Raw genomic sequence first — 112,940 nt, 5'->3', positions numbered from 1 at the left:
CTCCCACGCATTGGCAGCGCCACGGAAGGGGGAGCGGCTGGAGGCGCCGGAGCGGATACAGCCTTTGCCCCAACAGATCATGAAGCTCTCAACATCGCGAGCATTGCCTGTCATGATCTGCACGGCGACCATAGTCTCCGACTCGGAGCGGACAATATTGAATCCGCTTTTTCTGTCTCTCCGCATGAAAAACTCCGCGCGGCATCTGTGCGGGTCTGGCTCGCCACCGTTGCGAGCAGGATGCAGCCTGGCCGGGCGACGGCGGCAGGCTTTCCCTCCGGCCGACGCCATCCCATCTTCGCGGCGGAGCGGGGCCTCTCCCCGTCGGCCTCCGGCGTGGTAAGGCTCAGCACTGGATCGGGGCGCGAGCAAATGGGGTATGGCGCTTGACCCTCTGGGGCAAGATCATCGGCGGAGTGACGGGCTTCATGACCGGCGGGCCGCTCGGTGCCGTGGTCGGGGCGGCGCTCGGCCATGCGGCGGATCAGGGCGGTCGGGCACCTGGCAATCCCTTCGGGGCGCTTTTCGGCCGTTCCGCCGTGCGCCAGGCGGCCGATGCCGCGGCGCTGCTGGGCAGCCGGGAGCAGCTCTTCGCCATCACGGTCGTGGTGCTTGCCGCCAAGCTCGCCAAATGCGACGGGCCGGTGAAGCGCGAGGAGATCGACGCCTTCAAGCGGATGTTCCGCATCCCACCCGAGAATCTGCGCGAGGTGGCGGCGCTGTTCGACCAGGCGCGTGACAGCGCGGACCCGCCGGAGCCCTTCGCCGAGAAGCTCGGTGAAAGCTTCGCCGACAACAAGGGCATGCTGGAGGACGTGCTGGGCGCGCTGTTCCAGATAGCCCGCTCCGATGGGCCGCTGACCAAGGCGGAGCTCGCCTTCCTGCAGGGCGTGCAGCGTGGCTTCGGCCTCGATTCGACGGCCTGGGAGCGGGCGCGGGATGGGCAGAGCTCCCGGGCCGGCGGCGCTGCCGCGGCGCCGAGCGGGCCGGACCCCTACACCATCCTCGGCGTGCCACGCGACGCGCCGGATGACGCGGTGCGCCAGGCCTGGCGCCGGCTGATGCGTGAGAACCATCCGGACAGCCTCGCCTCCCGCGGCGTGCCGGCGGAGTTCGTCAAGCGTGCGACGGAGAAGGTCGCCGAGATCAACGCCGCCTGGGACCGCGTGAAGCGGGAGCGGAAGCTCTGAGGATTTTTGACGCGCCGAGCCCGAACCAGGATGCGCGGCCGCCCGGCCTGCCCATCGATATGCTGGTGCTGCATTATACCGGCATGCAGAGCGGCGCGGCGGCGTTGGCACGGCTGCGGGAGGCAGAGGCGCGGGTCTCCTCACATTACTTGGTCGAGGAGGATGGCACGGTGTTCCGGCTGGTGCCGGAGGATCGTCGAGCCTGGCATGCCGGCATTTCCCACTGGCGCGGCTGCATCGGGCTGAACGACCGCAGCATCGGCATCGAGATCGTCAATCCGGGTCATGAATGGGGCTATCGCCCCTTCCCTGCCCTGCAGATGGCAGCGGTCTGCGACCTCTGCCTCGAGATCATCGCGCGCCACCCGATCGCGCCATGGAACATTGTCGGTCACAGCGACGTCGCCCCGGACCGCAAGCAGGATCCGGGCGAGCTCTTCGACTGGGAGGGGCTCGCGGCCAATGGCGTGGGGTTCTGGCCCGAGGCGGTGCCACCGGCGCCGGCGGATGCGCAGGCGGCCACCCTGCTCGCCGCGATCGGCTACCGGATGGATCTGCCGCTGCCGCTGCTCCTCACCGCCTTCCAGCGACGCTGGCGGCCGGCGCGCGTGGATGGGCTGGCCGATGCCGAGTGCCTGGCCCGGCTGGCGGCGGTGGCGGCACGGATTCCGGCGATTCGGCCAGACCGTCCTTGACGCGGTGCCGAGGGGCGGCGCATGACGCCGCCGCGCCAGGTGGCCGGACGGCCGCTGGTGGCACCGCAAGGTGTCGCTGGAGGAAAGTCCGGGCTCCACGGGAATACGATGCCGGTTAACGACCGGCGGGGGTCAAACCCCAGGGAAAGTGCCACAGAGAACAGACCGCCGGACCATCGCAAGGTCGTCCGGCAAGGGTGAAACGGTGCGGTAAGAGCGCACCGCGCCCCCGGCAACGGGGGCGGCAGGGCAAACCCCATCGGGAGCAAGGCCGAATAGGGGTGACCGGCGAGCGTGGGTTTCGGCCCATGTGGCGCAAGGGCATTCCCGCCCCGTCACCCGGGTTGGCCGCGCGAGGCGCGCCGCGAGGCGCGTCCCAGAGGAATGGTCGTCCTATCCCCGGTTTTCCGGAGATGGACAGAACCCGGCTTACAGGCCACCTGGCGCACTTTCTCCACAGTTTCACCCACAACGAGCTCCGTGCGGGGAAAGAACAAACCGGGTAAGTATAACATATTGCTTTCGATCGCAGATGATTTCTCATGCGGTGGCGATCCCGGCCGCTAACGCCTTACGAATCCCCGAATTTGTCTGGCACGTTTAGTGATGCGGAACGGCATTCGCGCTTGTGGTCCCAGGAAATCCCGTGCTATCCCAAGTCATCCCGATGAAGGGTCCAAAGCTCGGGGGGGCGAGGGATCCGGAGCGGGATGGTCGGGCGAGCCGGCGGGGTCGGGGGGCCCCGTCGGCCGCTGAACCGGACGGCTTCGCGCCGCAGAACATCACCTCCCGAGGGCTAGTCAACAAGCGGTCACTTGGGGGGCGGTCGCTGGGCGATGTCCGAGTTCACAGGCACCTATGGAGGGGGCTTCGACGCGAAGAAGGGGCGCATCTCCGTGCCTGCTCCCTTCCGCGCCATCCTCAGCCGCCTGGGTGCCGAGGAGATCATTCTGCGCCGGTCGCGCCACCTGCCCTGTATCGAGGTCTGGCCGAAGCCGGACTACATGGCCGAGGTGAACGCCCGCGTCGCGGGGCTCAGCAAGCTCTCCGCCGAGTACCAGTCGATCATGCGGAAGCTGGTCGGCCGGATCCATACGCTGCACCCGGACACCGAAGGCCGCGTGGTGATGCCGAAGGACCTGGCCGAGGAGGCACAATTCGAGAGCGAACTCCAGTTCGCCGGACGTGGTGCGTATTTCGAGATCTGGTCGGCATCCGCCTATGCCGCCGAGGAAGCGCGGCTCGATGCCGAGGACGAGGGGGGCGACGTATGAGCGAAGTTGTCGCCTCCACGCCCGGCCATCTGCCGGTCATGCTGGCCGAGGTGCTGGAGCAGCTCGCACCGCGTGATGGCGCCACCTATCTGGACGGCACCTTCGGCGGCGGCGGTTATGCGGGCGCCATCCTCGATGCCGCAGGTTGCACACTCTACGCCATCGACCGCGATCCGGATGCGATCGCCCGCGGTGCCGCGCTGGCCGCGCGCCATGCCGGCCGGCTGCATCTCGTCGAGGGCCGTTTCGGCGACATGCTCGCGCTGCTCGAGGCGCGCGACGTCACGCGACTCGACGGCGCGGTGCTCGATCTCGGCGTCTCCTCCTTCCAGCTCGACGAGATGGGGCGCGGCTTCTCCTTCCGTGGCGACGGGCCGCTTGACATGCGGATGTCGAAACATGGGAAGTCGGCGGCGGACCTCGTCAATACGCTGGACGAGTCGGAGCTGGCCGATGTGCTCTATGAATTGGGCGAGGAGCGTTATTCGCGCCGCATCGCCCGCACCATCGTCGCGGCGCGGCGCGAGGCGCCGATCACCACCACGGCACGCCTCGCCGAGCTGGTGCGCGGCTGCGTGCCACGCGACCCGTCCGGCATCGACGGCGCGACGCGCAGCTTCCAGGCCCTGCGCCTCGCGGTGAATGACGAGCTCGGCGAGATCGAGCGTGGCCTCGCCGCCGCCGCGGCGCTGCTGGCGCCAGGCGGGCGGCTGGTCGTCGTCGCCTTCCATTCGCTGGAGGACCGGCTGGTGAAGCGTTTCATGGCTGGTGCCGCAGGCCGCAGCGCCGGCACCTCGCGCCATGATCCCGCCGCGCTCACCGGCCGCGCCGCCCCGGCCGCCTTCCGCCTGCTGACGCCGAAGGCGCTGCGGCCGGGCCGGGCCGAGACCGAAGCCAATCCTCGCGCCCGGTCTGCCCGGCTGCGCGCGATCGAACGCCTCCATCCTGCCTCCTTGGCCCCTGAACACCTGGCCGCACCCCGGGACGTCGCATGATCTTCCGCCCCTTCACCTCGCTTTGCCTCGTCGCCTTCCTCGGCGCCGGAATGCATGTCTACCAGACCAAGCACGAGGCCGCGGTGCTGGACCGGGAGTTGCGCGGCATCGCGCGGAAGGTCGAGGAGGCGGAGGCACGCACCCAGACGCTGCAGGCCGAGTGGGCCTGGCTGAACGAGCCGGAGCGGCTGCGTGGCGTCGCCCAGCGCCACCTGCCAGAGCTGGATGCGATGCAGCCGGCCCAGTTCGTCCGGGCCACGGAGGCGGAGCGTCGGCTGCCGGCCATTGCCGCCTATGATGGGCCGGTTGCGCTCTTCGCAGCGCGCGAGCCGGCGATGCCGCCAGGCAATACGTCGCTCGCCCTGCTGCCGCGAATCGCGGACCCGGTGCAGGTCGCGGTCGTCGTGCCGCCACCGCCCCCTGCCGCACCGACGCCACGGGCCGCAGCCGTTGCGCCCGCCCCCGTCACGCTCATCGCCCCCGCCGTTCCGCCGGCCGGCCCCGCGGAGCCGGCCCTCCCGGAGGAGGTGCTGGCGGTGCTGCCGCCACCGCCGCCGCTGCCGCCGCTGCCGGCCCCGTCGCCGGTCCGCCTCGTTGCGCCGGCTCCGCGTCCGGCGGTGCCGGAGCCGCGGCTTGCCGATGCGCTGCCGCGTCCGGCCCTGGTCGATCTCGCCCGCGCCACCATCGCGCCGCGTCCGGCTGAGGCCCGCCCCGCCGAGCCACGCCTGATGGAGGCGGCGCCACGGCCGGCGCTGCTCGACCTCGCCCGCGCCACGACGCCGGCACCGGCACCGCGCCCGGTGGCGAAGCCCGCACCGCGCCCCGCCTCCGAGATTGCCGCCCTGCCGCCGGTCGCGGCGCCCAGCCGGCCGGCCGTGACCCAGGTCGCCGCCGCCGCGCCGGCGCCGCGCTTGGTCGCCCCGGCCAACGCCGCGCCGGCACCGGTGGCCCCGACCCGGGCCGCCGCCAGCTACCTGCCGCCGCCGAGCCCGCCCGCTGCCCCTGCCGGCGGTTCCGCGCTCGGCATGGGCGGCCATCCGCTGCTGCCGCCGCCGGTGCCCTTCGGCAGCGCCGGCGCCGCAACCCTGGGGGCTGGCCGGTGAACGACTCCCACGACGAGCTGCGGCCGCCGCCCTCCCCGGATGCGGCGCCGGCGGGCCGGCCGCGCCCCGGCAGCCTCACCGCCACGTCCTCGCGCGCGCTGGTTCGCATCGCGGCGCCGGAGCTGGCGCGGCGGGCGCAGCTGGACAAGACGCGTGGCCGACTGGTGATCGCGGCTGGCGGATTCGCGCTGCTGTTCGGCGCGGTCAGCCTGAAGCTCGCCTTCGCCACGCTGTTCGACCCGATGGTGCCGAAGCCGCGCGCCGCGGTGCGCATCCCGACCGGCGAGCCGAATGTCGGCCGCGCCGCGATCACCGACCGCAATGGCGAGGTGCTGGCCGTCTCGCTTCAGGTGACCGAGCTCTACGCCAATCCGCAGGAGATCAACGACCCGCAGGCGGCAGCCGAGAAGCTGCTGACCGTGCTGCCCAATCTCGACCGCGAGCGGCTGGTGGCGCGGATCAGCCCGCGCATGGTGCCGGGGACGGAGCGGCCGGTGGAGTTCGCCTATATCGCCCGCAACCTGCCGCCTCGGCAGCAGCAGGCGATCAACGACCTCGGCATCGCCGGCTTCCACTTCCGCCCGGCCGAGCGGCGCTTCTACCCGCAGGGCTCGGCGGCGGCGCATGTGCTCGGCCAGGTGGATGTGGACGGGCGCGGCATCGCGGGCGTCGAGCGCAGCTTCGACGAGCGGCTGCGCGTCGACCGCTCGCCGCTGCGGCTGTCGATCGATGTGCGCGTACAGGTCGCGCTGCGCGAGGCGGTGCAGAAGGCCATCGCCGACTACAACGGCATCGGCGGCGCGGGCGTGTTGATGGACATCAACACCGCCGAGGTGCTGGCCATGGTCAGCTTGCCGGATTACGACGCCTCCGACCCGGGCGGGCTGCAGCGCCGGCAGGACGTGACGGCGGCCAATGGCCAGCCGATGGCGCGGCAGGTGGTGGCGCGCCCGGCGGTACCCACCGTGGTGAAGCAGGACCAGGACCCGCATTTCAACCGCGCGACCGTCGGTCTCTACGAGCCGGGCTCGACCTTCAAGCTGCTGACCGCGGCGATGGCGCTCGATGCTGGCTCGGCGAATATCTGGAGCAGCTTCGACGCCAGCCGGCCGATCCGCTACGGCCGCTTCACCATCAGCGACTACAAGGGCAAGAACCGGGTGCTGAGCCTGCCCGAGGTCCTGGCCTATTCCTCCAACCTCGGCGCGGCGCATATGGCGCTCGGCGTCGGCCCGGCGCGGCACCGCGAGTTCATGGGCCGGATGGGCATGCTGCAGCGCCTCGGCGTCGAACTGCCGGAGACGGCTCGGCCGCTGGCGCCGACCGCCAATGGCTGGCGTGACATCAACACCATGACGGTCTCCTTCGGCCACGGCATCTCGGTCACGCCGTTGCACGTCGTCACCGGCGTCTCGGCACTCGCCAATGGCGGCATCCTGCGGACGCCGACGCTGGTCGCCCAGTCGCCGGACTCGCAGCGCGAGGGGACGCGGGTGATCTCCGAGCGCACCTCGGAGACGATGCGCCGGCTGATGCGCCTCGTCGTCACCGACGGCTCGGGCAAGGGCGCCGATGTCCCCGGCTACTTCGTCGGCGGCAAGACGGGCACGGCGCAGAAGGTCGGGCCGCGCGGCGGCTACCTGCAGGACAAGCGCATCGCCGCCTTCGTCGGCGCCTTCCCGCTCAACGCCCCCCGCTATGCGCTCTATGTCATGGTGGACGAGCCGAAGCCGAATGCGCAGAGCCATGGCTATGCGACGGCCGGCTGGGTGGCCGCGCCAGCGGCCGGCGCGGTGATCCGCCGGGTCGCGCCCATCCTCGGCATGGTGCCGGAGACGGATCGCATCCCGCAGATCCAGCAGACCCTCTCCATCCCGCTGCAGCCGGGCCGCCCGGCGCGGCCATCGCCGCCTGTCGCCACCGCGCCGCAGGCGCCGGCCCCACGCGGGACGCCGGCCGCGACCCCGGCCACCCCGCCGGCCAGCGGCGTCGCTCCCGCACCGACGCTGGTGCCGCCTGCCCCGACGCTGCGCCGCACCGAGGCGGAACCGCCGGCCGGCCTGCTCCGCTTCGCCGTCAGCCCAGCCTCTCCGCGCGAGGCCGGCCTTGCGCCTCGATGACCTCCTGCGGGCCGGCGGGCTGCCGCCCGAGGCAGCGGGCGAGGCTGCCGGTCGGCTGATTCGCGGCATCACAGCCGACAGCCGGGCCGCTGCGCCCGGCATGCTCTTCGTCGCCCTGCCCGGCACGCGCCAGGATGGCCGCGCCTTCATCGGCGATGCCATGGCGCGTGGTGCCGCCGCGGTGCTCGCGCCGGAGGGCACGCCGGCCCCGGCCGGGCTGCCGCTGCTGGCCAGCCCCGACCCCCGGCGCAGCCTGGCGCTCATGGCGGCCGCCCTCGCCGGGGCGCAGCCGGCGACCGTCGTCGCCGTCACCGGCACCAACGGCAAGACCAGCACGGTGGATTTCCTGCGCCAGCTCTGGAGCCTGGCCGGGCGGCGCGCGGCCTCGCTCGGCACGCTCGGGCTGGTCGCGCCGGGCTTTCCCGGCGGACCGAGCCTCACCACCCCCGATCCCGTGATGCTGCATGGCCAGCTCGCGGCGCTGGCCCAGGCCGGCATCGGCCATGCGGCGATCGAGGCCTCCTCGCATGGGATCGAGCAGCGGCGGCTCGATGGCGTGCGCCTCGCCGCCGCCGGCTTCACCAACCTGACGCGGGACCATCTCGACTATCACGGCAGCATGGAGGCCTACCGCGCCGCCAAGCTGCGCCTCTTCGAGACGCTGCTGGAGCCGACCGCCACCGCCATCGCCCATGCCGATATGGAGGCCGGAACGCTGGCGGCGCTGCGAGCCATCGCCGCGCGCCGTGGGCTTAGCCTGTTGACCGTGGGCGAGGCGGGCGAGGCGGTGCGGCTGCTGGCGCATCGCGCCCTGCCGGACGGCCAGGCGCTCGAGCTTTCCGTCTTCGGCGCGCGCCACGCGCTGCACCTGCCGCTGCCCGGCCGCTTCCAGGCCGACAACGTCATGCTCGCCCTGGCGCTTGCCGTCGCCACCGGGCTGGAGCCGGACATGGCGGTGGCGCTGCTGCCGCGCCTTTCCGGCGTGCGTGGGCGGATGGAGCTTGCGGCGCGCCTGCCGAATGGCGCGGCGGTCTATGTCGACTACGCCCATACGCCGGACGCGCTGAGCCGGCTGCTTGGCGCGCTCAGGCCTCATGTGGGCCCGGGCGGGCGGCTGCATGTGGTCTTCGGCGCCGGCGGCGACCGCGATCCGGGCAAGCGCCCGCTGATGGGCGAGGCGGCGGCGCGCGGCGCCGATCGCTGCTGGGTGACCGACGACAATCCGCGCAGCGAGGACCCGGCCGCGATCCGCGCCGCCGTGCTGGCCGGCTGCCCGGGCAGCATCGATGCCGGCGATCGGCACGCGGCCATTGCCCGGGCGCTCGGCGATCTCGGGCCGGGCGACGTGCTGGCGGTGGCCGGCAAGGGGCATGAAAGCGGCCAGACGATCCGTGGCGTGACGACGCCCTTCGACGATGCGGCCGTGGTGCGGGAGCTGGCGGCATGAGCCTCTGGACCGGCCAGGGCCTGCGCGCGGCGACCGGCGGCAGCCTCGGGGCGGATGTCGCCATCGAGGGCATCTCGATCGACAGCCGCAGCGTGGCGCCGGGTGACCTCTTCATCGCGCTGCGCGACGCGCGGGATGGGCATGACTTCGTCGGCGATGCGCTGGCGCGTGGCGCGGCGGCGGCGATGGTGGACCGCGACCTGCCCGGCCTGCCGGGCGATGCGCCGCTGCTGCGCGTCGGCGACACGCTGGCCGGGCTGACGGCTCTCGGCGCCGCAGGGCGGGCACGCAGCGCGGCGCGGGTGGTGGCGGTCACCGGCAGCGTCGGCAAGACCGGGACGAAGGAGATGCTGCGGCTGCTGCTCTCCGGGCTCGGCCCGACCCATGCGGCCGTTGCCTCCTACAACAACCATTGGGGCGTACCCTTGACCCTCGCCCGCATGCCGGCGGTGAGTGCCCATGCGGTCATCGAAATCGGCATGAACAACCCGGGGGAGATCGCCCCCCTCACCCGCCTTGCCAGGCCGCATGTGGCACTGGTGACGAATGTGGGGGCTGCGCATATCGGCCATCTCGGCAGCCTTGAGGCCATCGCCCGCGAGAAGGGCAGCATCGCCCTTGGGCTGGAGCCGGGCGGCATCGCCGTGCTGCCGGCCGAGGACCCGATGTTGCCCGTGCTGCGCGCGGCGGTCGGGCCGCAGCACCGGGTGATGACCTTCGGGCCAGGGGGCGTTGTGACGGTGCTGGAGGTGGAGGCGGATGCCGAGGGCAGCACCGTGACCGCCGAGATCGCCGGGCAGCGCGCCACCTTTCGGCTTGGCGCGCCCGGGGCGCATCTGGTGCGGAACGCCATCGGCGCGCTGGCCGCGGTGCAGGCGCTCGGCGCCGATGCGGCGGCCCTCGCGCCGCGCCTGGCCGAATACCGTGCCATGCCGGGACGCGGCGCGCTGGAACGGGTTGCGACGCCCGATGGTGGCACCGCCATGCTGCTGGACGAGGCCTTCAACGGCCAGCCGCCCTCGGTGCGGGCGGCGCTCGCGGTGTTGCGGCTGCTGCCGGCGCGTCGGCGCGTGGCGGTGCTCGGCCAGATGGGCGAGCTGGGCGGCTTTTCCGTCGAGGAGCATCGCGGCCTGGCACCGCATGTGCAGGCGGCGGCGGATGTCGTCTTCCTCTGCGGGCGGGACATGCCGCACCTGGCCGCGGCCCTGCCGCCCGGCCTGGTGGCGGCGGTGACGGAGACTTCTGGCGAGTTGGCGCCGCTGGTGGCAGCGGCGCTGCGGGATGGGGATGCGGTGCTGGTCAAGGGTAGCAAGGCGACGCTGATGGGCAAGGTGCTCTCGGCGCTCAAGGGGAAAGCGGCGTGATCTTCAATCTCTTCGCGCCCTATGCCGAGGATTTCGCCCTCTTCAACCTGGTGCGGTACACCACCTTCCGCGCCGGCGCGGCCTGCCTGACCGCGCTGGTGCTCTCGCTTGCCCTGGGCCCCACGGTGATCAACTGGCTACGCGGCTTCCAGCGCGGCGGCCAGCCGATCCGTGCCGATGGCCCGGCCAGCCACCTCATCACCAAGAAGGGCACGCCGACCATGGGCGGCGTGCTGATCCTGCTGGCGCTGGTGCTGGCGACGCTGCTCTGGGTCGACCTGCGGAGCGGCCTCGTCTGGGCTGCGCTCTTCGTCACGGTGGGCTATGGCGGCCTCGGCTTTGCCGATGACTGGCTGAAGGTGACCAAGCGCAACACCAAGGGCGTCTCGGCGCGGATGAAGCTGGTCTGGCAGGCTGGCGTTGGCCTGATCGGGGCGGTCTGGATCGTGCTGCTGCTTCCCTCGCCCGTCGCCACCGGCCTTGCCCTGCCGATCTTCAAGGAGACCCTGATCCCGCTCGGCTTCCTCTTCCCGCTGGTCGGGATGCTGGTGCTGATGGGCGCCTCCAACGCCGTCAACCTGACGGACGGGCTGGACGGGCTGGCGATCGTCCCGGCGATGATCGCGGCGGCGGTCTTCACCCTCATCGCCTATCTCGTCGGCAACCGGGTCTTCTCGGAATACCTGCAGCTGCACTCCGTGCCGGGCGCGAACGAGCTGGCGGTGTTCTGCGCCGCGTTGATCGGCGCGGGCCTCGGCTTCCTCTGGTTCAACGCGCCGCCGGCGGCCGTCTTCATGGGCGATACGGGGTCCCTCGCGCTGGGTGGCGCGCTCGGCGCGGTGGCGGTGGCGACCAAGCATGAGATCGTGCTGGCGATCGTCGGCGGCCTGTTCGTCGTCGAGACGGTCAGCGTCATCATCCAGGTCTTCTGGTACAAGCGCACCGGCCGACGCGTCTTCCTGATGGCGCCGCTGCACCACCACTTCGAGAAGAAGGGCTGGGCCGAGGCCACCATCGTAATCCGCTTCTGGATCATCGCCATGGTGCTGGCGCTGGTCGGCCTGTCGACGCTGAAGATCCGCTGATGACGGCGCCCTTCACCCCCTTCCTCGGCGAGCGCATCGCCCTTGTCGGCCTCGGCAAGGCCGGGCTGCCGGCGGCGCGCCGGCTGGCCGGATGGGGGGCTGAGGTCTCCTGCTGGGACGACAGGCCGGAAGGGCGTGCTGCGGCGGCGGAGGCCGGGCTGGCGGTCGAGGACCCTTCGACCGGGTCCTTCCGCTGGGATGCGCTGCTGCTCTCGCCCGGCATCCCGCACCGGCTGCCGCGGGCGCATCCGGCGGCCGTCGCGGCTGAGGCCGCCGGACGGCCGGTCCTCTGCGACGTCGATTATCTTTATCGGGCGGTGCGCGCCGCAGGCTCCGCCGCGCGCTTCGTCGGCATCACCGGCACCAACGGCAAGTCGACCACCACGGCGCTGCTGCACCACCTGCTGCGGCAGGCCCGATGGGAGGCGGAGGCCGGCGGAAATCTCGGCCCGGCGGCGCTATCCCTCAATGTCTTGGGAATGGATGGCATATACACACTCGAGATGTCGTCATACATGTTGGAGCGAGTTCGGAGCGTGCGCTTCAACCAAGGTGTTATGTTGAACCTTTCGCCAGACCATCTCGACCGGCATGGCGACATGACCGGCTACCTGGCCGCGAAGGCGCAGGTCTTCGCACGGCAGACGCATGAGGATCTGGCCGTGCTCGGCATGGATGATGGCTGGAGCCGCGGGTTGCGTGACGGTCTTGCCGCTCGCCTGTGCCCCATCTCGGGCGACAGGGCGCAGCCCGGTGGCATCTGGGCCGAGGGCAGCCTGTTGCGGGATGATGGCGGGGCCATCCTCGACCTTTCCGAGGCCCCCTCCCTGCCCGGCAGCCACAATGCGCAGAACGCCGCCGCCGCCACGGCCTGCGCCTTCGATCTCGGCCTCACGCGGGCGCAGGTGGCGGACGGGCTGCGGAGCTATCCCGGCCTGCCGCACCGTCAGGAGCGGGTCGGCGCATGGCGTGGCGTCGCCTTCGTCAACGACAGCAAGGGCACCAATGCGGACAGCACGGCCCGCGCCCTGGCCAGCTACCCGCGCGTTGTCTGGATTGCCGGCGGGACGGCGAAGGAGGGCGGCATCGAGAGCCTCGCGCCCTTCTTCCCCCGCATCGCCGAGGCGCTGCTGATCGGGCGCGATGCGCCGGTCCTCGCCGCGACGCTGGCGGCGCATGGGGTGAGGCACCGTGTGGTCGGCACGCTGGATGCCGCCGTGCCGGAGGCGGCCGCCGCCGCCGCCGCGGGCGCCGCGCCGGTCGTGTTGCTGTCGCCCGCCTGCGCCAGCTGGGATCAGTTCACCGGTTTCGAGGCCCGTGGCGAGCGCTTCCGCGCGCTGGTCGCCGAGCTGGCCCAGGCCGAAGGGAGGGCCGCCTGATGGCCATTTCGCGCTCCGACAATTCCGTCCTTGGCCGCTGGTGGTGGACGGTGGACCGCTGGACGCTGGCGGCGCTGCTGATTCTCATCGGCTTCGGCTATGTGATGATGCTGGCTGCGAGCCCTGCGGTCGCCGAGCGTGTCATCGGCAGCGGCTCGCGCGAGCTGCTCTTCGTCAAGCAGGTGGTGTTCCTGGCGATGGCGGCATCGCTGATGGTGATGGTCTCGCTGCTGACGCCGCGGAATATCAAGCATCTGGCGATCCTTGGCTGCATCGGCGCCCTGGTGCTGACGGCGGCCACGCTCGTCATCGGCTTCGAGACCAAGGGCGCGCGGCGCTGGCTCGCCTTGCCGCTGCTCGGCACCATGCAGCCTTCCGAATTCCTGAAGCCCTGCTTCGCCGTGGTCGTCGCCTGGATGCTCGCCGAGGGCAAGGCCGCCGCCGCCCGCCGCGCCGCCTCCGGCGAGCGGGGCCTCGCGCTGCTGCACCCGCAATGGCTCTGGCCGGCCGGCGCCTTCCTGCTGCTCGCCGTGGTCGCGGTGGTGCTGAAGTCGCAGCCGGATTTCGGCATGCTGATGGTCGTGGTGTCGATGTTCCTGGCGCAGTTCTTCGTCGCCGGGCTGAACCTCGCCTTCGTCGGTGCGCTCGGCATCGGCGGCATCGGGCTGGCGATCGGCGCCTATTTCACCCTCGACCACGTCCGCAGCCGCGTCGACCGCTTCCTCGATCCGAGCTCGGGCGACACCTTCCAGATCACCAAGGCCATGGAGGCCTTCGGCAATGGCGGGCTGTTCGGCCGTGGCCCCGGCGAGGGACGGGTGAAGAACGCCCTGCCGGACGCGCATGCCGATTTCGTCTTCGCGGTCGCCGGCGAGGAATTCGGCTTCATCGTCTGCCTCGTCATCCTCGCCCTCTTTGCCTTCGTCGTGGTGCGCGGGCTGATCCGGCTGCTGGGCGAGGCGGAACTCTTCGTCATCCTGGCCGCGACCGGGCTGCTGGCGCAGTTCGGGCTGCAGGCCTTCGTCAACATGGCCTCCTCGCTGCACCTGATCCCGACCAAGGGGATGACGCTGCCCTTCGTCTCCTATGGCGGCTCCTCCGTGCTGGCCATCGCGCTCGGCATGGGGATGCTGCTGGCGCTGACCCGCAAGCGCACCTCCCGCGTGGACGTGGCCGAATGAGAGGGCCTGCGGTGCATCCCATCGTCATCGCCGCCGGCGGAACCGGCGGCCATCTGTTTCCGGCCGAGGCGCTGACGGCCGAACTGCTTGCGCGCGGCGAGCGTATCGCGCTGATGACCGATGCGCGCTCGGCAGCCTTCGAGAGCGCGGCCTTCGCCAATGCCGAGCGCTTCGTGCTGAGGGGCTCCGGGCTGTCCGGCCGCGGGGCGTTGAGCGCGGCGCGCGGCGCCATGGCGCTGGCGGCGGGCACGGTGCAGGCGCGGCGGCTGGTGCAGCGGCTCGGCGCTGCGGCGGTGGTCGGCTTCGGCGGCTATCCGAGCGTGCCACCCCTGCTCGCGGCGCTCACCATGCTTGGCCGGCGGCCGGTCACGGTCCTGCATGAGCAGAATGCCATCCTTGGCCGCGCCAACCGGCTGCTGAGCACCCGTGCCGATGCGCTGGCGCTCTCCTATGCCGCGACCGGCCGCGTGCCGGCGGGCGCGCCGGTGCATGTGGTTGGCAACCCGGTGCGGCCGGCCCTCGCCGCGCTGGCCGGTGGCGATTACCCGGGAACCGAGGGCGCGCTCCGGCTGCTGGTGCTCGGCGGCTCGCTTGGCGCCCGCATCTTCGCCGATGTGGTGCCGGCCGCCGTCGCCGCCCTGCCCGAGGACCTGCGCGGCCGTCTCGTCGTTGCCCAGCAATGCCGCGCCGAGGATCTCAACCGCGTGCGCGAGGCCTATGCCGGTGCCAATGTGCCCGCCGAGCTCTCGCCCTTCTTCCCCGATGTGGCCGGGCGGCTGGCGACGGCGCATCTGGTGATCGCCCGCGCAGGTGCCGGCACGGTGGCGGAGCTGGCCTGCGCCGGGCGGCCCTCCATCCTGGTGCCGCTGCCGCATGCGATCGACGATCACCAGAAGGCCAATGCCCGCGCCATTGCCGAGGCAGGCGCGGCCATCGTCATGCCGCAGGGCGCATTCACGCCCGCGGCACTCTCCAACCAGCTCGCCGCCCAACTCCGCGATCCACGCGGTCTGAAGCGCGCCGCCGCCTCCGCCGCCCTGCTCGCCCAGCCCGATGCGGCGAAGCGGCTGGCCGATCTTGTCCTCTCGCTCGTCAGGGCGCGTGCCGCCCAGGAAACCCGTTGATGCGTGCCCTGCCCCTTACCATCGGCCCCATCCACTTCGTCGGCATCGGCGGCATCGGCATGTCCGGCATCGCGGAGGTGCTGCACAATCTTGGCTACCAGGTGCAGGGCAGCGACATCGCCGAGGGCTACAACACTGCCCGGCTGCGCGAGGCCGGCATCCCCGTCGCCATCGGCCATGCGGGGGAGAATCTGGGCGGCGCCCAGGTCGTCGTCGTCTCGACCGCGGTCAAGAAGGACAACCCGGAGGTCCAGGCGGCCCGCGCCGCCCTCATCCCCGTCGTCCGCCGCGCCGAGATGCTGGCGGAGCTGATGCGCCTCAAATGGTCCGTCGCGGTCGGCGGCACCCATGGCAAGACCACGACGACCAGCCTCGTCGCCTGCGTGCTCGAGGCGGCGAAGATCGACCCGACCGTCATCAACGGCGGCATCGTCAATGCCTATGGCACGAATACACGCCTCGGCGACGGCGACTGGATGGTGGTCGAGGCGGATGAGAGCGATGGCAGCTTCCTCCGCCTGCCCTCGGTCGTCGCCATCGTCACCAACATGGATCCGGAGCATCTGGATCATTGGGGAACGGCGGAGGCGATGAAGGAGGGTTTCGCCCAGTTCGTCTCCAACATCCCGTTCTATGGCTTCGCGGTGCTCTGCCTCGACCACCCCGAGGTCCAGGCGATGATCCCGAAGCTCGACCGCCGGATCGTCACCTATGGCTTCTCGCCCCAGGCCGATGTGCGGGCGGAGCGCGTCATCACCGACCGCATGGGCGCAACCTTCGAGGTGGTGGTGCAGGACCGTGCGACCAAGCGCAGCCGGACCATGAAGCCCTTCCGCCTGCCGATGCTCGGCCAGCACAACGTGCAGAATGCGCTGGCCGCCATCGCGGTCGGCGTCGAGATGGATATCGACGAGGCGACGATCCGCAGCGCGCTCGCCGGCTTCAAGGGCGTGAAGCGGCGCTTCACCCGGGTGGGAGAGGCCGGCGGCATCACCGTGATCGACGATTACGGGCATCATCCGGTCGAGATCGCCGCGGTGCTGAAGGCGGCACGGCAGGCTGGCGCGCGGGACGTGATCGCGGTGGTCCAGCCGCACCGCTACTCCCGCCTCGCCACGCTCTTCGAGGAATTCTCGAAGTGCATGAACGATGCCGGCACGGTCATCATCGCCGATGTCTATGCCGCCGGCGAGGCGCCGATCGAGGGCATCGACAAGGATGCGCTGGTCGAGGGGCTGCGTGCCCGCGGCCATCGCAGCGTCGTCGCTCTGCCGGGGCCGGACAGCCTGGCCGAGATGATCCATGCCATCGCCAAGCCGGGCGACTACGTGGTCTGCCTCGGCGCCGGCAACATCACCGCCTGGGCGCATGCCCTGCCCGAGCAGCTTGCCGCGCTGCAGCCTGGCCTTCGCCCGACGCCGCTGAGGCGGGCATGAGCGCGCACGCGATGAGCCATGCCATCCCGCATATCCGCGGCCGGATCCGGGCGGGGGTGCCGCTGGCACCGCTCACCTGGTTCCGCGTCGGCGGGCCGGCGGAATGGCTCGTTCGGCCAGCGGATGCGGAGGATCTCGTCACGCTGCTCGCCGGCCTCGCGCCGGGGATGCCGCTGACGGTGCTTGGCGCGGCCTCCAACCTCATCATCCGCGATGGCGGCCTGCCCGGCGTCACGCTGCGCCTCGGCGGCGGCTTCGCCGAGGTCGTGGTGGAGGCGGATGGGATCGTCGCCGGTGCCGCCGCCCTTGATGTCACCGTCGCCGAGCATGCGGCCGCGGCCGGCCTCGCCGGCCTCGAATTCCTGTCTGGCATCCCGGGCAGCATTGGTGGCGCGGTCGCCATGAATGCCGGTGCCTATGGGAGCGAGGTGAAGGACGTGCTCGATTGGGCCGAGGTCGCCACGCCCGGCGGCGTGCAGCGGCTGACGGCAGGCGAGCTGCGGCTTGCCTACCGCCATGCCGCCCTGCCGCCCGGCGCCATCGTCACCCGTGCCCGCTTCCGTGCCCGGCCGGGCGATGCGGCGCCGCGCATGGCCGAGATCCGCGCGGCGCGGGAGGCAACGCAGCCCATCCGTGCACGGACCGGCGGCTCCACCTTCAAGAACCCCGCCGGCCAGAAGGCCTGGGCGCTGATCGATGCGGCGGGCTGCCGCGGCCTCCTGCGCGGCGGGGCGCAGGTCTCGGAGAAGCACTGCAATTTCCTGCTCAACACCGGCACCGCCACGGCGGCGGAGCTGGAAGCGCTCGGCGAAGAGGTCCGCGCCCGGGTGCTCGACCACAGCGGCGTCTCCCTGGAGTGGGAGATCAAACGGCTCGGAGTGGCGGCATGACCCATGTTGCGGTCCTGCATGGCGGCATCTCGGCCGAGCGCGAGGTCAGCCTCGCCTCCGGCGAGCAATGCGTGGCGGCCTTGCGCGAGGCCGGCTTCAAGGTGACGCCGATCGATGTCGGGCCCGATCTCGCCGTTACCATCGGCGCGCTGCGGGCGGCGAAACCCGATGTGGTGTTCAACGCGCTGCATGGCCGCTTCGGCGAGGATGGCTGCATCCAGGGCGTGCTCGACTGGATGGGGCTGCCCTATACCCATTCCGGTCTCCGGGCCTCGGCGCTGGCGATGGACAAGGTCGCGGCCAAGGCGGTGTTCCGCGCTGCCGGCCTGCCCGTGCCCTCGCATCGCCTGACCGATCCGGAGGAACTGGCCGCGGAGGACCCGCTGCCGCGGCCCTATGTGGTGAAGCCGGTGAATGAGGGTTCCTCGGTCGGGGTGCATATCCTCCGCACGGGCGACAACCGCCGCGCCGAGATCGCCGCGGGCTGGCGCTTCGGTCGGACGGTGCTGGCGGAGGAGTTCATCCCCGGCCGCGAGCTGACGGTCGGCGTCCTTGGCGACCGGGCGCTCGCGGTGACCGACATCATCGCCGATGCCGGCAGCTTCTACGACTATTCCTCGAAATACGCCGAGGGTGGCTCGCGCCATGTGGTGCCGGCGGCGATCCACCCCGTGGTGCGGGAGCAGGCGATGGAGGTGGCGCTCGCCGCTCATCGTGCGCTCGGCTGCCGCGGCGCGACGCGGGCCGATTTCCGCTATGACGACACGGCGGGCGAGCCCGGCCGCCTGGTGCTGCTGGAAGTGAATACCCAACCCGGCCTGACGCCGACATCGCTGCTGCCCGAGCAGGCGGCGCATGTCGGCATCGGCTTCCCGGCGCTCTGCGCCTGGATGGTGGAGCAGGCCTGCCATGGCCCCTGAACCGACCCGTACCCGCAATCGCCAGCCCGCGCGCCGCAGCCGGGCGGAAGCGACGCCATCGCGCCCCAGCCGCCTTCGGCTCTGGTTGCGGCGGCGGCGTGGCCTCATGCGCCCGGCCGGGCTTGCCCTCGGCATTGGCGGGCTGCTGACCGTGGCCGCGCTGGCGACCATGGCGGCCGACCCCTATGGCCGGATCGCCGCGCTCTGGGACGGCGCGGCGGAGATCGCCGGCAATGCCGGCCTCACCGTGCAAGAGGTGACGCTCGAGGGAAGCCGCAACACGCCGCCCGAGCTGGTGCGCGAGGCGCTCGGCATCCGCCGCGGCGACCCGATCCTCGCCTTCGACCCGCAGGCGGCCAAGGAGCGGCTGGAGCTGATCGCCTGGGTGAATTCCGCCCATGTCGAACGGCACCTGAACGGCAGCATCCGCATCCGCATCACCGAGCGGCAGCCCTTTGCCATCTGGCAGCGTGACGGCCGCTTCTCGGTGATCGACGAGAAGGGCGAGGTGGTCTCCAACGAGAATATCGGCGCCTTCGGCCGCCTGCCGCTGATCGTCGGCACCGGCGCCAACCGGCTGGCGGCGCCGATGGTGGCGCTGCTGCGCGGCGTGCCGGAGGTCCAGGACCGCACCCATGCCCTGGTGCGGGTGGCGGAGCGGCGCTGGAACCTGCGGCTGCGAAACGGCGTCGACGTGCTGCTGCCGGACGGGCAGGAGGCCGCGGCGCTCACCCGCCTCGCCGAGCTGCAGCAGAAGCAGGGGCTGCTCGATCGTCCGCTGGCGGCGATCGACCTGCGGCTGCCGGACAAGCTGGTGCTGCGCCTGCCCGGGCAGGCCACGCCTGGCGCGACCCCGCCCGAGCCCAGCGTGCAGCGTGTCAGGAGCGGCCGCGGATGAACCAGATCGCCCGCCTTGCCCAGCATGACGGCCTGCCGGCGCAGGGTCGCCGGAGGCGCGGCGCCCGCAGCGGCATCTTCGGCGTGCTCGATATCGGCTCGACCAAGATCGTCTGCGTCATCGCCCGGATCGAGAATGACGGGGAGCCGCGGGCGCTCGGCTTCGGCTGGCAGCGGGCGCGCGGCATCAAGGGCGGCAACATCGTCGACCTCGAGGAGGCCGAGAAGGCGATCCGCGCCGCGGTCGGCCAGGCGGAGGAGATGGCGGATACCCAGTTGAAGGGCGCCATCGTCAACCTCTCCTGCGGCCAGCCGGAATCGCGCCAGCAGAACATCCAGTGGCCGATCGGCGGGCGCGCCATCACCGAGGCCGATCTCCGAGCCATCATGGGCGAGGGTCGCCGCCGCAGCGCCGAGGACGGGCGGGAGACGGTGCATGCCTTCCCGCTCGGCTTCACCGTCGATGCGACGCCGGGCGCCGAGGACCCGCGCGGCATGATCTGCGAGACTGTGGCGGCCAAGCTTCACATGGTGGATGCCGCCCAGCATTCGCTGCTCAATCTCGGCGCGACGCTGCTGCGCTGCGACCTGATGGTGGAGGAGTTGGTCTCCGCCCCCTTCGCCGGCGGCCTCGCCACCCTGGTCGAGGATGAGAAGCAGCTCGGTGCCACGGTCATCGACATGGGCGGCGGCACCACCAGCATCGCGGTCTTCGCCGAGGGCCATCTGCTGCATACGGCGCAGATCCCAGTCGGTGGCTGGAACGTGACGAATGACCTCGCCCGCGGCCTCTCGACGCCGATCGCCCATGCCGAGCGGCTGAAGACCCTGCATGGCGGCGTGCTCGGCGCACCGGATGACGAGCGGGAATGGCTGCCTGTGCCACAGGTCGGCGAGGAGGAGGACCAGATCGCCCGCATTCCGCGCGCCATGGTCATCGGCATCATCCGTCCGCGGATCGAGGAAACCTTCGAGCTGGTGAAGGACCGGCTGGAGGCGGCCGGGCTCAGCCAGGAGATGGGGCGGCGCGTGGTGCTGACGGGCGGCGCGAGCCAGCTCGTCGGCGTCCGCGAACTCGCCGGCCGGGTGCTGGAGCGCCAGGTGCGGCTCGGCCGGCCGCATCCGGTGCGTGGCCTGCCGGAGACCGCATCCGGCCCCGCATTCGCCGCGCCGCTCGGCCTGCTGGCCTGGGGCGCCGGTGAAGGACGCCCGCTGTTGGAACTGATGCCGGGACTGGAGCGTCCTGCAAGCAGGTTTCGTCGCTTCGTCAACTGGCTGCGGGACCGCGCATGACCCGCTTGCTGCAAATTCTTTTGTGGATAACCGCGATCAATCGCTGCTGCGCAGAAGTGCACCGGTGCACGAATCGCGTCACTCGTTTACGTTTGCGCGAGGAGATCCCCGCATGACCCTCAACTTGACCCTGCCCGTTGTGCAGCACACCGATTTCAGCCCCCGCATCACCGTCATCGGTGTGGGTGGCGGCGGTACCAACGCGGTCAACAACATGATCGCCATGGGCCTCGAAGGGGTCGAGTTCGTGGTGGCGAATACGGATGCCCAGTCGCTGGTGCATTCGAAGGCCGAGAAGCGCGTGCAGCTCGGCCCGCACCTCACCCAGGGCCTCGGCGCGGGAGCGAAGCCGGAGATCGGCCGCGCCGCCGCCGAGGAAGCGACCGAGGAGCTGGCCCGCCATCTCGAGGGCTGCCACATGGTCTTCATCACGGCCGGCATGGGCGGCGGCACCGGGACGGGTGCGGCGCCGGTCATCGCCCGGATGGCGCGCGAGCGGGGCGTGCTGACGGTCGGCGTGGTGACGAAGCCCTTCGATTTCGAAGGCCCGAAGCGCAAGCGCGCCTCCGAATCGGGCATCGAGGAGCTGCAGAATTTCGTCGATACGCTGATCATCATCCCGAACCAGAACCTGTTCCGGATGGCAACGGAGCGCACCACCTTCGCCGAGGCCTTCAAGCTGGCCGACGAGGTGCTCTATGACGGCGTGCGCGGCGTGACCGACCTGATGATCAAGCCGGGCCTGGTGAACCTCGACTTCGCCGATATCCGTACCGTCATGGCGGAGATGGGCAAGGCGGTGATGGGCACCGGCGAGGCCGATGGCGACGACCGCGCGGTGAAGGCGGCCGAGCGCGCGATCAGCAACCCGCTGCTGGACGACGCATCGCTGCGCGGCGCCCGTGGCGTGCTGATCAACATCACCGGCGGCTACGACATGACCCTCTTCGAGGTCGACGAGGCCGCCAACCGCATCCGCAAGGAAGTGGATGAGGATGCGCAGATCATCTTCGGCACCTCGGTCGAGGAGGACCTGAACGGGCGGCTGCGGGTATCCGTTGTCGCCACCGGCATCGACGCGCAACAGGTTCAGGCGGCGACGCCGGCTGCCGTGCAACCGGCGTCGCCGGTCGCAGCCGCCGCGCCGCAGCCCGGCCTCACCATGCTGCCGGGTGGCCGCCCGGGCCGGCCGGCCACCACCGCGGCCATGATGCCGGCCGCGACGCCTGGCGCGCCGCGCGTCGCCATCCGGGGCGGTGCCCTGCGCGCCGCTGCGGCGCCATCCGCCGCTACGGCGCCGGCCGCCATGGCTTCGGCGCCCAGCCTGCATATGATGGTCCAGCCGGAGGAGGCCGCAGCGCCGGTCGCCGCCCCTGCCCCGGTCGCTGTGGTGGCGCCGGTCGTCGCCGCGCCGGTTGTTGCGCAGGCGCCTGTCGCCGCGCCCCAGCCGCCGGTCAGCAGCGGCTTCGGAGGCCTGTTCCGGCGTGTCACCGGTGCCGCCTCTGGCGGAATGATGCGACGGTCGCTGACGGAGCCGACCCCGGCCCCGGTTGCCCCGCGGCTCGACCAGCCGGCACCGCAGCGGCCGCCCGAAGCACCGCACGCGGCGCCCCATGGCCAGGTCGATTTCGAGATCCCGACCTTCCTGCGCCGCCAGTCGAACTGAGCCTGACCACATCCGTTGTCGCGTGACGCGGGCCGCCCCAGCCGGGGCGGCCCGTTTCGCATTCGCGTCCATCACGTTTCGACAGCTCGGCGGGCGGCGCAAAAACGGTGCTGAATCAATGACTTATCGCGTAATATGAAGTAATAAGGCTTGACTCGCTGAAGCCTCGGGGAGGTGCCAGGTATTGGCCTGGGCAGACGCCTCAACGACATCCCGGTTCCCTCCCGCGTGGAGAGCCGGGTTTCCCACAGGGGTAGGCATGGACGGATACTTCCCGCTTGAGACAGGTCGCCGCCGGACGCTGAAGGCCGCTATCGGCTGCGTCGGCATCGGCCTGCACAGCGGCAAGCGTGTGAGCCTGACCCTGCGACCCGCCGAGGCAGGCACAGGCATCCGCTTCCGCCGCACCGATATCGGCCTCGAGATCCCGGCGCTCTACGACCATGTGGTCGATACCCGCCTCTGCACCGCCCTCGCCCTTCCCGAGGCACCGGAGCGGCGGATCGGGACGGTCGAGCATGTGATGGCCGCGCTGGCCGGCTGTGGCGTGGATGATGCGATCATCGAGCTGGATGGGCCGGAGGTGCCGATCCTCGACGGCTCTGCCGCGCCCTTCGTCTTCCTGATCGAATGCACCGGCCTGGTGGCCCAGGCCGGCCTTGGCCTGCGGGAAGCGATCGAGGTGCTGCGGCCGGTTCGCGTGCAGGAGGGCGAGGGCCCGAGCGCCGCCTGGGCCGCATTGGAGCCGAGCGGCGGTGACGAGCTCGAGGCAGAGCTCACCATCGATTTCCCAGGCACCGCCATCGGCCGCCAGTCGCTGACGGTGCAGATCACGCCCCGCGAGTTCCGCGCCGAGTTGGCCGATGCCCGCACCTTCACCCTGGCGGAGGAGGTGGCCCGGCTGCGTGCCGTCGGCCTCGCCCAGGGTGGCAGCCTCGCCAATGCCGTGGTGGTGGATGGGCCGCTGGTGTTGAACCCGGGTGGGTTACGCCAGTCGGACGAGTTCGTCCGCCACAAGCTGCTGGATGTGGTGGGCGACCTGGCCCTGGCCGGTGCGCCGCTGCGGGGCCGGTTCAGCGGCCATCGCTCCGGCCATGCGCTGAACAACCGGCTGCTGCGGGCGCTCTTCGCGGATCCGGCGAACTGGCGCCCGGTGCATTCCTTCACCTTGCCCCAGGGCACCCTTCCCCAGGGCTTGGCGATACCGGCCCAGGCCGCGGAATTCACCCCGGTCCGCCAGCCCGCCGTGGCGGTGGCCTGAGTCCCTGCCTGGGTCCCTGTGGACCCGGGCGGCGGCGTGCTATAGAGCCGGTCCCTTCCTATGACCGGGCCATGATGATCCGACGCCTCTCCCCCCTGCTGTCCCTCTGGCTCGCCGTCGCGGCGCTGCCCGGCTGCTCGCTCTTCGGCAGCAATTGGGATGGCAAGCAGTCGAGCCTCGATGCCGAGCGCCAAACCACGGCCCGGACCAACAACATCGTGGACCGGTCGCCGGAAGGGCTCTACGCCGCCGGCATCGACGCGCTGCAGGCCCGGCGCTACCAGGCCGCGGTCGACCTCTTCGACCAGATCGAGCGTGACCACCCGCTCTCCGCCTGGGCGACGAACGCCAAGATCATGTCGGCCTATGGCGAGTACCAGCGCAACCGCTACACCGAGGCCATCGGCGCGCTGGACCGCTTCATCCAGCTGCACCCGGCGCATCGTGACATCGCCTATGCCTATTACCTCCGCGCGCTCTGCTACTATGAGCAGATCGCCGATGCGCAACGTGACCAGCGCACCACGGAACAGGCCATGGCGGCGCTGCAGGATGTGGTGAATCGCTTCCCCGACAGTGCCTATGCCCGCGATGCGCGGCTCAAGCTCGATCTCGGCCGCGACCATCTTGCCGGCAAGGAGATGAATGTCGGCCGCTTCTACCAGCGGCAGAAGCTCTACGGCGCCGCGATCGGCCGCTTCAAGCGCGTGGTCGAGGACTTCCAGACGACCAACCACGTCCCCGAGGCGCTGCACCGGCTGACCGAGATCTACCTCACCCTGGGCCTGGTGGACGAGGCGAAGAAGACCGCCGCGGTGCTTGGCCATAATTTCCCGGGCAGCCCCTGGTACCAGGACAGCTACGCCCTCCTCGTGGATGGTGCGCCGGCGGCGCCGGGTGACCGGCCCGGCTTCGCCCGCCGCGCCTGGAACTGGATCTTCTAGCATTCCATGCTGGCCTCGCTGGCGATCCGTGATGTGGTGCTGATCGAAAGGCTCGACCTTTCCTTCGGGGCCGGGCTGACGGTGCTGACCGGCGAGACGGGTGCCGGCAAGTCCATCCTGCTCGACAGCCTGGGCCTTGCCTGCGGCGCGAGGGCGGAGGCGGGCATGGTGCGCGCCGGGCAGCAGCAATGTTCGGTCGCCGCGGGCTTCATACCGCCCGAGGGGCACCCGGCGCTGGCCATCCTCGCCGAGCAGGATATGGAGCCGGAGGAGACGCTGGTGCTGCGCCGCGTCGTCCAGGCTGATGGCCGGAGCCGCGCCTTCGTCAACGGCCAGCCGGTCTCGGTCGGGCTGCTGCGGCGACTGGCGGCGACCCTGGTCGAGGTGCAGGGCCAGCATGACCAGGTGGGCCTCGCCGACCCGACCACCCATGCCGGGCTGCTCGATGCTTTCGGCGGGCTGGAGCGGCGACGGCAGGCCACCGCCAGCGCCTGGCGCGAGTGGCGCGAGGCGGAACGCCGGCTCGCTGCGGCACGGGAGGCGATCGCCACCGCGCAGCGCGACGAGGAATTCCTCCGCCACGCCGTGCAGGAGCTATCCGACCTTGCCCCGGTGGAGGGCGAGGAGGAGGAGCTGTCGAAGGAGCGCCAGCGCCTGCAGCAGGGCGAGCGGCGCGGCGAAAGCATCGCCAGCGCCCTGTCCGAATTGCAGCCACGCGACCGCCGGCGCGGTGGCCCGGCCGAAGCGCTGCGCAGCGCCGCCCGCGCGCTGGAGCGCCTGCCCCCGCCCAATGAGGAAGCCCAGGCGATCGTTGCCCTGCTTGGCGCCGCCCAGGACTCGCTGGCCGAGGCGGAGACCATGCTGCAGCGGCTGATGCTCGAGGATGGGCCCGACCCGCGCCGGCTGGAGGTGCTGGAGGACCGGCTTTTCGGCCTGCGCGCCGCCGCACGGAAGCACGGGGTCGCGGTGGTGGAGCTGCCGGCGCTGCTGGTCTCGCTGAAGGAGCGGCTCGGCGCGCTCGATGCCGGCAGCGGCCAGGTGGCGCGGCTGGAGCAGGCGGCGGGCGAGGCCAGGCGGGCCTATCTGGCGGCTGGCGAGGCGCTCTCCGCCGCGCGGCGCGAGGCGGCGGGACGGCTGGAGCGGGCCTTGGGCAAGGAGTTGCCGCCGCTGAAGCTCGACCGTGCCCGCTTCGTCGTCGAGGTGGCGGCGCGCGAGGAGAATGGCTGGGCGGCGGATGGCATGGATCGGGTGACCTTCCTCGTCTCCACCAACCCGGGGCAGCCGGCCGGGCAGTTGCAGAAGATCGCCTCGGGCGGTGAGCTTTCCCGGCTCATGCTGGCGCTAAAGGTGGTGCTGGCCCGCGGCTCGCCCGTGCCGACGCTGATCTTCGACGAGGTGGATGCCGGCATCGGCGGCGCCACGGCCGCCGCGGTCGGGGAGCGGCTGGAGCGGGTGGCGGAGCGGCTGCAGGTGCTGGTGGTGACGCATAGCCCGCAGGTGGCGGCGCGCGGGGCACAGCAGCTACGCGTGGCGAAGCAGGTGAAGGGCGAGCGGGCGGCGACGGTGGTGGAGCCGCTCGACAAGCGCGAGCGCCGCGAGGAGATCGCCCGGATGCTGGCGGGAGAGCGGGTGACGGATGCGGCGCGGGCGGCGGCGGACAGCCTGCTGACGGGAGGGCTGCTGTGACCGGCCCAGCCCTCCGGGCCCGTCCCCCCGGGGCGCTCACCCAGGACGAGGCCGTGGCGGAACTGGCCGCGCTGGCCGCCGAGATCGCCGCCGCCGATATCGCCTATCACCAGCACGACGCGCCCGAGATCACGGATGCCGAGTATGATGCGCTGCGGCGCCGCAACGCCGAGATCGAGGCGCGCTTCCCGGCCCTGAAACGGGCCGACAGCCCGAGCGAGGCCTCCCCCGGCGCGGCGCCTGCCGCGGGCTTCGCCAAATCCCAGCACCGCACGCCGATGCTGAGCCTCGACAATGTCTTCGGGCCCGAGGAGTTCGTCGAATTCACCCGCACGATCCGCCGCTTCCTCCGCCTGCCGGAGGAGGAGGTGCTGCGCTTCGTGGCGGAGCCGAAGATCGATGGCCTCTCGGTCAACCTGACCTATGAGAACGGCGCCTTTGTGAAGGGCGCGACGCGCGGCGACGGTACGCAGGGTGAGGATATCACCCGCAACCTCGAGACGCTGCGCGAGATGGAATTGCCGCGCCGCCTCGGCCCCGACGCGCCGGCACAGATCGAGATCCGCGGCGAGGTCTTCATGACCAAGGCGGATTTCCTCGCCTTTCGCGATGAACAGGCACGGCTCGCCGAGGAACGCGAGCAGCGCCGCGAACGGGGCGAGAAGGTGGGCCCCGAAATCCGCATCCCGGCGAATCCGCGTAACGCCGCCGCCGGCTCACTCCGGCAGCTCGACCCGGAAGTGACGGCGCGACGGCCGCTGCGCTTCTTCGCCTATGCCCAGGGCGCCTCCAGCGCGCCGGTGGCCGAAACCCATTGGGATTACCTGGCCACGCTGAAGCGCTGGGGCTTCCGGGTGAACCCGCTTTCGGCCCTGCTGCCGGACGAGCATGCCGCCGAGGCCTTCCAGGCGCGCATGACCGGCGAGCGCGCCGGCCTCGACTACGATATCGACGGCGTGGTCTACAAGATCGACCGGCTGGAGTGGCAGACGCGCCTCGGCTTCGTCGGCCGGGCGCCGCGCTGGGCCACCGCCTGGAAATTCCCGGCCGAGCAGGCGATGACGACGCTGCTGCGGATCGAGATCCAGGTCGGCCGCACCGGCGCGCTGACGCCGCGGGCGGTGATGCAGCCGGTCAATGTGGGCGGCGTCATGGTGCAGCATGCGACGCTGCACAATGAGGACGAGATCGCGCGGAAGGATGTCCGCATCGGCGACACCGTCGTGCTGCAACGTGCCGGCGACGTCATCCCGCAGATCGTCTCCGTGGTGCTGGAGCGGCGGCCGGCGGACAGCCAGCCTTTCGCCTTCCCCGATCGCTGCCCGGCCTGTGGCAGCCATGCCGTGCGCCCGCCCGGCGAGGTGGTGAAGCGCTGCACCGGAGGGCTGATCTGCCCGGCGCAGACGGTGGAGCGGCTCAAGCATTTCGTCGCCCGCAATGCGATGGATATCGAGGGGCTGGGTGAGGAGAACATCCAGAAGCTCCATGACGAGGGGCTGGTCCGCAGCCCGGCCGACATTTTCCGCCTCGGCACCCATGCCGAGCGCATGCGCGGCTGGGAAGGTTGGGGCGCCAGGTCGAAGCGGGGGGAGGAGGCGAAGAAGGTGACGAACCTGCTCGCCGCCATCGAGGCACGGCGGGCGCCGCCGCTCGACCGCTTCATCTTCGCCCTCGGCATCCGCCGCATCGGCGAGGCGAATGCCAAGCTGCTGGCGCGGCATTACGGCTCGCTGGCCGAGTGGCGGGAGCGGATGCTGGCGGCGCGCATCATCGGCTCCGAGGCACGGGAGGAGCTGGGCTCGATCCAGGGCATCGGCCCGGCCATCGCGCAGGAGCTGGTGGATTTCTTCGATGAGCCGCGCAATCTCGCCGCGCTCGACGATCTGGCACAGGAGGTATCGCCCGTGCCAGTGGCGAGTACGGCTGCGGCGGATAGCCCCTTCGCCGGCAAGACGCTGGTCTTCACCGGTACGCTCGAAACCATGACGCGGCCCGAGGCAGAGGCGCGGGCCGAGACGCTCGGCGCCAAGGTGACGAAGAGCGTCTCCTCGCGGACCGACTTCGTCGTGGTCGGCGCCGATGCGGGCAGCAAGGCCAGGAAGGCGACGGAACTGGGCCTTCGGGTGCTGACTGAGACGGAGTGGCGGGAGTTGGCCGGCTTCGGCTGACACGCTTCCTTAGCTGGCGGCGATAGATGCTGCCGGGCAAAACGCAGGCCAAGGCATGGGAACCGCAGTCTCGGCCGGGGCCAGGCGGGGCAAAACCGCATCATCCTTGGCGATGCCGATCTGCCGACGCTCGTCTATCGGCCCGGCAATGGGGCCAATGAGATTGTCCTGCCCACCATCGACAGCGCCCCGCGCGCCAGCGGCAGCCGCTTGGTGATCGGCATCGGTGGATGGGAGGGGTTCCGCATGGCACTGCCCGAGCCTGGCGAGGCCGGCCATGGCAGCACCCACGCGGCGCTCGTGCTCCAGGGCTTCGGGCCCGGGATGTCACCGCTCGGCTGACGGGCACCGACCTCACCCTCATCCTGCCGGGCGCGGGTGATGCGATCACCAAGCGCGCACCATGACACTAGATCGGGCGGCATGCCTCCTCGAGCCAGGCGGCCGTTGCCGCATCGCAGCCGGGCGCGACCAGGGCGAGGACGCGGGCGTGGTAGGCATCCACCCAATCCAGCTCCGCCGGCGTCAGCAGGGCGGGGTCGATCAAGGCGCGGTCATAGGGGGCAAGGGTCAGCGTCTCGAATTCGAGGAAGGGCTTCACCTGATCCGGCTGCGCCTCGGCATCCCGCACCAGCAGCAGGTTCTCGATGCGGATGCCGTACTGGCCCGGCAGGTAGTAGCCCGGCTCGTCCGACAGGATCATCCCCGCCGCCAGCGGCACTGGCTTGGCGGCGCGGCTGATGGAGGCCGGCCCCTCATGCACCGAGAGGAAGCTGCCAACGCCGTGCCCCGTGCCATGGTCGAAATCGAGCCCGGCCTGCCACAGCGCGCGGCGGGCAATGGCATCGATATGGGGCCCGGCCACGCCCTTCGGGAAGCGCAGCGTGGCAAGGCCGATATGACCCTGCAGTACCCGCGTGTAGCGTGCCCGGAGCGTCGCCGGCGCGAGGCCGGGTCCTGTCCAAAGCGTACGCGTCACATCGGTCGTGCCGTCGAGAAACTGCGCCCCGCTGTCGATCAGGTAGCACTCGTCCGGGTGGATGGGCCGGTTGCTCTCCGGCGTCACCCGGTAATGCACGATGGCGCCATTCTCCCCTGCCCCGCTGATGGCGGGGAAGCTCTCCGCCTGGAACAGCGGGACCTCACGGCGGAAGGCGAGCAGGCGGTCGGCGGCGCTGATCTCGCTCTCCCGCCCGCTTGGTGCTGCGGCGGCGAACCAGGCCAGGAAGCGCGCCAGGGCCACCGCATCCCGCCGGTGGGCGCTGCGCGCGCCCTCGCGCTCCACCGGATTCTTGCAGGCGCGTGGCAGGCGACAGGGGTCCTCGCCCGGGACGATGGTCGCGCCGGCCTCGCGGAGGCGGGCGGCGAACCAGGCAGGCGTCGCCTCGGCATCGATCCGCACCCGCTTGCCGGTGAGCGCGGCGAGCGCCGCCGCCAGCTCGACCCGCGGCCGTACCACCACGTCATTGCCGAGATGCGCCCGCGTCTCGGGCGGGATCTTGCCCGGCTCCATGTAGAGTTCGGACGAGGCATCGGCGCGCAGCAGGGCGAAGCCTAGGGCGAGCGGGGTATGCGCCAGGTCGCCGCCGCGGATGTTCAGCAACCAGGCGAGCGAATGCGGATCGGCCAGCACCACGGCATCCTCGCCGGCGGCGCGCAGGGTCTCGGCTGCCGTCGCGCGCTTCTCCGCCGCGGGGATGCCAGCGTAGCGCAGCGGATGGGGTTGGGCCGCGGCCATGGGCGGGGCGGGGCGGTCGCTCCAGACCGCATCCAACGGGTTGGCGGGTAGCGGGACGAAGGTGACGCCGGGCTTTTCCAGCCGCGCCAGCGCCGCCTCGGCATGCAGCCAGGGGTCGTAGCCGATGCGGCGGCCGGCGGCGTGCTCGGCCAGCCAGTCTGCGGCCGGCTGTTCCGTGATGTGGCGCTGCTCCCAGAGCGCCGGGTCGGTCTGCTGCGCGGCCTGGGTGGTGTAGCGGCCATCGGCGAAGAGCGCGGCGCGGTCCATCAGCACCACGGCGAGGCCGGCGCTGCCGGTGAAGCCGGTCAGCCAGGCGAGGCGCTCGCCCGAGGGCGGCACGTATTCCCCGAGATACTCGTCGGCGCGGGGGATGAGGAAACCATCGACCCCAGCGCGGGCGAGTTCGGCGCGGAGGGCGGCGAGGCGTTCGGCGGGTGTCATCGGCACTCCTCACGAATTGGTAAAGCAAAAATGCAGGGTGTTACAGGAAGTCCCGCATGAAACGCATGGCTCCGCTGTGCCCTTCGCACGAGCAACAATCCTTCTCCGAGCCTAATTGCTGCATTGCGAAGCGAGACGGGAATGCCTGCCTCGCCCCGGATCGCAAGAGATTGGAACCCTGACAATGGACGCCCGCATGACCAAGGCGGAGGCGGCTCTGCTCCTCCCCCTGCCCCGCAACCCCGCTGCCGAGCAGATGGCCTCGCTGCGCGAGGCGGCCGGCCGCGCGAACCAGGCTGCGCTGGTGAAGGGCCTCGCCCGGATCGCCGATGCGATCCTCGGCTGGCCGGCCCGCGCCCGGCTCCGCGCCGAGCTGGCCTCGCTCTCGGAGCGTGAACTGGCCGATATCGGCCTGACCCGCGGCGATCTCAGCCGCGTCGCGCGGGGCGAACTCACCCGCTGAGGCCACAGGCTGCGAGAGGTCAGCACCGTTATCGGCGCAGGACCAGGGTGGTCCACGCGCCGATATCGATGCGCCGCTCCAGCACCAGCCCCTGACGCCGATGCGCCGCCAGCACCAGCCGGGCCTGGGTACCCAGGAGGCCGGCGAGGATGGCGGTGCCGCCCGGCGCCAGATGCAGCGCCAGCTCCCGCGCCATGGCGCAGAGCGGGCGCGCCAGGATATTGGCGAAGATCAGGTCGTAGCGGCCCGGCCGCATCACCCGGCTCTTCCAGCCATCGGCCAGCCGCGGCCGCAGCAGCCGCTGCACCTCGTTGAGGGCCGCATTCTCCGCCGCGACGCGGACCGACCAGGGGTCGATATCCGTCGCCAGCACCGGCCGCTTCAGCCATTTCGCCGCCGCCAGCGCCAGGATCGCCGAGCCCGTGCCGAGATCGAGGATCCGGCGCGGGCGGCGATGCGCCATGGCCTCGAACGCCATCAGGCAGCCCTGGGTCGAGGCATGCTCGCCGCTGCCGAAGGCCATGCCCGCATCCAGCCGCAGCACGATGCGGCCATAGGTGACCGGGTTCGGCAGATGGGTCGGGCGGATGAGGAAGCGGCGACCGATCGGCGCCTCCGGAAAGCTCTGGATGGTCCGGGCGAGCCAGCCTTCGGCCTCGATCGGGCCGGTCTGCAAGACGGGTTGCTCGATGCCGGAGACCAGGGCGGCGAGCGCGAGGGCACCTTCCAATTCGTCATCGCCGGCGCCCGCCTCGCGCACGCCCTCGATCCGCCAGGTCTCGCTCGGCTCGTCGCGGAAATAGGCGACCGTCGCGCAGACGGTCTGGAAGGCGGCCTCGAAGGCAGGGACGGCCGCCTCCGGCAGCCCCTCGATCGCCAGCACCTCCAGCGGCTCGGCACGGCGGCGAGAGAGGGGCATCGGCCATTCGGCAGGCATCAGGCACGCTCCAGGAAGCTGTCGAGGACCCGCTTGGGGTCGGATTTCTCGAAATCCACCTCGACGCGGTTGTCGTCCACCGCGGTCACGCGGCCGTAGCCGAATTTCTTGTGGAAGACCCGCTCGCCGGGCTTCAGCGGCTGCGCATGGGAGGGACGGGCCTGCACCTCCCAGGCGCCGGCCTCGATCACCCGCGGCTTGCGCGATTGCAGCCCGCCGGCGCCGGTGAAGACGGAGGGCATGTCGGCCACCCGCTGCCGCGCCATGCTGGCGCTGCCCTCGCGCTGGATATGGGCAGCTGGCAATTCCTCGAGGAAGCGGCTGGGGACGGAGGCGGACCAATTGCCGTAGATGCGGCGGTTGGCGGCGGCGGAGATGATGGCCTGCTTGCGCGCGCGGGTGATGCCCACGTAAGCGAGGCGGCGCTCCTCCTCGAGACCCTTCTCGCCCCCCTCTTCCATGGCGCGGGCATGGGGAAAGAGTCCCTCCTCCCAGCCGGGAAGGAAGACGGTGTCGAATTCCAGCCCCTTCGCGGCATGCAGAGTCATCAGCGAGAGACGGTCGCCATCCGAATTCTCGTCATTCTCCATCACCAGCGCGACATGCTCGAGGAAGCCGGCGAGGCTCTCGAACTCGCCCAGCGCGCGGATGAACTCCTTCAGGTTCTCGAGCCGACCCGGCGCCTCGGGCGACTTGTCCTGCTTCCACATCTCCGTATAGCCGCTCTCGTCCAGCAGCGTGGCGGCGACGACGACATGACCCTCCTTCGCCAGCCCCTCGCGCCAGCGGGCGAAGCCGTGCAGCAACTCGCCGAGAGCGGCGCGTGGCTTGGCCGTCAGGCTCGGCAGCAGGCGATGCGCGGCGGCGGCGAGGGGGATGCTCTCGCCGCGGGCGATCTCGTGCATCCGGCGTATCGCCGTGTCGCCGAGACCGCGCTTGGGGGTGTTGACGATGCGCTCGAAGGCCAGGTCGTCCGCCGGCTGGGCGAGGACGCGCAGATAGGCCATGGCGTCGCGGATCTCGGCGCGCTCATAGAATTTCAGGCCACCGACGACGCGATAGGGCAGTCCAAGCGTGATCAGCCGCTCCTCGAAGGCGCGGGTCTGGAAGCCGGCGCGCACCAGGATGGCGATCTCGGCGAGCTTGTGGCCGCTGCGCTGGAAGGCCTCGATCCGCTCGCCGACCATCCGCGCCTCCTCCTCCGAATCCCAGAGCGAGACGACGCGCACCTTCTCCCCCTCGGCATCGTTGCGCCCGGTGCGCAGCGTCTTGCCGAGCCGGCCGGAATTATGCGCGATGAGATGCGAGGCGGTCGCGAGAATCGGCTTGGTCGAGCGGTAATTCGATTCGAGCCGCACCACCTTGGCGTTCGGGAAATCCTTCTCGAAGCGGAGGATGTTCTCGATCTCGGCACCGCGCCAGGAATAGATCGACTGGTCGTCGTCGCCGACGCAGCAGATGTTCCGGTGCCCCTGCGCCAGCAGGCGGAGCCAGTAGTACTGGACGAGGTTGGTGTCCTGGTACTCGTCCACCAGGACGTAACGCAAGCGGCGGTGCCAATCCGCCAGCACCTCCGGATGGGTGCGGAAGATCTCCGTCATGTGGAGCATGAGGTCGCCGAAGTCGCAGCAATTGAGGTCGCGCAGGCGGGACTGGTAGGCGGCGTAGAGGCCGCGTGCCTTGCCGGCGGCGTAGTCGGTGTCCTCGGCGGGGGTGACGCGCTCGGGCGAGAGGCCGCGATCCTTCCATCGCTGGATCTGGCCCATGAGCCCCTGGGCGGGCCACCGCTTCAGGTCGATGCCCGCCGCCTCCATCACCTGCTTCAGCAGGCGCATCTGGTCGTCGGTGTCGAGGATGGTGAAGCCACTGGTCAGCCGCACCAGCTCGGCATGGCGGCGGAGCATGCGGGCGCAGAGGGCATGGAAGGTGCCGAGCCAGAGCCCCTCGGCTGGCTGGCCGAGGATGCTGGAGACGCGCTCCCGCATCTCCCGCGCTGCCTTGTTGGTGAAGGTGACGGCGAGGACCTGGCCCGGCCAGGCGCGGCCGGTCTTCAGCAGATGGGCAAAGCGGGTGGTCAGCACCCGGGTCTTGCCGGTGCCGGCCCCGGCCAGGATCAGCACCGGGCCGTCGAGCGTCTCGACCGCCTCCCGTTGCTCGGGGTTGAGGCGGGCGAGGTAGTCATCGCCGGAGGAAGGGGGGGTGGGGAGTGGTGCGGACACCCCCCTGCATATAGAACGTCGAGCGAACCTCTCCAACCGCGCCGGTGCCCCCGAACCTCCTTTGGCCCTGCATCGCCTCCTCGACTGGTTCGCGCGCCATGGCACGGCGCTGCTCGCCGCCAGCATCCTCGCCGGCATCGCCTGCGCGCCCCTGGCCGCGGCGACGCGGGGGGTGGTGAGCCCGGCGGTCGCGCTGCTGATGACGCTGGTGCTGCTGCGGATCGACCCTGCGCAGATCCTGGCCTGGGTGCGGCGGCCCTGGCTGGTGGCGGGACTCTCGGCCTGGGTGTTGCTGGCCTGCCCGGTGATCGCCTTTGGGGTGACACGGGTGGCGGGGCTGGACGGGCCGCTCGGTGCCGGCCTGGTGCTGATGGCGGCGAGCTGCGCGGCGACCACGGCTCCGGCCTTCGCCCGGCTCAATGGGCTGGATGCCGAGATCAGCCTGCTGGTGGCCCTGGTGACGACGGCGCTGGTGCCCTTCACCGCGCCGCCCCTGGCGCTTGGCCTGCTCGGGTTTGACCTCGCCATCTCCGTCGGCGGACTGATGCTGCGTCTGCTCCTGGTGGTCGGGCTGCCGGCGCTGGCGGCGCTGCTGTTGCGGCGGCTGTTGGGCCCGGCACGGCTGGAGGCGGCGGGCCGGTCGGTCGATGGCTTGGTCGTGGTGGTGCTGGTAGTCTTCGCCTTCGGTGTGATGGATGGCGTCCAGGCGCGATTGGTGGCCGAGCCGCTCTGGGTGTTGGGCGGGATGGCGCTGGCGCTCGCCGGCAATCTCGGCCTGAACGCATTGACGGTGCTGCTGCTGCGTCCGGCCGGGCTGCGGCTGGCGCTGGCGGCAGGGCTGCTCGCAGGCAACCGCAACCAGGCCTTGTTCCTGGCCGTGCTGCCAGCGGCGGCCGATCCGGGTGTGCTACTCTTCTTCGCGCTCGGCCAGGTGCCGATGTTCCTCAGCCCCTTCCTGCTCAGGCCAGTCTATGGGCGGCTGATGCAAGGCTGATCGCCTGCATGGAGAGGCCAAGCCGCGACCGATGCGGCAGCAACTCACTGCGTGAGAGACCCGAGAGGCCCTCAAACGTGAAGGGTCAGCTGCGGGATTTCGCGTTATAGTTGAAAAAGCGGCTGGCTCTTGGGCTGCCGCGGGTTTATCAATACGAAATCGTACCTATTTGCCGGCGGCCGACGCTGATCGGCTGCGCCTCTTCGTACCTAACCAGCTTGTTCGATCTTTAATCGTATTGGTTCCATGATCACGCAATATTTTATGCTCACATTCGGTAGAGCGATTGACTGAAATATCAACTGATGGTTGTATACGCAGGCCGAGAGCGCCTCTCGGCGCCGAGCAACGAGGGTTCTATGTCCGTCATCACCGGTACCTCCGCCAAGGATACGATCCAGGGGACCGCTGGGTCCGACACCATCACCGGCGGCGCAGGCGCCGATCTGCTGACCGGTGGTGCAGGCGCGGACTTGTTCGCCTTCAAGAAGGGTGACGGCGCTGACACGATCACCGATTTCAAGCTTGGCACCGACCGGCTGTCCCTCAGCAGCGGCACCTACAAGCCCTGGATCTACGAGACCTCGGTCAATGGGGTCTGGGGGACCAGCCTCGTCTACAACGCGTCCAGGATGGATACCGTCTTCCTGCCCAAAATGACCGGGCTGAAGATCGACTGGTTGCTGGATCCGAAGCTGGCGCCATCACCGACCCTGTCGGCGACGCAGTCCCTGACGACTCAGTCCCTGACGACCACGGCTACGGTCGCGCCCGCCTTCGCCCCGGTCGCCCTCACCGCCGGAAGCGGCAGCGACAGCCTGGTGCTGAAGATCACCCAGGACGCCTGGAACGGCAGCGCGCAGTATGTGGTGAAGGTCGATGGCGTGCAGATCGGCGGCACCTTCACCGCCTCGGCGCTCCATGGCTCGGGCCAGTACGACACCCTCACCCTGAAGGGCAACTGGGTTGTCGGCACGCACAAGGTCGAGGTGACCTTCCTCAACGACGGCTGGGGCGGCACCGCTGATACCGACCGCAACCTCTATGTCGAAGGCGCGACCTATAACGGGAAGGCGGTCCAGAGCTCGGCGCTCGACCTGACCAAGGTGCTCCAGCAATCCTTCAGCTTCGTCGAGGAGCCGCCGCTTTCCGCCTTCGTCCCCGTCCACCTCACCGCCGGGACGGGTCCCGATACCCTTGTCCTCAAGCTGAGCCAGGATGCCTGGCAGGGCAGCGCCCAGTATATCGTGAAGGTCGATGGCGTGCAGGTCGGCGGCACCTTCACCGCCTCCGCACTCCACAGTTCCGGCCAGTCCGACACCCTCACCCTGAAGGGTGACTGGGCCGTTGGCACCCATAAGGTCGAGGTCACCTTCCTCAACGATGGCTGGGGCGGCACCGCCGATACCGACCGCAACCTCTATATCGACAGCGCCAGCTACAACGGCAAGGCGATCGACGGCTCGACCCTCGCCCTGACCAAGCTGCTGCAACAGAATTTCACCTTCGTCGATCAACCCCCGCCTTCCGCCTTCATCCCTGTCAACCTCACGGTCGGGAGCGGGACCGACCACCTGGTGCTGAAGATCAGCCAGGACGCCTGGGCGGGCAGCGCCCAGTACACCGTCACGGTCGATGGCGTGAAGTTCGGCGGCACCTTCACCGCCTCGGCCCTGCACAGTTCCGGGCAGTACGATACCCTCACCCTGAAGGGGGATTGGTCGGCCGGCACCCATAAGGTCGAGGTCAACTTCCTCAATGACGGCTGGGGCGGCTCCGCCAGTACGGACCGCAACCTCTATGTCGACGGCGCCATCTACAATGGCAAGACAGTCGATGCCTCGAGCCTGAGCCTCGGCCGCACCGGCATCCAGGCCTTCAACTTCGTCGAGCAGCCGAGCTTCGCCCCCGTCAACCTCACCGCCGGGACCGGGACCGACAGCCTCGTCCTCAAGCTCAGCCAACAGGCCTGGAGCGGCAGCGCCCAATACACCGTGAAGGTGGATGGTACGCAGATCGGCGGCACCTTCACGGCTTCGGCGCTCTATGGCTCCGGCCAGTTCGACACCCTCACCCTGAAGGGCGACTGGGTCGCCGGCACCCACCAGGTCGAGGTCAACTTCCTCAATGACGGCTGGGGCGGCTCACTCGCCGCCGACCGCAACCTCTACCTCGACAGCGCCACCTACAACGGCAAGGCGGTGGCGGAATCGCAGCTCGACCTGACGGCAACGGGTATCAAGTCCTTCTCCTTCTTCGAGGCCCCGCCCCCCTCCGCCAACCTCACCCTGACCGGCACCGCCGATGCCGACACGCTGACCGGCAAGCTTGGCGCCGACACGATCATGGGCGGCGCCGGCAACGACACCATCACCGGCGACCTGGGCGATGACCAGTTGACCGGCGGTAGCGGTGCCGACGTCTTCAAGTTCACGCCGGGTGATGGGCAGGACGTCATCACCGACTTCAAGGTCGGCGAGGATCGCCTCTCCTTCGCCACGGACGGCACCTATGTCGCCTGGGGCGAGACGGTCACGAAGGGCGGCGTTACCGGTACGCTCATCCATTACGGGACGAGCGAGGGCGATGGCGTGTTCCTGGCCGGTGTCACCGGCGCGGCGATGAACACGCTGGTCGACCCGAACTGGAGCTACGCGCCCTTGACCGGCTCGGGCGAGTTCGGCGGCCTGGTCTTCCAGGACGAGTTCAGCGGGACCCGGGTCGACTCGACGAAATGGCCGATCAGCTACGGCAACGCGACCTACTGGAACGGCGCCTTCCGCTGGGACAGCTCGGAAGTCAGCGTCGGCAACGGCGCGCTCAATATCGGCGTGAGCAAGCAGGCCGACGGCATCTGGACCACGGGCGGCATCTCGACGACGCCCAACCAGTGGAATCCCGGCTTCTCCTTCATGTACGGCAAGGTCGAGATCATGGCCAAGGTAAGCGAGGAGGTCTGGGGGGCGGGTCCGTGCTTCCTGCTTTGGCCCTCCGCGGACGGCGTCTGGCCGCCGGAGGTCGATATCCTCGAGACCCCGAAGGGCGGCGGGATGTTCACGGAGCACTGGGCCGATGCCAATGGCGGCGATGTCTTCGTCACCCACTCCTTCGAGCTCGACCTGACCCAGTGGCATGTCTACGGGCTGGAATGGACGCCGGACCGCCTGACGATGACGGTCGATGGCCAGGTGATGAAGACCTATACGGACAACATCCCGCACCAGATGATGACCGTCGGGCTGCAGGGCCATGTCGGCGCCGCCAGCGAAACCTGGTATGGCGGCTCGCCGAACGACACCGGCGTCAACCACCTCGATATCTCGGTGGATTTCGTCCGCGTCTACGACTGGCTCGGTTGAGGCCAGGCCGCATCGGAGCATGATCGGCGCGCCATGAGGCGCCGGTCATGCTCCGGGCAGACCAATCAGAGGTCGGGGTCGCCCCGCCCGCTCGGGTCCATGTTCGGGTCATTGGCGATGCCGCCGCCGCTGCCCATGCTGTGCGAGGCAGTGCCCCCTGCCCCGCCGCCGCTCGGCGCCCTGCTGCCGCCGCCATGGATATTGCCGCTCGCGCCGCCCTCCATGGGCGAGATGCCGGTGCGGTCCGGGCGGGCGATCCCCTCGTCGCTGGGCGCGCTCCCCTCCTCCATCGCCTCGGGCGACATGCCTCCCACCACCATGGCACGGGCCTGTTGCGCCGGCAGGGTGAGCCAGACGCGGCTACCCTCCACCATGCGAATGGCCGATAGCGGGACCAGGTGATGGTGCTGGCCGCTGCCATCCGGGTCGTCGCGCCGCGTCAGCTTGATCGCGCCGCGCTCCATCCCATCCACCGTGCCGACATGCTCGCCATCGGCACCCACCACTTCCATATGCGGGCGAATCTCACCGGAACCGGACATCGCTGCCTCCTTCCTCTGTGGAGGCAGCAACGGCTGAACCGGCGGACGGATGCCTATTCCGCCGCCTGCTTCCAGCGCCGTGCGTAATCGGTCAGCGCCTCGGCGGGCACCGGCTCGATCGGGGTGAAGTCGCGATGGGCAATCCAGTCCGGCCGGGTCGGGCTGCGGATGTGGTTCGAGACCGCATTGAGCGTCAGATAGACGATCTTCCGCGGATAGGGGGTGATGTTCGGCGCCGAGCCATGCACCAGGTTGCCATGGAACATCAGCACGCCGCCCGGCTTGCCTGTCGGGGCGACGATCCCGCCTTCCTCCACCAGCCGTGTCACCACCGCATCGTCCAGCGTCCAGAGCGGGTAGGAGGTGGTGCTGGTGTCGTGCCCGGCCTCGAGCGTGCCGTGCCTCTGGCTGCGCGGGATCAGCATCAGCGGGCCGTTGATCGGCATCACCTCGTCGAGGAAGACGGCGATGTTCATGGCGCGCGGCTCCGGCATCCCGTCATCGCGGGCCCAGGTGCCGTAATCCTGGTGCCACTGCCAGACATCGCCGGTGAAGGCCGCCTTCGCATTGATCTTGAACTGATGCATGTAAAGCTGCTCGCCGAAGATCTGCTCCACCGGCCCGATCAGCCGGGGATGCGCGCCGAGCAGGCGGAAGGCCTCGTTGAAGGTATGGGCGGCGAAGGCGGTGCGGGGCGCGCCGGACTTCTCGCGCCAGATCTCCGGCCGATTCTCGGCATAGATCGCTTCGGCCTCCCGTGACAGGACGGCGATCTCCTCGGGGTTGAAGGTCTCGGGAAGGAAGAGCCATCCCTCTTCCTCGAATTGGCGCAGTTGTTCCGCGCTTAGCGGGCCCTCGTTCTGCATCGCCATTTCCTCCCTTGGCGTTGTGTAGACTGTAGGCTGCTTGCCGCCTGGCCCTCAAAGCCTTTCCACCAGGATGGCAGGTGCATGCCAAGGGAGGTTCCGTCATGCCGCACCGCATCCCACGCCGCCCCTTGCTGGCGGCCGCACTTGCCCTGCCCCATCTGGCCGGCGCAGCGGATGCCTGGCCAAGCCGGCCGGTGCGGATCGTCATCAGCTGGCCACCTGGCGGCGGGGCCGATATCCCCATGCGGCTGGCGGCGCCGGCCATGCAGGGGGTGCTCGGCCAGCCTCTGGTGCTGGAGAACCGGGCGGGGGCCAGCGGCTCGGTCGGCGCCGGCGTCGTCGCCCAGGCGGCGGCGGATGGCTATACCGCGCTGGCCGATACGGCGGCGGGGGCGGTGAACAACCTGCTCATTCCAGGCCTGCCCTATGATTTCGCGGCTGCACTGACACCGGTCAGCCAGATGGTGAAGTCGCCCCTGCTCTGCGTCGTGCGGACGGACCATCCGGCGAAGGACCTCCAGGGGCTGCTCGCCCGGCTGCGCTCGGCGCCGGGGCAGATCCCCTATGCCTCCTCCGGGGTCGGCACGATGACGCATATGGCGCCGGTCATGCTGCTGCGGCAGGCCGGGGTCGTGGCCAACCATGTCTCCTACCGGGGCGGCGCCGCCTCGGTCGCCGGCATCCTGGCCGGCGATGCCGAATTCGTCTTCTCCACCCTGCCCCAGGCCGCGCCGCTGGTGCTGGAGGGACGGCTGCGCGGCCTCGCCGTCAGCACGATCGACCGGTTGCCCAACCTGCCCGCGGTGCCGACCGTGGCGGAGCAGGGCTTTGCTGGCTTCGACATCTATGACTGGCTCGGTTTCTACGTGCCTCGGGGTACGCCGCAGTTGATGATCGACCGCCTCGCCGCGGCCGCGGCTGCCGGCATGCGGGACCCGCAGGCGGTGAAACGGCTGGGGGAGATCGGCATGGTCCCGGTCGGCAGCGACCCTGGCGAGTTCCAGGCCTTCTTCACCGAACAGCGGAACCGGATGAGTGAGTTGATCCGGGCCGAGAACATCCGGGTCGAGTGATCAGCCGTCGCGCACTGGCCAGGTATCCGCTTCCTGCCCGGCGCTCCCGTCTGCCTGATACGCAGGCAATCTACCCGCTGACCGAGAGCCGCTTCGGGCGCGGAGTGGATTTGAACCAAGCGTGCCCGCCGAGGACGCACCCATAGTTGGGGCGGCGAACTCGGCCCTGGTCGCATGGCTCAGGTCGCTGACGACACCATGTCGCCGCCAGATCAACGTCTCGGACGAGCCTTACGCCGCGGCCGGCGCGCCCGGGCGGGCTCCCAGGATATGGGCGATCGCATAGACCAGGTCGGGCCGGTTCAGCGTGTAGAAGTGGAATTCGTCCACGCCATTGGCCTGCAGCAGCCGCACCTGCTCCGCCGCCAGCACCACCGAGACCATCCGCCGGGTCTCAGGGTCTTCGTCCAGCCCCTCGAAGAGACGCCCCATCCAGGGCGGCACCCCGGCACCGCACATGGCCGAGAATTTCTTCATCTGGTGAAAGTTCGAGACCGGCATGATCCCGGGGACGATCGGCAGGGTGATGCCGGCCGCAGCGCAGCGGTCGAGGAAGCGGAGATAGACGTCCGTATCGAAGAAATACTGGGTGATCGCCCGGGTGGCCCCCGCATCGATCTTCCGCTTCAGGTTGTCGAGGTCATGGTCCGCCGAGAGCGCCGTCGGATGCATCTCCGGATAGGCGGCGACGCTGATCTCGAAGGGCGCGATCCGGGCAAGCCCGGCCACCAGGTCGGCGGCATAGGCATAGCCGTCCGGATGCGCCTCGTAGCGCTCGGCCCCGGCCGGCGGGTCGCCTCGCAGCGCCACGATGTGCCGCACCCCTGCATCCCAATAGGCTCGCGCCACGTCATCCACCTCGCCGCGGGAGGCGCCGACGCAGGTCAGGTGGGCCGCCGGGGTCAGGCTGGTCTCCCGGACGATCCGAGCCACCGTCGCATGCGTGCGCGCCTGGGTGGTGCCGCCGGCGCCGTAGGTGACCGAGACGAAGCACGGCCGCAGCGGCTCCAGCCGGCGGATGCAGGACCAGAGTTGCGCTTCCAGCGCGTCGGTCTTCGGCGGAAAGAATTCGAAGGAAAGCAGCGGAGCCGGCAGTTCGGCAAAGTTCGGCAGCCCTCCGAAACGGGGGCCGGTCAGCCAGCGTTGCAGGGTTCCCTGCGGCGGGGTCTCGGGAAGCGCGTGGTCCATGGCGGTGTATCTGCCCATCCGGGGTCACATTCGCAAGCATTGCATAGCGATACAGATTGGGGCGTTATCGGTTACATCGGATCAAGGTTATATGGGTGCAAGCCATGACCCTCTCGGCATGGCATGCGGATGCATGGCACTTCGCCGACCGGAGCCCATGTTCCGGATGTTCGTGCTCTTCGATGAAAGCAGTGTGACATATGCGCCAGCCGACCAGACCTCGCCCCCCCGGGGCCCGTGCCGCATTGGCCATGCCGCTCCTGGCGGCCGCCTTGCTGGCCGGCTGCGCCACGCGGCCCCCTGCCTCGGATCCTGAGTCGCTCGCCGAATACGAGCAGACCAACGACCCGGCCGAGCCCACCAATCGCCGCCTTTATGCCGTCCATCAGGCGATCGACCAATATGCGCTGCGCCCGGTGGCAGTCGGCTACCGTGCCGCCGTGCCGCAGCCGGTTCGCACCGGCATCCGCAACGTGCTCGGCAACCTCCGCACGCCGGTGATTCTGGCGAATGACATGCTGCAGGGCGAGCCGCGGCGGGCGGGTGACACCCTGGGCCGCTTCGTCATCAACTCCACCATCGGCCTCGGCGGCATTTTCGACGTCGCCGAGCGCTGGTTCGGGGTGCGTGGCCATGCCGAGGATTACGGCCAGACCCTGGCCCGCTGGGGTGTCGGCGAGGGGCCCTACATCTTTGTCCCCGTCCTCGGCCCCTCCAACCCGCGCGACCTGGTGGGCTTCGGCCTCGGCATCGTCTCCGACCCGCTGAGCTGGTTCGGCCAGGGTGCGGTGGTGGACGGGCTGGTATATGGCCGGACCGGCATCACCGTGGTCGATACGCGGGAAAGCCTGATCAACACCATCGACGATGTGAACCGGACCTCACTCGACAGCTATTCCACCCTGCGCAGCGCCTATCGCCAGCGCCGGGCCGCCGAGATCAGCAATCAAGGAGAGGTCGCCCCCGCGGCGGCCGGATCGACCGGCTACGGCGTTGGGACTGGTATGGACCAGCAGCGCCGATAAGCCGGCTCCAGGAGACAGACGATCATGCATGACTTCAACCGCCGTACCCTGCTTGGCGCGGCCCTGGCCCTCACCGCCACGGGCTTCGGCACCTTGGGCTTCCCGGGGCCAGCCCTGGCCCAGGCCGATATTGGCCGGGCGGCTAATTTCATCCAGACCACCGGGCAGGACCTGGTGGCGGCGATCAACGACCAGAGCCGTGACATCGCCGCCCGCCGCCAGCGGGTGTCGGCCGTGCTGCGCCGCGCCGTGGATGTCGACGGCGTCGGCCGCTTCATCATCGGCCGCTGGTGGCGCCAGGCCTCCGCACAGGAGCAGCAGGAATACATGAAGCTGTTCGAGGAGACGCTGATCCGCAACCTCTCCGCCCGCTTCGGGGAGTATCAGGGCGTGCGCTTCTCGCTCGGCCGCTCGCAGCAGCGCACCGAGGATGATGTGCTGGTCAACACCATCATCGAGCGGCCGAACAGCGCACCCTTCTCGCTCGATTGGCGCGTGGCCGAGATCGGCGGGCAGCCGAAGGTGGTCGATGTCATCGCCGAGGGCACTTCGCTGCGGCTGACCCAGCGCAGCGAGTATTCCAGCGTGATCCAGCGCAACAACGGCTCCGTCGCCGCGCTGCTGCAGGCGATGCGCGGACAGATCCAGCAGCTCGCAGCACGCGAGCAGGGCCGCTAAGGCGGCTTCCGCTCGCCTCGGCGGCGCACAGGCTCCGCTCGACCCGTTTGTCAGTGGCTATTGGCTCCGATCAGGTGGTTCCACCTGATCGGGGCTTGCGCTGAGCGAGACTTCCGGCAACTCGTGACAAGGCCGAGCGCCGCCCGCCATGGCTTGGGCGGTGGGACATAGCCATGACCCTGTGCCGACCGCGCTAGGCCAGGCTCTCGTAGACGATCATATGGCGGCCGCGGTAGTCGAAGGCATCGCATGCCTCCATGCCGATGTCGCTCAGCACCTGGCGGGAAGCCCGGTTCTCCTCCCAGGCCACGGCGATGATGCGGGCAAGCCCCGCGCGATGGCCGAATTCGAGCCCCGCCCGTGCCGCCTCCCGGGCATATCCATGGCCGCGGCACTCAGGCCAGAGGGCGAAGCGCAGCGCGACGCCACGCCCGTCCGGCCGTTCCATCAGCCCGCAGATGCCGAGGAACTCGCCGCTCTCGGTGTGGAAGACGCACCAGGTGCCGTAGCCGCGCACGGCCCAGAAATCGATGTCGTCCTCCAGCTCCTCCCGCGTCCGCGCCTCCGAGCGGGTGCCGTGCAGCATCAGCTCGAAGACGCGGGAGTCCCCCTTCAGCCGGATGAGATCCGGCAGGTTCTCCTTGCCCGGGGGCGCCAGGGTCAGGCGCGCGGTGCGGACCAGCCGTGCCGGCAGCGGCACGGGATGCGCATGACGCATGCCCGCTACCGGGTCAGCGGGCGGTACTTGATCCGGTGCGGCTGGTCGGCCGCGGCACCGAGGCGGCGTCGCTTGTCCGCCTCATAGGCCTGGAAGTTGCCCTCGAACCACTCGACATGGCTGTCACCCTCGAAGGCGAGGATGTGGGTCGCAAGCCGGTCGAGGAACCAGCGGTCATGGCTGATGATGACGGCGCAGCCGGCGAAATCGGCCAGCGCCTCCTCAAGCGCGCGGAGGGTGTCCACGTCGAGGTCGTTGGTCGGCTCGTCGAGCAGCAGCACGTTGTGAGGCGTCTTCAGCATCTTCGCCAGGTGTACGCGGTTGCGCTCGCCGCCCGAGAGCACGCCGACCGGCTTCTGCTGGTCGCCACCCTTGAAGTTGAAGGCAGCGCAATAGGCCCGGCTCGGTACCGAGCGCTTGCCCATCACGATCTGGTCCTGGCCTTCAGAGATTTCCTGCCAGACCGTCTTCTTGTCGTCGAGGCTGTCGCGGCTCTGGTCGACATAGCCAAGCTGCACGCTTTCGCCGACCGTCATCGTGCCGCTATCGGGCTTGTCGACACCGGTGATCATCTTGAACAGCGTCGTCTTGCCGGCGCCGTTCGGGCCGATGACGCCGACGATGCCACCCGGCGGCAGCTTGAAGGAGAGGTCGTCGATCAGCAGCCGGTTGCCGAAGCCCTTGCGGATGGCGTCCGCCACGATGACGGTGTTGCCGAGGCGCGGGGCGGGCGGGATCTGGATCTCGGTCGGATCGGGCGCCTTGTCCTGGCTCCGGGCCAGCAGCTCCTCATAGGCCTGGATGCGGGCCTTCGACTTGGCCTGCCGGGCGGAGGGGCTGCGGCCAATCCATTCCTGCTCCTCGGCGAGCTGGCGCTGGCGGGTGCTCTCCTCCTTCTCCTCCTGGGCGAGGCGCTTCCTCTTCTGCTCCAGATAGGCGGAGTAGTTGCCCTGGTAGGGGATGCCGCGGCCGCGATCGACCTCGAGGATCCAGTTGGTGACGTTGTCGAGGAAGTAGCGGTCGTGGGTGACGATCAGCACGGCGCCGGTATAGTCGCGCAGCGTCTTCTCGAGCCAGGAGACGCTCTCGGCATCGAGGTGGTTGGTCGGCTCGTCGAGCAGCAGCATCTCCGGCTTCTCGAGCAGCAGCCGACAGAGCGCCACGCGCCGCCGCTCGCCACCCGAGAGGTTGGTCACCGGGCTCTCGGCCGGCGGGCAGCGCAGCGCGTCGAGGGCGATCTCGACGGTGCGGTCGATCTCCCAGCCATTGCCGGCGTCGATCTTCTCCTGCAGGTCGGCCTGCTCGGCCAGCAGGTCGTTCATCTTGTCGTCCGACATCTCCTCGCCGAATGCGAGCGAGATCTCGTTGAAGCGGTCGAGATGGCCCTTCATGTCCCGGAAGGCGAGCATCACGTTCTCGCCCACGGTCAGGTCGGGCTCCAGATGCGGCTCCTGCGACAGGTAGCCGACGCGGACGCCCTCGGCCGCCCAGGCCTCGCCGCCGAACTCCTTGTCCTGCCCGGCCATGATGCGCATCAGCGTCGACTTGCCGGCGCCGTTCGGGCCAAGCACGCCGATCTTCACATCCGGCAGGAAGGACAAGGTGATGCCTTTGAAGACCTCGCGCCCGCCCGGATAGGACTTGGTCAGGTCTTTCATCACATAGGCGTACTGGTAGGAGGCCATGGCATCAGTCCTGAGGGGGGGCGGGTTGTCGTGGGTTCTAGCGCCGGGGGCTCCTCAGGGAAAGCGGCGCGCCATGCCGGTGGCGTCCCGGCCGCACCGGACGGCTTGCTCTGCGTGAGCCATGGTGGGAGCGGACCGTCCCACGTCTTGGCCAATCATGCGGCAAATCGGCCAGGAATTGGGCCGTCTGGGATAAATTTGCACAGCTTCCGAGCTTGCGGCAGCGGCGGAGCAGCGCCTAGCCTCCCCCTCGCCTGCCGGAGCGTCACATGCAGCGGACCGCACCCTGCAGCAGCTGACATCTCCGGGCCGGGGCGCGCATCGCAGGATGGATGCCCGGGCCACGGCCTCCTGGCCACAACCCGCACCGGGCGGCCAAAACCTCCAAGGATCCTGCCATGCGCCTCCCCCTGATCCAGCCCGATGCCCTCACCGAGGAGCAGAAGCCGCTCTATGCCGATATGCGCTCCGGCATCGAGAAGAACTTCAAGGGCTTCGCCACCATCGACGGTGACGGCGCCCTGCTCGGCCCCTGGAACCCCTGGCTGCATCAGCCGAAATTCGGTGGGCCGATCTGGGAACTGACCAAGGCGATGTCCTTCTCGCCGAGCCTGCCGAAGCCGGTTCGGGAGATCGCCATCCTCGTCACCGGCGCGCATTTCCACTCAGCTTACGAGATCTACGCCCATGTCATCGCCGCCGAGCAACGCGGCCTCTCGGACGACACCCTGGCCACCATCGTCGCCGGCCAGCGTCCGGGCGACCTTCCCCGCGATCAGGCCATTGCCTATGACATCGCCTCGGCCCTGGTCGGCGGCGGGGTGCTGCCGGCGCTCAGCTACCGCCAGGCGGTGCAGGAATTCGGCGAGCATGGGGCGGCCGAGCTGATCTACCTGGTCGGCCTCTACTGCATGGTCTCGGTCACGCTGAACGGCTTCGACGTGCCGGTCCCGGAGGAGGAGCGCGGCTGAACCCCCGCTCGGCCGCCGCGTTCCCGCCCGGCCGCGCAGAGGGCAAGTGGGACATAGATGGTGGATTGGCTGCCTGGCCGGCGGGAGTGGCTGTTCTCCCTCGTCACCTTCGCCGCGGCGGTGCTGGCCCTCTTCATCGCCTTCGGCACCGGTCTCGAACGGCCCTATTGGGCGGCCACAACGGTCTATATCACGGCCCAGGGCTCGGCCGGCGCGCTCCGCGCCAAAGGGATATGGCGGCTTTGCGGCACCTTTGTCGGCGCCGCCTTCGCCGTCCTCGCCGTACCCAACCTGGTGAATGCCCCGCCCCTGCTGGTGCTCGCCATGGCGATCTGGGTCGGCGGCTGCCTTGCCGCGGCGCTGCTGGACCAGACGCCGCGCAGCTATGGCTTCATGCTGGCCGGCTACACGGCCGGCATCATCGGCTTCCCATCGGTGGACGCACCGGACGCCATCTTCACCACCGCGCTGCTGCGGGTGGAGGAGATCAGCCTCGGCATCGCCTGCGCCTGGGCGCTGCATGCCATCCTGCTGCCGCGCCCGGCGACGCCGCAGCTGCTCCGCCGGCTGGAGGCCTGGACAGCCGATGTCGCCCGCCTTGCCGGCGATGCGCTATCCGGCGGCGTGCCAAGCCTGGCGGAGGACCGCCGCCGGCTGGCACGCGACGGCACCGCGCTCGATGCCATGTTCCAGCAGGCGCGCTACGAGGATGGCGGCCGCGCGACGCTGCGCTGGTTGCCCGTGCTACGCGCCGAGGCCCGGCGCATGCCGGTCCTCGCCAGCGCGGCGGGCGACCGGGTCGCCGCCTTGCAGGCTGCCGATCCGGCGGCGCTGGCCCGGATCGAGCCGCTCCTGCGGGAGGTCGCCGCCGCCATCGGCGCCCAGGTAACGCCGGAGGCGGTGCAGGCGCTCGACGCCCGTCTCGCCGCCGCCGAGCGCGACGCCGCGGCCGAAGGGGGCTGGCCAGGCCTGCTGCGCGAGGGGCTGATGGACCGCCTGCGCGAGCTGCTGAGCACATGGGCGGCCTGCCGCGCGCATGCGGGACGAATCCTTGCCCAGGACAGCGGTTCCTATGCCGGCCCCTCGCCCGAGGCCGGGCTGCGCCTGCCCGGCCATGCCGACCTGCTGCTGGTCGGGCTGTCAGGCCTTGCGGCCGGTCTTTCCGTCATCACCTGCTGCGCCTTCTGGATCCTTGCCGGCTGGCCCGACGGTGCGACCGCCGCCATGATGGCCGCCGTCGGCGCCAGCCTCTTCGCCCAGCTCGATGACCCGGCGCCGGCCATCTTCCGCTTCATGCAGGGCACGCTGATCGCCGTGGCGGTCGCCGGGATCACCCTCTTCGCCATACTGCCGATGGTGGACGGGTTCGTGCCGCTGGTGATCGTGCTCGGCCTGCTCTACCTGCCGATCGGCGCCCTGTTCGCGGTGCCGAGCCTCACGCCCCGGATGGCCCCCACCGCCATCAACGGTTTCGCCCTGCTGGCCCTGCAATCGACCTACGGGGCGGAATTCGCCGGCTTCATCGAGGGCGGGATCGCCATGATGGTCGGCTTCGGCACGGCGCTGACCGTCACCCGGCTGGTGCGCGGGGCCGGCGTCGCCTGGCGGGTGGACCGGCTGGTGCAGGCCGACAGGCGGGACCTGGTGCGGCTGGCGGAGGGGCGGCGTCCGGCCGATCTCCGTCGCATCGCCGCTGCCATGCTGGACCGCTTCGAGGCCCTGGCCGCCCGGCTCGGCGCTGCCGATGCCTCGGCGATGGGGCAACGGGAACTGGCCGAGTTGCGGGCCGCCTTCAACCTGCTGCGGCTACGCCGGGCGGCCCCGGTGCTGGCAGAGGCGACACAACGCGCCGTGGAGGACGCCATCGGCGCCACCGCCGGGCTGGTCCGCGGCAGCCTGGCGCCGGAAGCGGCCCTGGCAAGGATCGACGCCGCCCTGTTCGCCGCGCTGCCCGAACCCAGCGCACGCCCGGCCGCCCTTGCCCTCAGCGGGTTGCGGATGGCGCTCTTCCCCCGGGCGGCACCACCGAGCCTGCTGCCTCCGCCCCCGGCGGCGCTCGCCGCATGATCGCCGAGTTCGACATCTTCGGCGTCTTCGTCCCGGCCCTGCTGGTCTGGACGCTCCTGGCGCTGCTGCTGGCCGGGCTGGTGCGGCGGGGTCTGGCCCGGCTGGGTCTCTATCGCCATCTCTGGCACCCGCCGCTCTTCGATGCGGCAGTTTTCCTGCTCCTGCTCGGAGGGATCGTCGCCGCCGCCCATTGGGCTGGCCGCATATGGATCAACGGATGAAGCGCCTCGCCCTCACCTTCCTCGCCGTCCTGCTCGCCGGCCTCGTCGGCTGGCAGCTCTGGGACTACTACATCCTTGCCCCCTGGACGCGGGATGGGCGGGTGCGGGCCGATGTGGTCGGCATCGCGCCCGACGTCTCCGGCCTCGTCGCCGCGGTCGCGGTGCAGGACAATCAGGTGGTGGAGCGTGGCGCCCTGCTCTTCGAGATCGATCGTGCCCGCTTCGAACTGGCGATGCAGCAGGCCGATGCCGCCGCCCAGTCCCGCTGGGAGGTGCTGCAGCAGGCGCAGCGCGATGCCCGCCGCGTCACCCGGCTCGACCAGAGCGCGGTCTCGGTCCAGGCGCAGGAGCGGGCGGTCTCCGAGGCCAACCAGGCCGCCGCGGCCTATGCCCAGGCGATCGCGGAGCGGGACGTGGCGCGCCTCAACCTCGAGCGGTCGCGGGTCATCGCCCCGGTCAACGGGACCGTCACCAACTTCGAGCTGCGGCCGGGCGACTACGTCACCGCCGGCCGCCCGGTACTGGCCCTGCTGGATCGGGATACGCTGCGCGTCGAGGGCTATTTCGAGGAAACCAAGCTGCCCCGGATCGTTCCCGGCGCCCCTGCCTCCGTCCGGCTCATGGGCGAGCGGGCGACCATTCGCGGGCATGTGGAGAGCATCGCCGGCGGCATCGAGGACCGTGACCGAGCTGCCGGGCCCAATCTGCTCGCCAATGTGAACCCGACCTTCAGCTGGGTCCGGCTCGCCCAGCGCATTCCGGTGCGGATCGCAATCGATCAGGTGCCGCCGGGGCTGCGGCTGCTGCCCGGCCGCACCGCGACCGTCAGCATAGGAGAGTAACGATGGGCCCGGCAGGACTCGAACCTGCAACCAAACCGTTATGAGCGGTCCGCTCTGACCATTGAGCTACAGGCCCTTCGCCCGCCAGGAATGCCGGGCGGCGGGGCGGAAGGCAAGCACCCGTCCACCATGGGGAGACAAGACGCCATGTCCGATGCCGAGATCCGCGACATCCTGCTGACCACCCGGCGCATCGCCGTGGTCGGCGCCTCGATGAAACCCGAGCGGCCGAGCCATGGCGTCGCCGGCTTCCTGGTCGGGCGCGGCTATGCCGTGACGCCGGTCAATCCGGGCTTCGCCGGCGAGTCGCTGCATGGGGCAACCATCGCCCCGAGCCTGGACGCCGCCGGGCCGCTCGACATGGTCGATGTCTTCCGCCGCAGCGAGGAGGCCGGCGCGGTGGTGGACGAGGCCATCCGGCTCGGAGCCCGGAGCGTCTGGCTGCAGCTCGGCGTCCGGGATGACGCGGCGGGCGAGCGGGCCCGCGCCGCCGGGTTGCGCTTCGTGCAGGATCGTTGCCCAGTGATCGAGTGGCGCCGCCTCGGCCTGCCGCCGCGCATCGGCTGAGAGCTGGCCCCCTGCCTCAAACGGGCGCGCAACCCCGCCCCCGCTTGAAACGGTTCGGCATCCGGGCCACTTCGCCCTTCGTGGCACCGAGGGCCGGACCAGCCCGGAAACAGGGCGGCGGCCGCCGGGAACGGGGCCAGGGAGACACGAGGACCATGAACGACGAAGAGCGCCGGATCATTACCCAGTTTGTGGAGCGCATCGCCGGAGCGACGGCGGCCGCCCCATCCGCTGGGCCTTGGGGCGGTAGCAGCGTGCCCGCCACTCAGTCGCGACCCAACCTGCCGCCGGTCGATCGTGACGCGGATGCGCTGATCAACGACCTCTTCGCCCGTTATCCGGAGGCCCGCTACCGCATCACCCAGACTGCCTTCGTGCAGGAAGCGGCGCTGGTCGAGTCGCAGAACCGCATCCGCCAGCTGGAATGGGAGGTGCAGAACGCCCAGTCCCAGGCGCAGGCGGCCCAGCAGCAGCGCGGTGGCGGGCTGTTCGGCGGCATGTTCGGCGGCGGCAACCGCCAGCCTCCGCAGATGCCCCCGCCGCCCCAGCCGGTCTATCCCCCGAACTACAACCCGGGGATGCTCCAGCAGCAGCGCGGCGGGTCCGGCTTCCTCGGCACCGCATTGACGACGGCGGCGGGCGTTGCCGGCGGCATGGTGCTCGGCAACATGCTGATGAACGCCTTCTCCGGCAGCCATGGCGCTGCGGCGGCGGCCACCTCCGACGCCACCGGCGGTGGCGGTGATTTCGGCCAGGAGGCAGTGCCCGCCTCCTCGCCCTGGACCGATCCCGGTTCGGCCGCGGCCGATCAGGGCTGGGGTGGCGGGGGCCAGGATTATGGGTCCTCCACCAGTGACGCGACGGGCGGCGGCTACGATACCGATACGAGCAACTACGACACCGGCGGCGTCGACGATGCCGGCGGCGATTACGACGAAGACGTCTGATTGAAGCGCCGCATGGGCTGAGGGATGCTTGGCCCATGCGCATTCCCGACCTCGATCTCGACCTGCTCCGCTGCTTCGTCGCCGTGGCGGAGCGGGGCGGCTTCACCGCTGCCGGCGCGGCGCTTGGCCTGACCCAGTCCGCCGTCAGCCTGAAGGTGAAGCGGCTGGAGGAGGTCGTGCAGCGCCGGGTGCTGGAGCGCACCAGCCGCAGCGTCGTGCTGACGCGTGATGGCGAGACCCTTCTCGCCTATGCCAGGCGCATCCTGGCGCTGAACGACGAGGCGGTACGGCGGATGATCGCGCCACCGGTCTCCGGGCGGCTCAGGCTCGGTGTCGCCGACCATTTCGTGCCGCGCAACCTGGCGCCGCTGCTGGCCCGCTTCGCCCGCACCTTTCCGGAAGTGGCCCTGGAGGTCGAGGTTGGCCGCAGCCACGAGTTGCGGGCCGCCCAGGAACGCGGCGCGCTCGACCTGGTGCTCGGCAAGCGGCGGGATGGCGAAACCGAAGGCCGACCGATCTGGACCGAGGCCGTGGTCTGGGTCGCCGCCCCGGATTGGGCGGCGCCGACCGGCCGCCCCTTGCCTCTGGCCATGCTTCCGGCTGGCTGCATGTTCCGCGATCGGGCCCTGGCGGCGCTGGCCCGGGCCGGGATGGCCTTCGAGGTGGTTTATGTCTCGGCCAGCCTGCTTGGCGTCGCGGCCGCGGCCCAGGCCGGCTTCGCGCTGAGCGTGCTCGGCCGCAGCGGCCTGCCGCCGGGGCTGGTGGAAGTGCCGGGCCTGCCCACGCTTGGCACTGCCGAGATGTGTGTCTTCGGCGATGCCGCCGGGCAGAACCCGCTGGCCGAACCGCTGATCCGCTTCATTCGCGAGAGCCTGGAAGGGCCGGACCTCGCGGCGGCGGCCTGAGCTAGGGCACCATCGCGGCCGCATTGAGCAGCCCGACCGCCACTGCCACCGCTACCTTCAGTGCCGCTGTCGCCATCTCCCCCCGCTCGATCGCCACACGCCATTCCGGCAGCATCGACCCGCCGCTCGAGTTGCGGCAGAGCTGCTCGGCATCCGGCCGGCCCTGGGCCCGCGCCTCCTGGCATTCCGCCGAGCTGCCACCGCAGGCGACAGGCCGAAAGCGAGGCCGCCCCCGAGCAGGACAAGGCCGATGCCGGTTGCGCGGCGCATGGCACGAGGCTAACCCGGAAGGGCCGGACACTGCCAGCGCCCGAAGGCGCGGCGACAACGATCGGGGCCCAACCATGACCCGCCTGCCACAACCCGAAGCCGGCGCCGCCGGTGGCCGAGACATGCGCATCGTCGCGCTGATCGGCACCGGGCATTTCCTGTCGCATTTCTACATGCTCTGCCTGCCGCCGCTCTTCCTCGCCTGGCGGGCGGAATTCGATGTTTCCTACGCCGCCCTCGGCCTCACCGTCGCGCTGATGAGCGGCACCACGGCGGTGCTGCAGACACCGGTCGGCTTCTGGGTGGACCGCTGGGGGGCACGACCCTTCCTGATCGGCGGCACGCTGCTGATGGCGCTGTCCGTCTCCGCCATGGCCTTCGCCCCGGTCTTCTGGATGATCCTGCCCCTCGCGGTGCTCTCGGGCATCGGCAACAGCGTCATCCACCCGGCCGACTACGCCATCATGACCGGCAGCGTCAGCAAGTCCTTCATCGGCCGGGCCTTCGCGCTGCACACCTTCACCGGCAACCTTGGCTTCGCCCTCGCCCCGCCGGTCATCGCCCTGCTGCTCGGCGTGATGGACTGGCGCGGCGCGCTGCTGACCGTTGGCCTGCTCGGCGTGCCGGTGGTCGTGGCGATCCTGCTGCAGAGCGGCGTGCTGCGCGACCAGGCAAAGCCGCGGGCGGCGGAGGCGGCCTCCAGCCACGAGGTGCTGCTGTCGCGGCCGATGCTGCTCTTCTTCGCCTTCTTCCTGCTCTCCTCCATGGCTGGCTCGGGCGTGCAGGCCTGGCTGGTGACGGTGCTCGGCAAGCTCTGGGGCACGCCGGTGCTGGTCGCCTCCGGCGCGCTGACCGGCTACATGGTGGGTGCGACCTGCGGCACGCTGGTCGGCGGCTGGATCGCCGACAAGTCGAAGCGCAACCTGCTCGGCATGGTCACGGTGCTGACCCTCGTCGCCATGGCGCTGCTGCTCTCCCTTGGCCTAGTGCCGATGCCGGAGGTGCTGCTGCCGGTGGTCGCGGTGGTGGCGGGCCTGGCGCTCGGCACCTCCCGCACCCCGCGCGACGTGATGCTGAAGGATGCCTGCCCGCCCGGCCAGGTCGGCAAGGTCTTCGGCTTCGTCTCCGCCGGGCTGCCGCTCGGCTCGGCCATCACCCCGGTGCCGATCGGCCTGCTGATCGATGCCGGCTATCCGATGCTGGTGCTCCCGGTGGTGGCCGGGCTGCTCGGCCTCTCGTTGCTCTGCGCCGGCAGCGCGAAGGAGAGCGCCGCCCGAGGCCAGATGGTCGCGGCAGAATAGGCCGCGCCCCGGACCGATGAGCGGCGTCGAGGCCCTGTTGCGCTGGCTGGATCTGGCCGGCATCGCGGTCTTCGCTGCCTCGGGTGCGCTGGTCGCCTCGCGCAAGCAGCTCGATGCGGTGGGCTTCATCGTCATCGCCGCCGTCACCGGCTTCGGCGGCGGCACGGTGCGGGACCTCCTGCTGGGCCGCACCCCGGTCTTCTGGCTGCGGGACCCGGCGCTGCTCGCCGTCGCCAGCGCCGTCGCCGTGCTGGTCTTCTTCACCGCGCATCGCGTCGAGAACCGCTTTCGTGCCCTGCTCTGGGCCGATGCGGTAGGGCTCTCCCTGTTCGCGGTGCTGGGGGCGGAGATCGCGCTGATCGCCGGTGCCCCACCCTGGGCCGCGACGCTGCTCGGCGTTGCCACCGCCACCTTCGGGGGCGTGCTGCGGGACGTGATCTGCAACGAGATCCCGCTGCTGCTGCGGAAGGAGATCTATGCCCTCGCCGCCTTGGCCGGGGCCGCAACCTTCGTCCTGCTGCGCATGCAGGGCATCTGGCGCGACCCGGCACTGCTGGCGGGGATGGCGGCCTGCTTCTCCATCCGCGCCGCGGCGATCCTGCGCGGCTGGTCGCTGCCGGCCTATCGCGCCAGGCCGGGCCGGCACCACCCGGACCGGGATTGAGCGACGGGCGAAGCTCGGCCACTCTGCCTCCAACGAAAACGGAGGAGACGTCATGCGCCGTCGGAGCCTGCCCGCCCTGGGGGTCGCGCTTCTGGCCACCCCGGCCCTTGCCCAAGGGGGCAATCCGGGCGGTTACCCCGACCGCCCGATCCGCTTCATCGTGCCCTTCCCGGCCGGCGGCGCGACCGATATCTGGTCCCGCCTCATTGCCGAGGCGATGAGCGCCGATCTCGGCCAGCCCATCGTCATCGAGAACCGCAGCGGGGCCGGCGGCATGCTGGGGGCGGAGCTCGTCGCCAAGGGGCCGACCGATGGCTACACGCTGCTCTACACCATCAGCCCGCTGATCCAGTCGCCCGTGGTGTTCCGCCGCTGGCCCTACCAGCCGCTCGAGGATTTCGCGCCGATCGGCAAGGTCGGCACGACGCCGCTGCCCTTCTGCATCCGCCCCGAGATCCCGGCGAGGACCCTGGCCGAATTCGTGGCCTATGCGCGCGGCCGGGACCTGTCCTTCGGCTCCTACGCCACCGGCTCCTCCGGCCATGCCTTCGCCCAGCTCTTCTCCGATGCCGAGAAGCTCGGCATGACGCATATCGCCTATCGCGGCGAGGCGCCGATGCTGACCGACATCCTCGGCGGGCGCATCCAATGCGGCTTCCACAGCATGACCGCGTCCGGCGACCATATCCGCTCCGGGCGCTTGCGGCCGCTGGCCTGCCTTGGGCGGCGGCGCATCCCCTCCCTGCCGGAGCTGCCGACCTTCATCGAGCTGGGCTATCAGGACGAGTTCGCCATGTCCGGCTTCATCGGCCTCTTCGCCCCGGCCCGGGTGCCGGCCCCGATCCAGGCCCGGCTGGTCGAGAGCTTCGCCGGCGCCATGCGGCAGGAGGGCGTGCTGCGGCGGCTGCAGGAGATGGACACCCTCGCTGGCTACCTGCCGCCGGCCGAGTTCAAGGCCGAGATGGCCACCCAGCTGCAGCAATGGACGGCGCTGGCGACGGCGATGAACCTCACGGTGGATGGCTGAGATGCGCCGCCGTCACCTCCTCGCCGCGCTGCCCGTGCTGGCGGCGCCCGCCATGGTCCGGGCCCAGGGCAGCTACCCCGACCGGCCGATCCGCTTCATCGTGCCCTTCCCGCCCGGCGGCGGCACGGATACCTGGGCGCGCATCGCCGCCGATGCGATGACGCCGGAGCTCGGGCAGAGCATCATCATCGAGAATCGCGGCGGCGGCGGTGGGCTGATCGGCACCGAGGCGGCGGCCAAGATGCCGCCCGACGGCTATGCGCTGCTTTTCACCATCACCACCCATGTGCAGACCCCGGTGGTGATGAAGCGATTCCCCTATGACCCGGTGGCGGATTTCGCCCCCATCGGGCGGCTCGGCACCACCTCCATCCTGTTCTGCGTCGGGCCGCGGGTGCCGGCCGAGGTCACCACCATGGAGCAGTTCACCACCTGGGCCCGGGGCCGCGACCTCTCGCTCGGCTCCTACGCGCCCGGCTCCACCGGGCATGCCTTCGCCCTGATGCTGGCGGAGGAGGCGAAGCTTGAGATGACGCATGTCGCCTACCGGGGCGAGACGCCGATGCTGCAGGACATGCTGGCCGGCCAGGTGCATGGCGGCTTCCACAGCATGGCGGCGGCCGGCGAGATGATGAAGGCCGGCCGCATCCGCCCCCTGGCGAGCAGCGGCGAGGCGCGCGTGCCCTCCATGCAGCAGGTGCCGACGCTGAAGGAGCTCGGCTTCTCCAGCCGCTTCAGCTTCAGCGGCTTCTCCGGCCTGCTGGCTCCGGCGCGCACCCCTCAGCCGGTGCTCGACCGCTTGGTGGAGGCGTTCCGCATCGGCGCCGCCAAGCCGGAGACGCATCGCCGCCTGCTGGCGATCGACACCATCCCGAACTACCAAGACCCCGCCACCTTCAAGGCACAAATCGCCCGCAACCTGCGTGAATGGACCGAGATCGCCGAGCGCTTGAACCTCAGCATCGAGGGCTGACGAACCAAGGGAGGATGCAATGATACCACCGATGGGACGGCGTGGCGCACTCGTGGCCGCGGCAGTGGCCCTGGCCGGGCACGCGGCGGCGCAGGAGGCTTGGCCGACGCGGCCGCTGCGCATCATCGTGCCCTTCCCGGCCGGCGGCACCACGGACCTCCTGGCCAGGCTTTACGCCCAGCGGCTGACCGAGACGCTCGGCCAATCCGTCGTGGTCGAGAACAGGGGCGGCGGCGGCGGGTCGATCGGCGCCGATGTGGTCGCCAAGGCGGCGCCCGACGGCCATGTGCTGCTGTTCCACAACCTCACCTTCTGCACCACGACGGCGGCGCTGGAATTCGCCGGCCGCGCGCCGCACCGGATCGAGCAGGATTTCGCGCCGATCTCCATGGGCGCCAACGTGCCGATGATGCTGCTCGTCAACCCTGCCGTGCCGGCCCGGGACCTGCGGGAATTCGTCGCGGTGGCGAAGGAGAGGGGCAACCTGTTCTACGGCTCGACGGGGCCGGGCAGCACCATCAACCTGGTGGGCGAGGTGCTGAAGCGCGATGCGGGGATCCGCCTCGACCACATCCCCTTCCGCGGCGCGGCGCCCCTGGTGCAGGACCTGCTGGCCGGCCGCATCCAGTTCGGCGGCGACCAGCTCTCCTCCTCGCTGGCGAATATCCGGGCCGGGGCGCTGCGCCCGGTCGCCACCCTCGCCGCCCAGCGCGCAGCCGCCCTGCCGGAGGTGCCGACCGCCCGCGAGCAGGGCTATCCGAGCATCGAGCTGCTCGGCTGGAACGGGTTCTTCGCCCCCGCGGCGACGCCGGCGCCGGTCATCGCCCGGCTGCAGCAGGAGATCGCGGCCGCGGCCAGGCATCCCGACGTGGCGCTGCGGATCGCCGAGCTGGGAGCCGAGCCGGGCGGCAATTCGGCGGAGGAATTCGGCGCGGCGGTGCGGGCTCAGCTCGCCCAGGTACGGCCGCTGGTGGCCGAGTTGCGGATGCAGGTGGAGTAGCGTCTCAGACCGGCGGCGGCTTGCGCAACTCCGGCTCGACCAGCCGGGCGAAGGGCACCTCGCCGGCCGCCTCGACCAGCGCCTCGCCAAGGGCCGCGCGTGGGTCCGCGGCGTTGCGCATCGCCTTGTAGCCATCCTCCGCCTCCCAGCCGGCGCTCCAGGCGAGGAGATGGACCCAGTTCACCACCTTGACCGGATGGTTCTGCTCCAGCCCCACATTCTCGCGGTGGCAGGAATGGAAGATGGTGCAGAGCGTGTCCGCACCCGTCTCCGCCATGGCGGCGAGCGTCGCCCGCTGCGCATCGGCCAGCGCGCCGGGCACGCCGGGCACGCCGGGCACGCCGGTGAGAGAGGAGCACATATGCCCGGGCGCCCGATAGGGATGCTCCACCAGATCGAGCCCGGGGATGAGCCGCAGCAGGTCCGGCACCAACCCGTTCACCGGCACGCGGCCATGGAAGCCGAGATGGCCATGGAGCAGCACCCGCGCCGGTACGGGGCGCGTCAGCAGCGGCCGCAGCGCTTCCCGCCGCGCATGCAGCATCTCCGTCACATGCACCGTCTCGAAATTCGTCGGCGTCACCGGCGCCATGCTGTCCTGCATGTTCATGTGGCAGGAGGGGCACCAGGTGACGACGGTCTCCCGGCCGGTGGCGTTGAAGGCCTGGACGGTGCGGCGGGCCATGCCCTCGTTGATCCGGGCATTGGCGTCCTTCGGGCTGCCGCAGCAGCTCGCCGGGCCGCCGGTGGTCACCGCCTCGATGCCGACCGCCTCCAGCAGCCGGGTGGTGGCGCGGATGACCTCGCCATGGCGGGTCATGTTGCAGCCATACCAGAAGATGGCCCGCTCGCCGCTGCCTACAGCCATTGCGCCTGCTCCTCCTCAGTCAGGGTCAGGCGGGCAAAGGCCTTTACCTTGGGCGAGAATTGGGTGTCCTCCTTCACCGCGATCAGCGGTGCGTCGCCGAGCGCGCCCTTCGCCCGCCAGGTGGCGAGGCGCAGCATGAAGGCCGGGTCGATGCCCTCAGGGCAGGCGGGCGTGCAGACCCCGCTGCGGGTGCAGGCGGCGATCCAGGCCCGCGCCTCCGGCGTGCCGCTGCCGTCGCGCAGCACCTCCACCATGCCGGCGGCGACGGCACCCGGCTCGGCGTCCGCGACACCAGGCGCATAGGGCGTCATCGGGCAGGCGCGAACGCAGTCGCCACACGCGGTGCAGAGCGCGGCCAGGCGCGCACTCTCGTGGCGGATATGGTCGGCGAGGCTCATGCGGGGACACCTCCTGGCGAAGCCTCGCCCGGCAGCCCCCCGGCCGCAAGCTATTCCGCCGGGGCCCTGACCGGCGCGGCATCCTCCAGCGCATGAGTACTCGGCCCACGCGCCAACTCGGCCTGCAGCTGCGCCGTGTCGAGTTCGCTCTCCCAGCGGCTGACCGCGATGCAGGCGACGCCGTTGCCGACGAGGTTGGTCAGCGCTCGGCACTCACTCATGAACTTGTCGATGCCGACGAGGACCGCGAGTGCCGTGATCGGTATGTCCGGGATGACCGAGAGCGTCGCCGCCAGCGTCACGAAGCCGGCCCCCGTCACGCCCGAGGCGCCCTTCGAGGTCAGCATGGCGACCAGCAGGATGGTCAGCTCCTGCCCGAGGGTCAGTGGCGTGTTCGTCGCATAGGCGAGGAACATCGTCGCCAGCGTCATGTAGATATTGGTGCCGTCGAGGTTGAAGCTGTAGCCGAGCGGCACAGTGAGGCCGACCACATTGGGCGAGCATCCCAGGCGCTGCAGCTTCTGCATCAGCTGCGGCAGCACGCTCTCGCTGCTCGACGTGCCGAGGACGATCAGCAGCTCCTCACGGATATAGGCGATGAAGCGGAGGATGGAGAAGCCGCAGAAGCGGGCGATGGTGCCGAGCACCAGCAGCACGAAGAGGATGGAGGTGAGATAGAAGGTCGCTACCAGCTCGCCAAGCTGGAGCAGCGAGCCGATGCCATAGGCGCCGATGGTGAAGGCCATGGCGCCGAAGGCCCCGACAGGCGCCGCCCGGACGACGATCTTCACGACGCCGAAGAAGATGGCGCTCAGCCCGTCGATGGCATGCGTCGCAGCATCGCGCGCGCGCTCGGGCAGGGCGTTGATGGCGAAGCCGGTCAGCACCGCGAGCAGCAGCACCTGCAGCAGCTCACCCTGGGCGAAGGCACCGATGAAGGTATCGGGGATGATCGCCATGAAATGGCCAATCACGCTGTCCGACTGGGCGCGCTGCGCGTAGCCCTGAACGGCCTTGGCGTCGAGCTGGCTCGGGTCGATGTTGAAGCCGGAGCCGGTCTGGAAGACCTTCGCCACGATCAGCCCGAGGGCAAGGGCGAAGGTGGAGACCACCTCGAAATAGACCAGCGCCTTGACGCCGACGCGGCCGATCCGCCCGGCATCCTTCACGCTGGCAATGCCGTGGACCACGGTGCAGAACACCACCGGGGCGATCACCATCTTGATCAGCTTGATGAAGCCGTCGCCAAGCGGCTTCAGTGCCGCCCCCGCCTCCGGCCAGAGCACCCCGAAGGTGACGCCGAGGACGATGGCGATCAGCACCTGCACATAGAGCAAGGACAGCCAGCGCCTGGCCATGGTCACGATGCCTCCTACCAGCCGTTCACCCTGTCCCAAACCGCGATCACCTGCGCATTGCCGTCCACGACGTAGTAGCGGTCATGCGCCGCCGCGGTCAGGCAGCAGTGGTTCGGCGCGACCCGGAGGCGGGTGCCGAGCGGCAAGGCGGGCAAGGGCGCGTCGTTGCGGACCTCGCCATGCTCCTGATAGGCGCGGGCGACGATGGCCTCACCAAGGCTCGGCCGGCCGAGCCGGTCGAGCACCAGGCCGAAGCCGTAGTCGCGGGGCGCGGCCTGGGTGCTGCGGTCCTTGGACAGCGCTAGCGCGCCGGCATCGAGCAGCAGCGTGTTGCGTGCCTCGCTCCGGCCGATCACCGAGGCCAGCACGGTCAGCGCGATGTCCTCCACCGCATGGGTAGCGAGCTGGGCCTGGAACAGGTCGCCGAACATGTAGACGCCTGCCCGCACATCGGTGACGCCATCCATTCGCCTCGCATGCAAGGCGGTCGGGGAAGAGCCAAGCGAGACGATCCGCACGGGCAGCCCCGCAGCCCGCAGCCGGGCGGCGGCGGCGGTGATGCCGAGGCGCTCCGCCTCCGCCACCTCGGCCATCGCTTCCGGGCTGCGGCCGTTGTAGCTGTGGCCGGAATGGCTCAGCACGCCGGCGAGGCGCGGACCGAGCGCGGCGCCGATCGCCTCCAGCAACGGGTCCTCAGGCGCGATGCCGCCGCGCCCCTCCCCCACATCCACCTCGATCAGCGCCTCGATAGGCCCGGGGTGGAGGGCGATGGCGCGGGCCATATCGAGGTCGTCGGTGATGACCTTCACCGCTGCGCCCGCCTCGTTCAGCGCGGCGACGGCATCGAGCTTCGCCGGCACGATGCCGACGGCATAGATCTGGTCTCGCCAGCCGGCCTCGGCGAAGTAGCGTGCCTCCGCCAAGGTGCTGACCGTCACCGGGCCGAAATCCGGTGAGGCAAGACGCGCCACCTCGCGGCTCTTCGCGGTCTTCAAATGGGGCCGCAACACCAGGCCCGGGTGGCGGTCCACCGCCGCCTGCATCGCCGCAAGGTTCCGCCGCAGCAGGCCGAGATCGAGCACCAGGCAGGGGGTCGGCAGGTCATCGAGGGTCACAGCGCCACTCCCAGCAGTTCAGCGATGCGGGGCGTCGCCTTCAGCCCCGTACCGGTCAGCACCACTACGGTCCGCTCCTCCGGCCGGATCGTGCCGGTGCCGAGCAGCTTGGCGAAGGCCGCCGCCGCCTGGGCGCAGGTCGGCTCGACATAGATGCCGCTCCGCGCCAGGTCGAGCGTCGCGGCGGCGATCGCCTCCTCGCTCAGCATCACCGCCCCACCCTGGGTCTGGCGCAGCACGCCGATACATTCCGGCAGCCTGAGCGGCTGGGCGATCGCCGTGCCCTCGGCGATGGTCGGCCGCGCCGGCTCCGGGTCGAGGTCGAGGAAGGCGCGGGCGATGGGCGCGCAATTCGCCGGCTGGGCGGCGAAGATGCGCGGCAGCCGGTCGATGCTGCCGGCCCGCAGCAGCTCGCCGAAGCCGATGGCGCAGCCGAGGACGTTGGAGCCGGCGCCGCAGGGGATGATGACGTTGTCGGGCGCCTGGAAGCCGAGATCCTCCCAGAGCTCATAGGCGAGGGTCTTGGTGCCCTGGAGGAAATAGGGATGCCAGTTGTGGCTGGCGTAGAAGATGCTGGCCGCCTCGCGCAGCGCGGCATCGGCGCAGTCCTGGCGGTTGCCCGGCACCAGCTCGATCTCCGCCCCCGAGGCCCGGCTCTGCACCGTCTTCGCCGGCGAGGTGCTGGCGGGCACCATGATCTTCGCCCGCATGCCCCCGGCCGCGGCATAGGCGGCGATGGCCGCGCCGCCATTGCCGCTGCTGTCCTCCAGCACGGCGGTCACGCCCTCCGCCCGCAACAGGGAGAGCATGACGGAGGCGCCACGGTCCTTGAAGCTGCCGGTCGGCATGAACCATTCGCATTTCAGCAGCGCCTCGGCCCCGCCGATCCGCCGCGGCACCAGCGGGGTGCAGCCCTCGCCCATGGTGATCGGCTCCGCCTTCAGCGGAGGCAGCGCCGCGCGGTAGCGCCAGAGGCTCCGGGTCGAGCGGTCCACCTGCTCCCGCCCGATGCCGGGCAGGTCGGTCAGCAGCAGCGGTTCCTGGTTGTCCCCACACCAGCGGGGGGCGCCGAGCGGCCAGGTGCGGCCGGTGCGCGGGTCGAGATAGGCAAGGGCTTCCATGAGCGGAGACTTGCCCTTTCCCCCGCTCGCGGCAAGGCTTGGCGGATGACCCCCCTCCTGCGCCTCGCCGCCGACCTCGTCGCCATCGACAGCCGCTCCTCCGTCTCCAACCTCGCCATTGCCGAGCGGATCGAGGCGGAGCTCGCCGGCTTCGAGATCGAGCGGCTGGACTATGCCGATGCCCAGGGCGTGGCGAAGCGCGCCCTGGTCGCCCATCGCGGCCCGCCGGGCGGCCTCGCCCTTTCCGGCCATATGGATACGGTTCCGGAGACCGGCTGGACCGAGGACCCCTGGGCCCCTCGCCTCGAAGGCGGCATCCTCCATGGTCTCGGCAGCGTCGACATGAAGGGCGCGGTGGCCGCCTGCATCCTGGCGGCGAAGTCGGTACCGGAGGGGGCGCCGGCCACCCTCCTCATCACCACGGATGAGGAAACCACCAAAGCCGGTGCCCGGGCCATGGCCGGCAGCGCCCTGGCACGCTCCCTCGGCCTGCGGGGCATCATCGTCGCGGAGCCGACCGGGCTGGTGCCGGTGCGCGGCCACCGTTCCTCGGTCAACATCATCGCCCGTGCCCATGGGGTCCAGGCGCATTCCTCGGGCGCGGCCGGCCGCAACGCCAATTGGGCGCTGATCCCCTTCCTCATGGAGATGCGGGCGATCCATCTCCGCCTGCGCGAGGATCCGGCGCTGCACGATGCGGCCTACGATCCGCCCTTCACCGACTTCAACCTGGTGCTCGACAACCATGGCGCGGCGGTGAACGTCACAGTGCCGCTCGCCACCTGCCGCATCAAGTTCCGCGCCAGCCGCAGCCTCGACCGGGAGCCGATCCTGGCCGAGATCCGCGCCGCCGCGGCCCGGGCGGGGGTGGAGCTGGACATGGCCGCCGAGGGGCAGGCGCCGGAACTTGCCGAAGACCACCCGCTGGTGCGGCAGGCCGCGAGTCTCTCGGGCCAGGCCCCCCGCACCGCGGCCTTCGGCACCGATGCCTCGGAGCTGCAGGCCCTCGCACCCTGCGTCGTCCTCGGGCCGGGTTCGATCGAGACCGCGCATACGCCGCGGGAATGCGTGGAGGTCAGAGCGCTGGAAGCCGCCATGCCGCTTTTCGCCCGGCTGTTGGTGGAGGGCTCACGAGAGGCTTAACGCACTGACATGCAACGATAGGGCGACTTTCCACCGGCCGCGCCCTATATCCCGGATGATGGTTCCTTTGCGAAGAAGAGCCGAGATGATACCCGCACGCGCCTATATCGCGCTGATCCTCCCGCTGTCCCTCGCCGCCTGTGCCGTGGCGCCGCCGACAGGCCCCAGCTTTTACGCCATGCCGGCCAAGGGCAAGGACATGGCGCAGTTCCAGGGTGAGGATCTCAACTGCCGGAACTACGCGCAGGCCTCGATCGGCGGCACCACCCCTGCCCAGGCCTCCAACCAGGCGGCGGTGGGCAGCGCCGTGGTCGGCACCGCCCTGGGCGCCACAGCCGGCGCGCTGCTCGGTGCGGCGGGCGGAGCAGCAGGGACCGGGGCAGCGGTCGGCGCCGGTGCCGGGTTGCTGACCGGATCGGCCATCGGCGCCAACAATGCCCAGACCTCCAGCGGCAACCTGCAAGGCCGCTACGACGTGGCCTACGCCCAGTGCATGACCAGCGCCGGCAACACGGTGCAGGCGCCACCGCCGGCCATCGCCGCCTATCCGGTGCCGGCTTATGGCTATGCCGTGCCCTATGCCTACCCCGCCTATCCCTATTGGGGACCGAGCGTCTCCTTCGGCGTCTATGGCGGACGTGGCTACTGGGGCCGCCCCTGGGGCCATCCCTATGGCTGGCGCCGCTGGTAGCGCGCCGGCCGGGGCCGCTCCCTATTCGAGCTTGATATCGAGTTCCTTCACCTTCCGCGCCCAGAAGGCGCTCTCCGCCTTCACCGCCTCGGCGAAGGCGGCCCGTGGCCGGTCCGGCGCCGGCTCCAGCCCGTCATGCTCCAGCCGGTCGAGGAATTTCGGCGTGGCGGAGGCGCGGCGAGCGGCAGCCTCCAGCCGGTCCATCACCTCGGCCGGCACGCCGACCGGGGCGAAGACGCCATGCCAGCCGGTGATGACCGCGCCGGGCAGCCCGGCCTCGGTGAGGGTGGGCACCTCCGGCAGGGCGGCGATGCGCCGCTCCCCCGTCACCGCGATGGCACGTAGCTTGCCCTCCCGCACCAGGGCGAGGGCCGGCGGGGGCGAGGAGAAATTCATCGTCACCCGTCCCGCCACCACATCCAGCAGCGCCGGCGCCGTGCCGCGATAGGGCACGTGCTCCATCCCGATGCCCGCGGCTTCGGAGAAGAGAACCCCCGCCAGGTGGTTGGCATTGCCGACGCCGCCCGAGGAATAGGTCAGATCCCCCTTCGGTTGCTTCCGGATATAGGCCAGCAACTCGCCCAGGTTACGCGCCGGGACGTCGGGATGCACCACCAGCACGTATTGGTAGGAGGAAACCTGCGCCACCGGCTGCAGCGCCGTCGTCAGTTCCACCCGGTCGCCCCTCTGCAGATGCGGGTTCACCACGATATTGGTCGAGACGGCGAAGAGCAGCGTCGTCGCATCGGGCCGCGACCGTGCCACGCTGACCGAGCCGACATGCCCCGCTGCGCCACCGCGATTGTCGACCACCACCGTCTGCCCGATCTCGGGGGCGAAGACCTGGGCGAATTCCCGCCCGGTGATGTCGGTGCCGCCGCCCGCGGCATAGGGCACGACGATGGTCACCGCACGTGCCGTCTGGGCCATGGCAGGGCGGGCCAGACCGGCCGTGCCGAGGCCAAGCATCAGGCGGCGACGGGTGATGGCAGGACAAGGCATGGCGGCTCTCCGGTTCCGGTCGGGCATGCCGATGCGGTTAGCCCCGGCCAGCCAGCGGGGCAATGGCGCCATCCTGTCATTCCCGCTTGATCCTGCAGCCCAATCCGCGTTGACCTAGGACCGCATCCAAAAGGGGAGGAAGATCATGAGTCGGGTTGCATTGGTTACCGGTGGTCAACGCGGCATCGGCGCAGCCATCAGTGAGGGGCTGCAGGCGGCTGGCCGCACCGTCGTCGCCAGCTATGCCGGCAACGATGCCGCGGCCGCCGCCTTCACGGAACGCACCGGCATCCGCTGCTACAAATTCGACGTCTCGGATTTCACCGCCTGCACCGAAGCGGTGGAGCGGATCGAGGCCGAGGTGGGACCGATCGACATCCTGGTGAACAATGCCGGCATCACCCGCGACGGCACGATGAAGCGCATGACCCGCGAGATGTGGGACAGCGTGATCGATACCAATCTCGGCTCCTGCTACAACATGGCGAAACTGGTCTGGGATGGCATGACGGCGCGGAAGTTCGGCCGCATCGTCAATATCGGCTCGATCAACGGCCAAGCCGGCCAGTATGGCCAGGTGAACTACGCCGCGGCGAAATCCGGCATCCATGGCTTCACCAAGGCCCTGGCGCAGGAAGGTGCGCGCGTCTCCATCACCGTCAACGCCATCGCCCCGGGCTATGTCGATACCGAGATGGTGCGCGCGGTGCCGGCAGATGTGCTCGAGAAGATCATCGCGCGCATTCCGCGCGGCCGGCTCGGCACCGCCCAGGACATCGCCCGCGGCGTCGTCTTCCTCACCGCGGACGATGCGGATTTCATCACCGGCTCGACTCTGTCCATCAATGGCGGCCAGCACATGTACTGACGCGCCACGACATCGCAGGCAGCGGCAGGGAACACCTGCCGCTGCCATCCGTTCAGGGCGTCTCCACCCACGGGGAAAAGCCATGAGCAACAAGCACAATACCGGCCCCGACAATCAGGGCGATGGCCGCAGCATCGACACCCCGCGCCCACCGGATGACCTGGAGCGCAATCCGGGCATCGGCGCCTCGAAGGGAGTCTTCTCCCGCACCAGTGCCGATCCGGAAGAGATCGAGGGCGCCAACACCGTCGAGGGCGATGTGATGAATGATGTCAGCCCCTCCGGCGCCGTTTCGCCCAACCGGCGCGGCCGCACCAACCGATAGCCGCAACGCATAGCCATCTGGCCATCCCGCGCCGCCCGAGCCATGCTCGGGCATGGGAGGGCTTGATCATGGGCTATGCAATCCTGGCATTCGACGGCGATGATGAGGCGGCCCTGTCCCGCCGCATGACCGCGCGCGACCGGCATCTCGATGTCATCACATCCTGGGCCGCCGATGGGAGGCTCGCACTCGGGGTGCCGCTCTTCACAGCAGCCGGCCGCCCAGCCGGCTCGCTGATGGTGCTGGACGTGCCGGACCAGGCTGGGCTCGACGCCTACCTGGCCGCCGAGCCGTTCAATCACGAGGGTGTCTGGCAACGGGTAGCGACCTACCCTTTCCGCATCGCTCCCCTGCCCTACAGGCCGCTGCCGCAGCCCGGCGCGCCGACCGCGAGCGCGCCGACCCATACTGTCATCCTCGCCCTGGACGGACGGGATGCGGATGCCGAGCTACGCCGCCTCGCCGTGCGTGGCGCGCATATGGAGCGTGTCCGCCCGGCCGCCGAGGACGGCACCCTGGCTCTCGGCGGCGCCATCCTCGATTGGCCGGATGGGCGCATGATCGGCTCCATCGCCGTCATCGCCCGGCCGGACGAAGCCTCGGCCCGCGCCTGGATGGCCGACGATCCTTATGTCACCGGCGGGGTCTGGCAGGAGATTACCCTCTACCCCACCCGCTTCGCTCCCCTGCCCTACCGCCCCCTGCCAGGCGCCGCATGAGCCACGACCTGCGGATCTGCTTCGTCGGCGACAGCTTTACCGCCGGTGTCGGCGATGAGACGGCGCTCGGCTATGTCGGCCGCATCACCGCCGCTGCCTGGCACCGGGGCGTTGCCACCACCGCCTACAATCTTGGCGTCCGGCGCGACACCAGCGCCGAAATCCGCCGCCGTGCGGAGGCGGAGGTGCTGGCACGGCTGCTCGCCGCCAGCGGTGACACGCATGCCGTGGTCTTCTGCTTCGGCGCCAATGACGTGACCTTCGAGGATGGCATGCCGCGCGTGCCGCTTGAGGCGACCCTCGACAATGCTGCGGCGCTGCTCGGCTGGTCGGCGGCGCGCTGGACGACGCTGATGCTGGGGCCCCCGCCAGCGCTGCACGACGCAGCGCATGACACGCGCACCGCTGCCCTCTCGCCGGAGCTCGCGGCGGTGGCGCATGCGGTGCAGGTGCCGTTCCTGCCGCTGCACGGGCCGCTCTCGGCCCAGGCCGCCTGGCGGCACGGTGCCGCACGGGGCGACGGCATCCATCCGGACGCCGCCGGCTATGCCGCGATGGCCGCACTGATCGAGGCCTGGGCGCCCTGGCGGGTACTGACGGGCGGCGGTTAGGGCAGCTTCCGACCGGATAAGGGGTATCCGGTCGGAGTAAACTGCTCAGCCGAACAGTCCGGCACAGCGCTTTCCACGAGCAATGGGGACGGAAGCTGCCTTACGGCCCGGTGAAGATCCGCGCCGCCGCCCAGCTCACCAGCGAGACGACGACCGAGCCGAGCACGGCCGGCCAGAAACCCTCCACCCGGAAACCCGGCAGCAGCGCCGCCGTCAGGCCGAGCATCGCCGCATTGATGACCAGCAGGAAGAGGCCGAGGGTCAGGATCGTCAGCGGCAAGGACAGCAGCACCAGCACCGGGCGCACCACCGCATTCACCAGGCCGAAGATCAGCGCCGCCAGCAACAGGCTCCCGAAGCTTCGCACCGAGATGCCCGCGACGAGTTGCGTCGCCGCCCAGAGGGCGAAGGCGGTGATCAAGAGGTGGGCCAGGAATCCCATCAGGGCGTCTCCGCAAATGCTGCGCGACAGCATATGGTGGTGGCGCCGTTCGGGAACCCACTCAATTTGTCGAACAGGGATACGCTTGCCGGCTGTGCCGCCCTGGCGCTCTGGGCCTTTCTCGCGCCGCTCGCGCGTCTTGCCCTGCCATTGCCGCCGCTGCTGCTGACCGCGCTCGGCTTCGCCGCCGGCGGGTTGCTTGGTCTCATTGTGGTTGCGGCACGCGGACGGCTCGCCCTGTTGCGTCAGCCGCCGCTGGCCTGGCTGCATGGCGTGGGCGGTCTCGCCGGTTTCCATGCGCTGTACTTCGCCGCGCTCGCCCTGGCGCCGCCGGTCGAGGCGAATCTGCTGAACTATACCTGGCCGCTGTTGATCGTGCTGCTCTCGGCACCGCTGCGCGGCCTGCCGCTCGGGCCGCGGCGGCTGCTCGGCGTGGCGCTCGGCGCGGCCGGAGCAGCCCTGCTGCTCGCCGGCGGCGCACGATTTCCGGCGGAGGCGCTGGCCGGCTTTGCCTGTGCCATCGCAGCAGCCTTCACCTGGGCGCTCTACTCCGTCCTGGCTGGCCGCCTCGCCCGCGTGCCGACCGAGGCGGTGGCCGGCTTCTGCCTCGCCTCCGCCGCGCTGACATTCGTGGCCCACCTGGCCTGGGAGTCGGCGGCAATGCCGGGGCCACGGCAATGGCTGGCGGTGCTGCTGCTCGGCCTCGGGCCGATGGGTGCCGCCTTCTTCCTCTGGGATATCGGCATGAAGCGCGGCGATCCGCGCCTGCTCGGCACGCTCGGCTATGCGACGCCGGTCGCCTCCACCTTGCTGCTCATTGCCCTTGGGGAGGGCGCCTTCACCTGGCAGGTCGCTGCGGCGACCGCGCTGGTCGCCGGCGGCGGGGTATTGGCGGCGCGGGCCTGAGGCGTTTCCGTTCGCACTGGCTCTGTTTATCCCCTCCGTTCGCGGGCAAACCCCACGAACGGAAGGGGCAGGACACTAGCTGCCGACCTTCAAGGTACTGGTCAGCCCGCGCAGGCAGGCCAGGATGGAAAGCGGGGTGATCTTGCCGGTGCGCGGATTCTCCTCGCTCGGCACGTTCTCGATCGTCATGGTCAGCCGCGCGGCCGCTGCTTCGACGCGGATCGTGTGGGTGTTGCGTGTCACGCCCGGATCGCCCCAGATCTCCACCATGGTACGCTCCGGCCCGATGCCGGCGAGCGCCAGCGCCGCTGCCACATTCACATTGGCAGGAAAGCCGCGCGCGGCATCGAAGGCATTGCCTTTGAAGACCAGGCGCGGCGCAGTCAGCCCAAGCACCTCGATCCCGTTCTCGACCAGATAGGGCGCGCCCTCGAGGCCGCGCGGGGGCTTCCGCGTCTCGATGGTGACGCTCGTCACCGGGCCCTCGGCCGCCGCGCGGACCGCATCCAGCCCGAGCAGCGCACCGGTCGGCACGATGATGCGCGCACCGGTCTCCCGCGCACGATCCAGCAGATGCATCCGGGGCAGCAGTGCGCCGACGCTGCTGGGGACGAAGATGCGTCCGCGGGCGATGGCGGATTCGGCGATAGTTTCAAAGACGGCCGCCGGCGCCGCCTCGACCACCACATCGGCATGTTCGGCCAGATCGGCCAGGGCGACGAGGGCTGGCGGGTTGCGGAACCCGGCGATGGTCTGCCGCGCCTTGTCCTGGTCCCGCGCGGCGACGGCGGTGAGGCGCAGCCCCTCCACCCCCGCATCCAGGGCCCGGGCCAGGTGCCCGCCGATGGCCCCCAACCCGCCGATCGCCACCCGCAAGCTGTCTGCCATGACGTCACCTTTCCTTGCCGGCTGTCACCGCGCTGTAGCGGAAGCGAGAGCGATACGGAACCCACGGGTGCTTTGCGCTTTAGGCGGAATGACCACACTGAAGGAGCAAGTTGCAATGAAGACCTCCCGCCTGCTGAATGGCCTTGCCGCCACCGCCCTGCTCGCCGGCCTGGCCGCCTGCAGCAGCGGCCCGCGTGACGGCACCGCCAGCAACCCGCCGAGCACCGCGCTGCAGCGCGCCTATGACCGGGCGACCGACAGCCCGCGCACCTCGGCCGATGGCCGCGGCAACAACCCGAGCGGCACCGCGGCGGAGCGGACGCTGGACCGCGCGGCGGGCACCAACACCTCCGGCGCCTATCCGCGGCAATCCGATGGCCGGCCGGGCAACCCGCCTGGCACCGCGGCGGAGCGGGCCTATGACCGCACCACCGGCTCCAACGCCTCCGGCGCCTACCCGCAGAACCGGTAAGGCGCACGGTGGGCGCGGCTCAGACCACCGGGCTGCGCCCGCCATCCACGTTGATGGCGGTGCCTGTCACATAACCTCCCACCTGACTGCAGAGGTAGACGGCGAGGCCCGCGAATTCCTCCGGTTTGCCGAGGCGGCCAACGGGCACCGGTTTGCCCATCTCCTCCTTCCATTCCTCCCAGGTGATGTTGCGCTTGTCGGCCGCGTGGCGGCGGACCCATTGGTCGCTCTCGATGATCCCGACCAGCATCGCGTTCACCAGGATGTTGTGCTTCGCCCCCTCATTGGCCTGAACCTTGGTCAGTGCCATGCCGGCCGCTCGGGTGACGGCGGTGGGTGCCCCCTCGGCCGGCGGCGCCTTGGCGCCGATGTTCAACACATTGATGATCCGCCCCCAGCGCCGCGCCTGCATGCCCGGCCAGGCAAGCCGCGCCAGGCGGATGGCCGCGAAGAGCTTCAGGTCGAGGTCGTTCTGCCAGAGTTCGTCACTGACGCTTGGGAAGGGCCCGCGCTGGCTGGTGCCGGCATTGTTGACAAGGATGTCGACCTGGCCAAGCGCCTGCTCGGCGGCAGCGAAGGCAGCGTTGCAGCCCTCAGCGGTAGCGATGTCGGCGGCGATGGCGGCGACCTTGGCGGCCGGTGCTGCGGCGCGGATCTCCGCCTCGGCCTGCGCCAGCGCCTCCTGGCCCCGGGCGACGATCGCCACATGGCCGCCCGCTTCGGAGAAGGCCCGCGCCATGGCAAGGCCCAGCCCCTTGGAGCCGCCGGTAATGAGCGCGACGCGGCCGCCGAGCGTCAGTTGCATGGATGGTTCCCCCCGATTTCGATCGGGGCGCATCCTGCGCCAATGAGGAGACAGGGAAAAGAAGGATGGGCGACCTACGGGGCTCGAACCCGTGACATTCGGCACCACAAGCCGACGCTCTGCCAGCTGAGCTAAGGCCGCCACACAATCCCGCCGCGGCTGGCACCACGACGGGGCAGGACATAGGGCTAGCCGGCCACTGCCGTCAACTGCCGGCCGCCACGTCCCTCCATCCAAATGCGCATCCGCTCCAGTGCCGCATCGATCACCGCCTCGCCCTTGCAGAAGGCGAAGCGGGCATAGTGGTTCGGCGCGTCGGCGCTGGCGTAGAAGGCCGTCACCGGAATCGCCGTGACCTTCGCCTCCTCGGTCAGCAGCCGGCAGAAGGCCACATCGTCCCCGTTGAAGCCCAGCGGGCGGAAATCGGTGGTGATGAAATAGCTGCCCTTGGTCGGCAGCACGCCGAAGCCAAGCGCCGCCAGCCCCTCAGCCAGCCGGTCCCGCCGGGCCTGGAGGCTGGTGGAGAGGCCATCGAAATAGGCATCGTCCTTCATCAGCCCGACCGCCACGCCGCGCTGCAGGTTGGGCGGTGTGGTGAAGGTCAGGTTCTGGTGAGCCTTGGCGACGTTCGAGGCCAGCGTCCGGTCGCAGGTGATGTAGCCCACCTTCCAGCCGGTCAGGCTGAAGGTCTTGCCGGCGCTGCCGATGCGCATGCAGCGCTCCCGCATGCCCGGCAGGGTCATCAGCGGGATGTGCTTCCAGCCATCGAAGGTCAGGTGCTCATAGACCTCGTCGCAGATGGCGTAGCAGTCGTGCCGGGCGATCAGCTCGGCGATGAAAGCCAGCTCGGCGGCAGTGAAGACCTTGCCGGTCGGGTTCATCGGCGTGTTGAACAGGATCGCCTTGGTCTTCGGCCCGAAGGCCGCGGCCAGCTCGGCCCGCGGCAACTCCCATTTCGGCGGCGAGAGGCGGACCAATCGGGGGATTGCCCCCAGCATCCGCACCACCGGCAGGTAGGTGTCGTAGAGCGGCTCGATGAGGACGCATTCGTCACCCGGGTTCAGCACCGCCATCAGGCAGGCCGTGATGGCCTCGGTAGCGCCGGAGGTGACGATGACCTCGGCATTCGGATCCGCCTCGATGCCGTAGAAGCGCCGGTTATGAGCCGAGACCGCCGCGCGCAATTCCGGCACGCCGGTCAGGGGCGGGTACTGGTTGCGGCCATCCTTCAGCGCCGCGGCGGCAGCCTCGATGACATCGTCCGGCCCATCGTAGTCGGGGAAGCCCTGGCCGAGATTGATCGCACCATGCTGCACGGCCAGCGCGCTCATCACCGTGAAGATGGTGGTGCCGGTGGCCGACAGCAGATCGTTCTGGGGCTTCATTCGCCCATGCCCTTCCAAGCCGTATGCGATGCGGGCGCCAGTGCCGGGCATCCCCGGGCGGCAGGCCCATCGCCCATCTTACCCGTCACGAGGCCCAGGCGGCAAATGCTGGCTTTATGGGCACTTTGCTGCAAAGAAGGGCGTCTCTGGTCGCGAAACCGCCTGAAACCCTGGACACGGCCGATTGAACCGGTGGCACGGGCCGTGCAAAACATCCCGCACGGCGATGGCGCAACGGGTGTCCGCCGATGGGGAATGCCAGGCCGGAGAGGTTCGGGGTCGGGGTCCCCGCCGGGACCAAACACGCTGGAACGCAAAGCGGAGCCGATGAAAAAGATCGAGGCCATCATCAAGCCCTTCAAGCTCGACGAGGTGAAGGACGCCCTGCACGAGATCGGTCTGCAGGGCCTGACCGTCGTCGAGGCCAAGGGCTTCGGACGCCAGAAGGGCCATACGGAACTCTACCGCGGGGCCGAATACGTCGTCGACTTCCTGCCCAAGGTGAAGATCGAGGTGGTCTGCACCGACGATCTGGTGGACCGCGCCGTCGAGGCGATCTCCCAGGCGGCCCGCACCGGCCGGATCGGCGACGGCAAGATCTTCATCTCCGAGATCCAGGAGGTGATCCGCATCCGCACCGGCGAACGGGGCGACGACGCGGTCTAGTCATTCACGGCACTCATGCAGGATTCCGGATTTCGCGAAGGGCCGGAATGGTGCATCAGTGCCGCGCATCAGCCGCAGCCGGGTCGCACCCGCGGCTGGCGGTGGGTAGCCCGGCGGGCAGGCCTCCTCAGCTGTTGGGGAAGTCGGCAGGCCGGGTCGCGCCGTGGGCCAGGGGCCCGCGCCGCGGCAGGGGGCATCGTGGGGGCGCCGCAAGGGGCCTCGGGACCAAAGATACAGGATAGAAGCGCATGACGGACAAGGCAGCCGCCGTCTCCAAGGTCATGGAGATGATCAAGGAGCATAGCGTCGAGTACGTGGACTTCCGCTTCACGGACCCGCGCGGCAAGTGGCAGCACACCGCCCAGCACGTCTCCACGGTCGAGCCGGAAGTCTTCGAAGACGGCATCATGTTCGACGGCTCCTCGATCGCCGGCTGGAAGGCGATCAACGAGTCCGACATGATCCTCATGCCGGATCCCGAGAATGCCTGCATGGACCCCTTCTCGGCCAAGCCGCAGCTGATCCTGTTCTGCGACATCATCGAGCCCTCGACCGGCCAGATGTACTCGCGCGACCCGCGCAGCACCGCGAAGCGCGCCGAGGCCTACCTGAAGTCCACCGGCCTGGGCGACACGGCGTTCTTCGGCCCTGAGGCCGAGTTCTTCGTGTTCGACAGCGTGAAGTTCGGCACGGGCGGCAATTTCGGCCACTTCTCGCTGGAGTCCATCGAGGGCCCGGGCGCGAACATGAAGGACTACCCGGAAGGCAATATGGGCCATCGGCCCGGCGTGAAGGGCGGCTATTTCCCGGTCAACCCGGTCGATAGCGAGGTGGACCTCCGCGCCGAGATGCTCTCGACCATGATCGAGATGGGCGTCCCCGGTGAGAAGCACCACCACGAGGTGGCCCAGTCGCAGCATGAGCTCGGCACCAAGTTCGGCCCGCTGGTGCAGCAGGCCGACTTCATGCAGATCTACAAGTACTGCATCCACAACGTCGCCCACAGCTACGGCAAGACCGCGACCTTCATGCCGAAGCCGGTCTATGGCGACAACGGCTCGGGCATGCATGTCCACCAGTCGATCTGGAAGGACGGCAAGCCGCTCTTCGCCGGCAACGGCTATGCCGACCTGTCGATGGAGGCGCTCTACTACATCGGCGGCATCATCAAGCACGCCAAGGCGCTGAACGCCTTCACCAATCCGCTGACCAACAGCTACAAGCGGCTGATCCCGGGCTTCGAGGCTCCCGTGCTGCTGGCCTATTCGGCCCGCAACCGCTCCGCCTCCTGCCGCATCCCCTACGCGACGAGCCCGAAGGCGAAGCGCGTCGAGGTCCGCTTCCCCGATCCGGGCGCAAACCCCTACCTCGCCTTCGCCGCGATGCTGATGGCCGGTCTTGACGGCATCAAGAACAAGATCCATCCGGGCGACCCGATGGACAAGGACCTCTACGACCTGCCGCCGGAGGAGCTGAAGGGCATCCCGACCGTCTGCGGCTCGCTCCGCGAGGCGCTGGGCTCGCTCGAGGCCGACCATGAGTTCCTGCTGGCCGGCGATGTCTTCACCAAGGACCAGATCGAGTCCTACATCGAGCTGAAGTGGGGCGAGGTCTATCGCTTCGAGCACACCCCGCATCCGGTCGAGTTCGAGATGTACTACTCGGTCTGATCCACGGTCAGGCGATACGAAGGGGGCCGCGCCGCTGGGTGCGGCCCTTTTCGATTCCGGCGCCTCCACCCTATCCTGCCGGGCAAGGGGGAACGCCAATGCCTGAACCGCTGCCATCCGACGCCACCGGCCCGCTGAAGGGCCTGCGCGTCCTCGACCTCACCGCCGTCGTGCTCGGCCCCTTCTGCACGCAGATGCTGGGCGACTGGGGCGCCGAGATCATCAAGATCGAGAGCACGACCGGCGACATCGTGCGCAACTCCGGCGTCTACCGGAACCGCGGCATGGCCTCCGTCTTCCTCGGCATCAACCGCAACAAGCGTGGCGTCGCCATCGACCTGAAATCATCGGAAGGCGCCGAGGTGCTGCGCCGGCTGGTCCCGACCGTCGACGTGCTGGTGACGAATATCCGGCCGGCCGGCATGGCCCGGCTCGGCTTCGGGCCGGAGCAGTGCCACGCGCTCAACCCGCGCCTCGTCTTCGCCGTTGCCACCGGCTTCGGCCAGGACGGCCCATATCGCGCGCGCCCCGCCTTCGACGAGATCATCCAGGCCTCCTCCGGTTTCGCCGACATCGTCGGCGAGGAGCAGGGCCGGCCGGTCTTCGTCCCCTCGCTGATCGCCGACAAGGTGACGGGCATGCAGCTGCTCTCGGGCGTCCTCGCCGCGCTCTACCACCGCGAGCGCACCGGTGAGGGCCAGCTTGTCGAGGTGCCGATGCTGGAGACGCTGACGGCTTTCCTCAGCGTCGAGCATCTGGGCGGCCTCGGCTTCGAGCCGCGCCAGGGCGAGGCAGGCTACAAGCGCCTGCGCCACCGCAAGCCCGCGCCCACGAAGGACGGGCACATCACCCTGCTGCCCTATTCCTCGGCCAACTGGGTGGCCTTCTTCACCATGGCCGGTCGGGCCGACCTGATCGAGACCCTCTCGGTCAAGGATCCGGTGAGGCGCAACGCCAATATCGACGCTGTCTATGCGGCGATGGCGGAGATCGCGCAGGGCAAGACCACGGCCGAATGGCTGGCGCTGTGCGAGGAGCATGACATCCCCGCCACCGGCTTCACCCGCGTCGAGGAGGTGACGGAGCACCCTCACCTGAAGGCGGTCGGCATGTTCGAGATGCACGACCACCCGAGCGAGGGACGCATCCGCATGGCCAAGCCGCCGACGAAATTCAGCAGGACTCCCGCCAATATCCGCCGCCTCGCGCCACGCCTCGGCGAGCACACCGCCGAGGTGCTGGGCGAGCTCGGCTTCACCCCGGACGAGATCGCCGACATGCGCACCCGCAAGGTCATCCGCCAGGCATGAGCACACCCGCCCCCCTGGCCCTTTCTCCCCGCATCCAGGCCACCTCCGCCCCGGCCATCCCCACCGTCCGCGGCTGGGCAGGGCGCTACGCAGGAGCGGCCGGCCCGCTGATCGACCTGACCCAGGCGGTGCCGGGCTATCCGCCCCATCCGGCGCTGCTGGAGCGCCTGGCCGCCCTGGCCGGTGACCGCGCCACCTCCGGCTACGGCCCGATCGATGGCGACCTGCCGCTGCGCGAGGCGCTGGCCGAAGACATGGCCGGCTTCTACGGCGCGCCCTTCACCGCCGCCGACATCGCCATCACCGCCGGCTGCAACCTCGCCTTCGCCATGACCATGGCAGTGCTCGGCGGGCCGGTGATCCTGCCGGTGCCGTGGTACTTCAACCACCGCATGGCGTTGGAGATGGCCGGCATCCCCGCCATCCCCCTGCCCTGCCGGGCCGAGGATGGCTTCGTGCCCACCGCCGCAGGCATCGAGGCGGCGCTGCGCGCGGGCGGGCGCGTCCTGGTGCTCGTCACGCCGAACAACCCGACCGGCGCGGTCTATCCGGCGGCGCTGATCGCCGAGGCCGCCGCGCTCTGTCGTCACCATGGCGCCTGGCTGGTGCTCGACGAGACCTACCGGGACTTCCTGCCCGCCGAATCCTCCCCACCGCACGCGCTGTTCCAGGACCCGTCCTGGCGCGACGGGCTGGTGCATCTCTACAGCTTCTCCAAGGCCTATTGCGTACCGGGACACCGTGTCGGCGCCATCGCCTGCGGGCCCCGCTTCCGCGAGGCGCTGCTGAAGGCGCTCGACACGCAGCAGATCTGCGCGCCACGCGCGGCGCAGGCGGCACTGGCCTGGGCGGTGCCGGCGCTGCGCGACTGGCGTGCCGGCAACCGCGCCATCATGGCTGAGCGTGGCGCCGCCTTCCGGCAGGTGGCGGCGCAGCTGCCCGGCTGGCGGCTCGACGCGCTTGGTGCCTATTTCGCCTATCTTCGCGTGCCGCAGGATGGGCCGGAGGCCATGGCCGCCGCCGAGGCTCTGGCCACGGAGCGCGGCCTGCTCGGCCTGCCCGGCCCCTTCTTTGGTCCGGGCCAGGAGCGCCATCTCCGCCTCGCCTTCGCCAATGTGGAGTTGCCGGCGATCGCCGCGATCCCGGCCAAGCTGGGGTAGCAACGATCGTATCGCAAGGGTTTGAAGTTTTTGTGCCCGCTTTGAACAGTCCGTCCCTAGGGCTGTTGTCAGGGCTCCACGCACGGATGGGAGCACATGACTTGGCAACGAAGCAGGATGGCCGCCAGGGCGATCACGGCCAGGGCGATGTGAAGCACCCCGAGACGGACCGCCGCCTGAAGGAGAACCGGGGCAGCGAGTCCGGCCAGCGCGGCGGGCAGCATGCCGACAAGACCGGTCAGCGCGGTCAGGTGAAGGACCCCGAGCATGATGGGCGCCTCAAGGAGAACCGTGACCAGGGGATCTCGAAGCACACCACGGATGGCCGCCAGGATGTCGAGCATGGTGGCCAGGGCCGGGTGAAGGATCCCGAGCATGATGGGCGGTTGAAGGAAAAACGCTGAGCCTTCCGAACTGCCCGGGCAGGGCCTTTCAGTCGGCCGTGATGTTCGCCGCCTGGGCCAGTTCGCGCTGCGCCGCGAGCTCGGTCCGTGTCTTCTCGGCCAGGGCTTCCGGCGTGCCGCCCATCACCTCAAGCCCCTGGCGACGCAGCTCCGCCAAACTCGCAGGCTCGGCCAGCGCCGCGTTGGTCAGCGCGTTCAGCCGCGCCAGGATGGGTGTTGGCGTGCCGGCCGGGGCATAGATCGCCCACCACCCTTCCACGACCACGCCGGGCTGGCCAGCCTCCGCCATGGTCGGCACGTCAGGGAAGAGGAAGTGCCGCGCCACGCCCGTGACGGCGAGCGGCCGGATCGCGCCCGACTGGATATGCGGCAGGAAGCCGAGCGGGTGGTAGATCATGGCATCCAGCGTGCCGTTCAGCAGGTCGGTTACCGCCCGCGCGCCGTCGCGATAGGGGACATGGGTCGTCGTCACGCCGCTGCGCAGCTGCAGCAGCGCCTGGGTGAGGTGGCCTGTCGTCCCGGTCCCTGCCGAGCCGACCGAGAGCGGCCGGCGCCGTGCCAAAGCCAGGAACTCCCCAAGCGTCGCCACCCCAAGCTGCGGCCGGACGCCCAGCACCACCGATGTGCGCGCAAAGGCCGCGACCGGCGCGAAATCCCGGAGCGGCGCATAGGGCAGTCCCGGCATGATGGCCGGGTTCGTCGCCATGGTGCCGCTGGTGCCGAAGAGCAGCGTGTAGCCATCCGGCGCGGACTGGGCGACGAAGGCCGCGCCGACCGTGCCCCCTGCCCCGCTTCTGTTGTCGACCACCACCGGATGGCCGATCCCCTGGGCGATGGCGGTGCCGGCGATGCGGCCGAGGATGTCGGTCGTGGTGCCGGCAGCGAAGGGCACCACCAGGCGCACCGGCCGCTCCGGCCAGCTTTGCGCCCGGGCGGCGGCCATCGGCAGGGCGAGGGCCAGCAGGTGGCGACGCTTCATGGCGTGGGGTCCTCCGACACATAGCCTGCAAAGCCGGGCATCGGCCGCCCGGCGCGCAGCGGCACGCAGGTCTCGGGTGCCGCCGCGAGGAAGCGGACACCGCGATCCGCCAGCAGGCCGAGCACCCGGTCGAGATGCCGCATCGCCCCGTTCGGCAGGTCGTGCAGCACCATCAGCACCGGCTCCGTCGCCGCCTCGGCCATGGCGAGCGCCGTTTCCGGCCAACCCTCCGGATCGGCGAAGTCGCGTGGCACCGCGTTCCACAGCACGACCGTATGGCCGCCCGCCTGCAGATGCGCCGCGGCCGAGGCGTTCAGCAGATGCGGCCCGAGCGCGCCGCCACCGCCATTCGGCCGGAACAGCCGCTCCGGCTCCCGCAACGGGCCGAGCAGGGCATCGGTCTCGGCGATCTCCCGCACCGCCTCCGCCGCGCCACGCAGGCCGAGCGGCGCCCCATGGGTCAAGGTGTGGTTGCCGACCAGGTGTCCCTCGGCCCGCGCCCGCTCGGCCAGGGCGCGCGCCGCCGGGTCCAGCAGCCGGTTGCCGACGGCGAAGAACATTGCCGGGATGCGGCGGCGCCCAAGCACCTCCAGCACCATCCCGGTGACGCCGGGCGTTGGCCCGTTGTCGAAGCTGAGGCAGATCGGCTGCATCAGGCGAGGGCGAATTTGGCGATGCAAAGCGCCGCGATCAGCCATACCGCCCCGCGTATCTCGGCCACCTTGCCGGCCAGCAGCTTCAGCGCCGCATAAGTGATGAAGCCGATTCCGATGCCGGTGGCGATGGAGAAGGTAAAGGGCATGGCAAGCGCGGTGATCACCGCGGGTACGTATTCCGTCATGTCGTCCCACTCCACGGCGCGCAATGCCTGGGCCATCAGGCACGCGACGAAGACCAGCGCCGGTGCCGTGGCGAAGCCGGGGATCGCGGTGGCGAGCGGCGCCAGGAACAGCGTCAGCAGGAAGAGCCCGGCGACGGTCACCGCCGTCAGGCCGGTTCGCCCGCCGGCCTGGATGCCGGAGGCGCTCTCGATATAGCTCACCGTCGTGCTGGTCCCGAGCACCGCGCCCATGATCGCCCCGCCGCTATCGGCGAAGAGCGCCCGGCCGAGATTGGGCACCGTGCCATCGGGCCGCATCAGCCCGGCGCGATGGGTGGTGGCGATGAGCGTGCCGGTGTTGTCGAGCAGGTCGGCGAGGAAGAAGGTGAAGATGATACCGAGAAGGCCGATGCCGAGCGCGCCGGCCACATCCATCTGCAGGAAGGTCGGCGCCAGCGAAGGCGGCACGCTGACGAGGCCCTGGAAGCTGGTCAGGCCGAAAGGCAGGCCGAGCAGCGCCGTCACCAGGATGCCGATGACGAGCGCCCCCGGCACCTGCCGCGCGGAGAGGCCAGCGATGAGCAGGAAGCCGAGGCAGGCAAGCAGGGTCGAGGTCTCGGAGAGTTTGCCGAGCGTCACCAGCGTCGCCGGATGCGCGGTGACGAGGCCCATCCCCTTCAACCCGATCAGGCCGAGGAAGAAGCCGATCCCTGCGGCGATGCCAAGCTTGAGGCCGAGCGGGATGCCGTTCACCAGCCATTCCCGGACGCGCAGCAGCGAGACGGCGAGGAAGATCAGCCCCGACAGGAACACCGCGCCGAGCGCCACCTGCCAGGAAATCCCCATGCCGCCCACCACGGCGAAGGCGAAATAGGCGTTCAGCCCCATCCCCGGCGCCAGCGCGATCGGGAAATTCGCCAAGAGCCCCATTAACGCCGAGCCGATGGCGGCGGCGAGGCAGGTGGCGACGAAGGCGGCCCCGGCATCGATACCGGCCGCGGCCATGATCTGCGGGTTGACGATGACGATATAGGCCATGGTGAGGAAGGTGGTGGCCCCTGCCAGCATCTCCCGCCGCGGCGTGCTGCCGCGCGCGCCGATGGAAAACAGCCTCTCGAGCATCCCTATCCCTCGTGTGCCTGGATCATCTCCCGCACCCGCGGGTAGATCGCCTGGGCGTAGCGGCGCCCGCTGAACACGCCGTAATGCCCGACGCCGGTCTGCAGATGGTGCCGCCGCATCGTCACCGGCACGCTGCGGCAGAGGTCGAGCGCGGCCATGGTCTGGCCGATGCCGCAGATGTCGTCCCGCTCGCCCTCCACCGTCATCACCGCAGTGCGGCGGATCGCCTCCGGCCGTACCGGACGGCCGCACCAGGTGAGGCGGCCGCGCGGCAGGGCGTGCTCCTGGAAGATGGTCTGCACGGTCTCGAGGAAGAACTCCGCCGGCAGGTCCATCACCGCGAAGTACTCGTCGTAGAAACGCCGGTGCATCGCCGCCTTGGCCACCTCGCCATCTGTCAGGTGCCAGACCTGGTCGTGATGCGCCTTCATGTGTCGGCCGAGATTCATCGCCATGAAGGCGGCAAGCTGCATCATGCCGGGATAGACCCGCCGGCCCGCGCCCGGATGGCGCCAGGGCACCCGGTCGATCAGCGTCCGTTCGAACCAGGCGATGGGGCGGGTATTGGCCAGCATGTTCACCTCCGTCGGGTGCTGGCGCGTGTCGATCGGGCCGGCCATCAGCGTCATCGTGCGCGGCGAGGCCGGGTTGCGATCCTCCGCCATCAGCGCGACCGCCGCCAGCACCGCGGCCACCGGCTGGCAGACCGCCAGCACATGCCCGCCGGGGCCGATCTCCGCGATGAAGCGCATCACATGCTCAATGAACTCGTCGAGACCGAAGCGTCCGGCCTGCACCGGCACGTCGCGCGCATTGTGCCAGTCGGTGATGTAGACGTCGTGGTCCTGCAACAGGACCTGCACCGTGCCGCGCAGCAGCGTCGAGAAATGGCCGGACATCGGCGCCACCACCAGCACCCGCGGCAGGCGGACATCCACATCCTTGCGGAAATGCAGCAGGCTGGCGAAGGGGGTCGCGGCGACGACCCTCTCCTCCACCTCGACCAGGCGGTTGCCGATGCGGACGGGCCCGATGCCGAAATCCGGGCGCCGGTGGGTGATGCCCGCATGGCCGAAGGTCTCGAGCGTCCCGCGCAGCGTGCGCGCCGCCTCGAAGGCCGGATGTCTGCCTTCGAGGCGCGAGAGGAGGCCGGCGATGCCCCTCGCCTGGGTCCGCCAGGGCGTGAGCATGTCCTGCCCGGCCTGCAGCATCTGATAGATCATGCGGTCCCTGTCACACCCGAAGCCTGCCACCACCCATGGTGACAGCAGAGCGCGGTTTCGCAACAGTGAAGCGGCTGCTACCCTGCCGGCCGGGCAACAGGGAGAGCCGAATGTCGGAGACCAGGCGCCGCAGACCGGCCCGCCCCCAATCCGAACCCGATGCAGGAACCACGCCGGAGGCCGAGGCGCCGGCCAGCCGGGCGGTGCTGCGCATCAGCAGCCGGAACTACTCCTCCTGGTCGCTGCGCGGCTGGCTGATCCTCCGCCTCTCTGGCCTGTCATTCGAGACCCAGCTCGTCTCGCCCGAAGATCCGGCGACGCGGGCCGAGCTGCTGCTGCAATCCTCCTCCATCCTGCTGCCCTGCCTGCTGCATGACGGCGCCGAGCTCTGGGACACCCTGGCGATCGCCGAGTATCTGAATGAGCAGCTGCCGGAGGCGGGGCTGTTGCCGGAGGAACGCCTGGCGCGGGCCCGCTGCCGGGCCATCTGCGGCGAGATGCATGCCGGCTTCCATGCGCTGCGCTCCTCGCTGCCGATGAACCTCCGCGCCCATGTGCCGGGCTTCACCGTCTGGTCGGCGGCGCGTGCCGATCTGGAGCGGATCTTCAGCATCTGGCGCGGTTGCCTCGAGGGCTGGGGCGGACCCTGGCTGTTCGGCACGCGGCCGACCATCGCCGATGCGATGTATGCTCCGGTCGTGTTGCGCTGCCGCAGCTACGACGTCTCGCTCGACGCCTCCTGCGAAGCCTATGCGCAGACCATTCTCGGCTGGCCCGATATCCAGGAATGGATCGCCGCCGCCCGGCAGGAGCCCGAGGCTCGCATCACCGAGCTGGAATTCGATTCCGAATTCTGATCTGCCCGGGCACCACCCCTCACTCTGGCATTGACCGCCCCGCAGGAAAATCGGTAGGCCTTGTGAAGCCTCAGGGCGATATGGATCGGGGCGGGTTGGAAGCAAGCCGGGCATGGCCACAGGATGAACGGAGCCCGTATCGCGGCCCCGCTGCCCAAGGCCCGGACGCGGCAGCCCGGCTCGAGCCGCGCCATGGGGCTGTTGCTGCCAGCCGCCATCGCCCTGCCCCTGCTCGTCACTGCATCCGGCGCCTGGCTCACCTGGCGGCAGGTCTGGCGGGAGGCTGAGCAGGAGGTCGCCCATGCGGCCGATGCCTCGGCCGAATACGCACGCCGCATCGTCGATGGTCTCCTCCTCCGCATTGACCGGGCCAATGATGCCCTGGTCGGCCTCAGCGATGCCGAGATCGAGGCGCGCGAGGAGGAGGTGCATGGCCGGCTCCGCCGCGCCTCCGCCACCGGCCCGCACGGCAATGGCCAACGCGCGCCCTACATCTTCGTCTATGACCGCGAGGGGCGTGTTCTTGTCACCGGCAACATCTTCCCCGCCCCGCGTGGGCAGGCTGTGGAGCGGGAGGAGATCACCACGGGACTGCGCGGACCTGATGCCCCACCGGTCCTGATCGGCCTGGTCCAATACGGCCGCGTCACCGGTGAGCCCTTCTTCACTGTCATCCGCCGACGCGAAGAAGCCGGCAATGGCCTGCCCGAAGGCAGCTATGACGGGGTGATTGCCGCCTCCGTCTATACGGAGGATGTGTCCGCTGCCCTCCGCCGCCTCGCCTCGAAGCCGACCGGTGATGTGCTGTCCCTGATCCGCACCGATGGGTTGGTGCTGGCGCGCTCGCTCCCGATCGCCCCTGGAGTCCGCATCGCCGAGGGCAGTCCCTTGCTTGATGCCCTGCGTCGTGGCGCCGACCGCGCCTCGGGCAGTGGCCCCTCCCGCCTCGACGGCGTGAACCGCCTGGTCGCCTATCGCCGGGTGGAGGGCTACCCGGTCCATGCCGCTGCTGCACGGCCGCACACCACGATCCTCCGCCGATGGGCGATGGCCGTGCTGCCGTTGCTTGCCAGCGGCGTCCCGGCCGCCCTGGCGCTGCTTGCCCTCGCCCTGCTGGTGCGGCGCGGCCAGCGCGACCTGGCTGCCGCGAATGCCGGGCTGGAACGGCACGTCGCGGCGCGCACCGCAGCGCTCAGCGAAAGCGAGGCCCGCTTCCGGGCAGCGGTGGAAGGGGCCCCCTTCCCGATGATGCTGCATGCCGAGGACGGCACCGTGCTGGCCCTCAGCCGCTCCTGGACCGGGATCACCGGCTATGCGGCGGAGGATCTCCCGACCCATGCCGCCTGGGCCCGGCGCGCCTTCGGGCCGGAGCGGGCCGCGGCCCGACAGGCGGCTCTTGCGGAGGAATTCGCCTCCGGCCTGCCCGCCGATCCCGGCGAGCTGGAGGTGCGGACCAGGCAAGGCGAGCGCCGTTTCTGGGAATTCCACGATGTGCCCGTCGGCGCGCTGCCCGATGGCCGTCGCCTTCGCCTGAGCGCCGCGATGGACACCACCGACCGCCGGCGGGTGGAGGAACGCCAGACGCTGCTCGCCCGCGAGGTGGACCATCGCGCCAAGAATGCGCTCGCCGTGGTCCAGGCAGCCCTGCGGCTGACTCCACGCGAGGATGCCGGCCATTTCGCCGCCGCGATCGAGGCGCGCGTCGCCGCCCTGGCCCGGGCGCAGGGGCTGCTGGCCGAGACCAATTGGCGTGGTGCCGATCTGCGCGACCTTGCCGCCGGCGCCCTGGCCACCTTCCTGCCGACGACCGGCGGCACGCCGGATGCTCCCCGGGCCGAGCTGGAGGGGCCGCCGCTGCAACTCGCCGCCACGGCGGTCCAGCCGATCTCCCTCGTCCTGCATGAGCTGGCGACGAATGCGGTGAAATACGGCGCGCTCTCGACGCCGGGCGGCCGGGTGCGTCTCTCCTGGCGGAGCGACACCACGGCCGGGCTGCTGCGCATCCGCTGGCAGGAGGAGGGTGGCCCGGCCCTATCAGGGACGCCCGGCCGGCGTGGCTTCGGCTCCCGCATCCTCGGGGCCACCATCCGCGGGCAGCTTGGCGGCATGCTGGAGGAGCAGTGGCCACCCTCCGGCATTCTCTGCGACCTGGCCCTGCCACTCGCCCGGGCGGTGGCCGAGACGCCGGAATTCGCCCTGGCCCGGTAGCCGCCTGCGCCATTGTGCAGAGCAGGATCGCAGGAGTTTCGCTATCGTCAGGAGACCATGCGCGGCACTCTGCCGGCATGGCTCTCCCTCGCGCTTTTGCGCCGCTCCGGCATTCCGTGTTCCGTGCCCTCTGGCTGGCGACGCTCGCCAGCAATATCGGCGGCTGGATACAGAACACCGGTGCCGGCTGGCTGATGACCAGCCTTTCGCCTTCGCCCTTCATGGTCGGCCTCGTGCAAGCCGCGACCATGCTGCCGGTCTTCCTGCTCGCCCTGCCGGCCGGCGCGCTGGCCGACATCATCGACCGCCGCCTGTTCCTGCTCGGCGCCCAGGCCTGGATCCTGCTGATGGCGCTGATCCTCGCCGTGCTGACCGCGACGGATTCGATCGGTCCCTGGGGCCTGCTGGCCCTGACCTTCGCGATCGGCGCCGGCAGCGCGATGAACTTCCCCGCCTGGGCCGCCACCACGAATGAGCTGGTCCCGCGCGAGGATCTCGTCGGCGCCATCGCGCTGAACGGCATCGGCTTCAACCTCGCCCGCGCCGTGGGGCCGGCGCTGGGCGGCTTCGCCATCGCTGCCGCCGGGCCAGAGGCGGCCTTTGGCCTCAACGCCGTTGCCTTCCTCGTGCTGATCCTGGCGCTGCTCTCCTGGCGCCATACCGAGGCGCCGCGGCGGATGCCGAAGGAGCACCTGCTCTCCGCCATGCGCGCCGGGATGCGCTTCGTCTCGGCCAGCCCGGCGATGCGGGCCGCCATCCTGCGGGCCTGCGCCTTTTTCCTCTTCACCGCCGCGGTCTGGGGCCTGCTGCCGCTCTTCGTCCGGCAGCAGCTTGGCCTCGGGCCGCAGGCTTTCGGGCTCATGCTCGGGGTGATGGGCCTCTCGGCGGTCGCGGCCGGCTTCGCCCTTCCGGCATTGCGCGGGCGGCTCGACCGCAGCGCCACCGTGTTCTGGGCCTCGATCCTCGCCGCCATCGCCATGGCGATCCTCGCCGTCTCGCATCATTGGGCGCCGGCGGCGCTCGGCATGCTGTTCTACGGTGCCGCCTGGATCGCCGCCGGCAGCACCCTCGCAGCCTCGGCGCAGCTCGCGGCGCCCGGCTGGGTGCGGGCGCGTGCCATCGCCATCTATCAGCTCAGCTTCTTCGGGGTGATGGCGCTCGGCTCGGCGCTGGCGGGATGGCTCGGCGGCAGCTTCAGCGTGCCGCTCGCTCTCGGCCTCGCCGCAGTCGGCTGTGCCATTGCCGCCGTGCTGGTGCGGCCCTGGCGCATCGACAGCCTGGCACTGAGCGAGACGCCCCCCACGGCAGCGCCCATGCCGCAGCCCGAGGCCCCAGCCGCCGAGCTGCGCGGCCTGCTCGGCGAGGCTTCGGGCCGGGTGCTGGAGGTGGTGCGCTATCGCATCGACCCGGCGCAGCGCAGCACCTTCCTCGCCGCGATGCAGGAGGTGCGGCGCGTCCGCCTGCGCTCCGGCGCCGGCAACTGGAGCCTTTACGAGGATGTCGCCCATCCCGAGCGCTGGGTGGAGCTCTGGACCGTGGACAGCTGGACCGAGCACCTGCGCGAGGAGAGCCGGCTGACGGAAACCGACCGCGCCGCCCTCGCCCGCGCCGCTGCCCTGCACCAGCCGGAGGCTGGCACGGCCCCCGAGGCGGCACGCTTCCTCAACGTCACTCCCTGAGACGGCGCGGCGCCCTTCCGCTCAAGCCCCGGTCAAGCCTCGTGTCCTGCTTCCTCGGGGGCGGAGGGGCGGCCGGATTCGCTCTTCCACATCAGGAGGATTCCGGCCACGCAACCGAGCAACGAGGCCGCCTGCTGCTGGCCGATGGCGATCAGCCCCGCGGTCGCCAGTATCAACACCCCGATCGCCGCCCAGCCATTGGCTCGCAGCATCGCCATCATTCCGCCCATGGTCCGCCTCTCTCGCGCTTGATGCGCCGTGCGAAGCCTGCGCGCTGGGACGTGACTCCCTCATGGCCTTTGGCTGACGGCCGGCCCATCTTTCCGCGCAGGCCCCTTGAAATAACCAGCACACGGGTTTGTCATTGCCGTCCCGGGCGTCCGTGGCGCCTCTTCTGCGCTGCGGCAGGCAGCGCTCGTGCTCCCAGGGGATGACCCCGGGCCCGGACGCGCCACATGATATCGGTCACTCAATGGAGGAGTACCTCATGGCGAAAGCCGCTAAGACTCATGCCACGCGGAACGACGTGCCGAGCAATGCGAAGCAGGTGTCCATCGGCGTCCTGCAGGCCTGCCTGGTCGATACGATCGACCTCTACAATGCCACCCGCCAGGCCCATTGGAACGTGAAGGGTCCGCATTTCGGCGAGCTGCACAAGCTGTTCGAGGAATTCTACAACGCCCTCCAGGAATCGACCGACGACCTGGCTGAGCGCATCGTCCAGCTTGGCGGCACCGCCAATGGCGTGACCCAGACCCTGGCCGCCGGCACCCGCCTGCCGCCCTACCCGACCGACATCTATGCCGGCATGGACCACGTGGCCCAGCTCGCCGATCGCTACGCGATGGTCGGCAAGGCGCTGCGCGAGGGCATCGACCAGACGGACGAGGCGGGCGATGCCGATACGGCCGATCTGCTGACCGAGCAGTCCCGCGCCGCCGACAAGATGCTGTGGATGATCGAGGCGCACCTGCCGCAGGACAAGGCGCCCTGAGGTCAGCGGTTCCAGAGCAACACTAGCGACCCGGGCGGCGAGGCAACTCGCCGCCCGGATTGTATCAGGCGCCTCTGGCGGCTATCTTTGCCGGATCAGGGGAACAAGACATGAACGATCTTTTCGGCGGTCGCCGCCCTGGCAGCAAGGGGGGCATCGCCACCGCGCCCGAGACGGCCTCCTACTCCGCCAAGGACATCGAGGTGCTGGAGGGGCTGGAGCCCGTCCGCCGCCGGCCCGGCATGTATATCGGCGGCACGGATGAGAACGCCCTTCATCACCTTGCCGCCGAGATCATCGACAACGCCATGGACGAGGCGGTGGCCGGCCATGCCGATCGCATCGAGGTGTCGCTCGAGCCGGGCAATTGGCTGACCGTGCGGGACAACGGACGGGGGATCCCGACCGACCCGCACCCGAAATTCCCGAAGCTCTCCGCGCTCGAGGTGATCTTCACCACCCTGCATTCGGGCGGCAAATTCTCCGGCAAGGCCTATGAGACCTCGGGCGGCCTGCACGGTGTCGGCTCCTCGGTGGTGAATGCACTGGCGGAGCGGCTGGAGGTGGAGGTGGCGCGCGACCGCACCCTCTTCACCCAGGCCTATGCCCGCGGGAAGCCACTTGGCCGGCTCAAGAATGCCGGGGCGATCCACAACCGCCGCGGCACCACCATCCGCTTCAAGCCGGACCCCGAGATCTTCGGGAAGCTGGAATTCTCCGCTGCCCGGCTCTACCGGCTCTGCCGCTCCAAGGCCTATCTCTATCGTGGCGTCGAGATCCGCTGGGCTTGCGACGCCTCGCTCGCCACCGGCGAGACGCCGGCCAGTGCCACGCTGCACTTCCCGGGCGGCCTGGCCGACTTCCTCGGCTCGGCACTCGAGGGCCGCAGCCAGGTCGTCCCCGCCCCCTATGTCGGCGAGGCGAGCTTTCCCGAGGGTGCCGGTCGCTGCGAATGGGCGGTGACCTGGCTGGAACAGGGCGATGGCTTCCTCTCCACCTACGCCAACACCATCCCCACGCCGCAAGGCGGCACGCATGAGGCCGGGCTGCGCGGCGCGCTGGTCAAGGGCCTCCGCGCCTATGGCGAGTTGAAGAAGGAGAAGCGCGCCGCGACCGTCACCGCCGAGGACCTGTTTGGCGGCCTCGCCGGAATGCTGAGCGTCTTCGTCCGGGACCCGCAATTCCAGGGACAGACCAAGGAGAAGCTCACCAGCCCCGAGGCCACGAAGCTGGTCGAGACGGCGCTGCGCGACCATTTCGACCATTGGCTCGCCGGCGACCCCACCACCGCCGGCAACCTCCTCACCTGGGCCATCGAGCGCGCCGAGGAGCGCATCCGTCGCCGCGAGCAGAAGGACACGCCGCGCAAATCGGCGACGCGGAAGCTTCGCCTGCCTGGCAAGCTCGCCGATTGCTCGCGCGAGAGCGCCGAGGGAACCGAGCTCTTTCTGGTCGAGGGCGATTCGGCCGGCGGTTCCGCCAAGCAGGCGCGCGACCGCGAAACCCAGGCAGTGCTGCCGCTGCGCGGCAAGATTCTCAACGTCGCCTCCGCCTCGGCCGACAAGCTGCGCCAGAACCAGGAGCTCAAGGACCTGATCGAGGCGCTCGGCTGCGGCGCTGGCGAGCGGTTCGACCTGGCCCGGCTGCGCTACGGCCGCATCGTCATCATGACGGATGCGGATGTAGATGGCGCGCATATCGCCGCGCTGCTGATGACCTTCTTTTACAAAGAGCTGCCGGAGTTGGTCCGCCAGGGCCGCCTGCACCTCGCCCAGCCGCCGCTCTATCGGTTGCAGCATGGCGGCAAGTCGGTCTATGCGCGGGACGATGCCGATCGCGAGCGGATCCTGAAGCGCGACTTCAAGCCGAGCCAGAAGGTCGAGGTCAGCCGCTTCAAGGGCCTTGGCGAGATGCCGCCGGCGGCGCTCAAGGAAACCACCATGGACCCGAAGCGGCGTACCCTGCTGAAGGTGGTGCTGCCGCCCGAGGAGCGCACCCGCACGGCGGAGCTTATGGAAGCCTTGATGGGCCGCCGTCCCGAGTTGCGCTTCAAATTCATCCAGGAGAATGCCGCGAAGCTCGACGAGGCGGAGGTTGATGTCTGATGCGAATGGCGGGAGCTGTTGCGTCGTTTGGTTGACGCATCACGCCTGCCCGGCAGAGACTTCGCGCCGGATGCAAAAGGAGCACCCATGACCGCGCCACTCCGTGCCCTGTTGGGCTTCCTCGCTGCGGCCCTGTCCGTGCTGACCTTTCATCAGGGCATGTGGGGCCTGCTCTATGCCCTTGGCCTGATGCCAAGGGCGCCCTATCCCATGGTGCCTGTACCGCCCTATGGCGTGCCCTTGCTGCTGAACCTCTGCTTCTGGGGTGGACTCTACGGCCTTGCCTATGGATTTGTCTGGCCGCGCCTCGCGCGGATTCCAGGCTGGCTGAGCGGCTTGGCGCTCGGCCTGCTGGCCGCGCTGGTGAGCTGGTTCGTGGTGGCGCCCTTGAAGGGGCAGCCCCTGGCCGGCGGCTTCGACCCGATGCGGATGCTGATCTCGATTCTGATCAATGGCTGCTGGGGCATCGGCGTCGGCCTCATCCTGCCCATGCTCCTGCCCCGGTCGGCACGCCTGCATTCGACATCCCTGCGGTAGGGCGCGGCAGCAGGTATCCAGATCAGCGGAGACGAGGCATGCCGAGGCGGCACGTGGCCCCGGACCGCCAAGGGCGTGTCGGCTTGGCCGGGCATCTCCTGGCGCTCGTGCTGGCGGTGCTGGTGCCGAGTCTTGCCCTCGGCGGCGCCACTGCCTGGCATCTTGCCGGACTCTACCGGACCGCTTTCGAAAACCGTCTGTCCGATAACGCCCGTGCGCTGGCGCTCGCCATCGACGGTGAATTCGAGACCTTCCAGACCGCCGCGCTCGCCCTCGCCAGTTCGCCGCTGCTGCGGCTCGAGGATATCCGCCCATTCCGCGCCTGGGCGGTAGCCATCACCACACGGCTCGGCGGCACGGTGACGGTGCATGATGCCTCAGCGGGGCATCCAATGATCCTCAACACGATGCTGCCGGACGGGGCCCCGCCCGCCGGCCAGCCTGCCAACCATCGCACGACCGCCGAACTGATCGAGCGCAGCTTGCTGACCCGACAGACCACCGTTTCCAACCTGATAGACAGCCATGGCTCCGATCAGCCGATGATCGCCATCGCCGCGCCCACGCTGGACGCCCAGGCCGTTGTCGTGCTGTCGATGCCAGCCGAGCGCCTCGCACGGTTGCTGACCGATCAGGGGCTGAGCCGTGAGGCCACCGCAGCCGTCACCGATCAGCACAACCACATCGTCGCCCATGCCCGCGACCAGAACCGCTTCGTCGGCACCAAATCGGTGGAGAGCCAGGCGGGTGACGGGATAGAGGCTGTCAGGCCCTTCCAGAGCAGTGGCGCCGATGGCGCGCCGGCCCTCTACGCCCTCCGCCGGCTCCGTCGCGTGCCCGGCTGGACCGTCATCGTCGGCGAGCCGCTGGCCGCCTACCGGGCAAGCTGGCAGCGGCCGCTGCTGGTCTTCCTGGTCGGCGGCAGCGTGGCGCTCGGCCTCGGCATCGGGCTGGCAGCAGCGCTTGGGCGGCGCATCCGCAGGCCGGTCCAGGCCCTGCTGCAACGGGCCGATGCGGTGGCGCATGGCCCCAGCCCGAACCTGCCGGCGCCGCTGCCGCCAAGCCCGGTGGCCGAGTTCGAGGAGTTGCGCATCGCCATGGAACGGGCCGATGCAGCGCTTCGCGCCGGCGAGGCGGAATTCCGTGCCGCCTTCGAGCAATCCGCGGTGCCGATGCAGCAGACCGATTGCGCCACCGGCTGCTTCCTCCGGGTCAACCGCGCCTTCGCCCAACTCCTCGACCGGCCGGCCGAGTCACTGATCGGCCGGGCCTTCACCGAAGTCACCCATCCAGATGACCGGGAGACCGACCTTGCCGGCTTCTGGCGCATGGCTCGAGGCGAGGTCCCCTCCTACCAGGGCGAGAAGCGGTTCATCCGGCCTGATGGATCGGTCCGCTGGGCACGCATCGCCTCCTCGCCGGTGCGGGATTCGGAAGGCCGCCCGGTTCGCACCATGGCGGTGGTGATGGACGTGACGGCGCAGCGCGAGGCAGAGCTCGCCCATCGCAACAGCGAGGCCTGGATGCGCCTGGCCCAGGAGGCGGGCGGCATCGGCACCTGGGACGCCAATTACGAGACCAAGACCTGGAGGTGGTCGGACCAGAATTACCGGATCTGGGGGTTGGAGCCGGGCACCATGCTTGCCCGGCCATTCCTCCTCTCTCTCGTCCATCCTGACGACCGCGCCGCGGTCGAGGCGCAGGAGGCCCACGCCCTCGATCCGAACGGCCCGCAGGCGCTCGAGCTCGAATTCCGTATCCGCCGCGCCTCGGACGGCGCCGAGCGGCGTCTGGCCTCGGTTGGCGAGCGGATCCTGGGGGCCGGTGGCCGCGTCATCGGCCATCGCGGCGTCATCCAGGACGTCACCGAGCGGCACCAGGCGGCGGAGGCGCTGCGGCACAGCGAGGAACGGCTGCGCCTTGCACAGGAGGCGGGCGGTATCGGTTCCTGGGAATGGGACCCACTGGCGAACACCCACTACTGGTCCGAGAGTTGCCACCACCTCTACGGCACCGACCCCACTCAGCCGATCACCGATGAGGCCTGGCGCGCCCTCATCCTCGACGAGGACCGGGCACGGGTGACGGCGGCGATGGAGGCCGCGCTCTTCGGCAATGCCTCGGCCTGGGAAACCGAGTTTCGCATTACCCGGGCCAGGGACGGAGCAGTCCGCTGGCTCAACTCTCGCGGCAGCCTGCTGCGCGAGCCGCCGGGCGGGCCCGTGGTGCGGGTCGTCGGCGTCGCCATCGACGTGACCGAGCGGCGGGCGGCGGAGGAGCGCCTGCGCCTGCTGGCCCGCGAGGTGGACCACAGGGCGAAGAACTCCCTTGCCGTGGTGCAGGCGGCGCTGCGGCTGACGCCGAAGGAGGATGCCGCCCGCTACGCCCAGGCGGTGGAAGGCCGGGTCAACGCGCTCGCCCGGGTCCATAGCCTGCTGGCCCAGACGCGCTGGTCCGGCACCCGGCTGCAGCTGCTTGCCGAGGGCGAATTGGCGCCCTTCCTCCCTGCCCGCCAAGCGGCACCGGCCGGCCAGGCGCCACGGGTGGTGCTGGAGGGTCCCTCGGTGCTGCTCGGGCCGAGCGCGGCGCAGTCGATCTCCATGGCGCTGCACGAGCTGGCGACGAATGCGACGAAGCACGGCGCCCTCTCCGTGCCGGGCGGGGTGGTGCACCTGTCCTGGGCGCTCGACCATGCGGCGGGGGTGTTGCGCATGCGCTGGGAGGAATCCGGGTCGCCGGTCGGCGCACCGCCGGAACGGCGCGGCTTCGGCAGCCGGGTGATGGAAGGGACGATCCGCGACCAGCTCGGCGGCATGATCCGGCGGGACTGGACGCCCACAGGCTTGCACTGCGTGATGGAGGTACCGCTCAGCCGCCTCGCCTCCGACCTCGACGAGGGCGCCTCCGACCGGCCGCTATTCTCCCTCGTCAAGGAGTAGCCGCGACCGCCAGGGATTGCTCCGGCCGGCAGGCCGCCTATTGCAGCGTGGCGGCGACATCCGGCGGCACCGGCGCGATGCCGCCCCCCAGCAGCGGGATGTCGATTTGCACCTGCACGCCTTCGGCCGCCCAGTTCTGGCGGACCTGCCCGCCAAGCTGGGCCCGCACCGTTGCCTCAAGGACCCGGCTGCCGAAGCCGCGCCGGCCCGGGCTGCCCGCCACCGGTGGCCCACCACGCTCGGTCCAGTCGAGGCGGAGGTGCAGGCTCCCCATGATTTCCACCCGCCAGCGCACCGTCACCAGCCCACCCGGCTGGCTGAGCGCGCCATGCTTCACCGCATTGGTCGCCAGCTCATGCACGGCCATGGAAAGCGCCTGGGTCGCCGCGGGCCATAGCAACACCGGCGGCCCCTCCAGCCGGACCCGCGGCGCCTGCGCGCCATCCACGAGGAAGGGCGCCAGCTCGTCCTCGAGCAAGGCGCGCAGTTCGGCTCCGGTCCAGCGGCCACGCGCCAGCAGGGTCTGGGCCCGGGCAAGCGCGGCGACACGGCCCTCCACCGCCTGCACATAGGCGACCGGATCCTCCTTCGGCGTCAGCCGCAGTGCCGCCTGCACGACGGCCAGAGCGTTCTTCGCCCGGTGGTCCACCTCGCGCGCCAACAGGCTCTGCCGTTCCTCCGCCTGCTTCCGCTCAGTGATATCGCGGGCGACACCGGCAAGGCGGCTCGGCAGGCCGGTCTGGGTATCCCGCTCGGCGATCGTGCCGTGGGATTCGATCCAGCACCATCCGTCTCGCTCCGGCACCTGAACCCGGTACTCGATGGCGTAATCCTCAATGCTCCCCGTGGACAGCGCATCCAGCCGGCCTCTCACGCGCCCCCGATCCTCCGGGTGAATGGAGGCCAAATAAGCTTCAAGGGAAAAGTCGGAGAGTGTCGCGCTGGCAGGATGCAGAGGGTCGCTGCGCCGTGCCACCCGCTGGAGTGGGTCCACCTCCCAGGAAGTGAGGCCGGCGGCGGCGACCGCGAGGCGCAGCCGCGCCTCGCTTTCCCGCAGCGCCTCCTCCATCCGGCGGCGCTCGGTGATGTCGAGCAGCACCCCGGTCGCCCGCACCGGCCGCCCGGACGCGCCGAGGCTCAGCTCGGTCCGCAGCATCAGCCAGCGCGCCGAGCCATCCGGCCAGAGATAGCGGAACTCCGTCTCGACGAAATGCTCGCCCCGGGCCAGGGCGGCGGCGATGAGCGAGCCCAGCCGTTCCCGCTCGCCGGGGGCGAAGCGGGTCCGCGCCTTGGCGAGATCCGGCACCTCCGTCGCGGAGAAGCCGAGCAACCGCGGCAATTCGGGCGAGCCGGTCAGCCTGTCCTCGACCATGTCGACGTCCCAGACCGCCATCCGCCCTGCCTCAACCGCCAGCCGCAGCCGCGCGGCACTGGCGAACCGCTCCTCCTGCATCTGCCACCGCTCGGTGACATCGCGCAGCGTGCCGACGATGCGGGTAGCCTTGGCGCCCGCAAAGACCGGTTCTGCCTGCAGCGCCACATGGCGCAGCTCCCCATCCGGCCGGCGGATACAGCATTCCAGGGCAATGCGCTGGCGGCTCTTCGGGTCCCGGGCGCGGCGCAGGGCTGCCAGGACCCGCGTGAGATCAGCCCGGTCGACCACCCGCCGCGCCGCGGCGGGCGTCATCGGCTGTGCCGGATCCAGGCCGCAGATATGCGTCACATGGGTGGAACAGACCAACCGGTCGGAGGCGAAGGTCCAGTCCCAGATGCCGATCTCGGCCGCCGCCGTGGCCAGCGCCAGCCGCGCCTCGCTCTCGGCCAGCGCCGCCTCGGCCGCGCGTTGCGCGGTCACGTCGGACAGCGCCTCGAGCACGGCGACCGGCCGGCCCGTCGCATCGCGGCGCAGGACCTTGCGGGCCTCGACGATCAGGGCGCGTCCGTCGCGCGCCACCTGCCGCAGGTCGCCGGTCCACTCACCCGTCGCCTCGAGCATCGCCTCTATGGCGGAGGGCGGGACAGGGAACTGGGTCTGCAGCAGACGGTGCGCGCTTTGCCCCAGCGCCTCGGCTGCGGCCCAGCCATAGAGCCGGCCGCAGCCTTCCGACCAGAAGCGGATGATACCGTCGAGGTCCCGCGCCATCGACGTACCGAGGTCGAGCGTGGCCAGCAGGTCGCGCAGTCGCTCCTCATTCGCCTGCAGCGCTTCCGCCGCCCGCCTCGCCTCCGTCCGGTCGGAGAAGGCGATCCCGATGCCCTCCGGGGTCGGGTAGATCGTATACTCGATCCAGCGGTCGGGCCGCACGGCGCCGGCCATCTCGGCCCGCAACGGGCGGCGCTCCTCCATGACCTGCCGCAATACCGGCTCCAACCGTCCGATGGAGGTCTTCGGGAAGGTTTCCCAGATGGTGCGGCCGAGCACTGCCTCGGCAGGCCGGCCAAAATAGGTGGCAGCCGCCTCGTCATAGGCGAGAAAGCGAAACTCCCGGTCCAGCGCATAGGTGCAATCGCCAAGTGCCTGGAACAGGGTTCTGACGGCGCAGGAACCGGATCCGTCAGGCTGCGCCAATGCGACACTCCTCGGGTATCAGGACTGGGTCGCGCAATCGCCAGACCATCGAGCTCTCCTGCGCGAGGTGACACCGAACCTGCTCGGTTGCAACGAAAGACCAAACTCTGGCCTTGGGGATATGGCCGGGCTGGTGGCACGAGTCATCAACCTTCGATACTTCGCAGAAACCGGCCAACACTTCAAATACATCACTTTATGGTGATTTTGCTCCATGGCGGCTCCTGTCACGCTATTTCGATCAACCGTAAGGAAACCGATCCAAGTTCGCACCGGCCTTTGGAGACAGCATGCCCCTCGAGGCGGATCGCCTGCGGCCGATGGTCGGTCCAACCAGATGGCCGCTGCGAAGGTCACTGGCTTGGCTGCTGGTGGCTGCCATCGGGCTGCCCGCCACCATCCTCGCCGCAGGCGCCTGGTTCACCTGGCAAGCGACCTGGCGCGAAGCCCGGATCGACCTGACGCGGGAGGCGGATGCCAGCGCGGAATACGCGATGCGCCTGCTGCTGAGCTACGGCATCGCCGCGAGCCGCCTGGATGACCTGCTGCGTGGCCTGACCGATGCCGAAATCCGGGCTCGCAGCCCGGCGCTGACCGAGGTGGCGAGGACCCTTGCCGCCGACCTGCCCCAGACCTCCCACGCCATCGTCATCGACCGTGAGGGCCTCGTCCTGCTGACGACCGGCACGCAGCGGGAGCCGCCCCGGCCGGTTGCCGCGGAGCAGGATTTCTTCGAGACCCTACGCGCGCCCAACCCGCCCCTGATCCATCTCAGCCAGGTCTTTGCCAGCCAGATCGAGGGACGGCCCTTCTTCGCCGTCAGCCGCCGCCGGAGCGGAACCGGCAACCCGCCCGGGCCGGACGGCTTCGATGGCGTGGTGAACCTCTGGGTCGAGCCCGAGGTGGTGAGCGACGGGCTGCGCCGGCTACTGGCATCGGGCACGGATGCCGTCGCCCTGGTGCGGACCGATGGCAACGTCATCGCCCGCACCTCCGGGATGGCAGAGCTCCCGGCGCCGCTGCCGCCGGCCGCCTGGTTCCATGCCATTGCCGCCGCCGGCCTCGACCATGCGGTGATCACTGAGCATACGCCGGAGGATGGGGCGCCCTGGCTGGTCGCCATGCGCCGGCTTGAGGGCTTCCCGGCCTATACCGCCGCCATCCGCTCCCACGCTGCGATCCTCGGCGCCTGGTGGGACGCCGTGCTGCCGCAACTCGCCATCGGGGTGCCGGCCATGCTCGCCATGCTCGGCCTTGCCCTCCTCGTATGCCGCGGCCAGCTGCGCCTGCTCGACGCCAATGACAAGCTGGAGGCGCGAGTGGTCGAGCGGACAGCCGCCCTGGCCGAGGTCTCGGAGGCGCTCGACCTGACCCCCTGCATGATCACCGACATCAAGGGGCGGATCATCCACTGGTCGGCAGGCTGCGCCCAGCTCTACGACTTCCCGCGGGAGGCGGCCGAGGGGCACCAAGTGGCGGAATTGCTGCGCACCGAATTCCCCGCCGGTGGGCGGGAGGGGCTACTCGCCACCTTGCTCCGCCATGGCCAATGGCAGGGCGAGCTGCGCCAGCGGCGGCGGGATGGCAGCATGATCGTCACCGGCGCCCAATGGGCCCTGCGGCGCGACCCGCGGACAGGGGAGCCGCATTCCATCGTCAGCACCCGCACCGACCTGAGCGCACTGCACCGGGCCGAGCGCGCCCTCCGTCGCAGCGAGGACCGGCTGCAGCGGGCGCAGGAGGCAAGCGGCGCCGTAGCCTTCGAACTGGCCCGCGATGGCTCGGTCCTGGCGGATGCGGCCATGCCCGGCCTGTTCGGCCTGCCGCCGGGCGAGACGGTGACCCTTGCGGCCCTCGCGGCCCGGCTGCATCCCGAGGACCGCAACCTGCTGGCGGCAACGCATCGCAGCCTGGCCCGCACGGGCGGCAGCTTCAGTCTCGAATTCCGCGTCCTCGAGGCCGATGGCGCACTGCGCTGGCTGCTGGCCCGCGGCGAGATCCTGGGGCGCCAGCAGGGCGGCTGCGCGCCCTGCTTCGCTGCGGGCATCATCCTCGAGGTGACCCAGCGGCGCAGCGCCGAGGCAGCCCTCGCCGCCAGCGGCGAACGGCTGCGCCTCGCCCAGGAGGCTGCCGGCTTCGGCATCTACGACCATGATTTCCGCACCGGTGCGGTGACCTGGGACAGCCGCATGCGGGGCTTCTGGGCTTTGCCCGAGGAGGCGCCGGTCACCAGCCGCAGCTTCCTCGCCGGCCTCCACCCGGAAGACCGGGTGCTCCGCCGCGAAGCCATGCGCCGCGCCAAGGACCCGACCGGCCCCGGCACCTACCAGGCCGAATTCCGCGTGGTCGGCCTGACCGACCGGCAGGAACGCTGGATCTTCACCATCGGCCAGGTGCATTTCGAGCAGGGTCGCCCAATCCGCCTGACCGGCCTCGCCATGGACATCACCGACCGCAAGCGGAGCGACCAGCGGAACGAGCTGCTGATGCGCGAGGTTGACCACCGCGCCAAGAACGCCCTCGCCGTGGTGCAGGCGGCGCTCCGGCTCAGTCGGGCCGAGAGCCCGGCCGAGTTGGTGCGGATCGTCGAGGGCCGGGTCGCGGCGCTCGCCCGCGCCCAGACCATCCTCGCCCGCCGCCGCTGGGAGGGGGCCGAGTTGCACGCGCTACTGGAAGGGGAGCTCGCCGCCTTCCTCACAGGCATCCGGATGGATGCGCCCCGTGCCGAGCTGATTGGCCCGCCGGTGACCGTCGCCGCCCATGCCGCCCAGCCCCTCAGCATGGCCGTGCATGAGCTGGCGACCAATGCGATGAAATACGGCGCCCTTTCCCGCCGCGGGGGGCTGTTGCAGGTGAGCTGGCGGCTGGACCCGGCGCAGCGCCTGCTGACATTGGTCTGGCGCGAGCGCGGCGGGTCCGAGGTAGTGTCAAGTCCGGCGCGGCGCGGCTTCGGCTCCCGCGTCATCGAGCAAACGGTGCAGGTCCAGCTTGGCGGCAGCCTGACCCGGCGCTGGACGCCGGGCGGCCTCGTCTGCAAGATCACCATGCCGCTGTCCCGTCATGACGGCGGCCAGCCTGTGGTCGAGGGCGCTACGGCCGACGCGGCCTGAGGGCGCTATCCGGCCAGCCACTCCCGCAGCAGCGCCGTCACCGCCTCCGGCGCCTCCATCGGTGGCAGGTGGCCGCAACCGGGGAGCCGGTGCAGCCGGGCGCCGGGAATGCCGGTGGCGATCTCCTCCGAAAGCTCGGGCGGGGTGAGCTGATCCGCCTCCCCCACCGCCACCAGGGTCGGCAGGCGGAGGCCGGGAAGGTCCGGGCGCGAATCGGGCCGGCCAAGGATCGCGGCCTGCTGGCGCAGGAAGGCATCGCGCCCGACCCGTTCGGCCATGGCGATCACTGCCTGGCCAACCGGCCCCTGGAGATTGTCCGGATGCACGAGCTGCGGCAGCAACCGTGGGGTGACGCCACGGAACAAGCCGCTGCGCGCGAGCGAGATGAGCCCCCGGCGCCGTCGTGCCTGGTCCGGCGTATCGGCCCGCGCCGAGGTATCGAGCAGGGCCAGCCGCGTCACCCGCTCCGGCGCCTGGCGCAGGATCTCGAAGGCGAGGTAGCCGCCCATGGAGAGGCCAGCGAGGGCGAAACGCGGCGGCGCCATGGCCAGGGCCCGAGCCGCCATCTCGGCCAAGCTGGTATCCTGCGCCACATCCGCCACATGACAACGCACGAGGCTGCCGAGCCCCAGGAGCTGGGCCTCCCACAGCGCGGCATCGCAGAGCAGGCCGGGCAGCAGGAGGAGGTCGGGACGGTCGGACATGGGCTTCCCGCCTCTATACGGGTGGAAATAGCGGGGCAATCCCTGCTTCGGCTTGATTTTGCGGCAGCGGAGGCGCATATGCGGCGCGGACCTGGAACGGCAGCCTTGCGAAGGGCGAGCCAGGCGTCGGTTTTCGGCCATGTGGGCCGCCATGCCGCCGCTGTCCCGGCGAAGGAACCGACCGCACTTGACCGATACCTCCGACCGGCCCGCAACTGAGGCGGCCGAGACTGCGCACAACGACCAGCCGGCCGAAACTGCGGCCCCGCCTGCCGCAGCCATGGCGGCCGAGCCTGCGCCCGCCCCGGCGCCGGAGGATGCGCCCGAGTCGCTGATGCCGGAGAACGCTCCGGAAGTCCTCGAGACCGAGGCTGAAGCCCCGACCCCGGCCGAGATGCCGCCACCCGCGATTGCCGCCGCGGCGGAGCCGGAGGAGGAACAGGGCGCCTCCACCACCTCGACCGAAGACGTCACCACCGAGGATGACGACGACGAGGATGAGGACAGCGAGGAGGAGGAAGCCACTCCCCGCGTCACCTTCGCCGATCTCGGCCTGTCCGAGCCGATCCTGCAGGCAGTCGCCGAGGCCGGCTATGTCTCGCCGACGCCGATCCAGGAAGCCGCCATCCCCACCGTGCTGATGGGCCGCGACGTGCTGGGCTGCGCCCAGACCGGCACCGGCAAGACCGCCGGCTTCACCTTGCCGATGCTCGACATCCTGGCGAGCGGCCGGGCCAAGGCGCGTATGCCGCGCAGCCTGATCCTGGAGCCGACGCGGGAGCTGGCGCTGCAGGTCGCCGAGAATTTCGTGAAGTACGGCAAGCACCTGAATCTGGTGCATGCCCTGCTGATCGGCGGCGAGAGCATGAACGACCAGCGCGCCGTGCTCGAGAAGGGTGTCGACGTGCTGATCGCGACGCCAGGCCGGCTGCTCGACCTGTTCGAGCGCGGGCGCATCCTGCTCGCCGACTGCAAGGTCCTCGTCATCGACGAGGCCGACCGCATGCTCGACATGGGCTTCATCCCGGATGTGGAGCGCATCGTCTCGATGCTGCCACCCATGCGGCAGACGCTGTTCTTCTCCGCGACCATGGCGCCCGAGATCCGCAAGCTGGCGGATGCCTTCCTGCAGAACCCGAAGGAAATCTCGGTTTCCGCCCCGGCCAGCGTGGCGACGACCATCACCGCCGGCCTGCTCTGGACCCGTGAGCTCGACAAGCGCGAGGCGCTGCGCCGCCTCATCCGCCGCGAGGAGGTGCAGAACGCCCTGATCTTCTGCAACCGCAAGGTCGAGGTGGATATCCTTTACAAGTCCTTGAAGCGGCACGGCTTCTCGGTTGGCGCCCTGCATGGCGACATGGACCAGCCGAGCCGCTTCGCCACGCTGAACAAGTTCAAGGCGAACGAGCTGCAGTTGCTGGTCTGCTCGGATGTCGCGGCGCGCGGCATCGATATCGGCGGGCTCAGCCACGTCTTCAATTTCGACGTGCCCTTCCACGCCGAGGATTATGTCCACCGCATCGGCCGCACCGGACGGGCCGGCAAGCAGGGCGCCGCCTTCACCATCGCCACGCCCGACGAGGCACGGAACGTCGCCGCGATCGAGACGCTGACCGGCAAGCCCATTCCGCGCATCGAGGTGGAAGGGCTTGACCCGATCAGCAACGAGGAGATCGCCGAGGCCGCCGCCCGGCCCCGCAGCGGCCGTGGCCGTGGCGGCCCTGCCCGGAGCGGCAGCGCCCGCGATCGTGGCGGACGCGACCGCCGTCCCGCGCCGCAGGCGGATCGCCCAGCCCGTGGCGAGAGGCCGGAGCGCAGCGGGCGCGACCGTGACAGGCCCGAGCGTGATCGTCCCGAGCGCGAGCGCCCGGAGCGGGAGCGCCCCGAGCGCAGCCGTGACCGGGATCGGGACCGCGCCCCCGTCACCGCTCGCGAGGAGCGCCCCCGCCCCGAGGAACGCCCTCGTCCCGAGGAGCGCGCACCGCGCGAGGAGCGCCGCTGGGACCGCGAGGCGCCGCGCCGGCGCGACCGGGATCGCGACGATCTTGGCCCAGCCGTGGTCGGCTTCGGCGATGCGGTGCCGGCCTTCATGCTGATCCCGATCCCCCGTCCACGCCGCGAGCAGTCATCGGAGCAGGACGCCGAGGCCGCCTGAGGCCCGCGCATCGCGGCGGCCACCCGGCCGCCGCATCGTGCTTCATTCCCGCATCCCGCGCGGTTGCGGGACCGCGTCCGAGGCGCCAATTACCCCCCTAGAAGAGCCCCGAGGAGCCAGCCATGAACGTCATCAGCCCGAGCCCCAAGCGCATGGCCAGCTTCGCCTGGGAAGATGCGCTGCTCCTCGAGGACCAGCTGACCGAGGATGAGCGGATGATCCGCGAATCCGCGCATCAGTTCTGCCAGGAGAAGCTCTTCCCCCGCGTCCTCATGGCCAACCGGCACGAGACCTTCGACCGGGAGATCATGAACGAGTTCGGCGAGATGGGCTTCCTCGGCGCCACGCTCGAAGGCTATGGCTGCGCCGGCGTCTCCTACGTCGCCTACGGGCTGATGGCGCGCGAGGTCGAGCGGGTCGATAGCGGCTACCGCAGCGCCTTCTCCGTGCAGTCCTCGCTGGTGATGTTCCCGATCCACGCCTTCGGCTCCGAGGCGCAGCGGGAGAAGTACCTGCCGAAGCTGCGCACCGGCGAATGGGTGGGCTGCTTCGGCCTGACCGAGCCCGATGCCGGCTCCGACCCCTCCTCCATGCGGACGCGGGCGAAGAAGGTCGATGGCGGCTACCTGATCTCCGGCTCCAAGACCTGGATCACCAACGCGCCGATCGCCGACCTCGCCGTGGTCTGGGCGAAGGACGACGAGGGCATCCTGCGCGGCTTCGTGCTCGAGCGTGGCATGAAGGGCCTTACCTTCCCGAAGATCGAGGGCAAGTTCTCGCTCCGCGCCTCGACCACCGGCATGATCATGATGGACGAGGTCTTCGTCCCCGAGGAGAACCGGCTGCCGGGCGTGAAGTCCCTCGCCGGCCCCTTCTCCTGTCTCAACCGCGCCCGCTACGGCATCGCCTGGGGCGCGCTTGGCGCCGCGGAGTTCTGCTTCCATGCCGCGCGCGACTATACGCTGAACCGCAGCATGTTCGGCCGCCCGCTGGCGCAGACCCAGCTGGTGCAGAAGAAGCTCGCCGACATGGAGACTGAGATCACCCTCGGCCTGCAGGCCGTGCTCCGCGTCGGCCGCCTCTTTGACGAGGGCAAGGTCGCGCCGGAGATGATCTCCCTGGTGAAGCGCAACAACTGCGGCAAGTCGCTCGACATCGCCCGCGTCGCGCGGGACATGCATGGCGGCAACGGGATCGTGGACGAGTACCACGTGATCCGCCACGTCATGAACCTCGAGACGGTGAACACCTATGAGGGCACGCATGACGTGCATGCCCTTATCCTCGGCCGGGCCATCACCGGCCTCAACGCCTTCGGCGGCTGAGACACCCGCCATCTTGGACCTGACCATCGAGGCGATGGGGGCGGCGGGCGACGGGGTCGCCCGCCACGCCGAGGGCCAGGTCTTCCTTCCCCTTGCCCTTCCCGGGGAAAAGGTGCGCGCCCGCCTCGCCGGCAAGCGGGCCGAGGTGGAGTCCTGGCTCGATGAGAGCCCGGAACGCGTCACCCCGCCCTGTCGCCATTTCCCCACCTGCGGCGGCTGCGTCCTGCAGCATTGGGATCTCGCGCCCTATGCCGCGTGGAAGCGCGGCCGGCTGGTCGAGGCCCTGGCGCGGGCCGGCTTTCCCGATGCGCCCGTCGCCCCGCTGGTGATGACGCCGCCGCAGAGCCGCCAGCGCGCCGATCTAGGGCTGGAACGCCTGCCCGATGGCCGCGTGCAGATCGGCTTCCATCAGCGTGGCACCACCAACCTGGTGCCGATGCAGGAATGCCATGTGCTGCGGCCCGAGCTGGTCGCGTTGCTGGCACCCCTGGCCGAGACGCTCCGCCATCTTGAGGGCCTGCGTCGGCTTGGCTCGGCCGTCATCAACCTGCTCGCCAGCGGGCCGGACATCCTGCTCCGTACCGATGCGCCGCTCTCCATGCCGGATCGCCGGCTGCTGGCCGCCTTCGCCGCAGACCAGCATGTCCCGCGCGTCGCCTGGGCTGGCAAGGGCAGCGGGGCGGAGGTCGCCGCGCAGCTCGGTGCGGTGCGCCACCTCCTCTCGGGTGCGGAGGTCGTACCTGCCCCGGGCGCCTTCCTCCAGGCGAGCGCCGAGGGCGAGGCTGCCATCATCGCGGCGCTGCTGGAGGGGCTGCCGCGCAAGCTCCCTGGCCGCGCCGCCATCGCCGACCTTTATGCCGGCCTTGGCACGCTGAGCATCCCGCTCGCCGCCCGTGCCCGCGTCACCGCCTTCGAGGCGGTGCCGGAAGCCGTCTCCGCGCTCGCCACCGCCGCCGGCAAGGCTGGCCTCCGGGTGAAGCCCGTTCGCCGCGACCTCGACCGCCAACCCCTGGCCGGCCCAGAGCTGAAGGAGTTCGCTGCCGTGGTCCTGGACCCGCCCTATGCCGGCGCCGCCGAGCAGACGGCATTGCTGGCCCGCGCCGGGGTACCCAGCATCCTCTACGTCTCCTGCAACCCGGTGGCGCTGGCGCGGGATGCGAAGCCGCTGCAGGCCGCCGGCTACCGGATCTCCGCGGCCACGCCGGTGGACCAGTTCCTCTGGTCGCCGCATCTGGAGTCAGTGGTCGCCTTCACCCGCTGATCCCCTGCTTGAATGGCTTGCATGCCGCCCGCGCCTCTCCACCAATAGGAGAGGAGTATTGCCGGAGGGACCGATGACCCAGATCACTAGCCGCCGCCTTGCGCTTGGCGGCCTTACCGCCGGGCTCGTCGCCCCCTTGGCCGCCCCCGCCCTGCTGCGTGGCGCGGCGGCCCAGACTACGCCCGGTGCAGCCCCCGCCGCTGCCCAGGCGCCGGGTTTCTACCGCTTCAAGGTCGGCAGCTTCACCGTCACCACCGTGCATGACGGCTTCTTCCAGCGCCCGCTGCAGGGCTTCGTGCGCAATGCCCCGCTCGAGGAGGTGCAGAAGGTGATGGCGGAGAGCTTCCTGCCGACGGACAGCATCCGCATCCCCTTCACCGTCACCTTCCTCGACACCGGCAGCAGGCTGGTGGTCTTCGACAGCGGCAACGGCGTCACCCCGCCCGGCGCCACACAGGGCCGGATGATCCAGAACATGGCCGCCGCCGGCATCGACCCGGCCAAGGTGGATCTCGTGGTGATGAGCCATTTCCACGGCGACCACGTGAACGGGCTGCTGAACGCCGCCGGCGCGGCCGCCTTTCCCAATGCCGAGGTCGTGGTCCCCGCCGCCGAATGGGCCTGGTGGAGCGATACAGGCAACGAGTCCCGCAGCCCGGAGGGCCAGCGCGGCAATTTCGCCAACAGCGCCCGCCGCTTCGCGCCCTATCAGGGGAAGATCCGTCAGGTGGCGGCCGGGGCGGAGGTCATGCCGGGCATCCGCGCCGTCGCCGCCCATGGCCATACGCCTGGCCACACCTGCTACCACATCTCCGACGGCACGGCGCAGGCCATGTTCGTCGCCGATTGCACCAACCGGCCGGAGTTGCTGGCCTGCCGCCCCGACTTCCACGTCATCTTCGACTTCGACCCGGAGATGGCCGAGGCGGCACGGCGCAGGATCTACGACCAGGTTGCCACCGATCGAATCCGCATCACCGGCTATCACTTCCCCTTCCCCGCCAACGGGTATTTGGCGAAGGAAGGCAATGGCTACCGCTTCGTCCCGGCGGACTGGTCGAGCGCGGTCTGACCGAACCACGGGCATGCGATATCGGCGCATGCCCGTGCCGCATGCCCATGCATGGGACAAAGCTCCGTGCGTGGGCCTGTCAAACCGACCTTGAGCGTTACAATCCCCAGAGCGCCAGGGTGGGGAGTGACGCCTCATGCAGACGGCTGGCAGCCGTGAACCCTTTCCCGGTCCGGGTGAGATGGCGGCGCGCATGCGTGCGCTCGACTGGGCCGCGATCCCGGTCGGCCCTGTCCAGACCTGGCCTCAGAGCCTGAAGGCCACGGTTCGCACCATCCTCGGCTCCCGCTACCCCATGGTCCTGCTCTGGGGCGACGATCTGCTTCAGATCTACAACGATACCTATACCGGCCTGATCGGCGCCAAGCATCCTGGCGCCCTCGGCCGTTCGATCCGGGAAACCCAGGCCGAATCCTGGGCCACCATCGGACCGATGATCCAGGCGGTGATGGAGACCGGCACGCCCAATTGGGTGCCGGCCCAGCGCCTCGCGGTGAACCGCGCCGGATATGACGAGGCCTATTTTCCCTCTCCTACAGCGCGGTCGAGGACGATCTCGGCTCCATCCGCGGCATGCTCTGCGTCTGTAGCGAGGTCACCGCCCAGGTGCTGGTGGAACGGCGCCTCGAGCTGCAGCGGGACCTCGCCGCCCAGGCCAATGCGACGCAGTCAACCGAGGCGACCTGCCGCACCATCGCCGCCGCCATCGCCCAGCACAGCTGGGACATCCCCTTCGCCCTCATCTATCTCCGCGCTGCCGAGCCCTGGACGCTCTCCCTCGCTGCCGCGGTCGGGGTGGAAGCGGGCGGGCCGGCTGCACCCAGCCGGGTGCGGTTGGATGGGCCGGACGCCGCCTGGCCCTGGCCCCTGGCGGAGGCAGCCACCGGCGCAATCGCAGTGGTCGAGGCCACCGCCCGCATTGGCGCATTGCGCGGCGGACCCTTCGGCCATGCCGTCGCTACCGCCATCGCCCTGCCGCTTTCGGGGGCTGGCGGGGCGGAGCCGCTCGGGGTGCTGGTCTGCGGCACCAACCCGAGCCGCGCCCTCGATTCCGGGTATCGCGCCTTCTACGAGTTGCTGGCCGGCCAGGTCTCGGCGGCGATCCGCAATGCCGAGGCCTATGCGGAGGAACGCCGCCGCGCCCATGCGCTCGCCGAGCTCGACCGGGCGAAGACGCAGTTCTTCTCCAATGTCTCGCACGAGTTCCGCACCCCCCTCACCCTGCTGCTCGGGCCGGTCGAGGATCTGCTCGCCCGCCCCGGCCTCGCCCCGGCGCTTCGCGAGGAGCTGGCCATGGTGCGGCGAAACGCGCTCCGGCTGCTCCGCCTGGTCAATGCGCTGCTCGACTTCGCCCGGGCCGAGGCCGGCCGGGCCGAGGCCAGCTTCGAGCCGGTGGAGCTCGGCGCCGCGACCGTCGAGCTGGCCGGCGCCTTCCGCTCGACCATCGAGAGGGCGGGGCTCCGCTTCGTGGTGGATTGCCCGCCCCTCCGCGAACCCGCCTATGTCGACCCGGATCTGTGGGAGAAGATCGTCCTCAACCTGCTCTCCAACGCCTTCAAGCACACCTTCAAGGGGCGCATCGCGGTCGCGCTGCGCGAGGATCAGGATGGGATGATCCGGCTCTCGGTCACCGATACGGGCGTCGGCATCCCGGGCGATCAGGTCGGCCGGGTCTTCGACCGCTTCCAGCGCATCGAGGGCGCCCGGGCGCGGACCCATGAAGGCTCCGGCATCGGCCTCGCCCTGGTGCAGGAACTGGTCTCGCTGCATGGCGGCCGGATTTCCGTCGAGAGCGAACCGGGGCGCGGCAGCGTCTTCACCGTGGCGATCCCCGCCGGCCAGGCGCATCTGCCGGCCGACCGGATCGGCGTCCCGCGGCGGCTGCAATCGACGGCCCTCGGTGCCGAGCCCTTCGTGGCGGAGGCCATGCGCTGGTCGGCCGGGCCGGCGGCGGCAGCCAGCTCCGATGCCCCGAAGGTCGTGCCGATCCGCCCCGGCCTCACCGAGCCCCCGGCCGCCGTGGCGACGCGGCCACGCATCCCGCTCGCCGACGACAACGCCGACATGCGTGCCTATGTCGAGCGGCTGCTGGCGGCCGATTACGACACCGTCGCCGTTGCCGATGGCGAGGCGGCGCTAGGAGGCCCTGGCCCTGCTCGAACCCGGCCAGGACTTCGACCTGTTGCTCGCGGATTTTGCCATGCCCGGCATGAGCGGGGACGAGCTGGCGGCCCGCGCCGCCGCCCTCCGGCCGGGCCTCCGGGTGCTGCTGGCGACCGGCTATGCGGAGCCCAAGGCCCTGCGGGCCTTCGCCGGTGCCGTGCTGCGCAAGCCCTATGGCCTGAACGAGCTACAGGCCGCTCTCCGTCAGTCCATCACCCGCGAGCCAGAGAAAGCCGGCGAGGCCGGATGAGGCGCCGACGGCCTCCGGCGGCCGCGGCCTGGGTACGGAGGAACTGCCGTGGCAGATGCTCGCCGCTCGTGGCCGGCAGGTTGCCCCGGCAGCGATGGCACCACCAGCGCCGGGTAGTTCCGCACCCGCAGCCGGCTGACATGGCGGCCGATCCTGTCGGCGAGGAAGCCCCCCGGCAGGCCGAGCGAGAGGGCGAAGATCGCCGTCAATCGCGGCCCTCTACAAATCGAGTTCGGTGCCGAGATCGGAGAGCAGGAAGCCGGCGAGCCTTGCATCCGCCCCCGGCGCGCCGGTCAGCAGCGCCCCGACCGGCATATGTCCATCCCTCCCCGCCCGGAGGGTCGCTATCGGTCCGCCCAATGCGGTGAAGGGGATGACGAAGGAGGGGTCGCCCGTCGTCTCCGGAGTGGGCGCCACATCGGGTGCCGCCGGCAGCAGCAGCAGGTCATCGGCTCCGAAGGCCGACCAGAAGGCCGCGCGGAAGTCAGCGAGCCGGCGCAGCCCGGCCAGGTAATCGGCCTCGCCGATAGCCAGCCCGGCCTCGATATCGGCCACGATCCGGGGCGAGACCCGGCCGCGCGGCGCCCGCGCATGGGTGCGGCCGAGCTCCGCCACCATCACCCCGCGATGCACCTCGAGGACCTCTTCGAGCGATACGGGCGCGCGCACTTCTCGCACCGGCAGGCCCGCGGCGCCGAGTCGCGCCGCCAGCGCCGCCACCGCCGCGGCCGTCCCCGGCTGCTGCTTCGCCGCGATCATCGGGTCGGACAGCACTACGATCCGCGGCCGGACCGGCGATGGAGCGCGCAGCCCGAGATGGTCCGCCGCATACCCCGCCGCGCAGAGCGCCGCATCCTGGGCGGAGCCGCCGAAGGCGCCCACGGTATCGAAGGAAGGGGCCAGCGGCAGCACGCCCGTTCCGCCGATGGAGAGGGTCGAGGGCTTGAAGGCGCCGACGCCCGTATAGGCCGCCGGCCGGTTGACGCTGCCCGCCGTCTGGGTGCCGAGCGCCAGCGGCACCGTCCCCGAAGCGATGGCCGCGCCCGAGCCGGCCGAGGAGCCGCCGGCCGTCCGCGTCAGGTCCCAGGGGTTCCGCGTCGGTGGCAGGCTGTTGAAATAGGCGTATTCCGTGGTGTGCAGCTTGCCGAGCACCACCGCCCCCGCCGCCCGCAGATGGGCCACCACGGTGGCATCGGCGGTCGCCGGCGCCAGGTCGGCCCGGCTCGGGCTGTTGGCCCGCGTAGGCAGGCCGGCGACGTCGATGACGTCCTTCACCCCGACCGGAATGCCGTGCAAGGGCCCGCGCAGCCTGCCGGCCCGGCGCTCCGCATCCAGCGCCCGGGCGGTGGCCAGCGCCTCCTCATCCAGCACATGCACCCAGGCCCGTACTTGCCCGTCCACCGCGGCGATGCGGGCGAGGCAGCGCTCCACCAGCCCCTCCGCGGTGAGGCCCCCTGCCGCCATGGCGGCCGACAGGTCGCGGATGCGCCCGGGGTCCTGGATCGATGCGCTCATACGGCGGCCCTCCCTGCTCGGCATGGGAGTTGCAACCTTCATGCCGCAGCATCGAGGAGGCGAGTCCCATGAGCGACATCTATGCGGCGCGCGGCTATGGCAGCCGCCCCCTCGGCTTCGGCGCCAGGATCGGTGTCGTCGTCGTGGATTTCCAGCGCGGCTTCACCGACCCGGCCTTCCCGATGGCCGGCGCCCCGATGGTCGATGCCGCGGTCGAAGCCACGGTGCCGCTGATCCGGGCTGCGCGGCGGGCCGGCCTGCCCGTCATCGCCTGCGTCAACGGCTATGACAGCCCGCGCGCCGCGCCGCACTGGAAGGCCGCGCCCGTCTTTGACCTGCTGAAGGGCACCGCGAGCGTGGAGCTCGACCCGCGTATCGCCGCCGCGGGGCCGGATGTGCTGCTGATGAAGTCGGCGCCCTCCATCTTCTTCGCCACGCCCGCCGCCGCCATCCTGACCAAGGAACGGGTCGATACCGTCATCGTCACCGGCTGCATCACCTCGGGCTGCGTCCGGGCCAGCGTGATCGATGCCTTCTCCCTCGGCTTCCGTACCATGGTCGCCCAGGATTGCGTCGGCGACCACGACCAGGTGGCGCATGACCAGAACCTGAAGGATGTGGAGCGGCGCTATGCCGATATCATCGACGCGGCGACAGCGATCGGCGAGATCGAGCGTTGGACCCGCGCGAATGACAAGGGATAAGGGACATGGCCAAGGAGATCCTCTGCGCCTTCAGCATCCATTGCGATGCAGTGGCTGGCTGGCTCGGCAGCTATATGGGCGAGGACAGCCCGGGCGATATCAGTCGCGGCGTCTTCGCGGCCGAGGTCGGCATGCCGCGCATCCTGAAGCTCTTCGAGCGCTTCGGCCTGACGCAATCCTGGTTCATCCCGGGCCATACCATCGAGAGCTTCCCCGAGCAGACCGACATGGTGGCCAAGGCCGGGCATGAGATCGGCCTGCACGGCTACAGCCACGAGAACCCGCTGGCGCTGTCCCGCCAGCAGGAGGAGGCGATCTTCGACCGCTGCATCGGCCTGATCGAGAAGCACTGGGGCCGCAAGCCGGTCGGCTATGTCGCACCCTGGTGGGAGGTGAGCGCCACCAGCATCGAGATCCTGGTCGAGCGCGGCATCGCCTACGACCACTCGCTGATGCACCACGACTGCACGCCCTACTACGTCCGCACCGGCGACGAGTGGACGCCGATTGACTACGCGCAGCCGGCCGAAAGCTGGATGAAGCCCTTCACCAAGGGGACGACCACCGGACTCGTCGAGATCCCGGCCTCCTGGTACCTCGACGACCTGCCGCCGATGATGTTCATCAAGAAATTCCAGAACAGCCACGGCTATGTCTCGCCCCATGCGCTGGAGCAGATTTGGCGCGACCATTTCGATTTCATCTACCGCGAGTACGACTATGCGGTGGTGCCGATGACCATCCACCCGGATGTCTCCGGCCGGCCGCAGGTGCTGATGATGCTGGAGCGGCTGATCGGCCACATGCTGAAGCACCCCGGCGTGCGCTTCGTCACGCTGGAGGAGATGGCGCAGGACTTCCGCCGCCGCTCGCCTCAGCCGGGCTGATCCAGCAGCGCCCGGGCGATCGCCAGCCATTCCTCCTCGAGCGTGCCGGCCGGCTTCACCCGGCCGGCGCGGTTGTACCAGTAGCCGGCATTGCCGAGGTCGCCCTCCTTGCGGTGCAGATAGGCATGCACCCAGGCGCTTGCGGCGTCGTCGCCGGCCTGGGCCGCCGCATGCGCCGCCTCCCAGTCGCCGCGCGCATCCTCAACGAGGGCACGCAGCGGGCCCGGCAGCCCCGGCGGCGGCACACCGGCCTGGGCTGCCCGCAGCAGTTCCTCGGCCGTCATCCCAGCACCCGCTTCGCCGCCCGACGCTTGGCCATGGAGACGCCGAGGAAGGCGAGCACGATCACCAGCACCGAGACGCCCGTCACCACCGTGCCCAGCGCGTAGATCTCCGGCGTCGTCACCGTGCTGGTCAGGCCCTGGAGCTCAAGCGGCAGGGTATTGGTGTCGCCGATCGCCTGGGAGGTGCGGGCGATCTCGTCCCAGGAGAGGGTGAAGCCGAAGAGCGCGACGCCGACCAGGCTCGGCGCCACCAGCGGCAGCACCACATGGCGGAAGACCTGCCAGGGCGAGGCGCCGAGATCGCGCGCCTCCTCCTCCAGGTTGTCCGGGAAGCGGTTGAACACGGCGAACATGATCAGCAGGCCGAAGGGCAGCGTCCAGGTGAGATGCGCCCCGAGCGCTGAGGTGAAGAGGCCCATGGCCGTCGTGTAGGCCTCGTTCACCCAGGCGACCTCATACGCCTCGGCAAAGGCCTTCACCGCATCGTCGATGAGGCGGAATTCCAGCGCGATGCCGAGCGAGACGACGATGGAGGGCACGATCAGGCTGGCGATGGTCAGGTTGAACAGCAGCCCCTGGCCAGGGAAGCGCCGGCGGAAGGCATAGCCCGCGAGCAGCGAGATCACCGTCGTCAGCACCATGACGACGAGGCCGAGCCACAGCGATCGCCGGAAGGAGGACCAGATGTCGATCACCCCCGCGCCGGCCCAGAGCACCCGGTACCAATGCGCCGACACGCCCTGCAGCGGGAAGGTCAGCCCGCCCTCCGGTCCCTGGAAGGACAGGACGAGGATGGTGAGCGTCGGCCCGTAGAGGAAGACGACGAAGGCCGCGAAGACCGCGGCCAGCACCCAGAAGGAGAAGGGCCGGCGATCCTCGTCCATCACAGCTCCCGCCGGATATCGATGAGCCTGGTCATCACCGCGATCACCATCAGCACCAGCCCGAGCAGCACCACCGCCTGCGCCGCGGCAGCGGGGAATTGCAGGTAGGACATCTGCACCTGGATCACCTTGCCGATGGAGGCAATCTGCTGCCCGCCCATCACGCCGATGGTCACGAAATCCCCCATCACCAGCACGATGACGAAGATGGAGCCGATGACGAGGCCCGGCTTGGTCAGCGGGATCACCACATGCCAGAGCGTCTGCCAGGGGCTCGCCCCCGCATCCTGCGCCGCCTCCATCAGCCGGCGGTCGATCCGCATCATGCTGTTGAAGACGGGGACGGTGACGAAGAGGGTGTAGAGATGGACGAAGGCGACGACGACCGAGAATTCGGAGAACAGCAGCCAGTCCTGCGGCTGGTCCACCAGCCCGGTCGCCACCAGCGCCTGGTTCACCACCCCC

At 70.2% G+C, this 112,940-nt stretch carries 96 protein-coding genes, 2 tRNA genes, 1 other RNA gene and 1 pseudogene (1 of these 100 only partly in view); 69 read left to right on the top strand and 31 right to left on the bottom strand.

What is annotated here, in order from left to right; translation table 11 throughout:
* Positions 1–386: 386 nt before the first annotated feature.
* The 23 genes from BLR02_RS07180 to ligA all read left to right on the top strand — a co-directional run bounded on the left by BLR02_RS07180 (position 387) and on the right by ligA (position 28,118).
* The gene (locus BLR02_RS07180) at positions 387–1,190 is read left to right on the top strand and encodes a TerB family tellurite resistance protein (RefSeq protein WP_090563015.1); all 804 of its coding nucleotides are present in this window, start codon (positions 387–389) and stop codon (positions 1,188–1,190) included.
* Positions 1,187–1,885, top strand: coding sequence for an N-acetylmuramoyl-L-alanine amidase (locus tag BLR02_RS07175; protein WP_342670567.1), 699 nt, complete (start codon positions 1,187–1,189; stop codon positions 1,883–1,885). The genes BLR02_RS07180 and BLR02_RS07175 overlap by 4 nt, the downstream gene beginning before the upstream one ends.
* A 35-nt stretch (positions 1,886–1,920) precedes the next feature.
* An RNA gene (rnpB, locus tag BLR02_RS07170) (RNase P RNA component class A) lies at positions 1,921–2,333 on the top strand.
* Positions 2,334–2,721: 388 nt separating this feature from the next.
* Entirely contained in the window at positions 2,722–3,159 is a 438-nt protein-coding gene (locus tag BLR02_RS07165) for a division/cell wall cluster transcriptional repressor MraZ (RefSeq protein ID WP_090661968.1), read from the top strand.
* Complete coding sequence (gene rsmH / locus BLR02_RS07160; RefSeq protein WP_176849416.1) at positions 3,156–4,154, top strand: 16S rRNA (cytosine(1402)-N(4))-methyltransferase RsmH; 999 nt, start codon at positions 3,156–3,158, stop codon at positions 4,152–4,154. Before BLR02_RS07165 ends, rsmH begins: the two co-directional genes overlap by 4 nt.
* Positions 4,151–5,257 carry a cell division protein FtsL gene (gene ftsL, locus BLR02_RS07155; RefSeq protein ID WP_090563003.1) on the top strand — a complete coding sequence of 369 codons (1,107 nt, stop codon included), beginning with the start codon at positions 4,151–4,153 and terminating at the stop codon, positions 5,255–5,257. The genes rsmH and ftsL overlap by 4 nt, the downstream gene beginning before the upstream one ends.
* Positions 5,254–7,377 carry a peptidoglycan D,D-transpeptidase FtsI family protein gene (locus tag BLR02_RS07150; RefSeq protein ID WP_245704670.1) on the top strand — a complete coding sequence of 708 codons (2,124 nt, stop codon included), beginning with the start codon at positions 5,254–5,256 and terminating at the stop codon, positions 7,375–7,377. The genes ftsL and BLR02_RS07150 overlap by 4 nt, the downstream gene beginning before the upstream one ends.
* Positions 7,364–8,824: a UDP-N-acetylmuramoyl-L-alanyl-D-glutamate--2,6-diaminopimelate ligase gene (locus tag BLR02_RS07145; RefSeq protein ID WP_408735508.1), complete on the top strand. Its 1,461-nt coding sequence runs from the start codon at positions 7,364–7,366 to the stop codon at positions 8,822–8,824. The genes BLR02_RS07150 and BLR02_RS07145 overlap by 14 nt, the downstream gene beginning before the upstream one ends.
* On the top strand, positions 8,821–10,188 hold the full coding sequence (locus tag BLR02_RS07140) for a UDP-N-acetylmuramoyl-tripeptide--D-alanyl-D-alanine ligase (RefSeq protein WP_090661963.1): 1,368 nt from the start codon (positions 8,821–8,823) through the stop codon (positions 10,186–10,188). The genes BLR02_RS07145 and BLR02_RS07140 overlap by 4 nt, the downstream gene beginning before the upstream one ends.
* Positions 10,185–11,273 carry a phospho-N-acetylmuramoyl-pentapeptide-transferase gene (mraY, locus tag BLR02_RS07135; protein ID WP_090562998.1) on the top strand — a complete coding sequence of 363 codons (1,089 nt, stop codon included), beginning with the start codon at positions 10,185–10,187 and terminating at the stop codon, positions 11,271–11,273. Before BLR02_RS07140 ends, mraY begins: the two co-directional genes overlap by 4 nt.
* Positions 11,273–12,652 (top strand): UDP-N-acetylmuramoyl-L-alanine--D-glutamate ligase, encoded by a 1,380-nt coding sequence (gene murD / locus BLR02_RS07130; protein ID WP_090661960.1) that lies wholly within the window; start codon positions 11,273–11,275, stop codon positions 12,650–12,652. Before mraY ends, murD begins: the two co-directional genes overlap by 1 nt.
* Positions 12,649–13,833 carry a peptidoglycan glycosyltransferase FtsW gene (locus BLR02_RS07125; protein WP_090662436.1) on the top strand — a complete coding sequence of 395 codons (1,185 nt, stop codon included), beginning with the start codon at positions 12,649–12,651 and terminating at the stop codon, positions 13,831–13,833. The genes murD and BLR02_RS07125 overlap by 4 nt, the downstream gene beginning before the upstream one ends.
* Positions 13,830–14,957: an undecaprenyldiphospho-muramoylpentapeptide beta-N-acetylglucosaminyltransferase gene (murG, locus tag BLR02_RS07120; RefSeq protein WP_090661957.1), complete on the top strand. Its 1,128-nt coding sequence runs from the start codon at positions 13,830–13,832 to the stop codon at positions 14,955–14,957. Before BLR02_RS07125 ends, murG begins: the two co-directional genes overlap by 4 nt.
* The gene (gene murC / locus BLR02_RS07115) at positions 14,957–16,393 is read left to right on the top strand and encodes a UDP-N-acetylmuramate--L-alanine ligase (RefSeq protein WP_090562991.1); all 1,437 of its coding nucleotides are present in this window, start codon (positions 14,957–14,959) and stop codon (positions 16,391–16,393) included. The genes murG and murC overlap by 1 nt, the downstream gene beginning before the upstream one ends.
* Positions 16,390–17,283 carry a UDP-N-acetylmuramate dehydrogenase gene (gene murB / locus BLR02_RS07110; RefSeq protein WP_090661954.1) on the top strand — a complete coding sequence of 298 codons (894 nt, stop codon included), beginning with the start codon at positions 16,390–16,392 and terminating at the stop codon, positions 17,281–17,283. Before murC ends, murB begins: the two co-directional genes overlap by 4 nt.
* Entirely contained in the window at positions 17,280–18,203 is a 924-nt protein-coding gene (locus tag BLR02_RS07105; protein WP_090661951.1) for a D-alanine--D-alanine ligase, read from the top strand. Before murB ends, BLR02_RS07105 begins: the two co-directional genes overlap by 4 nt.
* The gene (locus tag BLR02_RS07100) at positions 18,193–19,101 is read left to right on the top strand and encodes a cell division protein FtsQ/DivIB (RefSeq protein ID WP_090562985.1); all 909 of its coding nucleotides are present in this window, start codon (positions 18,193–18,195) and stop codon (positions 19,099–19,101) included. The genes BLR02_RS07105 and BLR02_RS07100 overlap by 11 nt, the downstream gene beginning before the upstream one ends.
* A complete protein-coding gene (ftsA, locus tag BLR02_RS07095; RefSeq protein WP_090562982.1) occupies positions 19,098–20,393 on the top strand; it encodes a cell division protein FtsA in 1,296 nt (431 codons plus the stop codon). The genes BLR02_RS07100 and ftsA overlap by 4 nt, the downstream gene beginning before the upstream one ends.
* A 112-nt stretch (positions 20,394–20,505) precedes the next feature.
* Positions 20,506–22,059, top strand: coding sequence for a cell division protein FtsZ (gene ftsZ, locus BLR02_RS07090; protein ID WP_090562979.1), 1,554 nt, complete (start codon positions 20,506–20,508; stop codon positions 22,057–22,059).
* A gap of 259 nt (positions 22,060–22,318) precedes the next feature.
* Positions 22,319–23,320, top strand: coding sequence for a UDP-3-O-acyl-N-acetylglucosamine deacetylase (gene lpxC, locus BLR02_RS07085; protein WP_090562976.1), 1,002 nt, complete (start codon positions 22,319–22,321; stop codon positions 23,318–23,320).
* 71 nt (positions 23,321–23,391) lie between these two features.
* Positions 23,392–24,264, top strand: a complete 873-nt coding sequence (locus BLR02_RS07080; protein WP_245704669.1) for an outer membrane protein assembly factor BamD — start codon at positions 23,392–23,394, stop codon at positions 24,262–24,264.
* Between the two features lie 6 nt (positions 24,265–24,270).
* On the top strand, positions 24,271–25,950 hold the full coding sequence (gene recN / locus BLR02_RS07075) for a DNA repair protein RecN (protein ID WP_090661948.1): 1,680 nt from the start codon (positions 24,271–24,273) through the stop codon (positions 25,948–25,950).
* On the top strand, positions 25,947–28,118 hold the full coding sequence (gene ligA, locus BLR02_RS07070) for an NAD-dependent DNA ligase LigA (RefSeq protein ID WP_090661945.1): 2,172 nt from the start codon (positions 25,947–25,949) through the stop codon (positions 28,116–28,118). The genes recN and ligA overlap by 4 nt, the downstream gene beginning before the upstream one ends.
* A gap of 409 nt (positions 28,119–28,527) precedes the next feature.
* Here ligA and BLR02_RS07065 read toward each other — a convergent pair whose 3' ends face one another.
* Positions 28,528–30,297: an aminopeptidase P family protein gene (locus BLR02_RS07065; RefSeq protein WP_090661942.1), complete on the bottom strand. Its 1,770-nt coding sequence runs from the start codon at positions 30,295–30,297 to the stop codon at positions 28,528–28,530.
* 184 nt (positions 30,298–30,481) lie between these two features.
* Here BLR02_RS07065 and BLR02_RS07060 point away from each other — a divergent pair, with 184 nt between their 5' ends.
* A complete protein-coding gene (locus BLR02_RS07060; RefSeq protein ID WP_218127436.1) occupies positions 30,482–30,760 on the top strand; it encodes a DUF1127 domain-containing protein in 279 nt (92 codons plus the stop codon).
* 28 nt (positions 30,761–30,788) lie between these two features.
* Here BLR02_RS07060 and BLR02_RS07055 read toward each other — a convergent pair whose 3' ends face one another.
* Together BLR02_RS07055 and BLR02_RS07050 are read right to left on the bottom strand one after the other, a co-directional pair.
* Complete coding sequence (locus BLR02_RS07055) at positions 30,789–31,697, bottom strand: 50S ribosomal protein L11 methyltransferase (protein ID WP_408735507.1); 909 nt, start codon at positions 31,695–31,697, stop codon at positions 30,789–30,791.
* Positions 31,697–33,916: an ATP-dependent helicase gene (locus BLR02_RS07050; RefSeq protein WP_245704668.1), complete on the bottom strand. Its 2,220-nt coding sequence runs from the start codon at positions 33,914–33,916 to the stop codon at positions 31,697–31,699. Before BLR02_RS07050 ends, BLR02_RS07055 begins: the two co-directional genes overlap by 1 nt.
* A 61-nt stretch (positions 33,917–33,977) precedes the next feature.
* Between BLR02_RS07050 and BLR02_RS07045 the strand changes: the two genes are divergently transcribed.
* Both BLR02_RS07045 and BLR02_RS30825 read left to right on the top strand, forming a co-directional pair.
* The gene (locus tag BLR02_RS07045; protein WP_176849403.1) at positions 33,978–34,910 is read left to right on the top strand and encodes a hypothetical protein; all 933 of its coding nucleotides are present in this window, start codon (positions 33,978–33,980) and stop codon (positions 34,908–34,910) included.
* 359 nt (positions 34,911–35,269) lie between these two features.
* A complete protein-coding gene (locus BLR02_RS30825) occupies positions 35,270–38,269 on the top strand; it encodes a carbohydrate-binding domain-containing protein (RefSeq protein ID WP_281201032.1) in 3,000 nt (999 codons plus the stop codon).
* A gap of 65 nt (positions 38,270–38,334) precedes the next feature.
* Here BLR02_RS30825 and BLR02_RS07035 read toward each other — a convergent pair whose 3' ends face one another.
* Together BLR02_RS07035 and BLR02_RS07030 are read right to left on the bottom strand one after the other, a co-directional pair.
* Positions 38,335–38,811 (bottom strand): DUF2171 domain-containing protein, encoded by a 477-nt coding sequence (locus BLR02_RS07035; protein WP_090661933.1) that lies wholly within the window; start codon positions 38,809–38,811, stop codon positions 38,335–38,337.
* A gap of 53 nt (positions 38,812–38,864) precedes the next feature.
* Complete coding sequence (locus tag BLR02_RS07030) at positions 38,865–39,677, bottom strand: phytanoyl-CoA dioxygenase family protein (RefSeq protein WP_090564629.1); 813 nt, start codon at positions 39,675–39,677, stop codon at positions 38,865–38,867.
* Between the two features lie 104 nt (positions 39,678–39,781).
* Here BLR02_RS07030 and BLR02_RS07025 point away from each other — a divergent pair, with 104 nt between their 5' ends.
* Positions 39,782–40,753 (top strand): Bug family tripartite tricarboxylate transporter substrate binding protein, encoded by a 972-nt coding sequence (locus BLR02_RS07025; protein ID WP_090661929.1) that lies wholly within the window; start codon positions 39,782–39,784, stop codon positions 40,751–40,753.
* 231 nt (positions 40,754–40,984) lie between these two features.
* Here the strand turns inward: BLR02_RS07025 and metF are convergent, their stop codons facing one another.
* Positions 40,985–41,941, bottom strand: a complete 957-nt coding sequence (metF, locus tag BLR02_RS07020; protein WP_090564632.1) for a methylenetetrahydrofolate reductase [NAD(P)H] — start codon at positions 41,939–41,941, stop codon at positions 40,985–40,987.
* 251 nt (positions 41,942–42,192) lie between these two features.
* On the opposite strand from metF, the gene BLR02_RS07015 reads away from it, so the two are divergent.
* Together BLR02_RS07015 and BLR02_RS07010 are read left to right on the top strand one after the other, a co-directional pair.
* Entirely contained in the window at positions 42,193–42,966 is a 774-nt protein-coding gene (locus tag BLR02_RS07015; RefSeq protein WP_090564634.1) for an MlaA family lipoprotein, read from the top strand.
* Positions 42,967–42,990: 24 nt separating this feature from the next.
* Positions 42,991–43,644 (top strand): MlaC/ttg2D family ABC transporter substrate-binding protein, encoded by a 654-nt coding sequence (locus BLR02_RS07010; protein ID WP_090564636.1) that lies wholly within the window; start codon positions 42,991–42,993, stop codon positions 43,642–43,644.
* 193 nt (positions 43,645–43,837) lie between these two features.
* On the opposite strand, the gene BLR02_RS07005 is transcribed toward BLR02_RS07010, so the two are convergent.
* Together BLR02_RS07005 and ettA are read right to left on the bottom strand one after the other, a co-directional pair.
* Positions 43,838–44,362, bottom strand: a complete 525-nt coding sequence (locus tag BLR02_RS07005) for a GNAT family N-acetyltransferase (RefSeq protein WP_090564638.1) — start codon at positions 44,360–44,362, stop codon at positions 43,838–43,840.
* 5 nt (positions 44,363–44,367) lie between these two features.
* A complete protein-coding gene (gene ettA, locus BLR02_RS07000; RefSeq protein WP_090661926.1) occupies positions 44,368–46,047 on the bottom strand; it encodes an energy-dependent translational throttle protein EttA in 1,680 nt (559 codons plus the stop codon).
* A 398-nt stretch (positions 46,048–46,445) separates the two neighbouring features.
* On the opposite strand from ettA, the gene BLR02_RS06995 reads away from it, so the two are divergent.
* The 4 genes from BLR02_RS06995 to BLR02_RS06980 are packed head-to-tail and all read left to right on the top strand — an operon-like array spanning position 46,446 to position 50,148.
* Complete coding sequence (locus BLR02_RS06995; protein ID WP_090564642.1) at positions 46,446–47,018, top strand: carboxymuconolactone decarboxylase family protein; 573 nt, start codon at positions 46,446–46,448, stop codon at positions 47,016–47,018.
* A gap of 57 nt (positions 47,019–47,075) precedes the next feature.
* Positions 47,076–49,085 (top strand): FUSC family protein, encoded by a 2,010-nt coding sequence (locus BLR02_RS06990; protein WP_090661923.1) that lies wholly within the window; start codon positions 47,076–47,078, stop codon positions 49,083–49,085.
* Positions 49,082–49,306, top strand: a complete 225-nt coding sequence (locus tag BLR02_RS06985; RefSeq protein ID WP_090564646.1) for a DUF1656 domain-containing protein — start codon at positions 49,082–49,084, stop codon at positions 49,304–49,306. The genes BLR02_RS06990 and BLR02_RS06985 overlap by 4 nt, the downstream gene beginning before the upstream one ends.
* Complete coding sequence (locus BLR02_RS06980) at positions 49,303–50,148, top strand: efflux RND transporter periplasmic adaptor subunit (RefSeq protein ID WP_245704667.1); 846 nt, start codon at positions 49,303–49,305, stop codon at positions 50,146–50,148. The genes BLR02_RS06985 and BLR02_RS06980 overlap by 4 nt, the downstream gene beginning before the upstream one ends.
* Positions 50,149–50,151: 3 nt before the next feature.
* Here the strand turns inward: BLR02_RS06980 and BLR02_RS06975 are convergent.
* Positions 50,152–50,224: transfer RNA gene (locus BLR02_RS06975), tRNA-Ile, on the bottom strand.
* A 71-nt stretch (positions 50,225–50,295) separates the two neighbouring features.
* Here BLR02_RS06975 and BLR02_RS06970 point away from each other — a divergent pair.
* From BLR02_RS06970 to BLR02_RS06935, 8 genes are all read left to right on the top strand, one after another.
* Positions 50,296–50,715 carry a CoA-binding protein gene (locus BLR02_RS06970; protein ID WP_245704666.1) on the top strand — a complete coding sequence of 140 codons (420 nt, stop codon included), beginning with the start codon at positions 50,296–50,298 and terminating at the stop codon, positions 50,713–50,715.
* Between the two features lie 155 nt (positions 50,716–50,870).
* Positions 50,871–51,662, top strand: coding sequence for a DUF2076 domain-containing protein (locus BLR02_RS06965; RefSeq protein WP_090661917.1), 792 nt, complete (start codon positions 50,871–50,873; stop codon positions 51,660–51,662).
* Between the two features lie 35 nt (positions 51,663–51,697).
* Positions 51,698–52,567 carry a LysR family transcriptional regulator gene (locus BLR02_RS06960; RefSeq protein ID WP_090564653.1) on the top strand — a complete coding sequence of 290 codons (870 nt, stop codon included), beginning with the start codon at positions 51,698–51,700 and terminating at the stop codon, positions 52,565–52,567.
* A gap of 344 nt (positions 52,568–52,911) precedes the next feature.
* Positions 52,912–54,138 carry an MFS transporter gene (locus BLR02_RS06955; protein WP_090661915.1) on the top strand — a complete coding sequence of 409 codons (1,227 nt, stop codon included), beginning with the start codon at positions 52,912–52,914 and terminating at the stop codon, positions 54,136–54,138.
* Between the two features lie 16 nt (positions 54,139–54,154).
* Positions 54,155–54,802 (top strand): trimeric intracellular cation channel family protein, encoded by a 648-nt coding sequence (locus BLR02_RS06950; protein WP_090564658.1) that lies wholly within the window; start codon positions 54,155–54,157, stop codon positions 54,800–54,802.
* Between the two features lie 52 nt (positions 54,803–54,854).
* Entirely contained in the window at positions 54,855–55,829 is a 975-nt protein-coding gene (locus BLR02_RS06945) for a Bug family tripartite tricarboxylate transporter substrate binding protein (RefSeq protein WP_090564660.1), read from the top strand.
* 1 nt (position 55,830) lies between these two features.
* Positions 55,831–56,802, top strand: a complete 972-nt coding sequence (locus BLR02_RS06940; RefSeq protein ID WP_176849414.1) for a Bug family tripartite tricarboxylate transporter substrate binding protein — start codon at positions 55,831–55,833, stop codon at positions 56,800–56,802.
* Positions 56,803–56,833: 31 nt separating this feature from the next.
* Positions 56,834–57,802, top strand: a complete 969-nt coding sequence (locus BLR02_RS06935; protein ID WP_176849413.1) for a Bug family tripartite tricarboxylate transporter substrate binding protein — start codon at positions 56,834–56,836, stop codon at positions 57,800–57,802.
* Positions 57,803–57,806: 4 nt separating this feature from the next.
* Here BLR02_RS06935 and BLR02_RS06930 read toward each other — a convergent pair whose 3' ends face one another.
* Genes BLR02_RS06930 through BLR02_RS06910 form a run of 5 tightly spaced genes read right to left on the bottom strand, consistent with a single transcriptional unit; the run spans position 57,807 to position 62,662 of the window.
* Positions 57,807–58,670, bottom strand: a complete 864-nt coding sequence (locus BLR02_RS06930) for a (Fe-S)-binding protein (protein WP_090661910.1) — start codon at positions 58,668–58,670, stop codon at positions 57,807–57,809.
* Positions 58,661–59,068 (bottom strand): 4Fe-4S dicluster domain-containing protein, encoded by a 408-nt coding sequence (locus BLR02_RS06925; RefSeq protein ID WP_090564669.1) that lies wholly within the window; start codon positions 59,066–59,068, stop codon positions 58,661–58,663. Before BLR02_RS06925 ends, BLR02_RS06930 begins: the two co-directional genes overlap by 10 nt.
* A 50-nt stretch (positions 59,069–59,118) precedes the next feature.
* Positions 59,119–60,426 (bottom strand): dicarboxylate/amino acid:cation symporter, encoded by a 1,308-nt coding sequence (locus tag BLR02_RS06920; RefSeq protein ID WP_090661909.1) that lies wholly within the window; start codon positions 60,424–60,426, stop codon positions 59,119–59,121.
* Positions 60,427–60,440: 14 nt separating this feature from the next.
* Complete coding sequence (locus tag BLR02_RS06915; protein WP_090661906.1) at positions 60,441–61,541, bottom strand: alanine racemase; 1,101 nt, start codon at positions 61,539–61,541, stop codon at positions 60,441–60,443.
* On the bottom strand, positions 61,538–62,662 hold the full coding sequence (locus BLR02_RS06910) for a pyridoxal-phosphate dependent enzyme (protein WP_090661903.1): 1,125 nt from the start codon (positions 62,660–62,662) through the stop codon (positions 61,538–61,540). The genes BLR02_RS06915 and BLR02_RS06910 overlap by 4 nt, the downstream gene beginning before the upstream one ends.
* 45 nt (positions 62,663–62,707) lie before the next feature.
* Between BLR02_RS06910 and BLR02_RS06905 the strand changes: the two genes are divergently transcribed.
* Positions 62,708–63,805 carry a M20/M25/M40 family metallo-hydrolase gene (locus BLR02_RS06905; protein ID WP_090564676.1) on the top strand — a complete coding sequence of 366 codons (1,098 nt, stop codon included), beginning with the start codon at positions 62,708–62,710 and terminating at the stop codon, positions 63,803–63,805.
* Between the two features lie 85 nt (positions 63,806–63,890).
* Positions 63,891–64,496 (top strand): glycine zipper family protein, encoded by a 606-nt coding sequence (locus BLR02_RS06900; protein ID WP_090661900.1) that lies wholly within the window; start codon positions 63,891–63,893, stop codon positions 64,494–64,496.
* Between the two features lie 21 nt (positions 64,497–64,517).
* Here the strand turns inward: BLR02_RS06900 and BLR02_RS06895 are convergent, their stop codons facing one another.
* On the bottom strand, positions 64,518–65,570 hold the full coding sequence (locus BLR02_RS06895; RefSeq protein ID WP_090661897.1) for a Bug family tripartite tricarboxylate transporter substrate binding protein: 1,053 nt from the start codon (positions 65,568–65,570) through the stop codon (positions 64,518–64,520).
* A 73-nt stretch (positions 65,571–65,643) separates the two neighbouring features.
* Here BLR02_RS06895 and phbB point away from each other — a divergent pair, with 73 nt between their 5' ends.
* The 4 genes from phbB to BLR02_RS06875 all read left to right on the top strand — a co-directional run bounded on the left by phbB (position 65,644) and on the right by BLR02_RS06875 (position 68,021).
* Entirely contained in the window at positions 65,644–66,366 is a 723-nt protein-coding gene (gene phbB / locus BLR02_RS06890; protein WP_090564682.1) for an acetoacetyl-CoA reductase, read from the top strand.
* An 82-nt stretch (positions 66,367–66,448) separates the two neighbouring features.
* The gene (locus tag BLR02_RS06885; RefSeq protein WP_218127883.1) at positions 66,449–66,691 is read left to right on the top strand and encodes a hypothetical protein; all 243 of its coding nucleotides are present in this window, start codon (positions 66,449–66,451) and stop codon (positions 66,689–66,691) included.
* A 68-nt stretch (positions 66,692–66,759) separates the two neighbouring features.
* Positions 66,760–67,410, top strand: coding sequence for a YciI family protein (locus BLR02_RS06880; protein ID WP_245704665.1), 651 nt, complete (start codon positions 66,760–66,762; stop codon positions 67,408–67,410).
* Positions 67,407–68,021: a GDSL-type esterase/lipase family protein gene (locus tag BLR02_RS06875; RefSeq protein WP_218127438.1), complete on the top strand. Its 615-nt coding sequence runs from the start codon at positions 67,407–67,409 to the stop codon at positions 68,019–68,021. The genes BLR02_RS06880 and BLR02_RS06875 overlap by 4 nt, the downstream gene beginning before the upstream one ends.
* Positions 68,022–68,121: 100 nt before the next feature.
* Here BLR02_RS06875 and BLR02_RS06870 read toward each other — a convergent pair whose 3' ends face one another.
* Complete coding sequence (locus BLR02_RS06870; RefSeq protein WP_090661894.1) at positions 68,122–68,463, bottom strand: phage holin family protein; 342 nt, start codon at positions 68,461–68,463, stop codon at positions 68,122–68,124.
* A 66-nt stretch (positions 68,464–68,529) separates the two neighbouring features.
* Between BLR02_RS06870 and yddG the strand changes: the two genes are divergently transcribed.
* Positions 68,530–69,369, top strand: coding sequence for an aromatic amino acid exporter YddG (gene yddG, locus BLR02_RS06865; protein ID WP_245704664.1), 840 nt, complete (start codon positions 68,530–68,532; stop codon positions 69,367–69,369).
* 75 nt (positions 69,370–69,444) lie between these two features.
* Here yddG and BLR02_RS06860 read toward each other — a convergent pair whose 3' ends face one another.
* Entirely contained in the window at positions 69,445–70,257 is an 813-nt protein-coding gene (locus BLR02_RS06860; RefSeq protein ID WP_090564690.1) for an aspartate dehydrogenase, read from the bottom strand.
* A 115-nt stretch (positions 70,258–70,372) separates the two neighbouring features.
* Between BLR02_RS06860 and BLR02_RS06855 the strand changes: the two genes are divergently transcribed.
* Positions 70,373–70,729, top strand: a complete 357-nt coding sequence (locus tag BLR02_RS06855) for a hypothetical protein (protein WP_090564693.1) — start codon at positions 70,373–70,375, stop codon at positions 70,727–70,729.
* A gap of 19 nt (positions 70,730–70,748) precedes the next feature.
* Here the strand turns inward: BLR02_RS06855 and BLR02_RS06850 are convergent, their stop codons facing one another.
* The 3 genes from BLR02_RS06850 to BLR02_RS06840 form a co-directional block, all read right to left on the bottom strand.
* Complete coding sequence (locus BLR02_RS06850) at positions 70,749–71,534, bottom strand: SDR family oxidoreductase (protein WP_090661888.1); 786 nt, start codon at positions 71,532–71,534, stop codon at positions 70,749–70,751.
* 68 nt (positions 71,535–71,602) lie between these two features.
* Positions 71,603–71,675: transfer RNA gene (locus BLR02_RS06845), tRNA-His, on the bottom strand.
* 47 nt (positions 71,676–71,722) lie between these two features.
* The gene (locus BLR02_RS06840) at positions 71,723–72,919 is read right to left on the bottom strand and encodes an aminotransferase (RefSeq protein WP_090661881.1); all 1,197 of its coding nucleotides are present in this window, start codon (positions 72,917–72,919) and stop codon (positions 71,723–71,725) included.
* A 327-nt stretch (positions 72,920–73,246) separates the two neighbouring features.
* On the opposite strand from BLR02_RS06840, the gene BLR02_RS06835 reads away from it, so the two are divergent.
* The 5 genes from BLR02_RS06835 to BLR02_RS06815 all read left to right on the top strand — a co-directional run bounded on the left by BLR02_RS06835 (position 73,247) and on the right by BLR02_RS06815 (position 78,129).
* Entirely contained in the window at positions 73,247–73,585 is a 339-nt protein-coding gene (locus tag BLR02_RS06835) for a P-II family nitrogen regulator (protein ID WP_090564699.1), read from the top strand.
* Positions 73,586–73,833: 248 nt separating this feature from the next.
* Positions 73,834–75,255: a type I glutamate--ammonia ligase gene (glnA, locus tag BLR02_RS06830; RefSeq protein ID WP_090564702.1), complete on the top strand. Its 1,422-nt coding sequence runs from the start codon at positions 73,834–73,836 to the stop codon at positions 75,253–75,255.
* 98 nt (positions 75,256–75,353) lie between these two features.
* Positions 75,354–76,565, top strand: coding sequence for a CaiB/BaiF CoA transferase family protein (locus tag BLR02_RS06825; RefSeq protein ID WP_090661878.1), 1,212 nt, complete (start codon positions 75,354–75,356; stop codon positions 76,563–76,565).
* A complete protein-coding gene (locus BLR02_RS06820) occupies positions 76,562–77,725 on the top strand; it encodes an aminotransferase (protein WP_090661876.1) in 1,164 nt (387 codons plus the stop codon). Before BLR02_RS06825 ends, BLR02_RS06820 begins: the two co-directional genes overlap by 4 nt.
* 101 nt (positions 77,726–77,826) lie before the next feature.
* Positions 77,827–78,129 carry a hypothetical protein gene (locus tag BLR02_RS06815; protein ID WP_090661873.1) on the top strand — a complete coding sequence of 101 codons (303 nt, stop codon included), beginning with the start codon at positions 77,827–77,829 and terminating at the stop codon, positions 78,127–78,129.
* Positions 78,130–78,157: 28 nt separating this feature from the next.
* On the opposite strand, the gene BLR02_RS06810 is transcribed toward BLR02_RS06815, so the two are convergent.
* From BLR02_RS06810 to BLR02_RS06795, 4 genes are read right to left on the bottom strand one after another with little or no spacing between them, the layout of a single operon-like run.
* On the bottom strand, positions 78,158–79,108 hold the full coding sequence (locus tag BLR02_RS06810; RefSeq protein ID WP_090564709.1) for a Bug family tripartite tricarboxylate transporter substrate binding protein: 951 nt from the start codon (positions 79,106–79,108) through the stop codon (positions 78,158–78,160).
* Positions 79,105–79,761: a polysaccharide deacetylase family protein gene (locus BLR02_RS06805; protein WP_090661870.1), complete on the bottom strand. Its 657-nt coding sequence runs from the start codon at positions 79,759–79,761 to the stop codon at positions 79,105–79,107. The genes BLR02_RS06810 and BLR02_RS06805 overlap by 4 nt, the downstream gene beginning before the upstream one ends.
* On the bottom strand, positions 79,761–81,050 hold the full coding sequence (locus tag BLR02_RS06800) for an NCS2 family permease (RefSeq protein WP_090661867.1): 1,290 nt from the start codon (positions 81,048–81,050) through the stop codon (positions 79,761–79,763). The genes BLR02_RS06805 and BLR02_RS06800 overlap by 1 nt, the downstream gene beginning before the upstream one ends.
* Before the next feature lie 2 nt (positions 81,051–81,052).
* Positions 81,053–82,273, bottom strand: coding sequence for a polyhydroxyalkanoate depolymerase (locus BLR02_RS06795; RefSeq protein WP_090661864.1), 1,221 nt, complete (start codon positions 82,271–82,273; stop codon positions 81,053–81,055).
* 110 nt (positions 82,274–82,383) lie between these two features.
* Here BLR02_RS06795 and BLR02_RS06790 point away from each other — a divergent pair, with 110 nt between their 5' ends.
* From BLR02_RS06790 to BLR02_RS06780, 3 genes are all read left to right on the top strand, one after another.
* Positions 82,384–83,130, top strand: coding sequence for a glutathione S-transferase (locus tag BLR02_RS06790; protein WP_090661862.1), 747 nt, complete (start codon positions 82,384–82,386; stop codon positions 83,128–83,130).
* A gap of 123 nt (positions 83,131–83,253) precedes the next feature.
* Positions 83,254–85,338, top strand: a complete 2,085-nt coding sequence (locus BLR02_RS06785; RefSeq protein ID WP_090661859.1) for an HWE histidine kinase domain-containing protein — start codon at positions 83,254–83,256, stop codon at positions 85,336–85,338.
* A gap of 77 nt (positions 85,339–85,415) precedes the next feature.
* On the top strand, positions 85,416–87,017 hold the full coding sequence (locus BLR02_RS06780; protein ID WP_090564721.1) for an MFS transporter: 1,602 nt from the start codon (positions 85,416–85,418) through the stop codon (positions 87,015–87,017).
* Between the two features lie 32 nt (positions 87,018–87,049).
* Here the strand turns inward: BLR02_RS06780 and BLR02_RS06775 are convergent, their stop codons facing one another.
* Entirely contained in the window at positions 87,050–87,229 is a 180-nt protein-coding gene (locus BLR02_RS06775) for a hypothetical protein (protein WP_143021102.1), read from the bottom strand.
* Between the two features lie 275 nt (positions 87,230–87,504).
* Between BLR02_RS06775 and dps the strand changes: the two genes are divergently transcribed.
* The 4 genes from dps to BLR02_RS06755 all read left to right on the top strand — a co-directional run bounded on the left by dps (position 87,505) and on the right by BLR02_RS06755 (position 93,592).
* Positions 87,505–88,011, top strand: a complete 507-nt coding sequence (dps, locus tag BLR02_RS06770) for a DNA starvation/stationary phase protection protein Dps (RefSeq protein WP_090662426.1) — start codon at positions 87,505–87,507, stop codon at positions 88,009–88,011.
* A gap of 110 nt (positions 88,012–88,121) precedes the next feature.
* A complete protein-coding gene (parE, locus tag BLR02_RS06765) occupies positions 88,122–90,116 on the top strand; it encodes a DNA topoisomerase IV subunit B (RefSeq protein ID WP_090564725.1) in 1,995 nt (664 codons plus the stop codon).
* An 87-nt stretch (positions 90,117–90,203) separates the two neighbouring features.
* Positions 90,204–90,653: a hypothetical protein gene (locus tag BLR02_RS06760; RefSeq protein WP_090564727.1), complete on the top strand. Its 450-nt coding sequence runs from the start codon at positions 90,204–90,206 to the stop codon at positions 90,651–90,653.
* A gap of 38 nt (positions 90,654–90,691) precedes the next feature.
* Positions 90,692–93,592, top strand: a complete 2,901-nt coding sequence (locus BLR02_RS06755; RefSeq protein ID WP_090661856.1) for a PAS domain S-box protein — start codon at positions 90,692–90,694, stop codon at positions 93,590–93,592.
* Between the two features lie 37 nt (positions 93,593–93,629).
* On the opposite strand, the gene BLR02_RS06750 is transcribed toward BLR02_RS06755, so the two are convergent.
* Positions 93,630–96,161 carry a PAS domain S-box protein gene (locus tag BLR02_RS06750; RefSeq protein WP_090661853.1) on the bottom strand — a complete coding sequence of 844 codons (2,532 nt, stop codon included), beginning with the start codon at positions 96,159–96,161 and terminating at the stop codon, positions 93,630–93,632.
* A gap of 371 nt (positions 96,162–96,532) precedes the next feature.
* Between BLR02_RS06750 and BLR02_RS06745 the strand changes: the two genes are divergently transcribed.
* Positions 96,533–99,271 carry a PAS domain-containing protein gene (locus BLR02_RS06745; RefSeq protein WP_176849412.1) on the top strand — a complete coding sequence of 913 codons (2,739 nt, stop codon included), beginning with the start codon at positions 96,533–96,535 and terminating at the stop codon, positions 99,269–99,271.
* A 5-nt stretch (positions 99,272–99,276) separates the two neighbouring features.
* Here the strand turns inward: BLR02_RS06745 and BLR02_RS06740 are convergent, their stop codons facing one another.
* Positions 99,277–99,975 (bottom strand): alpha/beta fold hydrolase, encoded by a 699-nt coding sequence (locus BLR02_RS06740; protein WP_090564734.1) that lies wholly within the window; start codon positions 99,973–99,975, stop codon positions 99,277–99,279.
* Between the two features lie 394 nt (positions 99,976–100,369).
* Here BLR02_RS06740 and BLR02_RS06735 point away from each other — a divergent pair, with 394 nt between their 5' ends.
* The 5 genes and pseudogenes from BLR02_RS06735 to BLR02_RS30330 all read left to right on the top strand — a co-directional run.
* Positions 100,370–102,130: a DEAD/DEAH box helicase gene (locus tag BLR02_RS06735; protein WP_456303795.1), complete on the top strand. Its 1,761-nt coding sequence runs from the start codon at positions 100,370–100,372 to the stop codon at positions 102,128–102,130.
* Positions 102,131–102,252: 122 nt separating this feature from the next.
* Complete coding sequence (locus BLR02_RS06730) at positions 102,253–103,455, top strand: acyl-CoA dehydrogenase (RefSeq protein WP_090661843.1); 1,203 nt, start codon at positions 102,253–102,255, stop codon at positions 103,453–103,455.
* A 13-nt stretch (positions 103,456–103,468) separates the two neighbouring features.
* Positions 103,469–104,716 (top strand): class I SAM-dependent RNA methyltransferase, encoded by a 1,248-nt coding sequence (locus BLR02_RS06725; RefSeq protein WP_245704663.1) that lies wholly within the window; start codon positions 103,469–103,471, stop codon positions 104,714–104,716.
* Positions 104,717–104,789: 73 nt separating this feature from the next.
* A complete protein-coding gene (locus BLR02_RS06720; RefSeq protein ID WP_090661840.1) occupies positions 104,790–105,788 on the top strand; it encodes an MBL fold metallo-hydrolase in 999 nt (332 codons plus the stop codon).
* A 573-nt stretch (positions 105,789–106,361) separates the two neighbouring features.
* Positions 106,362–107,612 (top strand): annotated as a pseudogene (locus tag BLR02_RS30330) (sensor histidine kinase); the annotation flags it as partial.
* An 808-nt stretch (positions 107,613–108,420) separates the two neighbouring features.
* On the opposite strand, the gene BLR02_RS30320 reads toward BLR02_RS30330, so the two are convergent.
* Complete coding sequence (locus tag BLR02_RS30320; protein WP_245704662.1) at positions 108,421–109,716, bottom strand: amidase; 1,296 nt, start codon at positions 109,714–109,716, stop codon at positions 108,421–108,423.
* A gap of 68 nt (positions 109,717–109,784) precedes the next feature.
* Between BLR02_RS30320 and BLR02_RS06705 the strand changes: the two genes are divergently transcribed.
* Together BLR02_RS06705 and BLR02_RS06700 are read left to right on the top strand one after the other, a co-directional pair.
* Positions 109,785–110,420, top strand: coding sequence for an isochorismatase family protein (locus tag BLR02_RS06705; RefSeq protein WP_090661831.1), 636 nt, complete (start codon positions 109,785–109,787; stop codon positions 110,418–110,420).
* A 5-nt stretch (positions 110,421–110,425) separates the two neighbouring features.
* Entirely contained in the window at positions 110,426–111,307 is an 882-nt protein-coding gene (locus BLR02_RS06700; protein WP_090564748.1) for a polysaccharide deacetylase family protein, read from the top strand.
* Here BLR02_RS06700 and BLR02_RS06695 read toward each other — a convergent pair.
* The 3 genes in view from BLR02_RS06695 to BLR02_RS06685 are tightly spaced (each overlapping or abutting the next) and all read right to left on the bottom strand, a layout consistent with a single transcriptional unit that may run on beyond the window.
* Complete coding sequence (locus BLR02_RS06695) at positions 111,295–111,591, bottom strand: hypothetical protein (RefSeq protein ID WP_090661828.1); 297 nt, start codon at positions 111,589–111,591, stop codon at positions 111,295–111,297. The two genes, BLR02_RS06700 and BLR02_RS06695, sit on opposite strands and share 13 nt — an antisense overlap.
* Positions 111,588–112,475, bottom strand: a complete 888-nt coding sequence (locus BLR02_RS06690; protein ID WP_090661825.1) for an ABC transporter permease — start codon at positions 112,473–112,475, stop codon at positions 111,588–111,590. Before BLR02_RS06690 ends, BLR02_RS06695 begins: the two co-directional genes overlap by 4 nt.
* Positions 112,475–112,940, bottom strand: partial view of an ABC transporter permease gene (locus BLR02_RS06685; RefSeq protein ID WP_245704661.1) — the 3' portion only. 395 nt of this gene lie beyond the right edge of the window; the window shows 466 of its 861 coding nt (coding positions 396–861); its start codon lies beyond the right edge, outside the window; it ends in the stop codon at positions 112,475–112,477. Before BLR02_RS06685 ends, BLR02_RS06690 begins: the two co-directional genes overlap by 1 nt.

The sequence above is a fragment of the Belnapia rosea genome (assembly GCF_900101615.1).
GTDB lineage: Bacteria > Pseudomonadota > Alphaproteobacteria > Acetobacterales > Acetobacteraceae > Belnapia > Belnapia rosea.
The sequence above is the reverse complement of the archived record's forward strand: the minus strand, read 5'-3'. Positions and strand labels throughout refer to the sequence as shown.

What these genes read in the sequence shown, in the direction of transcription:
- BLR02_RS06920 (WP_090661909.1), bottom strand. Translation starts at nt 60,426, where the DNA reads ATGGCCAGGCGCTGGCTGTCCTTGCTCTATGTGCAGGTGCTGATCGCC.
- BLR02_RS06810 (WP_090564709.1), bottom strand. Translation starts at nt 79,108, where the DNA reads ATGAAGCGTCGCCACCTGCTGGCCCTCGCCCTGCCGATGGCCGCCGCC.
- BLR02_RS07165 (WP_090661968.1), top strand. Translation starts at nt 2,722, where the DNA reads ATGTCCGAGTTCACAGGCACCTATGGAGGGGGCTTCGACGCGAAGAAG.
- BLR02_RS06910 (WP_090661903.1), bottom strand. Translation starts at nt 62,662, where the DNA reads ATGGAAGCCCTTGCCTATCTCGACCCGCGCACCGGCCGCACCTGGCCG.
- BLR02_RS07015 (WP_090564634.1), top strand. Translation starts at nt 42,193, where the DNA reads ATGCCGCTCCTGGCGGCCGCCTTGCTGGCCGGCTGCGCCACGCGGCCC.
- phbB (WP_090564682.1), top strand. Translation starts at nt 65,644, where the DNA reads ATGAGTCGGGTTGCATTGGTTACCGGTGGTCAACGCGGCATCGGCGCA.
- BLR02_RS06925 (WP_090564669.1), bottom strand. Translation starts at nt 59,068, where the DNA reads ATGAGCCTCGCCGACCATATCCGCCACGAGAGTGCGCGCCTGGCCGCG.
- BLR02_RS06965 (WP_090661917.1), top strand. Translation starts at nt 50,871, where the DNA reads ATGAACGACGAAGAGCGCCGGATCATTACCCAGTTTGTGGAGCGCATC.
- BLR02_RS06860 (WP_090564690.1), bottom strand. Translation starts at nt 70,257, where the DNA reads ATGGCAGACAGCTTGCGGGTGGCGATCGGCGGGTTGGGGGCCATCGGC.
- ettA (WP_090661926.1), bottom strand. Translation starts at nt 46,047, where the DNA reads ATGGCCTCCTACCAGTACGCCTATGTGATGAAAGACCTGACCAAGTCC.
- BLR02_RS06855 (WP_090564693.1), top strand. Translation starts at nt 70,373, where the DNA reads ATGAAGACCTCCCGCCTGCTGAATGGCCTTGCCGCCACCGCCCTGCTC.
- BLR02_RS06990 (WP_090661923.1), top strand. Translation starts at nt 47,076, where the DNA reads ATGGTGGATTGGCTGCCTGGCCGGCGGGAGTGGCTGTTCTCCCTCGTC.
- BLR02_RS06940 (WP_176849414.1), top strand. Translation starts at nt 55,831, where the DNA reads ATGCGCCGCCGTCACCTCCTCGCCGCGCTGCCCGTGCTGGCGGCGCCC.
- BLR02_RS06900 (WP_090661900.1), top strand. Translation starts at nt 63,891, where the DNA reads ATGATACCCGCACGCGCCTATATCGCGCTGATCCTCCCGCTGTCCCTC.
- BLR02_RS06945 (WP_090564660.1), top strand. Translation starts at nt 54,855, where the DNA reads ATGCGCCGTCGGAGCCTGCCCGCCCTGGGGGTCGCGCTTCTGGCCACC.
- BLR02_RS06905 (WP_090564676.1), top strand. Translation starts at nt 62,708, where the DNA reads ATGACCCCCCTCCTGCGCCTCGCCGCCGACCTCGTCGCCATCGACAGC.
- BLR02_RS06955 (WP_090661915.1), top strand. Translation starts at nt 52,912, where the DNA reads ATGACCCGCCTGCCACAACCCGAAGCCGGCGCCGCCGGTGGCCGAGAC.
- BLR02_RS07010 (WP_090564636.1), top strand. Translation starts at nt 42,991, where the DNA reads ATGCATGACTTCAACCGCCGTACCCTGCTTGGCGCGGCCCTGGCCCTC.
- murC (WP_090562991.1), top strand. Translation starts at nt 14,957, where the DNA reads ATGCGTGCCCTGCCCCTTACCATCGGCCCCATCCACTTCGTCGGCATC.
- BLR02_RS30825 (WP_281201032.1), top strand. Translation starts at nt 35,270, where the DNA reads ATGTCCGTCATCACCGGTACCTCCGCCAAGGATACGATCCAGGGGACC.
- BLR02_RS30320 (WP_245704662.1), bottom strand. Translation starts at nt 109,716, where the DNA reads ATGAGCGCATCGATCCAGGACCCCGGGCGCATCCGCGACCTGTCGGCC.
- dps (WP_090662426.1), top strand. Translation starts at nt 87,505, where the DNA reads ATGGCGAAAGCCGCTAAGACTCATGCCACGCGGAACGACGTGCCGAGC.
- BLR02_RS06835 (WP_090564699.1), top strand. Translation starts at nt 73,247, where the DNA reads ATGAAAAAGATCGAGGCCATCATCAAGCCCTTCAAGCTCGACGAGGTG.
- BLR02_RS06700 (WP_090564748.1), top strand. Translation starts at nt 110,426, where the DNA reads ATGGCCAAGGAGATCCTCTGCGCCTTCAGCATCCATTGCGATGCAGTG.
- BLR02_RS06775 (WP_143021102.1), bottom strand. Translation starts at nt 87,229, where the DNA reads ATGCTGCGAGCCAATGGCTGGGCGGCGATCGGGGTGTTGATACTGGCG.
- murG (WP_090661957.1), top strand. Translation starts at nt 13,830, where the DNA reads ATGAGAGGGCCTGCGGTGCATCCCATCGTCATCGCCGCCGGCGGAACC.
- BLR02_RS06790 (WP_090661862.1), top strand. Translation starts at nt 82,384, where the DNA reads ATGTCGGAGACCAGGCGCCGCAGACCGGCCCGCCCCCAATCCGAACCC.
- BLR02_RS06885 (WP_218127883.1), top strand. Translation starts at nt 66,449, where the DNA reads ATGAGCAACAAGCACAATACCGGCCCCGACAATCAGGGCGATGGCCGC.
- ftsA (WP_090562982.1), top strand. Translation starts at nt 19,098, where the DNA reads ATGAACCAGATCGCCCGCCTTGCCCAGCATGACGGCCTGCCGGCGCAG.
- BLR02_RS07035 (WP_090661933.1), bottom strand. Translation starts at nt 38,811, where the DNA reads ATGTCCGGTTCCGGTGAGATTCGCCCGCATATGGAAGTGGTGGGTGCC.
- BLR02_RS06875 (WP_218127438.1), top strand. Translation starts at nt 67,407, where the DNA reads ATGAGCCACGACCTGCGGATCTGCTTCGTCGGCGACAGCTTTACCGCC.
- murD (WP_090661960.1), top strand. Translation starts at nt 11,273, where the DNA reads ATGACGGCGCCCTTCACCCCCTTCCTCGGCGAGCGCATCGCCCTTGTC.
- BLR02_RS06785 (WP_090661859.1), top strand. Translation starts at nt 83,254, where the DNA reads ATGAACGGAGCCCGTATCGCGGCCCCGCTGCCCAAGGCCCGGACGCGG.
- ftsZ (WP_090562979.1), top strand. Translation starts at nt 20,506, where the DNA reads ATGACCCTCAACTTGACCCTGCCCGTTGTGCAGCACACCGATTTCAGC.
- BLR02_RS06805 (WP_090661870.1), bottom strand. Translation starts at nt 79,761, where the DNA reads ATGCAGCCGATCTGCCTCAGCTTCGACAACGGGCCAACGCCCGGCGTC.
- BLR02_RS07025 (WP_090661929.1), top strand. Translation starts at nt 39,782, where the DNA reads ATGCCGCACCGCATCCCACGCCGCCCCTTGCTGGCGGCCGCACTTGCC.
- BLR02_RS06720 (WP_090661840.1), top strand. Translation starts at nt 104,790, where the DNA reads ATGACCCAGATCACTAGCCGCCGCCTTGCGCTTGGCGGCCTTACCGCC.
- BLR02_RS06850 (WP_090661888.1), bottom strand. Translation starts at nt 71,534, where the DNA reads ATGCAACTGACGCTCGGCGGCCGCGTCGCGCTCATTACCGGCGGCTCC.
- BLR02_RS06820 (WP_090661876.1), top strand. Translation starts at nt 76,562, where the DNA reads ATGAGCACACCCGCCCCCCTGGCCCTTTCTCCCCGCATCCAGGCCACC.
- BLR02_RS06735 (WP_456303795.1), top strand. Translation starts at nt 100,370, where the DNA reads ATGCCGCCACCCGCGATTGCCGCCGCGGCGGAGCCGGAGGAGGAACAG.
- BLR02_RS06930 (WP_090661910.1), bottom strand. Translation starts at nt 58,670, where the DNA reads ATGGCTGTAGGCAGCGGCGAGCGGGCCATCTTCTGGTATGGCTGCAAC.
- BLR02_RS06795 (WP_090661864.1), bottom strand. Translation starts at nt 82,273, where the DNA reads ATGATCTATCAGATGCTGCAGGCCGGGCAGGACATGCTCACGCCCTGG.
- BLR02_RS06880 (WP_245704665.1), top strand. Translation starts at nt 66,760, where the DNA reads ATGGGCTATGCAATCCTGGCATTCGACGGCGATGATGAGGCGGCCCTG.
- BLR02_RS07030 (WP_090564629.1), bottom strand. Translation starts at nt 39,677, where the DNA reads ATGCAGAACGAGGGCCCGCTAAGCGCGGAACAACTGCGCCAATTCGAG.
- BLR02_RS06840 (WP_090661881.1), bottom strand. Translation starts at nt 72,919, where the DNA reads ATGAAGCCCCAGAACGATCTGCTGTCGGCCACCGGCACCACCATCTTC.
- BLR02_RS07105 (WP_090661951.1), top strand. Translation starts at nt 17,280, where the DNA reads ATGACCCATGTTGCGGTCCTGCATGGCGGCATCTCGGCCGAGCGCGAG.
- BLR02_RS06870 (WP_090661894.1), bottom strand. Translation starts at nt 68,463, where the DNA reads ATGGGATTCCTGGCCCACCTCTTGATCACCGCCTTCGCCCTCTGGGCG.
- BLR02_RS07140 (WP_090661963.1), top strand. Translation starts at nt 8,821, where the DNA reads ATGAGCCTCTGGACCGGCCAGGGCCTGCGCGCGGCGACCGGCGGCAGC.
- BLR02_RS06970 (WP_245704666.1), top strand. Translation starts at nt 50,296, where the DNA reads ATGTCCGATGCCGAGATCCGCGACATCCTGCTGACCACCCGGCGCATC.
- BLR02_RS06960 (WP_090564653.1), top strand. Translation starts at nt 51,698, where the DNA reads ATGCGCATTCCCGACCTCGATCTCGACCTGCTCCGCTGCTTCGTCGCC.
- BLR02_RS06935 (WP_176849413.1), top strand. Translation starts at nt 56,834, where the DNA reads ATGGGACGGCGTGGCGCACTCGTGGCCGCGGCAGTGGCCCTGGCCGGG.
- BLR02_RS06740 (WP_090564734.1), bottom strand. Translation starts at nt 99,975, where the DNA reads ATGTCCGACCGTCCCGACCTCCTCCTGCTGCCCGGCCTGCTCTGCGAT.
- BLR02_RS06760 (WP_090564727.1), top strand. Translation starts at nt 90,204, where the DNA reads ATGACCGCGCCACTCCGTGCCCTGTTGGGCTTCCTCGCTGCGGCCCTG.
- BLR02_RS06705 (WP_090661831.1), top strand. Translation starts at nt 109,785, where the DNA reads ATGAGCGACATCTATGCGGCGCGCGGCTATGGCAGCCGCCCCCTCGGC.
- recN (WP_090661948.1), top strand. Translation starts at nt 24,271, where the DNA reads ATGCTGGCCTCGCTGGCGATCCGTGATGTGGTGCTGATCGAAAGGCTC.
- BLR02_RS06985 (WP_090564646.1), top strand. Translation starts at nt 49,082, where the DNA reads ATGATCGCCGAGTTCGACATCTTCGGCGTCTTCGTCCCGGCCCTGCTG.
- rsmH (WP_176849416.1), top strand. Translation starts at nt 3,156, where the DNA reads ATGAGCGAAGTTGTCGCCTCCACGCCCGGCCATCTGCCGGTCATGCTG.
- BLR02_RS06895 (WP_090661897.1), bottom strand. Translation starts at nt 65,570, where the DNA reads ATGGCGCCATTGCCCCGCTGGCTGGCCGGGGCTAACCGCATCGGCATG.
- BLR02_RS07080 (WP_245704669.1), top strand. Translation starts at nt 23,392, where the DNA reads ATGATGATCCGACGCCTCTCCCCCCTGCTGTCCCTCTGGCTCGCCGTC.
- BLR02_RS06690 (WP_090661825.1), bottom strand. Translation starts at nt 112,475, where the DNA reads ATGGACGAGGATCGCCGGCCCTTCTCCTTCTGGGTGCTGGCCGCGGTC.
- glnA (WP_090564702.1), top strand. Translation starts at nt 73,834, where the DNA reads ATGACGGACAAGGCAGCCGCCGTCTCCAAGGTCATGGAGATGATCAAG.
- BLR02_RS06950 (WP_090564658.1), top strand. Translation starts at nt 54,155, where the DNA reads ATGAGCGGCGTCGAGGCCCTGTTGCGCTGGCTGGATCTGGCCGGCATC.
- BLR02_RS06980 (WP_245704667.1), top strand. Translation starts at nt 49,303, where the DNA reads ATGAAGCGCCTCGCCCTCACCTTCCTCGCCGTCCTGCTCGCCGGCCTC.
- BLR02_RS07060 (WP_218127436.1), top strand. Translation starts at nt 30,482, where the DNA reads ATGGACGCCCGCATGACCAAGGCGGAGGCGGCTCTGCTCCTCCCCCTG.
- BLR02_RS07100 (WP_090562985.1), top strand. Translation starts at nt 18,193, where the DNA reads ATGGCCCCTGAACCGACCCGTACCCGCAATCGCCAGCCCGCGCGCCGC.
- BLR02_RS06755 (WP_090661856.1), top strand. Translation starts at nt 90,692, where the DNA reads ATGCCGAGGCGGCACGTGGCCCCGGACCGCCAAGGGCGTGTCGGCTTG.
- BLR02_RS06800 (WP_090661867.1), bottom strand. Translation starts at nt 81,050, where the DNA reads ATGCTCGAGAGGCTGTTTTCCATCGGCGCGCGCGGCAGCACGCCGCGG.
- BLR02_RS06825 (WP_090661878.1), top strand. Translation starts at nt 75,354, where the DNA reads ATGCCTGAACCGCTGCCATCCGACGCCACCGGCCCGCTGAAGGGCCTG.
- BLR02_RS07065 (WP_090661942.1), bottom strand. Translation starts at nt 30,297, where the DNA reads ATGACACCCGCCGAACGCCTCGCCGCCCTCCGCGCCGAACTCGCCCGC.
- parE (WP_090564725.1), top strand. Translation starts at nt 88,122, where the DNA reads ATGAACGATCTTTTCGGCGGTCGCCGCCCTGGCAGCAAGGGGGGCATC.
- lpxC (WP_090562976.1), top strand. Translation starts at nt 22,319, where the DNA reads ATGGACGGATACTTCCCGCTTGAGACAGGTCGCCGCCGGACGCTGAAG.
- murB (WP_090661954.1), top strand. Translation starts at nt 16,390, where the DNA reads ATGAGCGCGCACGCGATGAGCCATGCCATCCCGCATATCCGCGGCCGG.
- BLR02_RS07055 (WP_408735507.1), bottom strand. Translation starts at nt 31,697, where the DNA reads ATGCCTGCCGAATGGCCGATGCCCCTCTCTCGCCGCCGTGCCGAGCCG.
- BLR02_RS07005 (WP_090564638.1), bottom strand. Translation starts at nt 44,362, where the DNA reads ATGCGTCATGCGCATCCCGTGCCGCTGCCGGCACGGCTGGTCCGCACC.
- BLR02_RS06995 (WP_090564642.1), top strand. Translation starts at nt 46,446, where the DNA reads ATGCGCCTCCCCCTGATCCAGCCCGATGCCCTCACCGAGGAGCAGAAG.
- BLR02_RS06695 (WP_090661828.1), bottom strand. Translation starts at nt 111,591, where the DNA reads ATGACGGCCGAGGAACTGCTGCGGGCAGCCCAGGCCGGTGTGCCGCCG.
- ftsL (WP_090563003.1), top strand. Translation starts at nt 4,151, where the DNA reads ATGATCTTCCGCCCCTTCACCTCGCTTTGCCTCGTCGCCTTCCTCGGC.
- BLR02_RS06730 (WP_090661843.1), top strand. Translation starts at nt 102,253, where the DNA reads ATGAACGTCATCAGCCCGAGCCCCAAGCGCATGGCCAGCTTCGCCTGG.
- BLR02_RS06780 (WP_090564721.1), top strand. Translation starts at nt 85,416, where the DNA reads ATGGCTCTCCCTCGCGCTTTTGCGCCGCTCCGGCATTCCGTGTTCCGT.
- metF (WP_090564632.1), bottom strand. Translation starts at nt 41,941, where the DNA reads ATGGACCACGCGCTTCCCGAGACCCCGCCGCAGGGAACCCTGCAACGC.